Source organism: Tsuneonella sp. HG249 (genome assembly GCF_053819205.1).
Window position 1 is genome coordinate 1,328,821 of record NZ_JBSOQY010000001.1, and the last position, 112,676, is coordinate 1,441,496.

At 66.1% G+C, this 112,676-nt stretch carries 112 protein-coding genes and 2 tRNA genes (2 of these 114 only partly in view); 77 read left to right on the top strand and 37 right to left on the bottom strand.

Going from position 1 to position 112,676, the window contains the following annotated elements; translation table 11 throughout:
* Together ACWPM1_RS06695 and ACWPM1_RS06700 are read left to right on the top strand one after the other, a co-directional pair.
* On the top strand, positions 1-141 hold the end of the coding sequence (locus tag ACWPM1_RS06695) for a carboxynorspermidine decarboxylase (RefSeq protein WP_455694061.1). The gene continues 1,095 nt to the left of window position 1, outside the view; the window shows 141 of its 1,236 coding nt (coding positions 1,096-1,236); its start codon lies beyond the left edge, outside the window; it ends in the stop codon at positions 139-141.
* A gap of 144 nt (positions 142-285) precedes the next feature.
* On the top strand, positions 286-1,491 hold the full coding sequence (locus ACWPM1_RS06700) for a type III PLP-dependent enzyme (protein ID WP_455694062.1): 1,206 nt from the start codon (positions 286-288) through the stop codon (positions 1,489-1,491).
* Here the strand turns inward: ACWPM1_RS06700 and ACWPM1_RS06705 are convergent, their stop codons facing one another.
* The 6 genes from ACWPM1_RS06705 to murI form a co-directional block, all read right to left on the bottom strand.
* Entirely contained in the window at positions 1,492-2,352 is an 861-nt protein-coding gene (locus ACWPM1_RS06705) for a TauD/TfdA dioxygenase family protein (RefSeq protein ID WP_455694063.1), read from the bottom strand.
* A gap of 47 nt (positions 2,353-2,399) precedes the next feature.
* Positions 2,400-3,095, bottom strand: a complete 696-nt coding sequence (locus ACWPM1_RS06710; RefSeq protein WP_455694064.1) for a nitroreductase — start codon at positions 3,093-3,095, stop codon at positions 2,400-2,402.
* Positions 3,096-3,133: 38 nt separating this feature from the next.
* A complete protein-coding gene (locus ACWPM1_RS06715; RefSeq protein ID WP_455694065.1) occupies positions 3,134-5,302 on the bottom strand; it encodes a putative bifunctional diguanylate cyclase/phosphodiesterase in 2,169 nt (722 codons plus the stop codon).
* A gap of 117 nt (positions 5,303-5,419) precedes the next feature.
* Positions 5,420-6,640, bottom strand: coding sequence for a 5-aminolevulinate synthase (hemA, locus tag ACWPM1_RS06720; RefSeq protein WP_455694066.1), 1,221 nt, complete (start codon positions 6,638-6,640; stop codon positions 5,420-5,422).
* An 84-nt stretch (positions 6,641-6,724) separates the two neighbouring features.
* Positions 6,725-7,198, bottom strand: coding sequence for a hypothetical protein (locus ACWPM1_RS06725; RefSeq protein ID WP_455694067.1), 474 nt, complete (start codon positions 7,196-7,198; stop codon positions 6,725-6,727).
* The gene (gene murI, locus ACWPM1_RS06730; RefSeq protein ID WP_455694068.1) at positions 7,195-7,989 is read right to left on the bottom strand and encodes a glutamate racemase; all 795 of its coding nucleotides are present in this window, start codon (positions 7,987-7,989) and stop codon (positions 7,195-7,197) included. The genes ACWPM1_RS06725 and murI overlap by 4 nt, the downstream gene beginning before the upstream one ends.
* A 134-nt stretch (positions 7,990-8,123) precedes the next feature.
* Between murI and plsY the strand changes: the two genes are divergently transcribed.
* From plsY to ACWPM1_RS06755, 5 genes are all read left to right on the top strand, one after another.
* Complete coding sequence (gene plsY / locus ACWPM1_RS06735) at positions 8,124-8,705, top strand: glycerol-3-phosphate 1-O-acyltransferase PlsY (RefSeq protein ID WP_455694069.1); 582 nt, start codon at positions 8,124-8,126, stop codon at positions 8,703-8,705.
* Positions 8,702-9,793 carry a DNA-processing protein DprA gene (gene dprA, locus ACWPM1_RS06740; RefSeq protein WP_455694070.1) on the top strand — a complete coding sequence of 364 codons (1,092 nt, stop codon included), beginning with the start codon at positions 8,702-8,704 and terminating at the stop codon, positions 9,791-9,793. Before plsY ends, dprA begins: the two co-directional genes overlap by 4 nt.
* A gap of 185 nt (positions 9,794-9,978) precedes the next feature.
* Positions 9,979-10,143 (top strand): hypothetical protein, encoded by a 165-nt coding sequence (locus tag ACWPM1_RS06745; RefSeq protein ID WP_455694071.1) that lies wholly within the window; start codon positions 9,979-9,981, stop codon positions 10,141-10,143.
* A 65-nt stretch (positions 10,144-10,208) separates the two neighbouring features.
* Positions 10,209-12,746 carry a type I DNA topoisomerase gene (topA, locus tag ACWPM1_RS06750; RefSeq protein WP_455694072.1) on the top strand — a complete coding sequence of 846 codons (2,538 nt, stop codon included), beginning with the start codon at positions 10,209-10,211 and terminating at the stop codon, positions 12,744-12,746.
* Positions 12,747-12,842: 96 nt separating this feature from the next.
* Complete coding sequence (locus tag ACWPM1_RS06755) at positions 12,843-13,025, top strand: hypothetical protein (protein ID WP_455694073.1); 183 nt, start codon at positions 12,843-12,845, stop codon at positions 13,023-13,025.
* Here ACWPM1_RS06755 and ACWPM1_RS06760 read toward each other — a convergent pair.
* The 4 genes from ACWPM1_RS06760 to lepB are packed head-to-tail and all read right to left on the bottom strand — an operon-like array spanning position 13,012 to position 16,755.
* Positions 13,012-14,337: a hypothetical protein gene (locus ACWPM1_RS06760; RefSeq protein WP_455694074.1), complete on the bottom strand. Its 1,326-nt coding sequence runs from the start codon at positions 14,335-14,337 to the stop codon at positions 13,012-13,014. The genes ACWPM1_RS06755 and ACWPM1_RS06760 overlap by 14 nt on opposite strands.
* 35 nt (positions 14,338-14,372) lie before the next feature.
* Entirely contained in the window at positions 14,373-15,278 is a 906-nt protein-coding gene (gene era / locus ACWPM1_RS06765) for a GTPase Era (protein WP_455694075.1), read from the bottom strand.
* On the bottom strand, positions 15,275-15,946 hold the full coding sequence (gene rnc, locus ACWPM1_RS06770; protein WP_455694076.1) for a ribonuclease III: 672 nt from the start codon (positions 15,944-15,946) through the stop codon (positions 15,275-15,277). The genes era and rnc overlap by 4 nt, the downstream gene beginning before the upstream one ends.
* The gene (lepB, locus tag ACWPM1_RS06775) at positions 15,943-16,755 is read right to left on the bottom strand and encodes a signal peptidase I (RefSeq protein WP_455694077.1); all 813 of its coding nucleotides are present in this window, start codon (positions 16,753-16,755) and stop codon (positions 15,943-15,945) included. Before lepB ends, rnc begins: the two co-directional genes overlap by 4 nt.
* Positions 16,756-16,919: 164 nt before the next feature.
* Here lepB and pgi point away from each other — a divergent pair, with 164 nt between their 5' ends.
* From pgi to ACWPM1_RS06870, 19 genes are all read left to right on the top strand, one after another.
* Complete coding sequence (pgi, locus tag ACWPM1_RS06780) at positions 16,920-18,449, top strand: glucose-6-phosphate isomerase (RefSeq protein ID WP_455694078.1); 1,530 nt, start codon at positions 16,920-16,922, stop codon at positions 18,447-18,449.
* A 64-nt stretch (positions 18,450-18,513) separates the two neighbouring features.
* The gene (locus ACWPM1_RS06785; protein WP_455694079.1) at positions 18,514-19,218 is read left to right on the top strand and encodes a CDP-alcohol phosphatidyltransferase family protein; all 705 of its coding nucleotides are present in this window, start codon (positions 18,514-18,516) and stop codon (positions 19,216-19,218) included.
* 229 nt (positions 19,219-19,447) lie between these two features.
* Entirely contained in the window at positions 19,448-20,911 is a 1,464-nt protein-coding gene (locus ACWPM1_RS06790) for a DEAD/DEAH box helicase (RefSeq protein WP_455694080.1), read from the top strand.
* A gap of 87 nt (positions 20,912-20,998) precedes the next feature.
* Positions 20,999-21,694 (top strand): VV20781 family protein, encoded by a 696-nt coding sequence (locus ACWPM1_RS06795; protein ID WP_455694081.1) that lies wholly within the window; start codon positions 20,999-21,001, stop codon positions 21,692-21,694.
* A gap of 60 nt (positions 21,695-21,754) precedes the next feature.
* Positions 21,755-23,101 carry a glutathione-disulfide reductase gene (gor, locus tag ACWPM1_RS06800; RefSeq protein WP_455694082.1) on the top strand — a complete coding sequence of 449 codons (1,347 nt, stop codon included), beginning with the start codon at positions 21,755-21,757 and terminating at the stop codon, positions 23,099-23,101.
* Positions 23,102-23,145: 44 nt separating this feature from the next.
* The gene (locus tag ACWPM1_RS06805) at positions 23,146-23,997 is read left to right on the top strand and encodes a hypothetical protein (protein ID WP_455694083.1); all 852 of its coding nucleotides are present in this window, start codon (positions 23,146-23,148) and stop codon (positions 23,995-23,997) included.
* A gap of 56 nt (positions 23,998-24,053) precedes the next feature.
* A complete protein-coding gene (locus ACWPM1_RS06810; protein WP_455694084.1) occupies positions 24,054-25,079 on the top strand; it encodes an NAD-dependent epimerase/dehydratase family protein in 1,026 nt (341 codons plus the stop codon).
* On the top strand, positions 25,079-25,801 hold the full coding sequence (locus ACWPM1_RS06815) for an SDR family oxidoreductase (protein ID WP_455694085.1): 723 nt from the start codon (positions 25,079-25,081) through the stop codon (positions 25,799-25,801). Before ACWPM1_RS06810 ends, ACWPM1_RS06815 begins: the two co-directional genes overlap by 1 nt.
* 59 nt (positions 25,802-25,860) lie before the next feature.
* Entirely contained in the window at positions 25,861-27,387 is a 1,527-nt protein-coding gene (locus ACWPM1_RS06820; RefSeq protein ID WP_455694086.1) for an acyl-CoA carboxylase subunit beta, read from the top strand.
* A gap of 65 nt (positions 27,388-27,452) precedes the next feature.
* The gene (mce, locus tag ACWPM1_RS06825; RefSeq protein WP_455694087.1) at positions 27,453-27,890 is read left to right on the top strand and encodes a methylmalonyl-CoA epimerase; all 438 of its coding nucleotides are present in this window, start codon (positions 27,453-27,455) and stop codon (positions 27,888-27,890) included.
* Positions 27,891-27,953: 63 nt separating this feature from the next.
* Positions 27,954-28,742: an enoyl-CoA hydratase-related protein gene (locus ACWPM1_RS06830; protein ID WP_455694088.1), complete on the top strand. Its 789-nt coding sequence runs from the start codon at positions 27,954-27,956 to the stop codon at positions 28,740-28,742.
* 1 nt (position 28,743) lies between these two features.
* On the top strand, positions 28,744-29,355 hold the full coding sequence (locus tag ACWPM1_RS06835) for a glutathione S-transferase family protein (RefSeq protein WP_455694089.1): 612 nt from the start codon (positions 28,744-28,746) through the stop codon (positions 29,353-29,355).
* A 7-nt stretch (positions 29,356-29,362) separates the two neighbouring features.
* Positions 29,363-31,510: a methylmalonyl-CoA mutase gene (gene scpA / locus ACWPM1_RS06840; RefSeq protein WP_455694090.1), complete on the top strand. Its 2,148-nt coding sequence runs from the start codon at positions 29,363-29,365 to the stop codon at positions 31,508-31,510.
* The gene (locus ACWPM1_RS06845; protein WP_455694091.1) at positions 31,507-31,968 is read left to right on the top strand and encodes a DMT family transporter; all 462 of its coding nucleotides are present in this window, start codon (positions 31,507-31,509) and stop codon (positions 31,966-31,968) included. Before scpA ends, ACWPM1_RS06845 begins: the two co-directional genes overlap by 4 nt.
* A gap of 140 nt (positions 31,969-32,108) precedes the next feature.
* The gene (locus ACWPM1_RS06850) at positions 32,109-32,552 is read left to right on the top strand and encodes a hypothetical protein (RefSeq protein WP_455694092.1); all 444 of its coding nucleotides are present in this window, start codon (positions 32,109-32,111) and stop codon (positions 32,550-32,552) included.
* Positions 32,553-32,625: 73 nt separating this feature from the next.
* Positions 32,626-34,680, top strand: coding sequence for an ATP-binding protein (locus ACWPM1_RS06855; protein WP_455694093.1), 2,055 nt, complete (start codon positions 32,626-32,628; stop codon positions 34,678-34,680).
* Complete coding sequence (locus ACWPM1_RS06860) at positions 34,680-35,051, top strand: tRNA-binding protein (RefSeq protein WP_455694094.1); 372 nt, start codon at positions 34,680-34,682, stop codon at positions 35,049-35,051. Before ACWPM1_RS06855 ends, ACWPM1_RS06860 begins: the two co-directional genes overlap by 1 nt.
* Positions 35,051-35,491: a DUF488 domain-containing protein gene (locus ACWPM1_RS06865; protein ID WP_455694095.1), complete on the top strand. Its 441-nt coding sequence runs from the start codon at positions 35,051-35,053 to the stop codon at positions 35,489-35,491. Before ACWPM1_RS06860 ends, ACWPM1_RS06865 begins: the two co-directional genes overlap by 1 nt.
* A gap of 146 nt (positions 35,492-35,637) precedes the next feature.
* Positions 35,638-35,886 (top strand): hypothetical protein, encoded by a 249-nt coding sequence (locus ACWPM1_RS06870; protein ID WP_455694096.1) that lies wholly within the window; start codon positions 35,638-35,640, stop codon positions 35,884-35,886.
* On the opposite strand, the gene ACWPM1_RS06875 is transcribed toward ACWPM1_RS06870, so the two are convergent.
* The 3 genes from ACWPM1_RS06875 to ACWPM1_RS06885 are packed head-to-tail and all read right to left on the bottom strand — an operon-like array spanning position 35,883 to position 38,325.
* Positions 35,883-36,653, bottom strand: a complete 771-nt coding sequence (locus tag ACWPM1_RS06875) for a cyclase family protein (RefSeq protein ID WP_455694097.1) — start codon at positions 36,651-36,653, stop codon at positions 35,883-35,885. The two genes, ACWPM1_RS06870 and ACWPM1_RS06875, sit on opposite strands and share 4 nt — an antisense overlap.
* A complete protein-coding gene (aroB, locus tag ACWPM1_RS06880; RefSeq protein ID WP_455694098.1) occupies positions 36,650-37,765 on the bottom strand; it encodes a 3-dehydroquinate synthase in 1,116 nt (371 codons plus the stop codon). The genes ACWPM1_RS06875 and aroB overlap by 4 nt, the downstream gene beginning before the upstream one ends.
* Positions 37,756-38,325: a shikimate kinase gene (locus tag ACWPM1_RS06885; protein ID WP_455694099.1), complete on the bottom strand. Its 570-nt coding sequence runs from the start codon at positions 38,323-38,325 to the stop codon at positions 37,756-37,758. Before ACWPM1_RS06885 ends, aroB begins: the two co-directional genes overlap by 10 nt.
* A gap of 66 nt (positions 38,326-38,391) precedes the next feature.
* Between ACWPM1_RS06885 and ACWPM1_RS06890 the strand changes: the two genes are divergently transcribed.
* From ACWPM1_RS06890 to ACWPM1_RS06910, 5 genes are all read left to right on the top strand, one after another.
* Entirely contained in the window at positions 38,392-38,526 is a 135-nt protein-coding gene (locus tag ACWPM1_RS06890) for a hypothetical protein (protein ID WP_455694100.1), read from the top strand.
* A complete protein-coding gene (locus ACWPM1_RS06895) occupies positions 38,523-40,385 on the top strand; it encodes a hypothetical protein (RefSeq protein ID WP_455694101.1) in 1,863 nt (620 codons plus the stop codon). The genes ACWPM1_RS06890 and ACWPM1_RS06895 overlap by 4 nt, the downstream gene beginning before the upstream one ends.
* Positions 40,385-41,263: a tyrosine recombinase gene (locus ACWPM1_RS06900; RefSeq protein ID WP_455694102.1), complete on the top strand. Its 879-nt coding sequence runs from the start codon at positions 40,385-40,387 to the stop codon at positions 41,261-41,263. The genes ACWPM1_RS06895 and ACWPM1_RS06900 overlap by 1 nt, the downstream gene beginning before the upstream one ends.
* Positions 41,264-41,272: 9 nt before the next feature.
* Complete coding sequence (locus ACWPM1_RS06905) at positions 41,273-42,220, top strand: acetyl-CoA carboxylase carboxyltransferase subunit alpha (protein ID WP_455694103.1); 948 nt, start codon at positions 41,273-41,275, stop codon at positions 42,218-42,220.
* Between the two features lie 102 nt (positions 42,221-42,322).
* The gene (locus ACWPM1_RS06910) at positions 42,323-43,807 is read left to right on the top strand and encodes a M48 family metalloprotease (protein WP_455694104.1); all 1,485 of its coding nucleotides are present in this window, start codon (positions 42,323-42,325) and stop codon (positions 43,805-43,807) included.
* A gap of 70 nt (positions 43,808-43,877) precedes the next feature.
* Here the strand turns inward: ACWPM1_RS06910 and ACWPM1_RS06915 are convergent, their stop codons facing one another.
* Both ACWPM1_RS06915 and ACWPM1_RS06920 read right to left on the bottom strand, forming a co-directional pair.
* Positions 43,878-44,048, bottom strand: coding sequence for a Flp family type IVb pilin (locus tag ACWPM1_RS06915; protein WP_455694105.1), 171 nt, complete (start codon positions 44,046-44,048; stop codon positions 43,878-43,880).
* A 114-nt stretch (positions 44,049-44,162) separates the two neighbouring features.
* Positions 44,163-44,345 carry a Flp family type IVb pilin gene (locus ACWPM1_RS06920; protein ID WP_455694106.1) on the bottom strand — a complete coding sequence of 61 codons (183 nt, stop codon included), beginning with the start codon at positions 44,343-44,345 and terminating at the stop codon, positions 44,163-44,165.
* A 6-nt stretch (positions 44,346-44,351) separates the two neighbouring features.
* Here ACWPM1_RS06920 and ACWPM1_RS06925 point away from each other — a divergent pair, with 6 nt between their 5' ends.
* From ACWPM1_RS06925 to folE, 4 genes are all read left to right on the top strand, one after another.
* The gene (locus ACWPM1_RS06925) at positions 44,352-44,846 is read left to right on the top strand and encodes a (deoxy)nucleoside triphosphate pyrophosphohydrolase (RefSeq protein ID WP_455694107.1); all 495 of its coding nucleotides are present in this window, start codon (positions 44,352-44,354) and stop codon (positions 44,844-44,846) included.
* 46 nt (positions 44,847-44,892) lie between these two features.
* Positions 44,893-44,969, top strand: a tRNA-Arg gene (locus tag ACWPM1_RS06930).
* 122 nt (positions 44,970-45,091) lie between these two features.
* Positions 45,092-46,630: a phospholipase D-like domain-containing protein gene (locus ACWPM1_RS06935; RefSeq protein WP_455694108.1), complete on the top strand. Its 1,539-nt coding sequence runs from the start codon at positions 45,092-45,094 to the stop codon at positions 46,628-46,630.
* Positions 46,627-47,235 (top strand): GTP cyclohydrolase I FolE, encoded by a 609-nt coding sequence (gene folE / locus ACWPM1_RS06940; RefSeq protein ID WP_455694109.1) that lies wholly within the window; start codon positions 46,627-46,629, stop codon positions 47,233-47,235. Before ACWPM1_RS06935 ends, folE begins: the two co-directional genes overlap by 4 nt.
* On the opposite strand, the gene ACWPM1_RS06945 is transcribed toward folE, so the two are convergent.
* On the bottom strand, positions 47,216-48,016 hold the full coding sequence (locus ACWPM1_RS06945) for a phosphatase PAP2 family protein (protein ID WP_455694110.1): 801 nt from the start codon (positions 48,014-48,016) through the stop codon (positions 47,216-47,218). The two genes, folE and ACWPM1_RS06945, sit on opposite strands and share 20 nt — an antisense overlap.
* A 283-nt stretch (positions 48,017-48,299) precedes the next feature.
* Here ACWPM1_RS06945 and ACWPM1_RS06950 point away from each other — a divergent pair, with 283 nt between their 5' ends.
* On the top strand, positions 48,300-48,647 hold the full coding sequence (locus tag ACWPM1_RS06950) for a response regulator (protein WP_455694111.1): 348 nt from the start codon (positions 48,300-48,302) through the stop codon (positions 48,645-48,647).
* 56 nt (positions 48,648-48,703) lie between these two features.
* On the opposite strand, the gene ACWPM1_RS06955 is transcribed toward ACWPM1_RS06950, so the two are convergent.
* On the bottom strand, positions 48,704-49,183 hold the full coding sequence (locus ACWPM1_RS06955; RefSeq protein WP_455694112.1) for a redoxin family protein: 480 nt from the start codon (positions 49,181-49,183) through the stop codon (positions 48,704-48,706).
* 201 nt (positions 49,184-49,384) lie between these two features.
* On the opposite strand from ACWPM1_RS06955, the gene ACWPM1_RS06960 reads away from it, so the two are divergent.
* The 9 genes from ACWPM1_RS06960 (at position 49,385) to trxA (ending at position 62,704) form a co-directional block, all read left to right on the top strand.
* On the top strand, positions 49,385-49,858 hold the full coding sequence (locus tag ACWPM1_RS06960; RefSeq protein WP_455694113.1) for an S-adenosyl-L-homocysteine hydrolase: 474 nt from the start codon (positions 49,385-49,387) through the stop codon (positions 49,856-49,858).
* Positions 49,859-50,008: 150 nt separating this feature from the next.
* Entirely contained in the window at positions 50,009-51,418 is a 1,410-nt protein-coding gene (gene ahcY, locus ACWPM1_RS06965) for an adenosylhomocysteinase (RefSeq protein WP_455694114.1), read from the top strand.
* A 37-nt stretch (positions 51,419-51,455) separates the two neighbouring features.
* Entirely contained in the window at positions 51,456-53,795 is a 2,340-nt protein-coding gene (locus ACWPM1_RS06970; protein ID WP_455694115.1) for an ATP-binding protein, read from the top strand.
* On the top strand, positions 53,792-54,229 hold the full coding sequence (gene tsaE / locus ACWPM1_RS06975; RefSeq protein ID WP_455694116.1) for a tRNA (adenosine(37)-N6)-threonylcarbamoyltransferase complex ATPase subunit type 1 TsaE: 438 nt from the start codon (positions 53,792-53,794) through the stop codon (positions 54,227-54,229). The genes ACWPM1_RS06970 and tsaE overlap by 4 nt, the downstream gene beginning before the upstream one ends.
* Positions 54,226-55,200 carry an aminoglycoside phosphotransferase family protein gene (locus ACWPM1_RS06980; RefSeq protein WP_455694117.1) on the top strand — a complete coding sequence of 325 codons (975 nt, stop codon included), beginning with the start codon at positions 54,226-54,228 and terminating at the stop codon, positions 55,198-55,200. The genes tsaE and ACWPM1_RS06980 overlap by 4 nt, the downstream gene beginning before the upstream one ends.
* A gap of 20 nt (positions 55,201-55,220) precedes the next feature.
* A complete protein-coding gene (locus tag ACWPM1_RS06985; RefSeq protein WP_455695135.1) occupies positions 55,221-55,916 on the top strand; it encodes a nucleotidyltransferase family protein in 696 nt (231 codons plus the stop codon).
* A 9-nt stretch (positions 55,917-55,925) separates the two neighbouring features.
* Complete coding sequence (gene addB / locus ACWPM1_RS06990) at positions 55,926-58,880, top strand: double-strand break repair protein AddB (protein ID WP_455694118.1); 2,955 nt, start codon at positions 55,926-55,928, stop codon at positions 58,878-58,880.
* The gene (gene addA / locus ACWPM1_RS06995; protein ID WP_455694119.1) at positions 58,877-62,338 is read left to right on the top strand and encodes a double-strand break repair helicase AddA; all 3,462 of its coding nucleotides are present in this window, start codon (positions 58,877-58,879) and stop codon (positions 62,336-62,338) included. Before addB ends, addA begins: the two co-directional genes overlap by 4 nt.
* 45 nt (positions 62,339-62,383) lie before the next feature.
* A complete protein-coding gene (gene trxA, locus ACWPM1_RS07000; protein WP_455694120.1) occupies positions 62,384-62,704 on the top strand; it encodes a thioredoxin in 321 nt (106 codons plus the stop codon).
* On the opposite strand, the gene ACWPM1_RS07005 is transcribed toward trxA, so the two are convergent.
* From ACWPM1_RS07005 to argJ, 3 genes are read right to left on the bottom strand one after another with little or no spacing between them, the layout of a single operon-like run.
* Positions 62,701-63,522, bottom strand: coding sequence for an inositol monophosphatase family protein (locus ACWPM1_RS07005; protein ID WP_455694121.1), 822 nt, complete (start codon positions 63,520-63,522; stop codon positions 62,701-62,703). The genes trxA and ACWPM1_RS07005 overlap by 4 nt on opposite strands.
* Entirely contained in the window at positions 63,519-63,944 is a 426-nt protein-coding gene (locus ACWPM1_RS07010) for a GFA family protein (protein WP_455694122.1), read from the bottom strand. Before ACWPM1_RS07010 ends, ACWPM1_RS07005 begins: the two co-directional genes overlap by 4 nt.
* Position 63,945: 1 nt before the next feature.
* The gene (argJ, locus tag ACWPM1_RS07015; protein WP_455694123.1) at positions 63,946-65,172 is read right to left on the bottom strand and encodes a bifunctional glutamate N-acetyltransferase/amino-acid acetyltransferase ArgJ; all 1,227 of its coding nucleotides are present in this window, start codon (positions 65,170-65,172) and stop codon (positions 63,946-63,948) included.
* Positions 65,173-65,296: 124 nt separating this feature from the next.
* On the opposite strand from argJ, the gene ACWPM1_RS07020 reads away from it, so the two are divergent.
* Positions 65,297-65,605, top strand: coding sequence for a hypothetical protein (locus tag ACWPM1_RS07020; protein WP_455694124.1), 309 nt, complete (start codon positions 65,297-65,299; stop codon positions 65,603-65,605).
* Between the two features lie 107 nt (positions 65,606-65,712).
* Positions 65,713-68,475, top strand: a complete 2,763-nt coding sequence (secA, locus tag ACWPM1_RS07025; protein ID WP_455694125.1) for a preprotein translocase subunit SecA — start codon at positions 65,713-65,715, stop codon at positions 68,473-68,475.
* Positions 68,476-68,479: 4 nt separating this feature from the next.
* Here secA and ACWPM1_RS07030 read toward each other — a convergent pair whose 3' ends face one another.
* Positions 68,480-69,091: a GNAT family N-acetyltransferase gene (locus ACWPM1_RS07030; RefSeq protein ID WP_455694126.1), complete on the bottom strand. Its 612-nt coding sequence runs from the start codon at positions 69,089-69,091 to the stop codon at positions 68,480-68,482.
* Between the two features lie 57 nt (positions 69,092-69,148).
* Between ACWPM1_RS07030 and ACWPM1_RS07035 the strand changes: the two genes are divergently transcribed.
* From ACWPM1_RS07035 to ACWPM1_RS07055, 5 genes are read left to right on the top strand one after another with little or no spacing between them, the layout of a single operon-like run.
* Entirely contained in the window at positions 69,149-69,889 is a 741-nt protein-coding gene (locus tag ACWPM1_RS07035; RefSeq protein ID WP_455694127.1) for a sulfite exporter TauE/SafE family protein, read from the top strand.
* Positions 69,890-69,912: 23 nt separating this feature from the next.
* On the top strand, positions 69,913-70,251 hold the full coding sequence (locus ACWPM1_RS07040; RefSeq protein ID WP_455694128.1) for a hypothetical protein: 339 nt from the start codon (positions 69,913-69,915) through the stop codon (positions 70,249-70,251).
* Positions 70,252-70,289: 38 nt separating this feature from the next.
* The gene (gene trhO / locus ACWPM1_RS07045; RefSeq protein WP_455694129.1) at positions 70,290-71,258 is read left to right on the top strand and encodes an oxygen-dependent tRNA uridine(34) hydroxylase TrhO; all 969 of its coding nucleotides are present in this window, start codon (positions 70,290-70,292) and stop codon (positions 71,256-71,258) included.
* A complete protein-coding gene (locus tag ACWPM1_RS07050) occupies positions 71,248-71,883 on the top strand; it encodes a glutathione S-transferase (RefSeq protein WP_455694130.1) in 636 nt (211 codons plus the stop codon). Before trhO ends, ACWPM1_RS07050 begins: the two co-directional genes overlap by 11 nt.
* On the top strand, positions 71,871-72,419 hold the full coding sequence (locus tag ACWPM1_RS07055; RefSeq protein WP_455694131.1) for a pseudouridine synthase: 549 nt from the start codon (positions 71,871-71,873) through the stop codon (positions 72,417-72,419). The genes ACWPM1_RS07050 and ACWPM1_RS07055 overlap by 13 nt, the downstream gene beginning before the upstream one ends.
* A gap of 25 nt (positions 72,420-72,444) precedes the next feature.
* On the opposite strand, the gene ACWPM1_RS07060 is transcribed toward ACWPM1_RS07055, so the two are convergent.
* The 4 genes from ACWPM1_RS07060 to ACWPM1_RS07075 form a co-directional block, all read right to left on the bottom strand.
* Positions 72,445-73,596, bottom strand: coding sequence for a cupin domain-containing protein (locus tag ACWPM1_RS07060; RefSeq protein ID WP_455694132.1), 1,152 nt, complete (start codon positions 73,594-73,596; stop codon positions 72,445-72,447).
* 5 nt (positions 73,597-73,601) lie between these two features.
* Complete coding sequence (locus ACWPM1_RS07065; RefSeq protein ID WP_455694133.1) at positions 73,602-73,931, bottom strand: DUF6481 family protein; 330 nt, start codon at positions 73,929-73,931, stop codon at positions 73,602-73,604.
* Between the two features lie 163 nt (positions 73,932-74,094).
* Positions 74,095-74,169 (bottom strand) — tRNA-Asn (locus tag ACWPM1_RS07070).
* A 66-nt stretch (positions 74,170-74,235) separates the two neighbouring features.
* Positions 74,236-75,024, bottom strand: coding sequence for an NAD kinase (locus ACWPM1_RS07075; protein WP_455694134.1), 789 nt, complete (start codon positions 75,022-75,024; stop codon positions 74,236-74,238).
* A gap of 135 nt (positions 75,025-75,159) precedes the next feature.
* Here ACWPM1_RS07075 and ACWPM1_RS07080 point away from each other — a divergent pair, with 135 nt between their 5' ends.
* From ACWPM1_RS07080 to ACWPM1_RS07105, 6 genes are all read left to right on the top strand, one after another.
* Positions 75,160-76,455, top strand: coding sequence for an EAL domain-containing protein (locus ACWPM1_RS07080; RefSeq protein WP_455694135.1), 1,296 nt, complete (start codon positions 75,160-75,162; stop codon positions 76,453-76,455).
* Between the two features lie 21 nt (positions 76,456-76,476).
* Entirely contained in the window at positions 76,477-78,141 is a 1,665-nt protein-coding gene (gene recN / locus ACWPM1_RS07085) for a DNA repair protein RecN (RefSeq protein ID WP_455694137.1), read from the top strand.
* Positions 78,138-78,821 (top strand): GNAT family N-acetyltransferase, encoded by a 684-nt coding sequence (locus tag ACWPM1_RS07090; RefSeq protein ID WP_455694138.1) that lies wholly within the window; start codon positions 78,138-78,140, stop codon positions 78,819-78,821. The genes recN and ACWPM1_RS07090 overlap by 4 nt, the downstream gene beginning before the upstream one ends.
* Before the next feature lie 113 nt (positions 78,822-78,934).
* The gene (locus ACWPM1_RS07095) at positions 78,935-79,732 is read left to right on the top strand and encodes an alpha/beta hydrolase family protein (RefSeq protein WP_455694139.1); all 798 of its coding nucleotides are present in this window, start codon (positions 78,935-78,937) and stop codon (positions 79,730-79,732) included.
* Positions 79,729-81,792 (top strand): NAD-dependent DNA ligase LigA, encoded by a 2,064-nt coding sequence (ligA, locus tag ACWPM1_RS07100; protein WP_455694140.1) that lies wholly within the window; start codon positions 79,729-79,731, stop codon positions 81,790-81,792. The genes ACWPM1_RS07095 and ligA overlap by 4 nt, the downstream gene beginning before the upstream one ends.
* Positions 81,793-81,826: 34 nt before the next feature.
* Positions 81,827-82,348 (top strand): hypothetical protein, encoded by a 522-nt coding sequence (locus tag ACWPM1_RS07105; RefSeq protein WP_455694141.1) that lies wholly within the window; start codon positions 81,827-81,829, stop codon positions 82,346-82,348.
* A gap of 4 nt (positions 82,349-82,352) precedes the next feature.
* Here the strand turns inward: ACWPM1_RS07105 and ACWPM1_RS07110 are convergent, their stop codons facing one another.
* Genes ACWPM1_RS07110 through ACWPM1_RS07125 form a run of 4 tightly spaced genes read right to left on the bottom strand, consistent with a single transcriptional unit; the run spans position 82,353 to position 85,509 of the window.
* Positions 82,353-83,027, bottom strand: a complete 675-nt coding sequence (locus ACWPM1_RS07110) for a DUF2459 domain-containing protein (RefSeq protein WP_455694142.1) — start codon at positions 83,025-83,027, stop codon at positions 82,353-82,355.
* A complete protein-coding gene (locus tag ACWPM1_RS07115; RefSeq protein WP_455694143.1) occupies positions 83,000-83,905 on the bottom strand; it encodes a 50S ribosomal protein L11 methyltransferase in 906 nt (301 codons plus the stop codon). The genes ACWPM1_RS07110 and ACWPM1_RS07115 overlap by 28 nt, the downstream gene beginning before the upstream one ends.
* The gene (gene bla / locus ACWPM1_RS07120; protein ID WP_455694144.1) at positions 83,898-84,812 is read right to left on the bottom strand and encodes a subclass B3 metallo-beta-lactamase; all 915 of its coding nucleotides are present in this window, start codon (positions 84,810-84,812) and stop codon (positions 83,898-83,900) included. The genes ACWPM1_RS07115 and bla overlap by 8 nt, the downstream gene beginning before the upstream one ends.
* Positions 84,802-85,509 (bottom strand): SDR family NAD(P)-dependent oxidoreductase, encoded by a 708-nt coding sequence (locus tag ACWPM1_RS07125; RefSeq protein ID WP_455694145.1) that lies wholly within the window; start codon positions 85,507-85,509, stop codon positions 84,802-84,804. Before ACWPM1_RS07125 ends, bla begins: the two co-directional genes overlap by 11 nt.
* 98 nt (positions 85,510-85,607) lie before the next feature.
* On the opposite strand from ACWPM1_RS07125, the gene sdhC reads away from it, so the two are divergent.
* The 8 genes from sdhC (at position 85,608) to ACWPM1_RS07165 (ending at position 92,996) form a co-directional block, all read left to right on the top strand.
* Entirely contained in the window at positions 85,608-86,024 is a 417-nt protein-coding gene (sdhC, locus tag ACWPM1_RS07130; RefSeq protein ID WP_455695136.1) for a succinate dehydrogenase, cytochrome b556 subunit, read from the top strand.
* 13 nt (positions 86,025-86,037) lie between these two features.
* Positions 86,038-86,427, top strand: coding sequence for a succinate dehydrogenase, hydrophobic membrane anchor protein (gene sdhD / locus ACWPM1_RS07135; protein WP_455694146.1), 390 nt, complete (start codon positions 86,038-86,040; stop codon positions 86,425-86,427).
* Positions 86,427-88,265, top strand: a complete 1,839-nt coding sequence (sdhA, locus tag ACWPM1_RS07140; protein WP_455694147.1) for a succinate dehydrogenase flavoprotein subunit — start codon at positions 86,427-86,429, stop codon at positions 88,263-88,265. The genes sdhD and sdhA overlap by 1 nt, the downstream gene beginning before the upstream one ends.
* 89 nt (positions 88,266-88,354) lie before the next feature.
* Positions 88,355-89,497 carry a sensor histidine kinase gene (locus tag ACWPM1_RS07145; RefSeq protein WP_455694148.1) on the top strand — a complete coding sequence of 381 codons (1,143 nt, stop codon included), beginning with the start codon at positions 88,355-88,357 and terminating at the stop codon, positions 89,495-89,497.
* 7 nt (positions 89,498-89,504) lie between these two features.
* Entirely contained in the window at positions 89,505-89,858 is a 354-nt protein-coding gene (locus ACWPM1_RS07150; protein ID WP_455694149.1) for a response regulator, read from the top strand.
* An 87-nt stretch (positions 89,859-89,945) separates the two neighbouring features.
* Entirely contained in the window at positions 89,946-90,926 is a 981-nt protein-coding gene (locus tag ACWPM1_RS07155) for a C13 family peptidase (RefSeq protein ID WP_455694150.1), read from the top strand.
* A gap of 20 nt (positions 90,927-90,946) precedes the next feature.
* On the top strand, positions 90,947-91,906 hold the full coding sequence (locus tag ACWPM1_RS07160; RefSeq protein WP_455694151.1) for an MBL fold metallo-hydrolase: 960 nt from the start codon (positions 90,947-90,949) through the stop codon (positions 91,904-91,906).
* A 259-nt stretch (positions 91,907-92,165) separates the two neighbouring features.
* On the top strand, positions 92,166-92,996 hold the full coding sequence (locus ACWPM1_RS07165) for a glycoside hydrolase (RefSeq protein ID WP_455694152.1): 831 nt from the start codon (positions 92,166-92,168) through the stop codon (positions 92,994-92,996).
* On the opposite strand, the gene ACWPM1_RS07170 is transcribed toward ACWPM1_RS07165, so the two are convergent.
* The 3 genes from ACWPM1_RS07170 to ACWPM1_RS07180 form a co-directional block, all read right to left on the bottom strand.
* Positions 92,993-93,553 (bottom strand): hypothetical protein, encoded by a 561-nt coding sequence (locus ACWPM1_RS07170; RefSeq protein ID WP_455694153.1) that lies wholly within the window; start codon positions 93,551-93,553, stop codon positions 92,993-92,995. The two genes, ACWPM1_RS07165 and ACWPM1_RS07170, sit on opposite strands and share 4 nt — an antisense overlap.
* 83 nt (positions 93,554-93,636) lie before the next feature.
* The gene (locus tag ACWPM1_RS07175) at positions 93,637-94,668 is read right to left on the bottom strand and encodes a winged helix-turn-helix domain-containing protein (protein WP_455694154.1); all 1,032 of its coding nucleotides are present in this window, start codon (positions 94,666-94,668) and stop codon (positions 93,637-93,639) included.
* A 51-nt stretch (positions 94,669-94,719) separates the two neighbouring features.
* Positions 94,720-95,901: an alpha-hydroxy acid oxidase gene (locus ACWPM1_RS07180; protein WP_455694155.1), complete on the bottom strand. Its 1,182-nt coding sequence runs from the start codon at positions 95,899-95,901 to the stop codon at positions 94,720-94,722.
* Positions 95,902-96,013: 112 nt separating this feature from the next.
* Between ACWPM1_RS07180 and ACWPM1_RS07185 the strand changes: the two genes are divergently transcribed.
* Together ACWPM1_RS07185 and ACWPM1_RS07190 are read left to right on the top strand one after the other, a co-directional pair.
* The gene (locus ACWPM1_RS07185; RefSeq protein ID WP_455694156.1) at positions 96,014-96,403 is read left to right on the top strand and encodes a BlaI/MecI/CopY family transcriptional regulator; all 390 of its coding nucleotides are present in this window, start codon (positions 96,014-96,016) and stop codon (positions 96,401-96,403) included.
* On the top strand, positions 96,400-98,010 hold the full coding sequence (locus ACWPM1_RS07190; protein ID WP_455694157.1) for a M56 family metallopeptidase: 1,611 nt from the start codon (positions 96,400-96,402) through the stop codon (positions 98,008-98,010). Before ACWPM1_RS07185 ends, ACWPM1_RS07190 begins: the two co-directional genes overlap by 4 nt.
* A gap of 66 nt (positions 98,011-98,076) precedes the next feature.
* Here ACWPM1_RS07190 and ACWPM1_RS07195 read toward each other — a convergent pair whose 3' ends face one another.
* Positions 98,077-98,727 (bottom strand): hypothetical protein, encoded by a 651-nt coding sequence (locus ACWPM1_RS07195; RefSeq protein WP_455694158.1) that lies wholly within the window; start codon positions 98,725-98,727, stop codon positions 98,077-98,079.
* The gene (ypfJ, locus tag ACWPM1_RS07200) at positions 98,711-99,562 is read right to left on the bottom strand and encodes a KPN_02809 family neutral zinc metallopeptidase (RefSeq protein ID WP_455694159.1); all 852 of its coding nucleotides are present in this window, start codon (positions 99,560-99,562) and stop codon (positions 98,711-98,713) included. Before ypfJ ends, ACWPM1_RS07195 begins: the two co-directional genes overlap by 17 nt.
* Positions 99,563-99,675: 113 nt before the next feature.
* Here ypfJ and ACWPM1_RS07205 point away from each other — a divergent pair, with 113 nt between their 5' ends.
* The 5 genes from ACWPM1_RS07205 to ACWPM1_RS07225 all read left to right on the top strand — a co-directional run bounded on the left by ACWPM1_RS07205 (position 99,676) and on the right by ACWPM1_RS07225 (position 105,219).
* Positions 99,676-100,431, top strand: a complete 756-nt coding sequence (locus ACWPM1_RS07205) for a 3-hydroxybutyrate dehydrogenase (protein ID WP_455694160.1) — start codon at positions 99,676-99,678, stop codon at positions 100,429-100,431.
* Positions 100,432-100,508: 77 nt separating this feature from the next.
* Positions 100,509-101,939, top strand: coding sequence for a M28 family peptidase (locus tag ACWPM1_RS07210; RefSeq protein ID WP_455694161.1), 1,431 nt, complete (start codon positions 100,509-100,511; stop codon positions 101,937-101,939).
* Positions 101,940-101,960: 21 nt separating this feature from the next.
* Entirely contained in the window at positions 101,961-103,463 is a 1,503-nt protein-coding gene (guaB, locus tag ACWPM1_RS07215) for an IMP dehydrogenase (RefSeq protein WP_455694162.1), read from the top strand.
* Positions 103,460-104,641, top strand: coding sequence for an RsmB/NOP family class I SAM-dependent RNA methyltransferase (locus tag ACWPM1_RS07220; RefSeq protein ID WP_455694163.1), 1,182 nt, complete (start codon positions 103,460-103,462; stop codon positions 104,639-104,641). Before guaB ends, ACWPM1_RS07220 begins: the two co-directional genes overlap by 4 nt.
* A gap of 71 nt (positions 104,642-104,712) precedes the next feature.
* Positions 104,713-105,219 (top strand): tetratricopeptide repeat protein, encoded by a 507-nt coding sequence (locus ACWPM1_RS07225; protein ID WP_455694164.1) that lies wholly within the window; start codon positions 104,713-104,715, stop codon positions 105,217-105,219.
* Between the two features lie 35 nt (positions 105,220-105,254).
* On the opposite strand, the gene ACWPM1_RS07230 is transcribed toward ACWPM1_RS07225, so the two are convergent.
* On the bottom strand, positions 105,255-105,728 hold the full coding sequence (locus ACWPM1_RS07230; protein ID WP_455694165.1) for an RNA pyrophosphohydrolase: 474 nt from the start codon (positions 105,726-105,728) through the stop codon (positions 105,255-105,257).
* Between the two features lie 10 nt (positions 105,729-105,738).
* The gene (locus tag ACWPM1_RS07235; protein ID WP_455694166.1) at positions 105,739-106,692 is read right to left on the bottom strand and encodes an alpha/beta hydrolase; all 954 of its coding nucleotides are present in this window, start codon (positions 106,690-106,692) and stop codon (positions 105,739-105,741) included.
* A gap of 173 nt (positions 106,693-106,865) precedes the next feature.
* On the opposite strand from ACWPM1_RS07235, the gene ACWPM1_RS07240 reads away from it, so the two are divergent.
* The 3 genes from ACWPM1_RS07240 (at position 106,866) to ACWPM1_RS07250 (ending at position 111,021) form a co-directional block, all read left to right on the top strand.
* The gene (locus tag ACWPM1_RS07240) at positions 106,866-108,875 is read left to right on the top strand and encodes a 2-oxoacid:acceptor oxidoreductase subunit alpha (RefSeq protein ID WP_455694167.1); all 2,010 of its coding nucleotides are present in this window, start codon (positions 106,866-106,868) and stop codon (positions 108,873-108,875) included.
* Positions 108,872-109,957 (top strand): 2-oxoacid:ferredoxin oxidoreductase subunit beta, encoded by a 1,086-nt coding sequence (locus ACWPM1_RS07245; RefSeq protein ID WP_455694168.1) that lies wholly within the window; start codon positions 108,872-108,874, stop codon positions 109,955-109,957. The genes ACWPM1_RS07240 and ACWPM1_RS07245 overlap by 4 nt, the downstream gene beginning before the upstream one ends.
* A 155-nt stretch (positions 109,958-110,112) precedes the next feature.
* Positions 110,113-111,021, top strand: a complete 909-nt coding sequence (locus ACWPM1_RS07250; protein WP_455694169.1) for a metal-dependent hydrolase — start codon at positions 110,113-110,115, stop codon at positions 111,019-111,021.
* On the opposite strand, the gene ACWPM1_RS07255 is transcribed toward ACWPM1_RS07250, so the two are convergent.
* On the bottom strand, positions 111,005-111,766 hold the full coding sequence (locus ACWPM1_RS07255) for a phosphatase PAP2 family protein (protein ID WP_455694170.1): 762 nt from the start codon (positions 111,764-111,766) through the stop codon (positions 111,005-111,007). The two genes, ACWPM1_RS07250 and ACWPM1_RS07255, sit on opposite strands and share 17 nt — an antisense overlap.
* Positions 111,767-111,807: 41 nt before the next feature.
* On the opposite strand from ACWPM1_RS07255, the gene ACWPM1_RS07260 reads away from it, so the two are divergent.
* A protein-coding gene (locus ACWPM1_RS07260) for a cryptochrome/photolyase family protein (protein WP_455694171.1) crosses the window boundary here: on the top strand, positions 111,808-112,676 show its 5' portion. 499 nt of this gene lie beyond the right edge of the window; 869 of the gene's 1,368 nt are visible here — the first part of the coding sequence; it begins with the start codon at positions 111,808-111,810; its stop codon lies beyond the right edge, outside the window.

Genomic DNA, 112,676 nt, shown 5'->3' on the forward strand with positions numbered 1-112,676 from the left:
CAGGCGCACTATTCGATGGTAAAGACCAACACTTTCAACGGTGTACGTTTGCCTTCGATCTGGTTATGGGACAGCGGTACGGACGCGCTCGAGCAGGTCAAGTCCTTCGATTACGAGGATTTTCGCGACCGGCTCAGCTAACGCGTCGCTTCATCTGGCGGCAACGGGGTCGATTTTCACTTGCGGTTCACCCCCCGGCCTATATAGGCCCCCTCCGCAGCCCCAAGGGGACTTCCAAGACCGCAAGGCTGCCTCGTTCAAACTTACGTTTGGGGGTCCCTTGAGTTGCACATCCATCCTGACGCACGGTCTGTAGTTCGCGCGCTCGCGCCGGACGAACCGGTAATTCTCAACCGCCCGCACGCCGCTGCGCGCGCCGCCCGATTCTTCACTGAGAAGTTTCCGGGCCGGTCGCTCTACGCTGTTAAGGCCAATCCCTCGCCCGACCTGCTCCAGGTCCTGTGGGACAGCGGTGTGACGCATTACGATGTCGCCTCGATCGCCGAGGTTCGCCTGGCGCGCACGGTGCTAGCTGATGCCGAGCTGTGTTTCATGCACCCGGTCAAGACTGCCAGGGCGATCCGCGAGGCTTATTTCGAGCACGGCGTAAAGACCTTCAGCCTCGATAGCATCGAGGAACTGGAGAAGATCGTCGAGGCGACCACTGGTGAGGACGGCGACACGGCGAGCGACCTCCGGCTTCTGGTGCGCCTGCGCGTATCGTCCGAATACTCGGAGTTGAGCCTCGCGGCCAAGTTTGGGGTCGACCTCGCCGACGCGGCCGAACTCCTTCAGACCACTCGCCAGCATTGCGACTGGCTGGGAGTGTGCTTCCACGTCGGCAGCCAGGCGATGACCCCGTTCGCTTACGTCCAGGCGCTCGAGCGCGTGCGCGCCGCTGTCGCAGAGGCTTCGGTCGTCATCGACGTGGTCGACGTCGGCGGGGGCTTCCCGAGCGACTACCCCGGCATGGAGCCGCCGCCGCTCGAGGATTACTTCACGATCATCCACCGCCACTTCGAAGCGCTGCCGATCGCCTACAACGCCGAGCTGTGGTGCGAGCCCGGCCGCGCCCTGTGCGCCGAGTATTCGTCGCTGATCGTCCGCGTCGAAAAGCGCCGCGGCGAAGAGCTGTACATCAACGATGGCTCTTACGGCGCGCTGTTCGATGCCGCGCACGTCGACTGGCGGTTCCCGGTGACCGCGCTGGAAGACGATCTTGCCCAACCCCTGGCCGAATTCTCGTTCTACGGGCCGACCTGCGACGATGCCGACTACATGAAGGGCCCCTTCATGCTACCGGCGGACATCCAGGCGGGCGACTACATCGAGATCGGCATGCTGGGCGCCTATGGCGCGGCGATGAAGACCGGTTTCAACGGGTTCGGGAACGCGCAGCAGATCGTGGTCGACGATGAGCCCATGGCCAGTCTCTACCGCGGCGATCGCGTGGATCCCCGGGCCAGCGACAACGTCGTCAGCTTGCGCTGATCAGGCCGCGGCCGGCTCGTAAAAGGGCCGGCAGCCAGCGATTGTTACCCGCTCCATCACGCGCCGCGCGGGGAAGTAATCGCTCGCCGCGAAGTGCTGGCATACGCGGTTATCCCAGAACGCGATCGACCCAGGTTGCCAGCGAAACCGGCACTGGATCTCCGGGTCGGCGGCGGTTGCGTACAGGTGATCGAGCAGCCAGCGGCTCTCTTTGTCGGACAGGCCTTCGATGTGGCTGGTGAAGGCCGTGTTGACGAAAATCGACGGCTTGCCCGTTTCGGGGTGGGTGCGGACCACCGGATGGCGCATCGGGGGGTACTGCTCATGCAGCTCTTCCGGCCGCTTGCCGAGGCGCTTGGCGAACACGCGGGCAATGTCGTGAATGGCGGTGAGGCTGCTGATGAAGCGCTTCATTTCGGGTGTTAGACGTTGAAAGGCGAGGTGCATGCTAGCAAATAGCGTATCGCCGCCGACTTCCGGCACCTCGATCGCGCGCAAAATCGAGCCGAGCGAGGGCTTTTCGCGCCAGGTTACGTCCGAATGCCACGAGTTTTCCCGTCCGCGGCTGTCCGGGCCATGCGCAATCCGGAGGATTTCGCGGTTTTTCTGGTCTTTTGGCGTGGCCGGATGAATCTCCAACTCGCCGAAATGCCGCGCGAAGGCGATGTGCTGTTCCTGCGTGAGATGCTGGTCGCGGAAGAAGATCACGCCGTGTTCGAGCAGTGCCGCGCGGATTTCCGGAATGCGTTGGGCAATGTCGGACGAGGCGAGGTCGACGTTGCCGATCTCCGCGCCGATCGCCGGGGTCAACGGGCGAATATCCAGTTCGGTGTCAGCGGAAGGTCGAGCGGCCGTGGCCATGAGCGCGTCTCCTTGGAAGGCAGGATGCGCCTGACCTCACCCGGCCGTCAATCGGCGAAACCGATGAACCGCGCTGCCTCGCTCACCGGCTTGCGGTGGGAAACGACCGCGTTCGCAGGAAAGGTATCGTCAGGCCAGCCCAATGCCACCGCCTTCATGATCACCTGATCCGCCGGGATGCCGGCATGCTGGCGCACCACCGGGCTCTGCATGATGCCTTGCGAGTTGATCACACAGCCGAGCCCGCGCGACCACGCCGCGTTGACCAGCGCGTTGGTGACCGCGCCGCAATCGAAAGCGCTGTCGTCGCTGTCGGCGAGTTCGCGATCGTAGGCCACGATCACGCACACCGGCGCATCGAACTGGCGGAATCCGCGCAGCACCCAGTCCTGCCGTCCGTCCTTGTCGTCGCGTTGGATGCCCATGGCCTCGAACAGTTGCTTGGCAACGCCGATCTGGCGCTCGCGATGCACCCCCGCGAACGGGCTGCCGCGGCGGAATTCCCGGCTGTCGGGCACACCGGCGAGGATGTTCTCGGTGTTGCCTTGGCGGATGCGATCGAGCGGCTCGCCGGAGATGACGTGGAAATGCCAGGGCTGAGTGTTCATCGACGAGGGCGAGCGCATGGCCAGCTCGAGGACCTCTTCGATCAAGGCCCGGGGCACCGGCTTGTCGAGATAGCCTCTGATCGAACGGCGGCCGAGAACCACTTCGTCGTAGGATGGGCGGGATGCGTTGCTCATGGCAACCGGCTTAACCGCTCGCCGCGCCGAGTAAAGCCTCAGCCGCCGCTGCCCACCTGCACCTGCATGAACTGCGGCGCTGTCGCCGACTGGCCCATCGGCATCGATCCCCCCTGCTGGAGCGAAGTCAGCGGCATTCCCGCGGAAGCCAGTGCATATGGGCTGACGCGATGCCGGGTGCACAGCCCGCCGGCGCCGTCGCTTACCAGCGGCTGCTCGAACTCGACACCGAGCTGGGCCCCTTCCGAGCGCTTCACCTCGCACACGACGAGCTGGCCGCCGCCGAGGTCGAGCACGAAAGCGGTCCCGATGGGCACGCCGACGAGACCTTCGATGAAGGCGCCGTTCTTGGAAAGATCGCGGATCACCGCCTCGTAGCGGTGGTCGCCGTGGATGATGCCGATCCGCCGGAACATCGATCGCCGGTCTGCCCGGTGCTTGTCCGGGCCGCTCGGCTCGATCTTGAACTCGCCCGAGTGAATGTTGGCGAGAACGATCGGCTGGGGCATCGCCTTGGAATAGATCCAGCCCTGAACGAACTCGGCGCCGCGTTTCTTGACCACGTCGAGCTGGTCGAAGGCTTCGACGCCTTCGACCGTGGTATCCATTCCCAGCGCCTTAGACAGGCCGATAATCGCGGTGATGATCTTGGCGCTGTTCTGGTCTTTCTGGGTGCAGGTATCGACGAAGCTCCTGTCGACCTTGAGTTTGTCGAACGGCGCCGAGCGCAAGTAGCTGAGCGAGGAATAGCCGGTCCCGAAATCGTCGAGCGCCAGCCGCACGCCGAGCTTCTTCAGCTCGCGGAAGGTCGCATCAGTGGCCTCGCTGTCGCCCATGAATACGCTCTCGGTCAGCTCGAGCTCGAGCCGGTCGGGGGCGAGGCCGCTTGCGTCCAGAGCGCCGGCGACAATGTCGACGAAGCCGTTGGCGGTAAACTGACGGGCCGACACGTTGACCGCAACGCGCACCGTTTCCGGCCAGGCCATGGCATCGGCGCAAGCCCGGTTGAGAGCCCATTCGCCGAGCGGGCCGATCAGGCTCGATTCCTCCGCGACCGGGATGAACGTGCCGGGCGGGACCCAGCCGCGCTCCTCGTGCTCCCACCGCATGAGCGCTTCCATGCCGACCACGTGGTTGTCGGAAACCCGGACCACCGGCTGATAATGGAGCTGCAATTCGTCTGCGGCGAGGGCTTCGCGCAAATCGTCGAGAAGTAGCTGGCGCTCCTCTTCCTCGTCCTTGAGGTCGGCGGAATAGAACCGGAACTGGCCACGCCCGCCATTCTTGGCGGCATAGAGCGCAAGATCGGTCGCCCGGACCAACTCGTCCGCCTCGAGGCCGTCGTAAGGGGCGATCGCCACCCCGACCGAGACGCCGATGATCGCGCGCTTGTCTTCGATCGGGTAGGGCTGCGAGACGATCTGGATGATCTTCTCGGCCATTTCGCCGAGCTTCCCGCGGTCGTCGACATCGGGAAGGATGACCTGGAATTCATCGCCGCCGAGGCGGCCGATCTCGCCGCGCTCGCCGATCACGTTCCGCAGCCGCTCGGCCACTTGCTGCAGCAGGGCGTCGCCGGCGGGATGGCCCATGGTGTCGTTGACCTGCTTGAACCGGTCGAGGTCGAGCATCATCAGCGCGCAGACGCGCTTGGCGGCCTTGTAGGCAGCCAGCACGCTCTCGAGCCGGCGGTTCATCCGGTGGCGGTTGTAGAGCCCGGTGAGCGAGTCGAATTCGGCAAGCCGCTGGTCTTCGAGCTTGCGTTGGTATTCGACCGATACGTCCTTGGCAGCGCCGCGGTAGCCATGGAACTTGCCGGTGGAATCGATCTTGGGCTGGCCCGATAGCGACAACCACACCGGCCGGCCGACGCGGGCTTCCGGCAGGGCGCAGCGGACGACGACGTCGGATATCCTGTTGCGCGCCTTGAGCTGGAAACCCAGCGGGCGCCCAGAGCCGTTGTCGGGATCGTCGGGGTCCGTTTCGAACAGGTTCGCCAGCGGCTGGCCGAGAAGGGTCGGCATGGCGATATCGAGCGCGTCGGCCGCGGCCGAGGAAAGATAGCTGAGATGGCCTTCAGCGTCGGACGCCCAGATCCAGGCGATGCCGGTCTGCTCGAAGTCGTCGAGCACGGCCGAGCGGAGGCCATCACTGGTGACCTCTTCCGCAGGAGCGCCGAAGCCCTTCAAGAGATTTCTGACGGCCATTCCGATCCGTGGTTCGTTGCCTGCCGCCATGCATACGACAAGGCGCGGATATCGCTAGCGCGGAATGGTTTACGCGAGCCTAAGGAGAGGCCCGCATGCGACGAATGGCGCGCGTCTTCAGGCCGCTCGCGCGAGACGCAGTTCGAGCCGGTCCCAGATCTCGACCAGCGCCTGCGTCAGGTCGTGCATCATCGCCTCGTCGTGGGCCGGGCCGGGGGTGAAGCGCAACCGCTCGGTGCCGCGGGGCACGGTCGGGAAGTTGATCGGCTGGACGTACATGCCGTACTCGGCGAGCAGGATGTCGCTGATTTTCTTGGCCCGGACGGGATCGCCCACCATCAGCGGAACGATGTGCGTGACGCTGTCCATCACCGGCAGGCCGGCTTCCGCAAACATCGTCTTCAGCCGGGCCGCAGCAGCCTGCTGGCCCTCTCGCTCTTCGCTCGAACTCTTGAGGTGGCGCACCGAAGCGAGCACGCCGGCGACGAGCACGGGGCTCAAGGAGGTCGTGAAAATGAACCCGGGGGCATAGCTGCGGATGCAGTCGACGATCTTGCGGTCGGCGGCGATATAGCCACCCATCACGCCAAACGCCTTGCCCAGCGTGCCTTCGATGATGTCGATCCGGTGCGCCGCTTCGTCGCGCTCCGAAATGCCGCCGCCGCGCGCGCCGTACATGCCGACCGCGTGGACTTCGTCGATGTAGGTCAGCGCGTTGTACTGTTCTGCGAGGTCGCATATCGCGTGGATCGGGGCCACGTCGCCATCCATCGAATAGACGCTCTCGAAAGCGATCAACTTGGGCGCGTCGGGATCTTCGGCGGCAAGCAGCTCTTCGAGATGCGCCACGTCGTTATGACGGAACACGCGCTTCTCGGCGCCGGAATTGCGGATGCCCGCGATCATGCTCGCGTGATTGAGTTCGTCGGAGAAGATCACGCAGCCCGGAAGGAGCTTCGCGAGCGTCGACAAAGTGGCATCGTTCGAGACGTAGCCGCTGGTGAAGATCAGCGCGGCTTCCTTGCCGTGGAGGTCGGCGAGCTCTTCCTCCAGCTCGATGTGATAGTGGGTGTTGCCGCCGATGTTGCGGGTGCCGCCGCTGCCGGCGCCGACGTCGTGCAGCGCGTCTTCCATCGCCGCAATGACCTTGGGATGCTGACCCATCGCGAGATAGTCGTTCGAACACCACACGGTGACGGGCTTGGGTCCGTTATGCCCGTGGAAGCAGCGCGCGTTGGGGTAAGCGCCCTTGTTGCGCAGGATATCGATGAAGACACGATAGCGGCCTTCGGCGTGCAGCCGATCGATCGCCTGGTCGAAGATATGGTCGTAGTTCACTGGCTATCCCGTCCGCCGGCGTTGGACGCGCCCTACGCCTCCGGGCGCGACAATTCCACCGCGATCTTTGCGAACGGTTCGCGATTAAGCCGGTGACGGGAGCGACCGGAGGTCGACAGTCCGGAGGAATTCAGCTCGCAGGCTCTCCACGAAACGGGCGATTTCACAGCAGACTTCGCGCCACATTGCACGCTCGGCTTCGCACGCCGCGGGAATGTTCTCGAGCAGCACCTCCAGCGTCGCGTCGACAAGGCCCATGTACCAGCGCGGGCCGACCTCCAGCGTATCGTTGTGGTGCACGATCGTAGTTCCCTGTTCGATCATCACCGCGGCCGGTTCCTCTACCCAGCGCAGGAGCAGGAACACAGTCTCCGCGACCATGCGCGCCTCGAGACCGCTGGTGTCGCCGAGGCCGTGATGGGCGAACGAGGCGCGAGCGCCAGGCTCTGCGGCGTAATAGCGTTCAAGCACCTCGGCGGTAATGTCGCCGCGTTCTTCGGCCAGCCGCCCGAGGCTTGCTTCCGCCAGGGGAACTCGGTGGCCCGACGCCCCCGTCACACGGCCTCCACTCTCTCGATGCCGTAAGCGGCCAGAGCGGGTTGCAGGGCGGCGAAGTCGGCCACCGAGCCGGTAGTCACCGCGAAATCCGGGCGCTCGCGTCGCCAGTTTTGGCCGGCGGTGAGGTGAGCGATCCGTCGGGCGATCCCCTGCGCACCGTCGACAAAGGTCACGCCCTTGCCGAACGCAGCGGCCAGCTCGCTGTGGAGGAGCGGGAAGTGCGTGCAGGCAAGCACCACCGTGTCGATTTCGCTACCGTCCGGCTGTGCGCGCAAGCCCGCGGCTGCCGAGGCAAACACTGCCGGCTCGATGGGCTCGCGACGCAACCTGGCCTCGGCCGCGGCGACGAGGCCGGGCGCCGCATGGCGAATGAGCTTCTTATCGGCGGCGAACTCCGCTTCGAGGCGGTCGACGTAACCCTGGCGGATCGTGGCCTCGGTGCCGAGCAACCCGATAGCGCCGGTCTTCGTTATCGCCGCCGCCGGCTTGATCGCCGGGACCGTGCCGACAATCGGGATGTTGAGCACCTCTCGCACCATGCCGAGCGCGATGGTCGAGGCGGTGTTGCAGGCGATGGTGGCGAGGCGTGGCTTGTATCGCTCGCTGAGGACCCCAAGCAGCCCGGCCACCCGCGCCGCGATCTCGGCTTCGCTTTTCGTGCCGTACGGCAGACCGGCGGTGTCCGCGGCATAGATCACCGGCGCTTCAGGCAACAACTTGCGCAGTTCCGCCAGCACGGTCAGCCCGCCGACGCCTGAATCGAATAGCAGAATCGGGGCCGCAGCGTCCAAACCGTTGTCTCCAAACCCGTTCGGGCCGCGCTTGTAGAAGCATTGCCCTTACTTTAGGCCGCGCTAGTGGGCGAGCAGCCGTTGGGCAATGCCGGCCGTAGGGTCGGCGGGTCGCCGTCAGGGGAGTGACTGGGATGGACTGGCTGCTTGCCGCGATCGCGGGATACCTGCTGGGCTCGATACCTTTCGGGCTGCTCCTCGCCCGCGCCGCCGGGCTAGGCGACGTGCGAGAGATCGGCAGCGGCAACATCGGCGCGACCAACGTGCTGCGCACCGGCAACAAGCCCGTCGCGGCGGGGACGCTCGTGCTCGATCTGGGCAAGGGACTGGCAGCGGTGCTGCTGGCCAAGGCACTGTGGCCGGGCGCCGAGGGGGCGGCGGCGGTCGCCGCGGTCGTGGGGCATTGCTTCCCCGTCTGGCTCAAGTTCAAGGGCGGCAAGGGGGTGGCCACCAACGCGGGGGTGAGCCTTGGGCTCGCGCTCGCGATAGGCGCGATCTACGCAGTGGTCTGGCTAACCGTGCTGGGGATCGTGCGGATCAGCTCGGTAGCCGGCATGGCGGCTGTCGTCGCGGCAGCGGTCGCCGCGGCGCTGCTCGGCCATTCCGAATACGTTCTGCCGCTGGCGGCGATTGCGGTGTTGATCGTCTGGCTCCATCGCGAAAACCTCGGTCGCCTCATGCGGGGCGAGGAACCCAAGGTCGGCGCGAAGAAGTGAGCCTGTCGCAGGGAGAAGCCTTCGCGCGCATCCGCTTGTTGCGCTCGCCGAACATCGGCCCGATCAGCTATCGCCAACTGCTTGGCCGGTTCGGTTCCGCCGAAGCCGCGATCGAGGCGCTCCCCAACCTCGCCCAGCGCGGCGGGCGGCCCTATCGCGCCGCGCCGCCGGAGACGATCGCGGAGGAAATCTCGCAGGTTCGCCGCTTGGGCGCGAAGTACCTGTTCCATGATCAAGCAGACTACCCGGCATCGCTCGCGGCCAGCGAAAGCGCGCCGCCGATCCTGACCTGGCGCGGTACGCTATCGCTCGCCTCAAGGCCCTGCGTCGCGATGGTGGGGGCGAGGAACGCGTCGGCCGCGGCGGTGAAGCTGGCGCGCGAATTTGCCGCCGCGCTGTCCGGGGCGGGGTTCACCGTCGTCTCCGGCCTCGCACGGGGGATCGACGGCGCCGCGCACGAAGGTTCGCTTCCTGCGACCATCGGCGTCATCGCCAGCGGGATCGACATCGCCTATCCGCCGCAGCACACCGCGCTACAGGAGCGGGTCGCCAGCGAGGGCCTGCTGATTGCCGAGCAGCCTCCCGGCACCGAGCCTCGCGGCAGCCATTTCCCGAGCCGCAATCGCATCATCGCGGGGCTCTCCAGCGGGACCCTCGTGGTGGAGGCGGCGCCCAAGTCCGGCTCGCTGATCACTGCTCGCCTCGCGGCCGAGGCGGGGCGCGAAGTCATGGCAATCCCCGGCAGCCCGCTCGACGGGCGGGCGACGGGCTGCAACCAGTTGATCCGCGACGGCGCCGTGCTGGTGCAGACCCCGGACGACGTCATCGAGCTCCTGTCGGGCTTCGACGGTACCCCGCGCTCGACCTTTCGCGAGGCCACGCCGGCTTACGTGTTAGCCGACGACGAACTTGCCGATGCGGAGCCGGCCGATGTGTCCGAGATGTTGACCACCGCTCCGGTGGCGGTCGACGAGCTGATCCGCCAATCGGGCGAGCCGCCGGCGTCGGTGCAGATGGCCTTGCTCGAGCTCGAGATAGCCGGACGGCTCGTTCGGCACGCCGGAGGGAGGGTTAGCCTTGCCGCCTGAAAAGAAGTTTGCCGCCCGGGTATATCTGTGGGCCGCGGTTTATGGCGTTCCGGTTCTCGCCCTGGCGTATTTCCAGCCCGTGCCCGACCCGTGGCACCTCACGCACCTTGGGTTCGTGGGCGTGGCGCTCGTGTTCCAGGGCGTTTTTCTCGTCATCGCGCGATCCGGGTCGTTTCCAGCCTATCATGCCGCTCACCATCTTCGAGAAGCTGTGCTTCGGCGTGCCTGCCGTAGCGTTCTACCTCCGCGGACAGGTAGACGCTTCCGCCGCGGTGTTCGGCGCGATCGACCTGCTGCTCGCGGCGCTGTTCACCGTCGCCTGGCGCCGGATGGCCCACGCCAGCGCTTGACGCGACGTTTGCAGCCCCGCCACCCTCGCGCGTACGTATACGCGTAGGGACACCGCTTCACTCACATGCAACTCGTCATCGTCGAATCGCCCGCCAAGGCGCGCACCATCGAGAAATACCTGGGCTCGGACTACAAGGTCCTCGCCAGCTACGGCCACGTCCGCGACCTGCCGCCCAAAGACGGCAGCGTGCGGCCGGACGAGGACTTCGCGATGGACTGGGAGGTCTACCGCGACAAGCAGGGCCGAGTGAAGGATATCGCCGACCTGGCGAAGAAGGCCGACCGCCTGATCCTCGCCACCGACCCCGACCGCGAGGGCGAGGCGATCAGTTGGCACGTGCGCGACCTGCTGGCGAAGAAGAAGGCGCTCCCCGCCGAAGTCGAGCGGGTTACGTTCAACGCGATCACCAAGCAGGCGGTGACCGAGGCGATGGCGAAGCCCCGCGAGCTCGATCAGCCGCTGATCGATGCCTATCTGGCGCGTCGAGCGCTCGACTACCTCTATGGCTTCACGCTCTCGCCGGTGCTCTGGCGGCGGCTGCCCGGCGCCAAGAGCGCGGGCCGCGTGCAGTCGGTCGCATTGCGGCTAATCGTGGAGCGCGAGCGCGAGATCGAAGCGTTCGTCGCGCAGGAATACTGGAGCGTCACCGCGCACCTGCAGCACGACGGCACCGCGTTCGACGCGCGGCTGGTGACTTACGACGGGCAGAAGCTCGACCGCCTCACCATCGGCGACGAAGGCATCGCGCTCTCCTCCAAGGCCGCGGTCGAAGAAGCGCGCTTCACGGTCGAGGGCGTCGAGACCAAACCGCTCAAGCGCAGCCCGGCGCCCCCGTTCACCACCTCGACGCTGCAGCAAGAGGCCGCGCGCAAGCTCGGCTACTCCGCCAGCCACACCATGCGGCTGGCGCAGACGCTGTATGAGCAGGGCGCGATCACCTACATGCGCACCGACGGCGTGCAGATGGACCACAGCGCGATCAGCGCGGCGCGAAAGGCGATCAGCGATCGCTTCTCGGGCCATTACCTTCCGGAAAAGCCGCGCATCTACCAGACCAAGGCCAAGAACGCGCAGGAAGCGCACGAGGCGATCCGTCCGACCGACTTCACCCGCGACCACGCCGGGCAGGGCGACGAGGCGCGGCTCTACGACCTCATCTTCAAGCGCGCGATGGCGAGCCAGATGGCCGCCGCGAGCCTCGAGCGCACCACGGTCACCCTGCGCGATCCGACCGGGCGGCACGAGCTGCGCGCAACCGGGCAAGTGGTCAAGTTTCCCGGTTTCCTCGCGGTCTATGAAGAAGGCCGCGACGCGAAAGGCGAAGATGACGACGAAGGCCTGCTCCCGCTGATGCGGCAGGGCGACACCCCCGCAAAGACGGGGGTCGACGCCACCCAGCACTTCACCCAGCCGCCAGCGCGCTTCTCCGAAGCCTCGCTGGTCAAGCGGCTTGAGGAGCTCGGCATCGGCCGCCCATCGACTTACGCTTCGACCATTCAGACCCTGCGCGACCGCGAATACGTGCGGATGGAGAAGAACAGGTTCTTCGCCGAAGAGTCCGGCCGCCTGCTCACAGCCTTCCTCGAGCGCTTCTTCGACCGCTACGTCGCCTACGACTTCACCGCCGGGATGGAAGACGAACTCGACATCGTCTCCGACGGCAAGGAAGACTGGAAGAAGCTGCTTCGGCAGTTCTGGCTCGACTTCAAGCCGAAGACCGACGAGGTGATGGAGCGAAAGCCGTCGGAAGTGACCGAGGCGCTCGACGAATATCTTGGCGATTACCTGTTCCCCCCGCGGGCCGACGGGCACGATCCGCGCGAATGCCAGACGTGCGTTGCCGAAGGGCGCGCCGGCGGCAGGCTCGCCCTGCGCGGCGGCAAGTTCGGGGCTTTTATAGCCTGCTCGAACTATCCCGAGTGCAAGTTCACCCGCCAGTTCGCCAGCCCAGGGGGCGGCGCGGACGACGGCGGGGAGGACGCGATACTGGGCAAGGATCCCGACACCGGACTGCCGGTCGAGCGCAAGAAGGGGCGCTTCGGCCCATACGTTCAATTGGGCGAGGGTAAGGACGCCAAGCGCGCCAGCATTCCCAAGGACCTCGAGGACTTCGATCTCGAGTGGGCGTTGAAGCTGCTTGCGCTGCCGCGGATCGTCGGCGCGCATCCGGACACCGGGCTTGAGATCGAAGCCAACATCGGCCGTTACGGCCCCTACCTTCGCCACGACGGCAAGTACGGCAAGCTGGCGAGCACTCGCGAGGTGTTCGAGGTCGGCATGAACCGCGCCGTCGACCTGCTGGCACAGGCCGCCAACCGCGGGGGGGCGGGCGGGCGCGCCAAGGCCGAACCGATCAAGGCGTTCGGCGCGCACCCGACCAGCGGCGGCGAGATGAAGGTCATGCCCGGCCGCTACGGCCCTTACGTCACAGACGGCACCACCAATGCCACCCTCCCTCGCGACGCCAAGCCCGAGGACCTGACCGAGGCCCAGGCGATCGAACTGATCGACGCCCGCGCAGCCAAGGGCCCGGCGAAGAAGAAGGGCCGCAAGGCGCCGGCCAAGAAAAAGGCCGCACCGAAGAAGAAGGCCGCAACCTAGACATCGTCATTGCGAGGAGCGAAGGCCACGCGGCAATCCAGCTCGGGAGAGGGATTTCTTCGCTTCGTTCGCAATGACGACTAGTGGGAGAACGTCATGGGCAAGGAGAATTTCGAGCGGCACAAGCAGCCGTGGAAGGCCGAAGAGGCCGGCACGCTGCGTATGCTTGCCGGTAAGGGCAAAGGCCTCCGCGAAATCGCCAAGGCCATCAACCGCAGCGAGGAATCGACAAAAGACTTCGCTAAGAAGAACGGCATCGAGATACTCAAGAAGCGGTAGCGGGTGGTGCGTCCAGCACTACGCTGCGCGCGCGGGCGGGCTCGCTTATGCGCGCCAGCAAGGCAGCCATGAATGTGTGCATGTCGCTCGGCAAAGCGAATGCGCAGTTCGGTATGCAGAGGGTCAGACCGTCGGCGGCAATGATCCAGTAAGCGTGCTCGTGCAGGACCTGGTGGACGCTGGCGTAGGTTGCCTCGCCAGTGAAACGCGCCGTCCTGTAGGCGATTCCCCGGTCTGTCAGTTGCCACTGCGCCTCGACCTGTTCCGGCACACCGCGCATATCGAGCCCGGCGCGCCACGCCAGGTCCAGCACTATCCCGAGACGCTTATGCCCGTGGGCAAGTCCAAAGGCTCCGCCAAGCAACAGGAGCAGGAGACCACCAAGCAGGACAAGACGGGGGTAGCCCGAGAGAACCTCGGCCGGCAGCACTAACCCAAGAAGGCCGGCAGCCAGTCCGCCCAGTACTAGGCCGGCAACCGCCGCTGTGAGCGGATAAGCCCAGCGGTGGATGCCGGAGTGAGCAATCTTGCCGTAGACCACGCCGGCGGCCCAGCCAGCCTGCTCCTGTGTCAGCCAGCCGCTCGCCGTGGGAACCGAGCTCGACAGGCCGCCGCCAGCACCCTTCGCGCCGCTCTCGAGGGCTTGCGCTTCTGGGCTCGGCGTTTTCGGTCCAATGCCCCCTGCGGGCGCGCCTTGCGCGAACTCCACCGCTTCGCGGCTTCGCGACCTGGCGTCGGGCGTGAGACGCTCGGTGATCGACGCCAACAGCCGCCGCTGTTCCTCCGGGCTAAGAAAGGCCGCAAACGGAACGAGGAAGTGCAGTTGGTCGGCGCTCAGTACCCATCCGTGCTCCCCGCGCTCCAGCCTGTTGATTGCGTGCCAGCGCGGGGCAAGGACCATTCGTTCGGTCGTCAGAACCAGTGCATCGGGAGTGACCTCGTATGTGCCTTCGTGTTCGACCGGGGAATCGATGGCGGCAAGCCGGGCCAGGTAGGCCCGGTTCGCGCGGCGTTGCTCGAAATCGATCGCGAGCTTTACCGCGATCAGGCACAGGATCGCAGGGAGGACAGTCGGCAGCCAGGGGCCGAGCGCGAACATGGCGGGGAAGGGCAGTTGCTGGGCAAGCCAGAACGCCGCTAGATGTCCGATCCAGACCGCGAGGACCAGCAGCAGCAACAGTCCGTAGCTGAACCACGCGCCCCCGCCGCGGTAGCGGGAGGTCGATCCCATCGCCGAAGCCATGACCTCGGCGTGCCTCAGTATCACTCGCTGCGGCGGAGGGAAGGCGGCGGTTGGTGGTTCGGTGGCCATCGAGGCGCTCTATCCCGCCAAGGTAAAGAGGGTGCTTACCGCACCCAGTCCAACCCGATCTCCTCGAAGATCTCCTTGTCCTCGGCCCAGTTCTCGCTGACCTTCACGTGAAGGAACAGGTGGACCTTGCGCCCGAGCAGCTCGCTGAGCTCGGTGCGCGCGGCCTCCCCGATCGCCTTGATCCGGCTGCCCCCCTTGCCAAGCACGATCGCGCGCTGGGTGTCGCGGCCGACGACGATCTGCTGGTGGATCTCGACGCTGCCGTCCTTGCGCTCGACGTATTTCTCGGGCCGCACCGCGCTGTCGTAGGGCAGCTCCTCGTGGAGCTGCTTATAGAGCTGTTCGCGGGTGATCTCGGCCGCCATCAGCCGCTCGCTCGCATCGGAGACCTGGTCTTCAGGATAGATCCACTCGCCTTCGGGCATCATCGCGGCGAGCGCGGCCTTCAACTCGGGCACCCCGTCGCCGGTCAACGCCGAGATGAAGTAAATCTCCGCGAACTCGGCCTTGCCGCCTAGCTCCTGCGCCAGGGCGAGCAGCGGCTCCTTCTTCGCCACGTCGACCTTGTTGAGCACGAGGATCTTGCGCTCGGGCCGCACGCTGAGCGCCTCTACGAGCGGATCGAGCTCGTGCCGCCGCTGCTTCATCGGATCGACCATTAGCACCACAGCGTCGGCGGCCTGGGTGCCTTCCCACGCCGCGTTGACCATCGCGCGGTCGAGCCGCCGCCGGGGGGCGAAGATGCCGGGCGTGTCGACGAGGATCATCTGCGCGTCGCCTTCGAGCGCGATACCCATCAGCCGAGCGCGGGTGGTCTGCGCCTTGGCGCTGACGATGGCGACTTTCTGCCCTACCAGCGCGTTGACGAGGGTCGACTTGCCCGCGTTGGGGGCGCCGATCACGGCGACGAAACCGCATTTCTGGCGGACCGGGGGGGTCATCCGTATTGCTCCATGAATGCCTCGGCCGCGGCGGTCTCGGCCTGTTGCTTGCTGGTGGCGGTGGCCTCGACCTGGCCGACCCCGGCCACCTTCACCCGCACGGTGAAGCGCGCCTGGTGATCGGGGCCTGCCCGCTCGACCAGTTCGTATTCGGGCGGCCGCCGGCGGTTGCCCGCCGCCCATTCCTGCAGCGCCGACTTGGGGTGCTTCGAGCGCCCCCGGCCACCCTCGACAGCTTCGCGCCACAAGTGGTGGACGAGGTCGCGGGTGGGGTCGAACCCCGCCTGGAGGAAATTGGCTCCGATGAGCGCTTCCATCACGTCGCCCAGCACGTTGTCGCTGTCGTGCGCCCCGTCGTCCCGCGCCTGCTTGCCGAGACGGACGTGGTCCGGTACGCCGATGTCCCGCGCGATGCACGAGCACGTGTCGCGCGCCACCAGGGCATTCAGCCGCTGGGCCAGTTCGCCCTCCGGCGCTTCGGACAGCCGGAACAGCCAGTCGGACACGGAGAGGCCTAGCACCCGGTCGCCCAGCCATTCGAGCCGTTCGTAATTCTCGGGGTCCCCGGTCGAACCGTGGGTGAGCGCGGCCTGGAACACAGCCTCGTCGCGCACGGTGAACCCTGTCGCCTCGAGCCAGGCGCGGGTCGCGGGCGGAAGGACGCTCAAATCCCGTCCCCCATTCGGTCTCCGCGCAGCGCCGAGAGCCACGTCCACGGCATGATCCAACTGGCCGAGCCGTCGGTCGACCAGACCATCACGGCGGGGCGGGCCACCATCAGTTCCTGCGGCACCAGCCCGACGCCGCCGCCGGCCTGCGCGGGGAAACGGCTGTCCTGCGAATTGTCGCGGTTGTCGCCCAGCACGAAAACGGTGTCCTGCGGCACGACGATCGGGCCGAAGTCGTCCTGCGGAGTGCGGCCGAAGTCGAGCGTGTCGTAGCTCAGGCCGGAGGGCAGGGTTTCGCGAAAGCGGGCGTAGGCGCAGCTCGAAGGGCTCGGCACTGACATCGGGTGGCAGCGGGTGTTGGGCGAGACGGGGATCACGAAGTCGGCGATCCGCTCGCGCTTCACCGGCACGCCGTTGAGAATCACTTGCCCGTCGCGCATCGCCACGCTGTCGCCCGGCAGCGCGACCGCGCGCTTGATGTAGTCGATCTTGTCGATCGGGTGCTTGAACACCACCACGTCGCCGCGCTCGGGCACGCGCGAAAGCACCTGGCCCGGGATCAGCGGCAAGTTGAACGGCAGTGACCAGCGCGAGAAGCCGTAGGGCCACTTGGCGGCGATGAAGTAGTCGCCGTTCCACAGGCGGGGTAGCATCGACTCGCTGGGGATCGTGTAGAAGCTGAAGAAGAAGCTCCGAAATACGAACACCGCGATTACCAGTTTCGTGACGAACCACGCGAAGCTGGCCGGGGTTTCCTTGTCATCGGGGGTTTCAGCAGCCTCGGTCGCGGCCGTCTGGCTCGCGCTCATGCCGCGGCCGTCCTGTTGGACTTGGCACACCTGGCACACAGTACAAATGAAGAAAAACCGACCCGTCGCGAGCGGGTCAAGCGGAACGGAAACAGAGGGGCGAAGCTTGCAAACATGGACGCATCCCCTAGGGCCGAGCCGCCCCTGTAGGAAAGGATTTTCACGTGAGCGATCGGCTGTCTGACGTCTGGAGCGTCATCAACAGCAGCGGGCACCAGAGCTTGACCGACCTGTTCGAAGCCGACCCCGATCGAGTCGCCAAGCTGGTTACCCGGCTCGAGTGGGGCACCGAGGGAGCGCCGGCCGGAGCGTTATTCGACTGGTCCAAGACGCATCTCGACGATGCGTTGCTCAATGCCTTCGAAGCGCTGGCAGAGGCGACCGGGTTCGCCGACAAGCGCGCTGCGCTGTTTGCAGGCGAGAGGGTCAACACGACCGAGGACCGTGCTGCCGAGCACACCGCGCAGCGCGGCATCGGCAGCGAAGCATCGGTCGAGGAGGCGGAGGCGCTTCACCAGCGCATGCATATGCTGGTGGAGGCGATCCACGGTGGCGCGCTGGGCCCCGTGCGGTACCTCATCCACATCGGCATCGGCGGATCGGCACTGGGACCCAAGCTGGCGATCGACGCGCTGGCCCGCGAGGGGGCGGAGGTCGAGGTCCACGTCGTCTCCAACATCGACGGGCTCGCGCTCGAGGCGGCGTTCGCTCGCTGCGATCCGGCCGAAACGCTCATCGCGGTGGCTAGCAAGACCTTCACCACCATCGAGACGATGACCAACGCGCTCAGCGCGCTGGAGTGGCTGCGGGAGAGCGGGGTCGCCGACCCTTACGGCCGCGTCGTGGCGCTCACAGCCGCGCCCGACAAGGCGATCGAATGGGGCGTCGACGAAACACGCGTTCTGCCGTTCCCGGAAAGCGTCGGCGGCCGCTACTCGCTGTGGTCGAGCATCGGATTTCCCATCGCGCTAGCGGTGGGGTGGGCGGAGTTCGACGCCATGCTTACCGGCGCGCGGAGGGTGGATGAGCACTTCCGCGACAGCGAAGGCCGCGCCAACCTGCCGCTGCGCGCCGCCTTCGCCGACCGCTACTACGCCACGGTGCGCGGCTGCCAGACCCGCGCGGTGTTCGCCTACGACGAGCGGCTGGCGCTGTTTCCGGCCTATCTCCAGCAGCTCGAAATGGAATCGAACGGCAAGCAGGTGACCATCGAGGGCGAGCCGGTCAGCGCCACGACCGCCCCGATCACCTGGGGCGGGGTAGGAACCGACGGGCAGCACGCGGTGTTCCAGTTGCTCCACCAGGGCACCATCGAGGTTCCGGTCGATTTCATCGCCAGCATCGAGCCCGGCGACGCGCTCGACCCGGCGCACCACCGCATCCTGCTGATGAACTGCTTTGCCCAAGGCGCCGCGCTGATGGCCGGGCAGGCGGGCGACGACCCGGCGCGCGCCTATCCGGGCGACCGGCCGAGCGCGACGATCCTCGTGGATGATCTCGACGCCGCCGCGCTCGGAGCGCTGATCGCTTTCCACGAGCACCGTACCTTCGCCAACGCGGCGCTGATGGGGATCAACGCGTTCGACCAGTTCGGCGTCGAACTGGGCAAGGCGATCGCCAACCGGATCGAAAGCGGCTCGGGCGAGTTCGACCCGAGCACCACCGCATTGTTGGAGGTCGCGGGGCTGGCCTGACGGCGGCGAAGCGATCCGGTTACATTTCGGTGACAGGGGCGAGGCGGAAGGCTAGGGCGGCGCGATGCACGGTCAGATGCCGAATGATCCTGTGAGCGCGGCGGTGGTCGGAACCCCGGAGCCGATCCAGCGCGTCCAGCAGAATGTCGTTGCCCGCGTCGAGCGAGCGGTCCTCACCGCCATTTGCTCACGGCTGCCGCGCTGGGTGCGCCCCGACATGCTTACCGCCATCGGCATGGTCGGTGCCGTGATGGTGATGGGCGGCTACGCCGCGAGCCATCTCGATGCCGACTGGCTGTGGGTGGCGATGGCAGGTTACGTCGTGAACTGGTTCGGCGATTCGACCGACGGGAGCCTCGCTCGCTACCGCAAGATTGAGCGGCCGCGGTACGGCTACTTCCTTGACCATAGCTGCGATGCGCTGGCGACCGCGCTGGTGGTGGCCGGGATAGGCCTGTCGCCATATGTCCATCTCGACGTCGCGCTGGTGGCGCTTGCCGGCTACCTGATGATGTCGATCCACGCGTTCCTGTCGGTCAAGGTCTTCGGCGAGCTGCGGCTTTCCTACATGGCTGCCGGACCGACCGAATTGCGGATCATCCTGATCGCTTTCACCGCGTCCATGCTGGTATTCGGGCGCGGACCGGAAACGATCTTCTGGTACGATCTCTTCGTCGGATTTGCCGGCGCGGTGCTGATCTCGCTGTTCATCTTCCAGACGATTGCGACCGCGCGCCGGCTCGCGGTCGAGGAGCCGCCGCGCAATTGATTGACTTTTAACCGTTGGCCACTCATATGCGCGGCCATCGAGACGCCTCGGCAGCGTGAACAGGCGGGCAACCGCCCCGGCCGCATCTCGGTTCTTTCCTAACTGACTTCCCAATTCACGCGGGTCGTTGACGGAGCCACCAGGCACAAGGTCTGGCGTCTCCACCACCCCGCCGCATGCGCGCGCCATTCCGGCTGCGCGCTGCCGCTCGCATACGAGTTTTATACACATGTCATTCGAACAACTCGGGCTTTCGCAGCCCGTGCTTCAGGCGCTGGAGCAGAAGAACTACACGGTCGCCACCCCGATCCAGACGCAGGCCATTCCGCTTGTGCTGCAGGGCCGTGACCTCCTGGGCATCGCCCAGACCGGCACCGGCAAGACCGCCGCGTTCATGCTTCCGAGCATCGACCGCCTGCGCGAAGCCGGCAAGCAGACGCCGTTCAAGTCCGCCCGCATGCTGGTGCTCGCACCGACGCGCGAGCTCGCCGGGCAGATCGCCAAGAGCGCCGAGGACTACGGCGGCTTCACCGGCCTCAAGGTCGATGTCGTCGTCGGCGGCACCTCGGTGGGCAAGGATCGCAACAAGCTCCACCGCGGCACGGACGTGCTGGTGGCTACTCCCGGCCGCCTGCTCGACCTCGTCGACCAGAAAGCCATCCGCCTCGACGGCGTCGAGATCCTCGTGCTCGACGAAGCCGACCAGATGCTCGATCTCGGGTTCATCCACGCGCTGCGCAAGCTCGTGTCGCTGATGCCCAAGGAGCGCCAGACGCTGCTGTTCAGCGCCACCATGCCGAGCTCGATCAAGGACCTGTCGAAGCAGTACTTGAACAATCCGGCGCAGGTCTCGGTCGCCCCCGCGGCGACCACCGCCGAGCGCGTCGAGCAGTTCGTGACCCTGGTCAGCCAGATGGAAAAGCAGGCGCTGCTCGAGCTGATGCTCAAGAAGCGCTATCCGCAGACCGAAGGCATGGAGCGGGTGCTGATCTTCACCCGCACCAAGCACGGCGCGGACCGCGTGGTGAAGAAGCTCGCCCAGGCGAGCATCCAGGCCGACGCGATCCACGGCAACAAGAGCCAGCCGCAGCGCGAGCGCGCGCTGGCGAACTTCAAGTCGGGCCGCGTCCCGATCCTGGTTGCGACTGACATTGCCGCCCGCGGCATCGACGTGACCGGCGTGAGCCACGTGATCAACTACGAGCTGCCCAACGTGGCCGAGCAGTACGTCCACCGCATCGGGCGCACCGCCCGCGCGGGGGCCGACGGCATCGCGCTGACGTTGTGCGCCGAGGACGAGCGCGCTTACCTGCGTGACATCCAGAAGCTTACCGGCGTGACGCTCACTCGCCTACCACTGCCTGATAATTTCCGCGCCTTCATCGAAGACGCGCCGATCGTGCGGCCCAAGGGTAACCCCGGCCAGCAGCAGCGTGCGCCGCAGCCGAAGGTGCACGCCAAGCCGATCGGCGATCGCCGCGGCGGTGACCGCGGTCCGCGCCAGGACAACCGTCAGGGCGACCGCCCGGCGGCCCCGGCGGGCGACCGCGGCGGCAAGCCGGCCGGCGGCCAGCAGCGCCGTCGCCGCTTCGGCGGCAAGGGCCAAGGCGGCGGTCACGGCGGCGGCCAGGGCGGCGGCCAGGGCGGCGGTCGGTCCGGCGGAGGTGGCTTCCAGCGCCGCTCGGGCGGCTAGGCGGACAGCTTCGGTTCAGCCGCGCGGCGGAATCCTCCCGCGATAATCGCGCCGCTCGACGGCGCGAGCTCAAAGGGGATGGATACGATGCCGCGTGCGCTGATTCCTATCGCTTGTCTGGCGCTGACGGGGTGTACCGCGGCACAGATGCAACTGCCCGCCGGAATGGCGTCATCAGCCATGCGGACCGAGTTCGTCGGTATCGGCGGATGGCCCGGCGGAAAGTTTGTTGCGGGGCCCTACTCCGGCGATTTCGCCCGCTCGCTCGACAGCATCTCGTTCAGCGACGCTTCGATAACCCGGGCTGGGCACGGAGAGTTCACCATCTCCGGGCCCGGCATCGCGGCGGCTGTCGCGGGGCGGTGCACGATGCGCGCGGACGGCGTGGACCTGGGCTTGGCCGAGGTCACGCTCAAGCCGATGGCGTATCGCTGCAACTTGCAGTCCTCGGCGGATACTCCGGGTCGCCTCGAACTGCGCGAGACAGTCGGCGGCGGCACCGCCATGACCCGCTACGAACGCCACGGTGAGATCCATCTCGGTGGTGAGAGCCTGCGGTTCCGCTCGGTCCATCACATTTCGGGAACTCCGATGCCAAGCTTCACGCCCGTGGGCTACGTATTCGAGCGCGGCGGTGGACAAGTCGCCGCGCTCGAGCTGACCGGAAGGCCGACGCTCATCACTCCCGCTGCGCTCGATTCAGCGACCGCTCAAGCGGTCCATGTCGCGGCGATCGCGCTGGCGATTTTCTGGGACCCCGCGGTACACGACGCCGGATCCTGACCCTCAGGGCTGGCGCGGGCCCGCCGCCACCGCCATATGCCACCCGACCAGGAGGCACATGTGGCGGACTACGACTACGACTTATTCGTCATCGGCGCGGGCAGCGGCGGGGTCCGCGCGAGCCGGATCGCGGCGGGCTATGGCGCGCGCGTTGCGGTGGCCGAGGAGCACCGCGTCGGCGGCACCTGCGTCATTCGTGGCTGCGTGCCGAAGAAGATGCTGGTCTACGGCGCCCACTTTGCCGAGGACCTGATCGACGCGAAGAACTTCGGGTGGACGATCGACAATCCCAAGTTCGACTGGGCAGTGCTGCGCGATAACGTGCTGAAGGACGTCGATCGCCTGAACGGCGCGTACACCGACACGCTCAACAACAACAAAGTCGAGGTTATTCTCGACCGCGCGACACTCACCGGTCAGCATGAGATCGCGCTCGCCAGCGGCCGCACAGTCACCGCCAAGCACATCCTCATCGCCACCGGCGCGCGCCCGCATGTCCCCTCGTGCCCCGGCTCGGAGCTCGGCATCACCAGCAACGAGGCGTTCCATCTGGAGGCCCTGCCGCCGCGCATCCTGATCGCCGGCGGGGGCTACATCGCCAACGAGTTCGCCGGGATCTTCAACGAGTTCGGCAGCAAGGTGACCATCCTCAACCGCTCGGATCAGCTCCTGCGCGGCTACGACGAGAGCCTGCGCGACCGGCTGCTGCAGATCAGCGTGATGAAGGGAATCGACTTCCGCTTCCACGCCGAATTCCGCGGGATCGAGCAGAACGAGGATGGTTCGCTGACGGTGTCGATGACCAATCACGACGATCTGGTGGTGGACTGCGTGATGTTCGCCACCGGCCGGGTTCCGAACACCGAAGGTCTGGGGCTCGACAAGGCGGGGGTGGCGCTGGGCAAGGGCGGTGAGATCGTCGTCGACGAGTTCAGCAAGACCAACGTGGACCACATCTACGCCGTGGGCGATGTGACCGGCCGCGTGCAGTTGACGCCGGTGGCGATCCGCGAGGGGCAGGCGTTCGCCGACACCGTGTTCGGCGGCAAGCCGACCGCGGTCGATCACTCGTGCATCCCGAGCGCGGTGTTCAGCCACCCGCCGCTCGCCGCGGTCGGCCTGACCGAAGGGCAGGCGCGCAACAAGTACGGCTCGGTCAAGGTCTACGAGAGCGACTTCCGGCCGATGAAGCACGTGCTCGCCGGCCGCAACGAACGCTGCCTCTACAAGATGGTCTGCGATGAAGGGACGGGGCGCATCCTCGGCATCCACATGATCGGCCCCGAGAGCGCCGAGATCATGCAGGCGGCCGCCGTGGCGGTGAAGGCGGGGCTGACCAAGGACCAGTTCGACCAGACCGTCGCCATCCACCCGACGATGGCCGAAGAGCTGGTCTTGCTCCGCTAGCGCGTTCAGCCTCGCGACATGGCGGCTAACGCACTGTCGCGGCGATGAAACATCTCGTCCCGCTGCTGACGCTCTGCGCCGCCTGCTCGCCTGCAGGCGTCGACGCCGAGCCGGCGGCCGCACCGACCGCAGACTACGCCACCCAGCTTACCGCGCCCGCCCCGGACTACAGCAAGCTGATCGCCAGGCCACCGATCATGCCCATGGGCGAGATGCGTCGCGAAGGCGTCGGACCGCTGCCGGCGGACGCCAAGGCTATTGGGGAGGCCTGGCTCGAGCGGCTCAAGCCAAAGGGCGCGCTCGGCGGCTATGGCCTCGCCGGCAAGACCGACCAGGGCCCGGTCAACATGATCGACACCCTGCTCACCGCTCGCGAGTTCGACGCGTGGGTGAAGGAAAACGGCTGGACCGCACCCCGCTACCTCGACTGGGGGTTCCAGCCCGAGCTTATCCGCCCCGCCGTCAGCGAACGCGCCGCGCCCGCGGTGCGCCTGTGGACCCAGGCGGAAACCCGCACCGGCATCCAGCTCGAGGCGCTGCTCGGCGGGCGGGTCGTGATGAAGGACGGCTGCCTGTGGTATCAGCGCGAGGGCGAGCCCGACAGGATCGCCTGGCTGCACGCGGAAACCGGGCTCGATCGCGATGCGGAAGGCTACCTCATCTTCGTCAACCGCGTGACGGGCGAGACGATGGCGCGCCTCGGCGAGGAGATGACCTGGGCCGGGCCCAACCAGGTCACTGCCCCGGAATGGAAGATCAAGGACATCCAGCGGGTTTGCGGGCAGGCGGAGCTGTTCTCGGTCGGCAATCCGGAGTCGGCCGAGCGGATGATGACCCAGCACCCGCACCTTCGCCGACCGATGCCGCCGCCACCGCCGCCCAAACCCCGCGCTTGAGATCGATTGTCCGCTGCAACCTTTCGGCGTAGTCTCGCCGCAAAGGGAGAGTGGGCATGGCAGGGACGGTTCTCGTCACGGGGGGCACCGGGTACATCGCCGGCGAGGTGATCGACCAGCTGCTGGACAAGGGCTGGTGCGTGCGCACCACCGTCCGCAGCAAGGCCAAGAGCGAGCCACGCCTGCGCGGGCGCTGGCCGGGCGCGGGCGATAACCTATTCGTGTTCGAAGCCGACCTGATGAGCGACGCCGGCTGGGCGCTTGCCAACGAGGGCTGCACCCACGTGTGCCACGTCGCTTCGCCGTTCCCCGTCGGCGTGCCCAAGGACGAGAACGAGCTGATCGTTCCCGCGCGCGAAGGCACTTTGCGAGCGCTGCGGTTTGCGCACGAGGCGGGTGTTCAGCACTTCGTGCAAACGAGCAGCTCGGCGGCGATCGCCTACGGCCACCCGGCGAGCAAAACCGCTTTCGACGAGGGCGATTGGACCAACCTCAGCGCGCCGGAGGTGCAGCCTTACGTCAAGTCCAAGACCATCGCCGAGCGTGCGGCGCGCGACTGGGTGGCGGCGAACGCGCCGGAGATGGCGTTCTGCAGCGTCAATCCGGTCGCTGTGCTCGGGCCGGTGGTCAATGACGACCTGTCCGCCTCCATCGAGTTCGTCCGCCGCTTCCTCACCGGAGAGATTCCCGCGATCCCGCGGGTGGGGTTCACGATAGTCGACGTCCGCGACGTGGCCTCGCTCCACGTGCTCGCGTTGGAAGCGCCGGCGGACAAGATCCGCGGCGAACGCTTCGCCTGCGCTGCCGACTTCATGTGGATGGAGGACATCGCACAGGTTCTGCGCGACCATATGGGCGCGGACGCTCGCAAGGTACCCACGCGCAAGATGCCGACCCCGGTGCTCAAACTGATGGCGCTGTTCAGCCGCGATATTCGCCAGATCGCTGGCGAGGTCGGCAAGCGGAAGGTCGTCTCCGGACAGCACGCCAAGGAAGCGCTCGGCTGGACGACCCACTCTACCACCGAGACGGTGCTCGACACCGCGCGATCGTTGATCGCGCAGGGCGTGGTAACCGTCTGATGGAACTCGCCGGCAAGACCGCGCTCATCACCGGCGGCACCGCGGGGATCGGCGAGCAAATCGCGCTCCAACTCAAGGCCAAGGGCGCCAGCGTGATCGTTACCGGCCGTTCGACGGCCGGATTGGAAAAGGCCCGGCAGGCCGGCTTCCAAGCCATCTCGGCCGACCTGTCGCACCCGGGAGGCGCGCAAGCGATCGTCGGTGCGCTGGGGGACCGCCTGATCGACATCTTGATCAATAACGCGGGGCAAGGCGTCGATCACGACTTTCGCGCCGCGCCGCCGAATGCGGACGCGGCCGACGACTGCATCTACGCCAACCTCAATACGCCAATCCGGCTGGTCGTCGCGCTGCTCCCGCGGCTGCAGGAGCGGCCCGAGGCGGCGATCGTCAACGTCACCAGCGGGCTTGCCATCGCGCCCAACACCGGGAGCGCGGTCTACTGCGCGACCAAGGCCGGCCTGCGCAGCTACACCCAGTCGCTCCGCGCGCAGCTCGCTGGCAGCAATGTCTATGTGATCGAGGCGCTGCCGCCGGTTGTCGAAACGCAGATGACCGCCGCGCGCCAGGGCAAGAAGATGGCCGCCTCGGAGTGCGCACTTCAGATCGTCGACGCGATCGAGCGCGACCGGCCGGAGGCGAACGTCGGCATGGTCAAGCTGCTGCGCACGGTCCAGTCGGCCAGCCCGGCGCTGGCGCGGCGCATCATGCTGCGGTTCTGACGAAAACTTGACGCTGCGCTTTCCCGCGGCCTAACCGCCGAGCGTCAAAGGGAGAGCGCATGTCCGCCAATATCGCCGAGCTCGAACGCCGCCGTGAAGCCGCGCGCATGGGCGGGGGCGAGAAGCGCATCGCCGCGCAGCACGCCAAGGGCAAGCTGACCGCACGCGAGCGGGTTAGCGTGCTGCTCGACGAAGGCAGCTTCGAGGAGCTGGACGCCTACGTCGAGCACGACTGCAACGACTTCGGGATGGAAAGCCAACGCATCCCCGGTGACGGGGTGGTCACCGGCAGCGGCACGATCAACGGCCGGCTCGTGTTCGTGTTCAGCCAGGACTTCACCGTGTTCGGCGGCTCATTGAGCAAGCGTCACGCAGAGAAGATCTGCAAGGTGATGGACATGGCGATGAAGGTCGGCGCGCCGGTCATCGGCATGAACGACAGCGGCGGCGCGCGCATCCAGGAAGGCGTCGCATCGCTCGGCGGCTACGCCGAGGTGTTCCAGCGCAACGTTCTCGCATCGGGTGTGGTGCCGCAAATTTCGCTGATCATGGGCCCGTGCGCGGGCGGGGCGGTCTATTCCCCGGCGATGACCGACTTCATCTTCATGGTGAAGGATTCCAGCTACATGTTCGTCACCAGGCCCGACGTGGTCAAGACGGTCACCAACGAGGTGGTCACGCAGGAAGAGCTCGGCGGGGCGATCACCCACACCACCAAAACCAGCGTCGCCGACGTCGCGTTCGAGAACGACATCGAGGCGCTGCTGGCCACCCGCGACTTCTTCGACTTCCTGCCGCTGTCGAACCGCGAGGGCGTGCCCGAACGCCCCACCGACGACCCGTGGGACCGCCTGGAGGACAGCCTCGATACGCTGATCCCGGCCAACGCCAACCAGCCCTACGACATGCACGAAGTGATCCGAAAGGTGCTCGACGAGGGCGACTTCTTCGAGGTCCAGCCCAAGCACGCGGGCAACATCCTGATCGGCTTCGGCCGGGTCGAGGGGCGCACCGTGGGCGTGGTCGCCAACCAGCCGATGGTGCTCGCCGGCGTGCTCGACATCAACAGTAGCAAGAAGGCCGCGCGCTTCGTGCGCTTCTGCGACGCGTTCGAGATCCCGATCCTGACGTTCGTCGACGTGCCCGGCTTCCTCCCCGGGACCGCGCAGGAGCATAACGGCATCATCAAGCACGGCGCGAAGCTGCTGTTCGCCTATGCCGAGGCGACCGTGCCCAAGATCACCGTGATCACCCGCAAGGCGTATGGCGGGGCCTACGACGTCATGGCGTCCAAGCACCTGCGCGGCGACCTCAACTACGCCTGGCCCACCGCCGAGATCGCCGTGATGGGCGCCAAGGGCGCGGTCGAGATCATCTTCCGCGGCCTCGGCTCCGAGGAGATCGCCGAGAAGACGAAGGAATACGAGGATCGCTTCGCCAACCCCTTCGTCGCGGCGCAGCGAGGGTACATCGACGAGGTGATCTACCCACACTCGACCCGGCGGCGGATTGCTTTGGGTTTAAGGAAGCTGCGCGGGAAGGTGCTCGAAAACCCGTGGAAGAAGCATGACAATATTCCGTTATGATCGCGCTGATTGTTTACGGGGCGATCGCAACCGGACTGATCATGCTGGTATCTGAGGTGCATTGAATGAAGCTCGGCCGTCTCAACCACATCGGCGTCGCGACGCCTTCGATCGCGGACAGCATGGCCTATTACCGCGAGGTAATGGGCGCGACGCACGTGACCGAGCCGTTCGACATGCCCGAGCAAGGGGTGAAGGTGTGCTTCGTCGACACACCCAACGGGGGCACCCAGATCGAGCTGATCGAGCCGCTGTCCGAGGCCTCGCCGATCCACGCGTTCCTCGAGAAGAACCCGCTCGGCGGGCAGCACCACGTGTGCTTCGAGGTTCCGGACATCGCTGAGGCGCGCGCGTGGTTCGAGGGGCTGGGCAAGCGCATTCTCGGCCCCACCCGCATCGGCGCGCACGGGACGCCGATCTTCTTCCTCCACCCCAAGGACATGATGGGCGTGCTGACCGAGATCATGGAGACTCCTTCAAGCGATCATCAGGCCGCGCATTGACCCTTGCCCCTGCGCGCCTCTCGGGCAAAGGTTGCTACCAGCAACGCATACGGGAGAGCGCGAGTGGCCGAGTACGAAACGATCCAGACCGAGCGCAGCGGGGGGGTGCTCAAGATCACCCTCAACCGGCGCGAGCGGCTCAACGCCGCCTCGATCGAGATGGCGGAAGACCTTACCGCCGCCTTTTACGACTTGGGCGACGCGCGCGCGGTGCTGATCACCGGGGCGGGGAAGGGGTTCTGCTCCGGCGCTGACCTCGCGGCGCGCGGGCAGGCAGACGAGCGGCGGGCCAAGGGCGGCAGCCATCTCGCGCTGCAGAATTACTACAACCCGCTGCTCAGCCAGATACTGCGCTGCCCGGTGCCGGTGGTGACGGCGGTCAACGGCCCGGCCGCCGGCGTCGGTTGCTCGATCGCGCTGGCTGGGGACTTCGTGCTGGCGGGCTCCAGCGCCTATTTCCTCCAGGCGTTCGTCAACATAGGTCTGGTGCCCGATGGCGGCTCGACGTGGCTGCTCGCCCGCGCGGTCGGCCGCGCCCGCGCCACGCGAATGATGATGCTCGGCGAGAAGATCGGTGCACAGCAGGCCGAGGAGTGGGGTTTGATCTACAAGGCGGTCGACGACGCGGCGCTGATGGACGAGGCGGCGGCGCTGGCCACCCGCCTGTCGGAGGGGCCGACGGTCGCCTACCGCACGATGAAGGCCAACCTCGCCACCGCATTGGACGGCACGCTGCCGCAGGTGTTCCTCGCCGAGGCGGAAGGCCAGCGCACCGCCGGTGCCACCGCAGACGCTATGGAAGGCGGCATGGCCTTCCTCCAGAAGCGCAAGCCCGCGTTCAAGGGGGCCTGAGATGCTGTTCTACGATAGCCCGAACCCGGCGCCCAACCCGCGCCGCGTGCGCATCTTCGCCGCAGAGAAGGGCATTTCGCTCCCCGCGAAGGAAGTCTCGATCATCGCTCGCGAGCACAAGGCGCCAGACTACGTCGCCAAGAACCCGCGCGGTCAGACTCCCGCCCTTGAACTCGACGACGGTACGGTGATTGCCGAAAGCGTGGCGATCTGCCGCTTCCTCGAGGCGCTGCACCCCGATCCGCCGCTGTTCGGCCGCACGCCGACCGAAATCGGCGTGGTCGAGATGTGGAACCGCCGGGTCGAGATGATCGCGATGAACCCGATCGGCGCGGTGTGGGTCCACACCCACCGCTTCACCGCCGCGCTGCCCGGACGCAACGCGGAATGGGGCGAAGCCAACCGCCCGCGAGTGGCCGACGCTTTCGCGTTCTTCGACCGCAGCCTGGAGAACCGCGAGTTCCTCGCCGGCGACGGCTACTCGATGGCGGACATCCTGTTGCTGACCACGGTCGACTTCGCCACCTTCGTCGGGTGCGGGCCGGGGCCGGAGAACGGTGCGTTGACCCGCTGGCACGAAACCGTCAGTGCGAGGCCCAGCGCTTCCGCCTGAGGACCGAATGACCGACAAGCCTACTCGCGACGACTGGCAGGCGCTCGCCGACAAGGAGGTCAAGGGCAAGGACCTCGCCTGGCACCCGCCCGAAGGCTTCGCGATCCAGCCGCTGTACACCGCCAAAGACGTGGCCGACGATGCCGGCCTCCCCGGCTTCGCGCCGTTCACCCGCGGGGTGAAGGCGAGCATGTACGCGGGCCGCCCGTGGACCATCCGGCAATACGCCGGGTTCTCGACCGCCGAAGAGTCCAACGCCTTCTACCGCCGCAACCTGGCGATGGGGCAGAAGGGCCTGTCGGTCGCGTTCGATCTCGCCACCCATCGCGGCTACGACAGCGACCATCCGCGCGTGGTCGGCGACGTCGGCAAGGCGGGCGTGGCGATTGACACCGTGCGCGACATGGAGATCCTGTTCGACGGCATTCCGCTCGACCAAATGTCGGTCAGCATGACGATGAACGGCGCGGTGATCCCGGTGCTGGCGTTCTTCATCGTCGCCGCCGAGCGGCAAGGCGTCTCCCAAGACAAACTCGACGGGACCATCCAGAACGACATCCTAAAGGAGTTCTTGGTCCGCAACACCTACATCTACCCGCCGGAGCCGAGCATGCGGATCGTCTCCGACATCATTGCATATACCTCGGCCAACATGCTGAAATTCAACAGCATTTCGATCTCGGGCTACCACATGCACGAGGCCGGCGCGACCGCGGTGCAGGAGCTCGCCTTCACCATCGCCGACGGCAAGGAATACGTACAGCGAGCGGTCGCCAGCGGGCTCGACATCGACGCGTTCGCCGGTCGGTTGAGCTTCTTCTTCGGCATCGGGATGAACTTCTTCATGGAAGTCGCCAAGCTGCGCGCCGCGCGCACGCTTTGGTGGCGGGTGATGGATGGACTCGGCGCAAAGAGCGAACGCTCAAAGATGCTGCGCACCCACTGCCAGACTAGCGGCGTCAGCCTGCAGGAACAGGATCCCTACAACAACGTCATCCGCACCACGGTAGAGGCGATGGCCGCGGTGCTTGGCGGCACGCAGTCCCTACACACCAATGCCCTCGACGAGGCGATCGCCTTGCCGACCGATTTTTCCGCCCGCATCGCCCGCAACACCCAGCTCGTGCTGCAGGAGGAAAGCGGGATCGTCCAGGTGGTCGATCCGCTCGGCGGCTCCTACTACATCGAAGCGTTGACCGCCAAGCTGGTCGAAGAAGCGGAAAAGATGATCGCGGAGGCCGACGCGGCGGGCGGCATGACCGCGTACGTCGCCACCGGCCGTCCCAAGGCCGCGATCGAGGAAGCCGCCGCTGCTAAGCAGGCCGGCGTCGACAAGGGCGACACGGTGATCGTCGGCGTCAACAAGTACCGCAAGGAGGTGGAGGACCACCTCGACACTCTCGACATCGACAACCATGCGGTGCGCGAAGGCCAGATCGCACGGTTGAAGGCCGTGCGGGCCGGGCGCGACGAGGCGGCTTGTCAGGCGGCGCTGGCGGCGCTGACCGAAGGCGCGCGAGGCAACGCCAACCTCCTCGCCCTCGCCATCGAGGCGGCGCGCCACGACGCCACGCTGGGCGAAATCTCCACCGCGATGGAAGAAGCTTTCGGGCGCTACGGGACCAACCCGACGCCGGTGAAGGGCATATATTCCGCCGCCTACGAGGGCGACAGCCGCTACGCGCAGGTCATCGAAGGCGTGCAGGCCGTTGGGCGTCGCTTGGGTCGCCCGCCCAAGGTGATGGTCGCCAAGATGGGGCAGGACGGCCACGACCGCGGGGCCAACGTGATTGCCAGCGCCTTCGCCGACATGGGCTTCGACATCGTGAGCGGGCCGCTGTTCCAGACCCCGACGGAAACCCGCGACTTGGCGCTGGCCGAGAACGTCGACGCGATCGGCGCCAGCAGCCTCGCCGCCGGCCACAAGACGCTGATCCCCGAGCTGATCCAGCTCCTGCGCGAAGCGGGCCGGGCGGACATCAAGGTCGTCGCCGGCGGCGTGATCCCGCCGCAGGACTACGAGTTCCTGCGCGAAGCAGGCGTGCAAGGCATTTACGGCCCCGGCTCGAACGTCGTCGAATGCGCCGCCGATCTGTTGCGGCTGCTGGGGCACAACATGCCGCCGGTGGGAAGCGAGCTGGAGGCGGCGGAGTGAACGGCTCGCCGTCAAGCGCCTTCCTCCCAATCGCCGCGATGATGTTCGCCGCCGGCATCGGAATTCCAATGTTCGCCGCGTTCAACACGGCGCTCAGCAAGCAGCTCGGCGGGCCTGTCGCGGCGACAGCGGTCACATTCGCCATGGGATTGGTCATCGCGCTGGTCGCAGTGGCCATCACGGGTTTACCCCAGCGAGCAGCCTTCACCTTCGAAACGCCCCACATATGGTTCGGCGCGATTTTCATGCTGTTCTATGCGACTTCGGTCGCCTTCGCCGCGCCGCGCATCGGGCTCGGCAACGCGATTTTCTTTGTCCTGCTCGGCCAGATCGTCGCCGCGGCGGCGATCGACCACTTCGGCTGGCTCGGGGCGATCCAGAGCGCGCTGACGCCAAAGCGAATGCTCGGCATCGCGGTGATGGCGGTGGGACTCTATCTGGCGCGCAAGCCGGCTTGATGCCGGTGTGCCGGATGAATTGGCCAGCTTAGGAGCGGTTGACTCGCAGACCGCTTGGCAGGCAGTCTTCGCAAGCATCGCAACGCCGATCGCAGGGGTATCAACAATCGTACGGGTCGCTTTCCAACAGGGAGAGCACAATGACGAAAATGACCATGCTTGCCGTTGCATTTGCACTCGGCACTACCGCTGTCGCCCTTCCGGCCGCCGCACAGGAAGCTGCTGCCGCTCAGGAACTTCTGAAAGTTGACTGGTACGACGTGCAATTGATCAAGTGGGTTCCCGGTAAGGGGGGCAGAGCCCACGAGATTATCGAGATGTACATGAAGACCGACAAGGAACTCGGGCTCACCGGCGTGATCGATGTTCACATGCGTACGGGCGCTTGGGACAGCATCGTCGCCTTACCCATGCGAAGCGGAATCGCCCAGGTCGGCTGGGCCAACAACCCCGAAGAGAAAAAGTGGGAGGAAGCTTTCGCCCGGCAGGTGGGAGGCGAAGAAAAGGCCAAGGCCATCCATGCAGAGTTCGATAGCCTGATACAGCGGTCGGAGCGACACGTGGGCCATATCGACCGCGACTGAAGCGCAGCTTGATGTAGACCCGAGAGGGCGGCATAGGCGGGCCTTCCGCCTGTGGCTGCCCTCTCGAGGTCCGATGTTCTCCAAAATCCTCATCGCCAACCGGGGCGAGATCGCGTGCCGGGTGATCAAGACCGCGCGGCGGATGGGCATCGCGACGGTCGCGGTCTATTCCGATGCCGACGCGCGCGCGCCGTTCGTGCGGATGGCGGACGAGGCGGTCCACATCGGACCTTCGCCTGCCGCCGAGAGCTACCTCGTCGCCGACAAGATCATCGCCGCGTGCAAACAGACCGGCGCCGAGGCGGTGCATCCGGGCTACGGCTTCCTCTCCGAGCGGACCAGCTTCGCCGAGGCCCTCGCGGCCGAAGGGATCGAGTTCATCGGGCCGCCTGTCGGCGCGATCGCGGCGATGGGCGACAAGATCGAGTCCAAGAAGCTCGCGCAGGAAGCGGGGGTCAACACCGTGCCCGGCTCGGACGGCGAAGTCGCGACCACCGCCGACGCGCTCAAGTGGGCGAACAAGATCGGCTACCCGGTGATGATGAAGGCGTCGGCGGGCGGCGGGGGCAAGGGGATGCGGCTCGCCTACAACGATAAGGACGTCGAGGAAGGGTTCGAGGCGACCCAGCGCGAGGGGCTGAACTCCTTCGGGGACAAGCGGGTGTTCCTCGAGAAGTTCATCCTCAACCCGCGCCACATCGAAATCCAGATCCTCGGCGATAAGCACGGCAACATCGTCTACCTGAACGAGCGCGAGTGCAGCATCCAGCGCCGCCACCAGAAGGTGGTCGAGGAAGCGCCTTCGCCGTTCGTGACGCCGAAGATGCGCCAGGCGATGGGCGAACAGTGCGTCGCGCTGGCCAAGGCGGTGGGCTACTACAGCGCGGGCACGGTCGAGCTGATCGTCAGCGGCGCGGACCCCTCGGGTGAAAGTTTCTACTTCCTCGAGATGAACACCCGGCTCCAGGTCGAGCACCCGGTGACCGAGGCGATTACCGGGATCGACCTCGTCGAGCAGATGATTTGCGTTGCGGCGGGCGAGAAGCTGCCGTTCGCGCAAAGCGATATCGGGATCGACGGCTGGGCGATCGAGAACCGCGTCTATGCCGAGGACCCCTACCGCGGGTTCCTGCCGAGCACCGGGCGGCTGGTGCGCTATCGCCCGCCGGTCGAGGGCTGGACCGACGACGGCAAGGCCAACGGCCGCCGCGGTGTCGATGGCGTGCGCGTGGATGACGGCGTCTACGAAGGCGGCGAGGTCTCCATGTTCTACGACCCGATGATCGCCAAGCTGGTGACCTGGGGCGAGACCCGCGACGAAGCGGCCGATCTCCAGGTGCAGGCGCTCGACCGCTTCCGCCTCGAAGGGCTCGGCCACAACGTCGATTTCCTCAGTGCGATCATGCAGCACCCGCGCTTCCGCTCGGGCGAGCTCACCACGGGGTTCATCGCGGAGGAATACCCTGACGGTTTCCACGGCGCAGCGGCCGACGGCCAGACCACACTCATGCTCGCTGCGCTGGCAGGCGCCATTGCCACCGCGGACTCCGACCGCGCGCAGCAGATCGACGGCCAGCTTGGCGAAGGGGATGGGGCCAACGGCGACTGGGTGGTCCGCATCGACGGGGCGGATCACGCGGTCAGCCTCGAGGACGACGCGATCACCGTCAACGGCGAGCCGGTCGCAATTGCGCTCGAATACACGCCCGGCGATCGGATGGTCGATGTCGAGCTCTACGGCGACGATGCCGACGATGACGAGGCCGAGCCGATCGCAAGTTTCGGCGTGCAGATCGCGCCCCGTCGCTGGGGCTATCGCCTGACGACGCGCGGCGCGGCGCATGAGGTGCGCGTACTGCCGGGGCATGTGGCGCATCTCGCCCAGCACATGCTCGAGAAGGTCCCGCCCGATCTCAGCAAGTTCCTGATCTGCCCGATGCCGGGCCTGCTGGTGGCGCTTCATGTTAGCGAGGGAGACGTGGTTCAACCGGGCCAGCCGCTCGCCACGGTCGAGGCGATGAAGATGGAAAACATCCTTCGTGCCGAGAAGACGGGCAAGGTCGCCAGGCTGAACGCCCAGCAAGGCGCGAGCTTGGCGGTCGACGAGGTGATTTTGGAGCTCGAGTAGTGCATCTCTCGCACGCCCCTGACGCGCCTGCCGCTCCGGAAATCGCGTTCGGCGACTTCCTGAAGGTGGACATTCGCATCGGCACGATCGTCGAGGCCGAGGAGTTTCCCGAGGCGCGAAAGCCCTCCTACAGGCTCAAGATCGACTTCGGCCCCGTGATCGGCGTGAAGAAAAGCTGCGCGCAGATCGTCGCCAACTATCCGCTTGGCGAATTACCCGGGCGGCAGGTGGCGGCCGTGGTCAACTTTCCGCCGCGCCAGATCGGGCCGGCGATATCGGAGGTGCTCACGCTCGGTTTCGCCGACCAGCACGGCGAGGTGGTGCTTTTCGCGCCCGATGTGAAAGTGCCTGACGGGGCGCGGTTGTTCTGATGCCGGCGATCTACACCATCGGCTACGAGCAGGCCACGCAGCCGGCGGTGATCGAGGCGCTGAAGGGCGCGGGGGTCGAGCTGCTGGCCGACATCCGTTATCTCCCGCTCTCGCGCCGGCCGGGGTTCTCCAAGTCGAGCCTCAAGGCGGCGGCCGAGGAGGCTGGCATCGCCTATCGCCACTTCAAGCAACTTGGCACGCCTGCCGAGGGCCGCTCGGCTGCTCGGCGCGGCGACCATGCCGAGCTGTCGCGCATTTACGCGGGGCAACTTGAGCTGCCCGAGGCCATGGCGCAGATGGGCGAACTGCGCGAGACAGCCGAGGGTCGGCGGGTGGCCCTGCTGTGCTACGAGCGCGACGCGTCCGAGTGCCACCGCGCGCTACTGTACGATGCGCTGTTCGAGGATTTCGAGCGGGTCGACCTCCTGCCCGACCAATGAGGTAATCTTTCGCCGTCGCTCGTGTCGGCTCGGGACGGCTGGGGGGATTAACCTCGAATCGTGGTAAACGCTCTGGCTCTCGGCGCCGCTTAGCGAGATTCTGCCCCGGTCCGGACCTCATTGCCGGATTCGCGAGGAGAGCTCAGATGGCTCACAAGGGTACCGGTTTCTTCGATGGCCGTGGCCACTTCTTCAAAACCCCGGACGAAGCGACGATCAGCGATCTGTCGGCATTGCTGGGGCGTATCGGCGACGGCGACAGCTTGGCTCCCGGGATTGCGCAGATCCTGCTGAGCCGCAGGGACGATCTCGATCGCCTGTTCAAGGAACATGACGAGATGATGCGCGATGCAGCCGCCAATGTATCGCCGCTGCGCTCTCGCCCGGCCGCCTAGTCGTCCATCAGCGCCACCGCGCGAATCCACCCCGCGCTGGCGCGTTCGATCTTCACCGGGAAGCAACTCAGCGTGAAGCCGTGGCTTGGCAGCGCGGCGAGGTTGGTAAGCTTTTCGATCTGGTAATAGGGCCGGATTCGCCCCGCTTTGTGGCCTTCCCAGATGATCGACGGATCGCGGCTTTCCGCCCAGCGCCTTGCGGTATGGCTGAAGGGCGCGTCCCAGCTCCAGGCGTCGGTGCCGACGACCTCGACCCCTTGCTCCGTCAGCCACAGCGTGGCTTCCGCGCCCATGCCTACCCCCTGATCGGTGAAGTTGGCCGTTCCATACACTGCGCCTGATTGGACAAGTACGATATCGAGCGGCTTCAACTGGTAATCGATCCGATCAAGCGCTTCATTGACATCATTTGCGCTCGCCACGTGCCCGTGCGGCAGGTGGCTGAGGTCAAGCTTCACGCCCGGCCGGAAGAACCGGTCGAGCGGCGCCTCGTCGATGCTGGGGGCAGGGCTGGCGCCGCTGTCGGTTGTCGAGTGGAAGTGCCACGGCGCGTCCATGTGCGTGCCGTTGTGCGTCGAAAGCGTGATCTGCTCGACCGCCCAGCCTTCGCCGTCGGGTAGATCGCCCTTGGTAAGTCCTGGAAAGAACATGGCAATTTGCTGCCAGGTGTTTTCGTGAGTCATGTAGGTGATCTGGGGGCGCATGACTTCGGGGTCGGACACGACATCGTTGGTGAGCGGGATCGAGAGATCGACGAAGCGGGTCACGTCGCCGTGCCCTTCAGTTGCTCATCCAGAAACGCCGCGACATCGGCAAGTTCGACATCTCGCGCCAGGAAGGCCTCGCCGATCGACCGCAACAGGACGAACGGCAAAGTGCCCCCCTCCATCTTCTTGTCGTGCCGCATGTGGTTGGCCAGCCGCTCACCGTCGCAGTCTAGCCCCAGCTCGGCGATCTCTGAAGGCAGACCCGCGGCATCGACCGCCTGCGCCACGGCAGTGGCTTCCTCGTTCTTAATCAGCCCGCGTCGCGCGGAATAGCGGGCGGCGAGCACCAAGCCGAGCGCGACGCCTTCGCCGTGCAGCAACCTGTCCGAGAAGCCTGTTTCGGCCTCGAAGGCATGACCGAATGTGTGTCCCAGGTTCAGCAGGGCGCGACGGCCCGAGGTCTCGCGCTCGTCCTCGGCAACGATGCCCGCTTTCATGGCCACACTGGTGGCCACGGCCCGCTCCAGCGCGGGGTCCTCAAGTGCAAGAACGGCGGCGCCGTTGTCGGCAAGCCAATCGAAGAAGCCGCGGTCGCCCAGAACCCCGTACTTTAGCACTTCGGCGTAGCCTGCGCGGAGCTGGCGGGGGGGAAGCGTGTCGAGCGTGGAGAGGTCGGCCAAGACCAGTGATGGCTGATGAAAGGCCCCGACAAGGTTCTTGCCTGCGCGCGTATTGATGGCCGTCTTGCCGCCTACGGAGCTGTCGACCTGGGCGAGTAGGGTCGTCGGAAGCTGAACGAAGCCGCACCCACGCTTGAGAATCGCCGCGGCGAAGCCTGTCAGGTCGCCGACTACCCCGCCTCCGAATGCGAAAATGTTCTCGCCCCGCTCGACTCCCTGAGCGAGCAGCCAATCGCAGAGGCTGGCAAGGCCGGCCCAATCCTTGGATGGCTCGCCCGGCTCGACCAAGTGGATCGCGGTGTCCTGGCCAACTGCAGCGAACGCCGATTGCAAGCGGGTTCCGTGAAAGTCCCACGCGTCTCGGTCGGCCACGACGACAACCCGCTCGCCGCGGACGAAGTCGCGCGAATGCTCGGCTGCTTGTTCGAGCAGGCCGCGACCGATATGCACCTTGTAGCTGCGCCCGGCCAGCGCGACGGGGATTACAGCCATCGATCGATTGCCTCGATGATTTCGACTGCGGTGTCGCGATGGGGGCCGTCGCGGCTGTTCACCCGGATTGGAGCTTTGGCGTAGAAGGGCGTGCGCTCGGCATGCAGGCGGGCGAGTATTTCGGCTGGATCGCCGTTCTTGAGCAGAGGACGGGTGGCTCGACGTCCTGTTCGGGCGACGAGAGTCTCCACCTCGCAGTCGATCCATACCGCGATTGCCTGTTCGAGCACCAAGGCCCGCGTTTGCGGGTTTACAAAGGCTCCGCCGCCTGTGGCGATCACTCCGTGGCGCTCTTCAATGAGCCGGGCGATAACGCGCCGCTCCCCGTCGCGAAAATAGGGCTCGCCGAACCGCTCGAAGATTTCCGCCACGCTCATCGCCGCAGCACGCTCGATCTCTTCGTCGGCGTCGACGAAATCGGTGTTGAGCAGGGCGGCGAGTTTCCGGCCCACGGTAGATTTCCCGGCGCCCATAAGCCCGACCAGCACGACCGGCCGGTTGATCCGGCGGGCGACCGCGGCGATGGCTGCGTCGCTTTGCATCGGGCTGGCGGAGTGCATTGCCGCCTCGCCTATAGATGGGCTAGGGCACGTGCAAGAATGGGAACCGGGTTGGAATCTTCGGCGATGCGAAGCAGGCGTATCAACCACATCGCCGGCGCGATTGTGGTGCTGCTGCTGGTCTATGCGTGGATCGACGGCGGGGAGGAGCCGCTGCACCCTATCGCCGAGCCCGTTGCTGTGCCGGAGACTGTGCAGTGACGCGTACGATGTTGATCGGAGGCGCGGCGGCGTTGGCCCTGGTGTCGGGCCTCGCGCTGGCGCAGAACGCGCCCGAGGATCTGCTTCCGCCGGGCTTCGACGACCCGGCTCCGGCACCCAGTCCGTCGCCCCGACCGACGAGTTCTGGCCAGCCGGCCCAACCACAGCCCAACTCGACGTCGGTGCCGGTCATCCAACCGATTCCGGGCGCGGGTGGTGGAGGGGCCGCCGCCAGCCCAATCGCTGACCTGACCAACTTCGACGGCAAGCTGCCGACGCTCGAAGAGCTGGAACGCATGTCCACCGACGAGTTAGACGAACTGCTTGGTCTCAAGCCGAAGGTCGACATCCCGCCCGGCGCGCGGCGATCACTGCTTCAAGTGGGGATTTTGGGGCCATCGGAAGGCGGTCTGCCCGCACGTTCCCTCGCAAATCAACCGGCGTCGCTTGTTCGGGCGGCGCTCAGCGGCACATCGCGCCCCTTGGTTTCGCGCTGGGGCCATATTTTGTTGCGACGGGCGCTTGCCAGCCGGCTGGATGCGCCGCGCGGCATGGATCCGGTGGAGTTTGCCGCTTTGAGGGTGGCGGCACTTAATGCGATGGGCGAATTCGCCGCGGCGCGGGCCTTGGCGCAAGACATCGACACCGCCAACTGGAACCCCATGCTGACCGGCGCCGCGCTCGATGCCTACATCGGCACCGCAGACCTCGTCGGAGCCTGTCCGGCTGTGAAGCTGCAGGGGGACCGCCGTGAAGACGGCAACTGGAAGCTGCTGCAAGGCATCTGCAATGCCTATTCAGGTGAAGCGGCGCGGGCGAAGAACGACCTTGAAAGGATGCGCTATCGCGGCGACGCTCCCAACATCGATGCTCTCCTCGCGCAGCGTTTCGCCGGCGCAGCCGGGCAGGGACGGGGCGCGGTCACGATCGAGTGGAAGGGGATTGAAGAGCTCACCCCGATGCGCTTTGCCCTTGCCAATGCCGTTGGAGAGCCGGTGCCGGAGAACCTGCTCGATAAGGCATCCCCGTACTACAGCCGGGTATCGGCGACGGCGCCGATGCTCTCCCTTCCACAGCGTGTTGCAGCGGCTGAGGTTGCCGTGCGTGAGGGTATCCTGTCGTCGGCGGCGATGATCGACCTCTATTCGCAACTCTACGGCGAAGAGGAGATCGAGGGCCCAGTGGCTACCGTAGCCGAGCGTCTGCGGCAGGCCTACGTCGGCGCGGACGGCGCTGCCCGCCTCGCGGCGATCCGCGACGTCTGGAACGGGCTGGGCGGGCCAGGAGGCGCGATCGACTATGCGCGCCTCGTGCTGACCGCCTACGCCGCGGCGCGGGTCGAACCGAGCGAGGACCTGGAGGGCGATGCCGGCTCCCTCGTCGCATCGATGCTCGCCGCCGGACTCGAACGGGACGCGCTACGCTGGTCCGCCGCCGTGCCCGAAGGTAGCGTCGCCTGGGCTCAGCTGGTCTTTGCCGCTCCGAACCGCGAGCCCGTGTCGTCAAGCGCGATCGACGACTTCATCGGCGACGATTCGAGCGACGAGCAACGCCGGTCGCAGTTTCTGGTAGCCGGTCTGGCCGGGCTGGGTCGAATGGACCAGGATGACGTCGCCGGTTACTCAGCGGATCTCGGCATGAGTCTCGCCTCGCAAACGCGCTGGACTCGGGCAATTGCTGCTGCGGCAGCGGTGGACAACCAAGCTCTCGTGGCGTTCCTCGCCGGGCTTGGGATGCAGGGAGAAGGCTGGGAACGGATGACCGCCCGCCACCTCTACCACATCGTCTCGGCACTCAATCGGGTGGGCCTGTCAGCGGAGGCGCGAATGATCGCTGCGGAGGCGGTCGCGCGCGGCTGATGTCCGCGGCGGTCGACGAGTTTCTTGCCATGCTCGCCGCCGAGCGGGGAGCGGCGGTAAATACCCTGGCCGCCTACCGCCGAGATCTCGAACAGGCTGAGGTAGCAGTCGGAGACCTGGCGACCTCCGATGCAAAGGCGCTGGGAAGGCTTTCCGTAATCTGGGCCGCGCTTGCCCCCTCGAGTGTCGCGCGAAAGTCTTCCGCCTTGCGGCAGTTCTACGGTTTCCTTTTTGATGAGGGGTTGCGAGACGATGATCCGAGCGGTGCCCTTCCGCAGCCGGCGGCCCGGCGTCCGCTGCCGAAGATTCTCAGCCACGAGGAGATAAGAGCCCTCTTTTCCCAAGCAGAAGACGAGACCGCGAGCAATCGCCCCGAGAGCGTGCGAATGCTCGCGCTTATCGAGATGCTGTACGGCTCGGGCTTGCGCGCCACCGAACTGGTTTCGTTGCCCCGTTCCGCCGTTCCGCGCGATGCACCGCTAGTGACCGTCATGGGCAAAGGTGGCCAGGCGAGAATGGTCCCGATCAGCGGTCGGGCTCGAACAGCCCTGTCGCGTTGGCTCGCGGCGCGTCCGGACGGGAGGTATCTGTTTCCTTCGCGTGGCGGCGCGCACATAACCCGGGTGCGACTGTTCCAGCTCATCAAGGGCCTGGCCGCCAGGGCGGGGATAGCGCCGGAGCGAGTGAGTCCGCACGTCCTTCGCCACGCGTTCGCCACCCATCTGCTGGAGGGCGGGGCGGATCTCCGCGTGCTGCAAACCCTCCTGGGCCATGCCGACATCGCCACCACGCAGATCTATACTCACGTCGAGTCGGCGCGGCTGGTGGCCCTGGTCAACGAACGGCACCCGCTTGCGCGCGGCGCCGCACCCGACTAGCGCCGCGCGATGCAGTCCTATCTCGAATTCGAGAAGCCGGTGGCCCAGCTCGATCGACGTATCGCCGAATTGCGCGAGGCGGCGGCGGGCGACGAGGTCGACATCACGCTGGAACTTTCGCGCTTGGAAGCCAAAAGCGCCGAGCTGCTTGCGGCGACTTACGGCTCGCTCACTCCCTGGCAGAAAACGCAGGTCGCGCGGCATCCTGCCCGCCCCCATTTCCGCGACTATATCGAACACATCTTCGAGGACTTCATACCTCTAGGGGGAGACCGCCTCTACGGCGACGATCAAGCAATCATGGGCGGGCTCGCGAAGCTGGGCACACGCAAGGTTGTGCTGATCGGTCATGAGAAGGGCCACGACACCGAGAGCCGCATCCGCCACAACTTCGGCATGGGCAAGCCGGAGGGGTATCGTAAGGCGACCCGGTTGATGGAGTTGGCTGGGCGCTTCGGCCTGCCCGTGGTGACGCTGGTGGATACCTCGGGCGCGTTCCCCGGCATCGAGGCGGAAGAACGCGGCCAAGCCGAAGCGATCGCCCGTTCGACGGAAGCTTGCCTCGCCTTGCCAGTACCGATGGTGGCGACTATCGTGGGCGAGGGCGGCTCCGGTGGTGCGGTCGCGCTGGCGAGCGCGGAGCGTGTTCTTATGCTCGAGCATGCTGTTTACTCGGTGATTTCCCCGGAAGGGTGTGCATCCATCCTTTGGCGCACGGCCGAAAAGGCGCCCGAGGCGGCCGAGGCCATGAAGGTCACTGCGCAACAGCTCGAAAGGCTGGGCGTGATCGATCGCATCATCCCCGAGCCTGTCGGCGGCGCGCACCGCGATCCACGGGCGATGGCTAAAACCCTCGGCGATGCGATCGGCGAGGAACTCGATGCCCTCGCTGGCCTCCCTAGCCACGACGTACGCCGGTTGCGCGAAGAACGTTTCCTCCGCCTCGGCGCGGGCTGAGGCCGGCCTGCAAGGGAACCAAGCCCGCAAGCTGCGGGTTTCCAAGGCCAGAAAACAAACCGCGGCGTGCGGTGGGTCGCCGCTCGTGCCTTGGAGAATACAATGACAGCTCATCGCAACCACGCGCGCCTGGGCGCGCTGATGCTGGGAGCCGCCTCGATCGTGATCGCCGGTTGCGCGACCACCGCCGAAGCGCAGACCGCCCGGACCGCGACTTCCATCTCCGCGGCCGAAGCCAGGCAGGGGGCTGAAGCGCACCCGCAGCTACTGCAGGAATTCGGGGGCGCGATGACCGGTCCTCAAGCGCAGTATGTCGCCGACGTGGGCAAGAACATCGCCGTGCGCTCCGGACTTTCAGGCGCACGCGACGCGTTCACCGTCTCCCTGCTCAACAGCTCGGTCAATAACGCCTTCGCCATCCCCGGTGGGTATGTTTACACCACCCGCCAGCTCGTCGGTTTGATGAACAATGAGGCGGAGCTTGCGGGCGTGCTGGGCCACGAGGTGGGGCACGTCGCGGCCCGCCACTCGCAGCGGCGGCAGAAGGCGGCCACCAGGAACTCGATTCTCGGTGTCTTGGGGCAGGTTCTGGCCGGTGCGGTGCTCGGCAACAGCCAGGTCGGACAACTGCTCACGCAGGGCATCGCGCAGACTTCGCAGATGCTGACTCTCAAATTCTCCCGCAGCCAGGAACTGGAGGCCGACAAGCTTGGCATTCAGTATCTGCGCAGCGCCGGTTACGATCCGCATGCGATGGCGACGGTGCTCACAAGCCTGGCCATGCAGAACGCGCTCGATGCCTCGCTTCAGGGCCGCAACGACGCCAGGATACCCGAGTGGGCCTCGACCCACCCCGATCCCGCCGGTCGTGTGCGGAACGCGAACTCGCTCGCCGGAAATGTGACCGGTCTAACCAATCGCGACACTTTCCTGGCGCGTATCGACGGCCTCACCTACGGCGACGACCCGGCACAGGGCGTCATCGAAGGCCGCCAGTTCATCCACCCCGATCTGCGCCTGACGTTCACCGCGCCCAGCGGCTTCTACATGGTCAACGGTACGCGCGCGGTCTCGATCAACGGCCAGAGCGGGCAAGCGCAGCTCACCACCGGGGCCTATAACGGCAATTTGGAGAACTATGTGCGGCAAGCCTTCGCCGGGCTAAGCCAGCAACAACAGATCGCACCCCAGACGCTTCAGCGAACGACGGTCAATGGACTGCCGGCGATGTACGGAATATCGCGGGTAAACTCGGGCAACGGCCAGGTCGACGTAGTGGTGTTCGCCTACGAGTTTTCGAACAGCCAGGCGTATCACTTCATCGGGATAACCCAAGCGGGCCGTTCGAGCGTGTTTACGCCAATGTTCAATTCGCTGCGCCGTATCACGGCGAGCGAGGCCGGTCAGGTAATACCGCGCGTGATCGACGTGGTCACTGTCGGCCGGAACGATACTGTGCAGTCGCTGGCCGCACGCATGGCATACAGCAACGCGCAGGAGCAGCGTTTTCGTGTGCTCAACGGACTGAGCGCCAACCAGAGCTTGGCGGTAGGTCAGAAGGTGAAGGTGGTCGTCCGCGGCCGTTGACAAACTGCGCGCAACAAAAAGGGCGACGAGATCGCTCTCGCCGCCCTCGTTGTCGATTTGGAAGAAAGGCTTAGTTGCCCTTCGCCATCTCGGTGCTGACCTTCCCGAAGGTGGTGCTCAGCTGGTTGCCAAGGCCCTGCATGGCGGCGATCGCGGCAACCGCGATCAGAGCAGCAATAAGGCCGTATTCGATGGCAGTGGCGCCCGCTTCGTCGCGGACGAGATTCTTGATGAACTGCATGTGACGTCTCCTGGTCAGTCTTCGCTACCCGGCCCTGGCCGCACCCAAATCACGGCGTCGGGCTGTTGTGTGAGATACGGATCGGTAGTTGAGAAATTCCTAATCGATCCGACCTTACTTCGATGCTTCCGCCATCTTGCTGGCAACACCGTTCCACATTGCTATGGAAGTGTTGCCGAAGTTTTGGACAGCCGCGAGCATGGCGAGGAAAATCAACGCCAAGATCAGGCCGTATTCGACGGCGGTGGCCCCCGAAATGTCGCTGGCAATCGCCTTTAGGATCTTGCGCATCGGCATTGGTTCTTGTCCGTCAAATACTGCCTGACGGTTCGGTTTTGGACGCGCCGGGTTAAGAAAAGGTTTCCGGGAAGAACGCAGTTGGAAAAGAATCCGACATGGATTGTAGTTGTTGCTGGAGCACTCTCAGACAAGAATGGGCGGCTGCTTGTCCAACGACGCCCGGCAGGCAAGCAGCATGGAGGCCTGTGGGAGTTCCCTGGCGGCAAAGTAGAGAAGGGGGAAAGCCCGCGCGCAGCGCTGATTCGCGAGCTTAACGAGGAGCTAGGGATCACCGTCTCGCCGTCCAATCTCGCGCCGGCCGCCTTCGCCGAAAGCCAGCCGGCAGCTGGCGATCCTGGCATTGTCATCCTGCTTTACAGAGTTGCCGATTTCGAGGGGATGCCCGTTGCAGAGGAAGGAAGCTCCATCGGGTGGTTCTCGCTCGAGCAAATCGCCGAGCTGCCGCTTCCACCGCTCGATTTGGCGCTCTTATCGGGTCTGCAAAGAGGCGAGCGATAGGGATTGCCAAGCTTTCGCCCCGTCCCTATGTGCCGCCCTCCAACGCGCGCCCGTAGCTCAGCTGGATAGAGCATCAGACTACGAATCTGAGGGTCGGACGTTCGAATCGTTCCGGGCGCGCCAATTACATCGGGCCATTTCCGCTAGGGGGTGGCCCGATGTGATTCTGGCCGAGACCTTGCGCGGAACCGCCGCAAGCTTAACCTGTTTCACCTGAAAAGACCCGAAGGGGCAAAGGGGGGAACTTGGCCGACGGAAGCCAACCATCGGACGTCACCGAATTCGACGACGGCTCGACCGAGCCGGGCGTCTGGCGGTTCGCGCGCGTGGATCGTGCAACCGTGATCGTGGATGCCGAAGACTATTTCGCTCTGATGCAGAGGGCGATGCTCAAAACGCGTCACCGGATCATGTTGGTTGGGTGGGACTTCGACACCCGTATCCATCTGGCCGTCGGTCGCCGCTGGTTCAGCCGTCCCTTCCGCCGCAAATATCCCCGCCGGCTGGGCAGTTTTCTCATCTGGCTGGCGCGGCACCGAAAGGGCTTGGAAATCGGCATCCTGAAGTGGGGGCTGGGCGTCTTCCAGTTCGTCACGCGCGGCTATATGATTGTGGATGTGCTGCGCATGGGCACGCACAAGAGCATCACGTTCAACTTCGATAATCATCATCCGGTTGGATGTTCGCATCACCAGAAGATCGCTGTGCTTGACGACAAGCTGGCGGTGTGCGGCGGCATCGACATGACCATGGACCGATGGGACACGCGGCAACACCAAGAGCACGATCGCCGGCGTCGGCGGCCCCACGGGCGCAAGTATCGCCCCTGGCACGATGCCACCATGATGATGGAGGGCGAGGCCGCCCGCCAGCTCGGCCTGCTCAGTCGCGAACGGTGGAAGCGAGCCGGTGGCGAGGCGCTCGGTTCGGTTAAGATTCCAGGCGAAAGCCTCTGGCCCGATGATTTTCCCGTCCAGTTCGAAAACGTAGAGATCGGCATCTCGCGAACGAGTGCTGAGTATGATGGCCAGCCCGAGGTGCGCGAGGTCGAACGTTTGCTGCTTGACCAGATAGCATCCGCCAAGCGGTTCATCTACTCCGAGAACCAGTATTTCACCTCACCTCGCATAGCGGAGGCGATAAGCGCGCGGCTGCAAGAGGACGACCCGCCCGAGTTCGTGCTCGTTCAACCGGACGCCGCCGACGGGTGGTTGGAGCAACAGGCGATGGACCACGCCCGCAACTGCCTCCTCCATTCGATCGAGCAAATCGACCACAAGAAGCGTTTCGGGTTGTTCGTCCCGTACACCGGCGAGAGCAAGATTTATGTTCATGCGAAGTTGACGATCTTCGATGACCAGATTCTCCGCATCGGTTCGGCGAACTGGAACAACCGCTCAATGGGGCTCGATTCCGAGTGTGACGTGTTCATTGACTGCGCAAGGCCCGGCAACGCCCATGCTTGCGATGGAATAGCTGCGCTACGGCGCTCGCTCCTGGCCGAACATTGCGGCCTCGAAGAGGCGGAAGTCGCCCGGCTACTCGAAGCGGACGATTCGATGCTCAGGCTGATCGAGACGCATGGTCGCAAGAATAGCCGCCAGTTGCGGCGCTTTCTTCCGCCCGAAGTCGGCGCGATCGAAGAGACGCTGGCGGGTTCGCAATTGCTCGATCCTGAGCGGCCGGATGAAATGTTCGAACCGTTTGCCAAGGGCGGGCTGATGAAGCAGGGCAGCCGGGTCAGACGCGCGTGGGCGCGGGCGAGGAAGAGGTTTCGTCGATGAGCAGTTTTGTGGGCCCGGACGAAGACGTCGACGATGGCAAGGTGCCGGTGCCCAAAGAGGTGCAGGCGGCCATCCGCACCTTGATCGAGTGGGCGGGCGACGACCCCACGCGAGAGGGCCTGCGGGACACTCCCAAGCGCGTAGCCCGCGCATGGAAGGAATACTGCCTCGGTTATGGAGAGGATCCGGCCTCCCACCTGTCGCGTGTTTTCGAAGAAGTCGGCGGATACGACGAGCTCGTTTTGCTCAAGGACATCCCTTTCCAGAGCCATTGCGAGCACCACATGGCTCCGATCATCGGCAAGGCGGCGATTGCCTACATGCCGACCGATCGCGTCGTCGGTATCTCGAAACTGGCGCGGGTGCTGCACGCCTTCTCAAGGCGACTGCAGGTGCAGGAACGTCTCACGGCAGAGGTAGCGCACTGCATCTATGAGCACCTGCGTCCCCATGGAGTGGCAGTGGTGATCGAGGCCGCGCATAGTTGCATGACCGCGCGCGGGGTGCGCACGCCGGGGGTGACGATGGTCACCAGTAAACTCGTGGGTTGCTTCCTCGACGACGAGCGCAGCCGCAGCGAAGTGCTTAGGCTGATGGGATATTAAATCGGCGGACGATGGTCGCGGCCGCCAGCCAGACCAGGAAGCCGGCCCCAAGGTCGACCACGTAGTGCCCCCCGATCGGGATAGTCGAAACGATCACTCCCGCCGTCCATGCTACTCCCGGCCAGCGCAGGCGCGTGTCCCACAGCGCTTGAGTGGCAAGCAAGGCGAGTATCGTATGGAACGAGGGGAAAGTGACCAGCCCATTGAGGTCGGCTAACCGCAGCACGTTTGGGCCGCCGCGGAAGTGAGAGAAAGCTTCCAGGTGATAGATGCCTGCGCCCGCGGGCAGTCCAGCGCCTTGCAGGTCGCCCATTCCCAGGAAAGTCATCGCTCCAACGGCTGGCATTGCGATCGACAAAAGAGCCACCGCCTGCATCGATATCACCGCGGTGCCGGTCAACTCCCACGCCTTGGCCGGCGCGTCGAAAATCAGGGCCAGAGCAATAAGCCCGACCACGAGGACCCCCGAAGCGTTGTAGGCCGAAGCAAGCGCATCGATGAGCGAGGGATGTTGTGCCATCGACCGCACGGTCTCATCGACGTGCAGGCCCATGGCGGCATCCACTGCGGCCAAGGTTTCGTCGGTGAGGGGAGCGCCCAGCCGCAAACCTGCGTTGGAAATAATTCCACAAAGCATGAGCGCGATGGTGCCCACTCCGACGATCCCAGCCGAGTGGGCTAACCGCTTGTCGGGATATCGGTGCCAACACCAGCCGGCGAGGGCGAGCATGGCCGCCGCGAGCAGGACGAAGCGGAGGAAGCCACCAACCTCGATATGCATACCCGCGGCGACGATTATGATGAATGCGGCGACCGCGGCTAAAGCGAGTGTTGCGGTGATGACAGCGACGAGAGGCGACGAACGCGATCGTCGCACTGCTGAAGATCTTCCCGGATGGAGATCGAGGGATGCGGCTTGGTCCACGCCGCTGGCGCTATCGAGAAATGGTTTCGATCGGGTGAGGATCGCCCGGAATTGATCGGTTCGCAATCGACGCAGGTGTGTTACGCAAGGCCCATTCTTCGGGGGCGCGGCAGTGACATCAGGCGGAACGATTCTCGTCGTGGACGACGAGGTACTCATACGGATGACCGTGCTCGAGGAGCTCGCAGACGCGGGTTATTCGTGTGTGGAAGCGGCAAACGGCAAAGACGGCCTGAGGATGCTTGCTGAGCGCTCGGATATTGCCTTGCTTGTTACCGATGTGGGATTGCCGGACGGAATGTCAGGCCGTCAGCTTGCCGATACCGCGCGGGAATCTCGGCCCGAATTGCCGATCCTCTTTATCACGGGGTACGCCGACCAGGCTGCGCTCGCCAAAGCCGATGGGGTAGGCGGCGTGGCGGTTCTAACCAAACCCTTCCGAGTGGAAGAATTGCTCGCCACGGTTCGCCAATTGCTTGCGGAATGAAAAAGGCGCCGGACCGCTGGCAAGCGATCCGGCGCCATTCCATTCGGTGGCTGGACTTAAAGCTGGCCGAGCATATGCTCCGCGCTCGAGACAGAGAAGTCGCCCGGCGCTTCCACATTGAGTTCCTTTACAATACCGTCCTCGACGATCATCGAGAAGCGTTGGCCCCGCTTGCCAAGGCCGAACGCCGAGCCGTCCATCGTAAGCCCAAGAGCTTCGGCGAATTCGCCATTGCCGTCGGCCAGCATGGTAATGTCTTCGCTGCCCGAAGCCTTGTTCCAGGCGCCCAGGACGAAGGGATCGTTGACCGCCGTGGCAACGATCTCGTCCACGCCCTTGGCCTTGAGGTCGTCAGCCTTGTCGACGAATCCCGGCAGATGCCGTGCGGAGCACGTGGGAGTGAACGCGCCCGGCACAGAGAACAGCGCCACCTTCTTGCCTGCGAAATAGTCGGTGCTCTGAACCGCCTCGGGCCCGTTTTCCGTCGCCTTGACCAGTTTCACGTTCGGCAACCGGTCGCCCACGTTGATCGTCATCCCATTGATCCTTTCGCTTCCAACTCGGCGCGGAGATAGCGCTGCGAACGCCCCGCGCAAGGGCCCAGCGACTTGGTTAAATCGGCTTCACTCTGGTCGTTTAATTCCGGGTAAACGATTCTGGATCAGTCTTCCCACAGGCGGGCAGGGGTGCCCGCTGACAGCGGACGGGGTGGGTCTGCAATAGGGAGCACTGGGGTCATGGGGAAATTCAACAAATTCGCGGCCGTTGCGGCCGGAGCGGCGGCACTTGCCGCCGTTTCGCAGCCGGCAGCGGCAGCGGTGTCGCCGAACGACGCAAGCAAGCTTCGCCAACTCGACATTATGCTGATGGTGACGTCGCTGCGCTGCCGGTTCGGGGCCGACAACTTTCAGCCCGATTACGAGCGATTTGCAAGCAACCACAATCCGCTGATGCAGGACGCCTTCCGTTCTTTGCAGGCGGACTACACAGCGCGCATGGGACCGGCCCGGACCAGGAAGGCGCTCGACAGCATTAGCGTGGGGATGGCCAATAGTTATGGCCAGGGCCATCCTTGGCTCGGCTGCGGCGAACTTAAGGCAATGACAAGGGAACTGGCCGGCACACGCGATCACCTCCGGCTGGTGGCAGCGGCCGACGAGGCCCTTGCCGCGGCTCCACGAGCGGCACCGAAGCTCGCCTCGAGCCAGTAACGCCCTTTTTGAAAGCTTTGGAGAGGGCGGTCCCGCAAGGAGCCGCCCTTTCTTTTTGCGTGCTAGGATCGACATATAAAGGAAGCTTTATATTTGCCATCCGCCTTCGTGGACGCTAGGGGCGCGCCATTCCGAATCTGGAGAGTTCACGTGGCCACTTCCGCCGAGACCCTGACCCGCGATTATGTCGTCGCCGACATCAAGCTTGCCGACTATGGCCGCGACGAGATCGCCATCGCCGAAACCGAAATGCCCGGGCTGATGGCTTTGCGCGAAGAGTATGGCAGCGCCCAGCCGCTCAAGGGTGCCCGGATCACCGGGTCGCTGCACATGACCATCCAGACGGCCGTGCTGATCGAAACGCTGACAGCGCTCGGCGCCGAAGTGCGCTGGGCGACCTGCAACATCTTCTCCACCCAGGACCACGCGGCCGCTGCGATCGCGGCGAGCGGCGTTCCGGTCTTCGCGATCAAGGGTGAGAGCCTCGCCGACTACTGGGATTATGTCGGTCGCATTTTCGATTGGGGCGACACCACCGCCAACATGATCCTCGACGATGGCGGCGACGCCACCATGTTCGCCCTGTGGGGCGCGCGGCTGGAAGCGGGCGAAACCATGCCCGAGCCTACAAATGCCGAAGAGATCGAAATGCAGCGGGCGCTGAAGGCTTTTGCTAAGGCCCGTCCGGGCTACCTCACCGAAACGGTGAAGACCATCAAGGGCGTCTCGGAAGAAACCACCACCGGGGTCCACCGCCTCTATCACCTTGCCAAACAGGGCAAGCTGCCGTTCCCCGCCATCAACGTGAACGACAGTGTTACCAAGTCCAAGTTCGACAACCTGTACGGCTGCAAGGAATCACTGGTCGACGCAATCCGCCGCGCGACCGATGTCATGCTCGCCGGCAAGGTCGCCTGTGTCGCCGGCTTCGGCGACGTCGGCAAGGGCAGTGCCGATTCGCTCCGCAACGGCGGTGCCCGCGTGATGGTCACCGAAATCGACCCGATCTGCGCGCTGCAGGCGGCGATGGAAGGCTACGAGGTCGTAACGATGGAACAGGCGGTGAAGCGCGCCGACATCTTCGTCACCGCCACCGGCAACGAGGATGTGATCACCGCCGAGCACATGAAAGCGATGAAGAACATGGCCATCGTGTGCAACATCGGCCACTTCGACAGCGAGATTCAGATCTCGGCACTCGACAACTACAACTGGAAGGAAATCAAGCCGGGAACGGACTTGGTCACCTTCCCCGACGGCAAGCAGATCCTCATCCTGGCCAAGGGACGGCTAGTGAACCTGGGTTGCGCGACGGGTCACCCGAGCTTCGTCATGAGCGCGAGTTTTACGAACCAGACGCTGGCCCAGATCGAACTGTTCACAAACCCGGACCAGTACGAGAATCAGGTCTACGTGCTGCCGAAGCACCTCGACGAAAAAGTCGCCGCGCTGCACCTTGAGAAGCTTGGCGTTATGCTAACGCAACTCAGCCAGCGGCAGGCCGACTACATTGGCGTGCCGGTAACCGGACCGTACAAGCCGGATCACTACCGTTACTGAGTTGCATCGCGCGGGCCGCCCGCATAGCTGACCGCGCATGCAACTAAACCCCACCGCTCTCGCGCTCATCGGCCTGTTGCTGGCTGTTTGGGTTGCGGGAGCCGCGTGGGTGATCATCGCTGCCAGCGGCAAGAGCCGCCGCGCCGAGGCGACGCGCAAGGCCGCCAAGCGAATGGCGCGCCTCATCGACGAGGCCCCGGCCATTCCACTGATCGTACGCGCTGACGGCCGTATTGAAGGCAGCGAACGGCTGGCCGGCTGGCTTGGATTACCAAGGCTTCCTGAGTATCTCAGCGACCTTTCGAGCGGCAAGGGTGGGAAGGGGCTGTCCGGGGACCAGCTCGCCGAACTCTCGAACCACGTTAGCCGCACCCAGAAGACCGCCGCGCCATTCCGTATGGCATTGACGCCGCCGGGTTCCCAACGGAGCCTCGCGGTACGTGGAGTGCTCGCCGACCCGCAAGTCTCGCCGGGCGGTTCGGCGCTGCTCTGGATCTTCGACTTCTCGGAAAGCGAGAGCGAGCTCGCTCGCCTCCGCGCCGATGCGGCGCGCGCCGAGGGCGACTTCGCCGCACTCGTCGGCCTGATCGAAGCGGCGCCGCTGCCGATGTGGTTTCGCGCGCCTGATTCCCGATTGAAACTGGTCAACCAGGCATATGTACGTGCGGTGGCGGGAGATAGCGCCGAAGCGGTGGTGGAAGCCCAGACCGAACTGGTCGAGCCGGTCGACGGGTTAAGCGCGGCGCAGATCGCCGGGCAAGCGGCGCAACGCAAGGCTCCGATCGAGCGAGTGGTGGCCGCGACCATCAACGGGCAACGCCGCTCGCTGCGCGTCAGTGACTTACCCTTGGGTGACGAAGGCGTCGCCGGCTACGCTGTCGATATCGAGGAGATGGAGGAACAGGCGCGCAATTTCAGGGCCTTCCGCGAAGCCCAGCGCCAGATGCTTGATCAGCTTTCCGTAGGCGTCGCGCAGTTCGCGCCGGACCGGAAGCTCGTATCGGCCAACCAACCGTTTCGGCGCATTTTCGCCATGCGCCCGGGTGCCAACGAGGACCTCGAATTCGAACGTCTGCTGCGCGAGGCGCGCGAGGCGGGCCGCACGCCCGAAGTGCGCGACTTTCCGACATGGCGCGCCGAGCGGTCAGAGTGGTTTTCGGCCGACGACGCGGTCGAAGAAGCCTGGCCGCTCAGCGACGGCACACATCTCCGCATCGTGGCCCAGCCCATGCCCGATGGCGGATTGGTGCTGATCGCCGAAGATCGCACTGAGAGCCTCGCGTTGTCGGCCACCCGGGACACCCTGCTAAGGACGCGAACGGCGACGTTCGACAGCCTGTTCGAGGCGCTCGCGGTGTTCGCGCCCGACGGTCATATCCAGCTGTGGAACCGCCGCTTCGCCGCGGCCTGGGGCCTCCCTCAGGACCAGCTGGAGGGCCACCCGACTGCCGATGAACTGGTCGCCAAGATTGCGCCGCTGCTGGACAACCCCAAGCAAGGCAAGGGGATCGGTGATGTCGTCCGCGGCGCGACGCTCGATCGCAAGCAGACAGGCGGCAGGGTCGCGCTGGCAGACGGGCGCACGCTAGAGATTGCCGGCGTCCCGCTTCCCGATGGCAACGGGTTACTCACGGTGCTGGATATCACCGACTCTCAGATGGCGGAGGATGCCTTGCGCGAGCGCGCCCAGGCGCTTGAGGCCGCGGACGAGGTCAAGACCCGCTTCCTCGCCAACATGAGCTACGAATTCAGGGTGCCCTTGACCTCTATCAGCGGATTCGCGGAACTGCTCGAGGCAGGCGTTGCCGGCGACCTGACGCCTCAGCAGCACGATTATGTGGCGGCGATCATCGAATCGGTTCAGCGCCTGACCGGTCAGGTCGAAAACGTTCTCGACCTGTCGCAGAGCGAGGCTGGGCTACTGCCGCTGGCGAAAGAGAAGCTCGACCTTCTGCCGTTTGTCACCCAAATCGTGAGGGATCGCGAGGCGGCGATCGTCGGCGCTGGGCTCAGCCTAGATCTCCGAGGAGGAGGGACGGCTAAAGTGGAGGCCGACCCGCGCCAACTCGGCCGCGCGATCGGCCATCTTCTCGACAATGCGATTGCCGCGACACCGGACGGCGGCAAGCTCCTCGTCGATCTCTCCCGCAAGAACGACGGGGTGCGCATAGTCATCTCGGACAATGGAAAAGGCATGACGCGCGATGAGTTGCGTCGAGCTCTTGAGGGGCTGCACACGGGAGTCGACGGGAAGGCAGAACGCCGCCAGGGCCTCGGAATACCTCTGGCTCGTCAGTTGGTGGAGGCCCACGGCGGCACCCTCGAAATCGTCTCGCGGCGAGGGGAAGGAACCTTCGCAACAATCCATCTGCCGTGACGATCGATCTTCCAGGCCTCGCAGCGATGATTGCTTACGGCGCGCGCCTCGCGGCGCAATTGCGGGTGGGGGACGTAGTGGCGCTCTCGGGCGGGCTCGGTGCGGGCAAGACGACGCTGGCCCGTGCGGTGATTGCCGCGCTGGGGCACGAGGGCGAAGTTCCCTCGCCGACTTTCACCATTCTCGAGACATACGAACATCTCGATCTGCCGCTCGTGCACGCCGATTTCTATCGCTTGAAGGATCCGAGAGAGGCCGAGGAACTGGGGCTCGACGACTATCGCGAAGGCGCGGTGCTGCTGGCCGAGTGGCCGGAGAACGCCGGCGGCTTCGATCATGAGCCGCAATGCCTGAAAATCACGTTGGAAACCCGTGGGCAAGGGCGGGTGGCGATTGTCCAGCCCGGTGCGGATTGGCTAGGGCGCCTGCCATGAATGCGCTGCCCGCCGGCCTCACCGACTTCCTCGACCGCGCCGGATGGTGCGAGGCCACGATCGAGCCGATTCCGGGCGACGCCTCCTTCCGGCGGTACTTCAGGGTGCAACATGACGGACGCAGGGGCATGCTCATGCACGCGCCGCCCCCGCACGAGGACCCGCAGCCGTTCCTGGACGTCGCCGAGTGGCTGACCGAGCACGGTCTGCATGCCCCCGCGATCTTCGCCTCGGATGCAGGTGAAGGCTGGGTGCTGCTGGAAGACTTTGGCGACGACCGCATGCGCGACTGGCTCGACGTGCATTCGGACGAGGAACTCGGCGCTTACCGCACGGCCATCGACGCGCTGGTGGAGCTTCATCGCAAGCCGCCCGGCCCATTCGCGCGGTATGAGATGGACGTCTACCAGCGCGAGGCGGGCCTGCTTCCCGAATGGTATTGCCCGGCAGTGGGCCTGGAAGTCGATGGGGAAGGGTACGTAGCTGCCTGGCAAGAGGCTCTCGAACCTTTGCTCGCCCGCCAGAATCCGGGCGTGACCGTTCTGCGCGACTATCACGCCGAGAACATCATGCTATTGCCCCAGGGGCAGCAGGGCCTGATCGATTTTCAGGACGCGCTGGTCGGGCATGCCGCCTACGACCTCGTCAGCCTGCTGCAGGATGCACGCCGCGACATATCGCCCGATCTGGAGCGGGCCATGCTCGACCATTACCAATCCCAAGTCGACGCCGGGCCCGATTTCGAAGCCGATTACGCGCGGCTCGGCGCGCAGCGGAACGCCAAGATCGTCGGCATATTCTCTCGTCTTTACAAGCGCGACGGCAAACCGCGTTACCTGTCGATGATCCCTCGCGTCTGGGCGGCAATGGAACGCGATCTGGCGCATCCGGCGCTGGCGTCGGTGGCGGGGTGGTTCGATGCCAACATTCCGCGGCGCCTGCGCGACGAATTCGGCGGGACGATCGCGTGACGCTGGCCAGCGACACCGCGATGGTCATGGCCGCCGGTCTTGGCAAACGGATGCGGCCGCTGACGGCCAGCCAGCCCAAGCCGATGGTGCGTGTCTCGGGCAAGCCGCTGATCGATCACGCCCTCGACCGGCTGGCGGAAGCGGGCGTGGCGAAGGCGGTGGTCAACGTGCACTACCTGCCCCAGCCGCTCGAAACGCATGTAATGAAGCGCTCGATTCCGGCTGTTACAGTGTCCGATGAACGTGGACAGCTGCTCGAAACGGGCGGCGGTATGATGAAAGCGCTGAAAGCAGGCCTGCTGCCGGACCCTTTCTTCTGCCTCAACGCCGACAATATCTGGCTCGACGGTCCGCGCAACGCGTTCGCGGACCTTTCCGCGCACTGGAATCCGGACTTGATGGATGCGCTGCTGCTGGTCGTGCCGCATTCGCGGGCGATGAACTTTCGGGGAGCAGGCGACTTCCACATGGATGCGCTGGGCCGCCTGTCGCGCCGCAAACCCGGGAGGATCGCGCCGTTCATATACACCGGCATCCAGCTCGTCTCGCACCGGCTGCTGCGCGACGCTCCCGAGGGGCCGTTCGGGACCATGACGCTTTGGGAGCGAGCGATTGAGGAGGGGCGCCTCTACGGCGCGGGTTTCACCGGCCAGTGGTTCGAGGTCGGCACGCCCGAGGCCATCAGGCCGACCGAGGAGGCGCTGGCGGGTGGCTGAGCGCTTCCGATGAGCGAGCGCGGGCCGCAAGTCCATTCGATCGCGGCCCACCGCGGGTTTGCCGATGCCCTTGTTGCCGGGCTGATCCCGCGGTACGCCGAGCCCGACTTCGGCCTCGCCAGGCTGACGCTCCTGCTTCCCTCGAGCCGTGCCGCGCGGACGTTGCAGGAGGCATTCGTCCGGGCGTCGGGTGGCGGCCTGCTCATGCCGCGCATGGCCGTGGTCGGCGACCTCGACCTCGACGAGACGCTGGGCACCCTGCTCGATCCGCTGGGTGCGGCCGACATTCCCCCCGCTGTGGAGCCGACCCGTCGATGGCTGCGGCTGGCGGCTCTGATCCCGGAGGCGATGGCGGCGCTCGGTGGGCGCGAGCCCCCTCGCGGCGCCGCGCTGCTCAAGCTGGCCCAGCAGTTCGCGCGCACGATGGACCGCCTGCTGGTCGAAGACATCGCGCCCGACGAGCTATGGCAACCGCGGGTTATCGAGGCGATGCTCGACCAGTCGGCGCACTGGATCGAGGCATCCAAGCTGTTCGCGGCGGTCCAGGCCTTGTGGCGCGCCGAACTCGAAGCCACCGGCACGATCGACGCGGCCGGGCGCCGCAACCGGCTGTTCGAGCATGCCGCGCGCCGGTGGGAGGCTTCGCCGCCGGCCACGCCGGTGGTCGCGGCCGGCGTCACCAGCGCCGCGCCCGCGCTCGCCCGGTTGCTCCGGGTCGTCAGTCAGCTGCCTCGCGGTGCGGTGGTGGTCCCGGACCTCGACCTGGCGATGCCCGGCGAGGTGTGGGAAGAGCTCGGCGCGGCCGGCGCGCGCGACAATCCCGACGATCCGCCTTTCGCGCCGAGCGATGCCGTCACGCATCCCCAGTATCACCTGAAGCTGCTGCTTAACCGGATGGGCGTCAACCGGGCCGAAGTGCAGCCCTGGCACCGCCGCGGGCCCGCCGCAGCTTCGCCCGAGCGCAGCCACGCGATCTCCGCCTTGTTCCTGCCGCCGCAAGCCAGCAGTCTGTGGGTGGACCTGCCGCCGGAGAAGCGCCGGCTGGCGGGCGTGCGGCTGATGGAAAGCGCCAACCCGGAAGCCGAGGCGCAAGCGATCGCCCTGCTCATCCGCGAAGCCGTGAACATGCCCGCGAAGCGCGTAGCTCTGGTTACGCCCGATCGCGGGCTGGCGCGGCGGGTCGTCGAGCACCTCGCGCGCTGGAACCTGGCCGCCGACGATTCGGCCGGCCGCCCGCTTTCCGAAACCACTGCAGGGCGTCTGCTTCTGCAACTGGCGCAAGTTGCCGCGCAACGAGCCGCCCCGGTGCCGCTGATGGCCGTGCTCGGCAACCCGCTGGTACGCATCGAGGGAGGTCGCGCCGAGTGGCTCGATGCCCTGCGCGCGTTCGACCGGCGGCTCCGCGGTCCTCGCCCCGCGCCGGGTCTCGCGTCGCTCGACGCGATCGCGACGGCGGCCAGGGTCGACGGCTGGTGGCGCGGGGTGCGGGCGACGCTAGCGCCGCTACTCGATGCCGTCGACCTCCCATTGGCAGACTGGCTGGACCGGCTCGCGACCGCCGGCGAAGCCTTCGCCGCGGGAGCGCTATGGAGCCGCGAGGACGGCCGCGCGCTTGCCGAGTTCGTCGAGGACCTTCGCCTGCACGCGCGCGAGGTGGGAACCCGTCTCAAGGCGGAAGAGCTTCACGCGGCCTTGCGCGATGCGATGGAGGCCGTGGCGGTCAGACCGCCTTACGGCGGCCATCCGCGAGTCGCGATCTACGGCCTCATCGAATCCCGCATGGCCCGGGCCGACCTCGTGATCGCCGCCGGGCTCAACGAGGGCACCTGGCCGACCCGGCCCGCGGCCGATCCCTTGCTGGCTCCGGCGGTGCTGCGGGCGCTCGGGGTGCCAGGTGCCGACTTCCGCATCGGTTTGAACGCGCATGACCTCGCCAGCGCGATGGGCGCGCCGGAAGTCGTCCTCAGTCGCTCGCGCCGGGACGAAGGCGGGCCCGCGATCGCGTCGCGCTTCCTGTTGCGGGTCCAGGCGCTGCTCGGCGAGCTTGGCGAAGCGCACCGCGAAGACGCCGCACCGCGCATGGCCTCGGCGATCGACGACGCGCCGCCGGCTCCGCGCTACCCCCAGCCGATGCCCGCGCCCTCGGCCGAGCAGCGCCGGATCGCGCTGTCGGTAACCGGCCTCGACCGCCTGCGCGCCGATCCCTACCAGTTCTACGCCTCGAACATCCTGCGCCTGCCCGAGCTGGAGGCGCTCGACGCTGAGCCCAGTCCGGCGTGGCAAGGCGAACTCGCGCACGCCATCCTCGAAGACTGGCACAAGACCGGGCGTCCGCTCGATGAACTGGCCGCCGAGCAGCTGGCGAAGATGAACCCGCACCCTCTCACTCGGGCGCTGTGGCGGCCGAGGCTGCTCAAGGCGCTCAGCTGGGTGGCCGAGCGGATTGCGGCCGAGCCCGAGCGCGTACCGGTGCTGATCGAGACCAAGGGCGAGCTCGACTGGCGCGGCACCAGGCTGACCGGAAGGATCGACCGGCTGGACCGGTTCGCCGACGGCACGTTTGCTGTGGTCGACTACAAGACCGGCCGGCCGCCCAGCGGGCAACAAGTGCAGCAGGGCTACGCGCTGCAGTTGGGAACGCTGGGACTGATGGTGGCGCGCGGCGCTTTCGGCGAGGTTCGGGGCACGGCGAGCCGCTTCGAATACTGGTCGCTCGGCAAGAACAAGGACGGCGATTTCGGCTACATCGAAACGCCGATCCTGGAAGGTCGCAAGCAGAAGGGCATCGCGGCCAGCGAATTCCTGCCCGAAGCGGAGCGTTACCTCGACGATGCGCTCGACCGCTGGATCCTCGGCTCCGAGCCATTCACCGCGCGGCTCAATCCCGATGCGCCGGGTTATGATACCTACGATCATTTGATGCGTCTCGACGAGTGGGTCCGGCTCGAGGATCCCGCGGCGTGAGCGGCAAGGTCTTTCCTCTCGCGGGTAACCAGGCGCAAGCGGTCGTGCCGGACCAGAGCGTTTGGCTGTCCGCGTCGGCGGGCACCGGCAAGACGCAAGTGCTCTCGGCCCGCGTTCTGCGGCTCCTGCTCCGACCGGGGGTCGCGCCGGGGCAGTTGCTCTGCCTCACTTTCACAAAGGCCGGCGCCGCCGAAATGGCCGAGCGGGTAAACTCCGTCCTCGCCCGGTGGGTGCGGCTGGAAGAGACCAAGCTCGGCAAGGAACTGGTCGACATCGGCGCGCCGAACGACCCCGCCGCCCGCGAGCGCGCGCGGACGCTGTTCGCGAGCGTGCTCGATTGCCCTGGCGGCGGGCTGCGGATCGATACGATCCACGCCTTCTCGCAATGGCTGCTGGCGGCGTTTCCCGACGAGGCCGACCTCATGCCCGGCACGCGGCCGATGGAGGATCGCGACCGCGACCTGCTCGCCCACGAGGTCCTCGCCGCGATGGTGGCGGACGCCGAGGAACGGGGCGATAGCGCCGCGCTCGCCCCGGTCGAGATGCTGAGCGAGCGAATGGGCCCGGCCGAGGTTCCGCAGTGGTTGATGCGTTGTGCCGCGGCGCGGGACATGTGGTTCGGCTCCGGGGCCTGGCAACCGCCGATGCGCGACCGTGTGATGCGGCTTTTCGGGCTTCCGGCGGATGCTGGCGAGGACAGCCTCGCCGAGCTTTGCGCCGACGGGACCTTCGACTGCGGCGCGTTACGCAGGCTCCTCGATGCGAACGAGGCTTGGGGCACGCCCACCGCGCAGACGACGATCGCCGCGATCGCCGACTTCCTGGCGGCGAGCGGGATGGGCAGGGTCTCCGCAGCCGGCCCGCTTGAATCGGCGCTGTTCACGCAGAAGGGCGATGTCCGGTCGCTCAAGAGCCTCGAGAAGCACGACCCCGATTACGCAGCGCATGCCGAGGCGGTCGCCATCTCGCTGACCACCCTGCGAGACCGGCGCGCGCTATTGGCGCTGGCGGATCTCGTCGTCCCGGCCCTCGAGATCGGCCGGCGCTTTGCGCTCGAATGGGAAGCGGCCAAGTCGCGCGAGGGCCTGATCGACTTCGACGACCAGATCCGCCGCGCCGCCGCCTTGCTGAGCAATCCGGCGATCTCGAGCTGGATCCGCTACAAGCTCGACCGGCGCTTCGACCATATCCTCGTCGACGAGGCGCAGGATACCAATGCCGAGCAATGGGCGATCGTTCGGGCGCTGACCGACGATTTCTTCTCTGGCGAGGGGCAGCGCGAAGGGGTTCAACGCACCTTGTTCGTGGTCGGCGATTACAAGCAGGCGATCTTCGGGTTCCAGGGCACCAGCCCCGAAAACTTCGCAGCCGCCCGCCGTTACTACGCGGAGCTGATCGATTCGCTGGCGGCGAACGATCGCACGGTGAAGCCGCTATTGCCGCTCGGTCTCGGGCGGTCGTACCGCACCTCGCAGCCGGTGCTCGACTTCGTCGACGCGACGATCGACACGATCGGGCGCGAGAGCTTCGGACTGGGACCAGAAGATCTCGTCGAGCCGCACGTAGGCTACCAACGGCCGGGTCTCGTCACATTGTGGCACCCGGTCAGTGCGCGCGAGCATGACCCGACCGACGAGGGCCCGGAAGACTGGCTGTCGGAACCCGAGCGAGCGATGGCCAACCGAATCGCCGATCAGGTCGCCCAGTGGCTGAAGGACGGGTTTCCGCTCGCCAAGGACGGGGGCCGCAACGCCGGTCCGGGCGACGTGATGGTGCTCGTACGCAAGCGCCGCGAGCTCGCCGGGTTGGTCGTCGCGCGGCTGCACGCGGCGGGGGTGCCGGTGGCAGGGGTGGACCGCCTGAGGCTCGGCGCGCCGCTCGGGGTCAAGGATCTCATGGCCGCGCTGCGCTTCGCCGCCCAACCGCTCGAGGACCTGAGCCTGGCGAACCTCCTGGTCAGTCCGCTGATCGGCTGGAGCCAGGACGACCTGCTCGAGCATGGCTATCGCGAGCGGGGGCGGCGCCTGTGGGATCATTTGCGGACCGGTGGCGCGCCGCTCCAGCAGCGGACGACCGCGAAGCTGCTCGATCTGCTGCGCATCGCCGATTTCGAACCGCCGCAAGCGATGTTGCGCTGGATGCTCGTGGGGCCGTGGCAGGGCCGCAAGACGCTCGTCGCGCGCCTGGGGCGGGAGGTGAACGACCCGGTCGACGAACTCCTCAACGCCGCCACCGCCTACGCGGCGGGAGATACGCCCAGCCTGGCCGGCTTCATCGCCTGGTTCGACGCGGGTGAGGGCGAATTGAAGCGCGAGAGCGCCGGCGGTGGCGGGCTCGTGCGGGTGATGACCGTGCACGGCTCGAAAGGTCTGCAGGCGCCGATCGTCATCCTCGCCGATGCGGCGGGCAACCCCGACACGTCGCGCGCCCGGGGCTTGTCGCTGCTCGAAGAGTTGCCCGGCGGGGAGGGGAGGAAGGTCCCGCTTCCGGCGCTGCGGAAGACCGAAAAGGCGGGGCCCGTGCTCGATGCCGAGGCGGCGGCGAAAGCGGCGGAGCGCGAGGAGCACTGGCGCCTGCTCTACGTCGCCATGACCCGTGCCGAGGAAGCGCTGTTCATCGGCGGCGCGCTCGGAAAGAGGGAAACCGAGCCCGCCGAAGACTCGTGGTACGCCCGTCTTGCGCCGTTGTTCGGCGGAGATGACCTCGCCGACCCGATCTGGGTAGCGCGGCGCGAATGGGGTGCGCTGGGCGACCCGATCCCGGCGGCACGGAGCGACGGTGGGCCCGAGGCGGTGGCAATGCCGGAGTGGGCAGTCACGCCGATTGGCCCCGAGCCCCGGCCCCCGCGCCCGCTGGCGCCGTCTTCCGCCGGCTCCGAACAGGGCGCCGATCCGCCGTTTCCGCCCGACGCCGCCCGCGAGGCGGCCCGGCGCGGCGTGCTCATCCACCGCTTGCTTGAGCGCCTGCCCGATGTGAAGCCTGGCAAGCGTTTGGCCACAGCCAGCGCCTGGCTGGCGCGTCAGGCAGCGGACCTTGCTGACGCGGACCGTGAGCAGATCCTGAGTTCCGCGTTGGCTGTTCTGCAGGACCCGGGCTTCGCGCAAGTGTTCTCGCCCGCCGCGCTCGCGGAGGTGCCGCTGGCGGCTACCGTAGGTGGACAGGTCATCGCCGGCACTGCCGACCGGTTGCTGATCGAACCGGCGCGCATCACGGTGGTCGACTTCAAGACCGCCCGCCGCCCACCGGCCCGTCTAGCGGATGTGCCGGAGAGCACGCTGCGGCAGATGTCGGCCTATGCCGCCGCGCTCGAGGTCATCTATCCCGGCCGCGAGATCTGCGCCGCGGTACTGTACACTCAGACGCCGATCCTCATTTCCATCCCGGCGGAGATGCTCGAGGCGCGCAAGAGCCTCTTGTCCACAATCTCGGAAAGCTTTCCGCCGCAACCGGTTGAGTGAGCCGCGCCAGCGCCTAGATTGGCGGAAACGACAAGGAGAATACCCATGGCGACCATCGCCGTCACCGACGCCAGCTTCCAGTCCGACGTGCTGGATTCCGCCAAGCCGGTGCTCGTGGATTTCTGGGCCGAGTGGTGCGGACCGTGCAAGATGATCGGCCCGGCGCTCGAGGAAATCTCCGACGAGCTAGCCGACAAGGTCACCATCGCCAAGATGGACATCATGGAGAACACTGGCGTTCCGGGCCAGATCGGCGTGCAGTCGATCCCGCTGATGGTTTTGTTCAAGGACGGCAAGCCGGTGGCGCAGAAGCTCGGCGCGGCGCCCAAGATGGCGCTCAAGAGCTGGCTCGAAAGCGAGCTTTAGTCGCTGCGCGCCGGCAAGATCGCCGCCAGCTGATCCCATAACCGCTCGCTCGCGGCGCCGAGCATGCCGGGCAACGCGTGCTCGTCGACCCGGTATGGGCGACCGTCGGGCCGGGCCACCTTGCCGCCCGCCTCGTTGACGAACAGCGTGCCGGCGGCATGGTCCCACGGCAGCGTGCGCTCGAAGATCGCGACGTCGTTCACCCCGAGCACTAGTCGTGGATACTGTTCGGCGGCGCAGCGCGGGATGTCGACAAGGGCATATTGCGGCTCGATAGCCGCGCGCACCGCCTCACGCCGCGCGGGTTGCATGTAGATCAGCGAGTTGGCGGCGAGGGGAGGGCACGCCCCGGTTTCGCGTGCGGTGACGGACTTTCCGTCGACAAAGGCGCCGCCGCCGAGATGCGCGTGGCAGAACCGGCCGCTGAGACAGTCGAAGATCCATCCTGCGATCGTCTCGCCGCCTTCGGCAAGCGCAACCAGGATGCCGAACGGCGGTTTGCCGGCGGCGAAGTTGTTGGTCCCGTCCAGCGGGTCGACGATCCAGCACAAATCGCGCCCCAGGCGGTCGAGCACCGAGGGATCGGCATGCGCGGCCTCTTCCCCGACCACGAAGGCTTCCGGGAGCAGGCCGGCGAGCCCTTCCGACAGAATTGCCTCAGCCTCGTGATCCGCGACCGTCACCACGTCGGGCAGCGTGCCGCTGATCCCCTTGCTCACGATCTGGTCGGTCGAAAGCTGTCGCCAGCGCGGCAGGATCGCCCGCTTGGTCGCGTCGCGCATCAACGCGTGGACTCCGACGGTAAGCGCCTCGCTCATAGCCCGCGCGTATCCGGGCGGAAGCCGTCGTGGCGCGGAGAGCCGTCACAGGCCTCGGCCCATGTGATCCGACTGCCGTAGAAGATGTGAAAGGCGGGCACCACATCCCCGGGCCGATCGAGCGTCGCGATCGAGAAGTCGATCGTTTCAGGCTGGTGGTCGACCTGCATGGCGAGCGGCGTGCCGCATTCGCGGCAGAACTTGCGGTGCCCGAAATCGCTCGACTTCACGGTTCCGACCCACTCCGCGCCTTGCTCGATGTGGTAATCGTCGACCGGCACGCTCGCGAAGGCCATCGCCGGGCTGCCCGAATTGAGCTGGCAAGTCCGGCAGTGACACCAGCCCGGATCGAACGGTGCGCTCGCCAGGCGATACCGCACCGCGCCGCAGAGGCATCCGCCAGTCCAATCCTCGTCGATCATCTCAGGATCGATAATCCGCGTTGATCGAGATGTATCCGTGGGTGAGATCGCAGGTCCACACCGTCGCACGCCCCTCGCCGAGGCCCAGGTCGACCGCGATAGCGATTTCGCGCTCTTTCAAATGCCTCGCCACCGGGTTCTCGTCGAATTCGGCCAGCGGCTGGCCGTCGCGCGCGGTCCAGGTGCCGCCGAAGCCGATCGACAGCTTGTCGCGGTCGGCGGGCTCGCCGGCCTTCCCGACCGCCATGACGACGCGGCCCCAGTTGGCGTCCTCGCCCGCGACCGCGGTCTTCACCAGCGGAGAGTTAGCCACGGCGAGGCCGATCCGGCGCGCGCTCTCGTCGCTGACAGCGCCAGTTACTGCGATCTCGATGAACTTCTGCGCGCCTTCGCCGTCGCGGACGACGAGGTGAGCGAGCTGACGGCAAACGTCGTGGAGTGCGGCCGCGAAGGCGTCCGCTCCGGGATCTTCGAACGAGGCGAGGGGGGTGTTGCCTGCCTGGCCGGTGGCAAAGGCGAGGACGGTGTCGCTGGTGGACGTGTCGCTGTCGACGGTGATGCAATTGAAGGTGGCATCGCTCGCGGCGGCGAGAATAGTCTGCAAGAAGCCCGGCTCGACCGCTGCGTCGGTGAACACATAGCCCAGCATCGTCGCCATATCCGGGGCGATCATGCCGCTACCTTTGACGATCCCGACAAGCGTCACCTTAGTCGCGCCCAGCATGGCCGTCGCGACGGCTCCCTTGTTAAAGGTATCGGTAGTACCGATAGTTGCAGCCGATTCCTCCCACGAACACTCAGGAGCAGCAAACACCGCCTCGAGCCCGGCTCGCGCTTTGTCCTGGGGTAGCGGCACGCCGATCACGCCGGTCGATGAGACGAAGACCTCACTCGGCTCGCAACCGAGATGGCCGGCCACTTGCGCCATGATTGCCTCGACCGCTTCGCGGCCGCGATAACCGGTGAACGCGTTCGAGTTGCCGGCATTGACGACCAGCGCACGCGCCTTGCCGAGTCGCACTTGCTCGCGTCCGAGTTCGACTTCGCTCGAACAGCATACGTTGCGCGTGAACACCCCGGCGACGGCGGTCCCCTCGGCGAGTTCGACGAACGTCAGGTCGCACCGGCCCCAGTTCTTGTAGCCTGCCCTGGCCACCCGCGGCGATGCTCCGGCGATTCGAGACACCTGCGGAAACGGAACCGCAAGCGGCGAACGTTGGATATCCATGGCATGGCGCATAAGCGCGGCATCGCTCGCCTGCAACTTGCCGAAATAACCGCCGCAGCATTCAAGCTTCGTTCACTTCGCTTCTGCAAATCACCCACGCAATCGACGCAATTTCGCCAAGGGGATGGACGGAATGCTGGGCAAGGTCTATCTGAGCCGCACCATGTTGCGTCGCATTCTCGCTTGTTTCGCGCTTATCACCGGGCTGGCCACCGTGGGCTCGCCCGCGCAGGCGCGGATGATGGCGGTGATGAGCCAGTCGGTCGTAGAAGGCTCGCAGACGCAGGCTCAGTCCACTTCGACGGCTTGTGAGATAGTTCCTCCGCGCGCCGAGTTGCGCAACAGGGCGACGAAGGAACCTTGCCGGCCGCGTAAGCCGGTCGTGATCGTAATTCCGACTATCCAACTCGGGCCCGATCGCGCGCGCGAATAGCCGCGCTTTTCCAATACCGACGCGCTGCCGCCGCCCGGGCCTGATGCTCCGGCGGCGCGGCCCAATTATCCTCCAGCCGCATTCTGATGCGGATAGGGCCACTCTCCATGATTAAATCCATCGCCAAGGCTATGTTCGGGTCTTCCAACGACCGATACGTCAAGTCACTCGACAAGATCGTCCGCCAGATCGAGGCGCTCGAGCCCCAGATAAAGGCGCTGACCGACGAGGAACTGGCAGCGCAGACCGCCAAGTTCCGCTCGCAGCTGGAAAGCGGCAAGACGCTCGACGATATCCTGCCCGAAGCCTTCGCCACCGTGCGCGAGACCTCGGTCCGTGTGCTCGGCATGCGGCACTTCGACGTGCAGATGGTCGGCGGCATCGTGCTTCACCGTGGCGAGATCGCGGAAATGCGTACGGGCGAGGGCAAGACGCTCGTGGCGACGCTCGCGACCTACCTAAATGCGATCGAGGGCAAGGGCGTCCACGTTGTCACCGTAAACGACTACCTTGCCCGCCGCGACGCCGATTGGATGGGCCGCATCCACAAGTTCCTCGGTCTTACGGTCGGGGTGATCGTCCCCAACCTGAACGAGTTCGAGCGCCGCGAAGCCTATTTCAGCGACGTGATCTACGGCACGAACAACGAGTTCGGCTTCGACTATCTTCGCGACAACATGAAACATGAGCGCGGTCAGATGGTGCAGCGCCCCTTCAACTTCGCAATCGTCGACGAGGTGGACTCGATTCTGATCGACGAGGCGCGCACGCCGCTGATCATCTCCGGCCCCACCGACGACAAGAGCGAGCTCTACGTCCAGATCGACGCGATCGTGAAGGGCATCGACGAGAGCTTCTACGAAGCGGACGAGAAATCGAAGAACATCACGTGGACCGAAGAGGGCGCCGAGAAGATCGAGGCGCTGCTGGCGGAGACGGGGTTGCTGGTCGGACCAAATCTCTACGACGTCGAGAACACCCAGGTCGTCCACCATCTCGACCAGGCGCTGCGCGCGAACAGGATGTTCAAGCGCGATACCGATTACATCGTCAAGGACGGCAAGATCGTCATCATCGACGAGTTCACCGGTCGCATGATGGACGGGCGCCGCTGGTCGAATGGCCTGCACCAGGCCGTCGAGGCCAAGGAGGGTGTCAAAATCGAGCCCGAGAACCAGACGATGGCCTCGATCACGTTCCAGAACTACTTCCGCATGTATCCCAAGCTTTCAGGCATGACCGGCACCGCCGCTACCGAAGCGGCCGAGTTCTGGGACATCTACAAGATGAACGTCGTCGAGATCCCGACAAACGTGCCGGTCCAGCGGATCGATGAGGAAGACGAGTTCTACAAGAACACCACCGACAAGTTTCAGGCGATCGCCAAGGCGATCGCCGAGAAGAGCGCCATCGGCCAGCCGGTGCTGGTCGGCACCGTCTCGATCGAGAAGTCCGAACTGCTGAGCGAGTATCTCGACAAGGAGGGCGTCAAGCACTCGGTGCTCAACGCGCGCTTCCACGAAATGGAAGCCCATATCGTCGCCCAGGCCGGCCGGCTGGGTGCGGTCACCATCGCCACCAACATGGCGGGCCGCGGGACCGACATCCAGCTCGGCGGTAACGTCGACTTCCGCATCGAGGACGAGCTCAAGGGCATGCCCGAGGGGCCCGAGCGCGATGCCGCGGTGCAGGCGATCGGCGACGAGGTGGCCGCCGAACGGGCGAAGGTGATCGAAGCGGGCGGATTGTTCGTGCTCGCCACCGAGCGCCACGAGAGCCGGCGCATCGACAACCAGCTACGCGGCCGCGCCGGCCGCCAGGGCGACCCGGGGCTCAGCCGCTTCTACCTCTGCCTCGAGGACGACCTCTTGCGCATCTTCGGGCCCGACACGCTGTTCAGCCGGATGATGAATTCGAACCTCGCCGACGGTGAGGCGATCGGCAGCAAGTGGCTGTCGAAGGCCATTGAGACCGCGCAGAAGAAAGTCGAGGCGCGCAACTACGATATCCGCAAGCAGGTCGTCGAATACGACGACGTGATGAATGACCAGCGCAAGGTGATCTACGAGCAGCGCGCGGAGATCATGGACAGCGAGGCGGTCGACGACGTCGTTATCGACATGCGCCGCGACACCGTGAACACGCTGGTCGGCGAAGCCTGCCCGCCGGGATCCTATCCCGAGCAATGGGACGTCGAGGGCCTGAAAGAGCGCGTGCGCGACATCCTCGGGCTCGAGCCGCCGCTCGACGAGTGGATGAGCGAAGAGGCGGTCGAGCCGGAAATGCTCGAGGAACGTCTCTCGGCGATGACCGACGAGGTCATGGAGCGCAAGATTGCCGAGACCGAGCCTGAGATGTGGAAGCGGCTCGAGAAGCAAATCCTGCTCGAGCGGCTGGATAACCACTGGAAGGAGCACCTCGCCACGCTCGACGCGCTGCGCCAGGTGATCTTCCTGCGCGCCTACGCGCAGAAGCAGCCGATCAACGAGTACAAGCGCGAGGCGTTCGTGCTGTTCGAGCGCATGCTCGACACGCTCCGCGAGGACGTGACGAGCATCCTCATGAAGGCGCAGTTCCAGTTCAATCTGTCGCAGGCCCCGCTGTCGCTCCCGGACCTGCCCGACTTCCTTACCGGACACATCGATCCGCTCAGCGGCTTCGAGGATTCTAACGACGGCGACGGTTCGCGGGTGCGCGAGGCACTGTTCGGCTCGCTCGCGGCCTCGCCGATGGCGGCAGCCGGGCCGGGCGGCGTGGCCGATAATCCCTGGGCGGACGAGGAGATCAGCCGGAACGCGCCTTGCCCTTGCGGCTCGGGCAACAAGTACAAGCACTGCCACGGCGCGGTCGGCGCCCGGGTGCCCGGCTGAACGATCAGACCCGCGGCTGCCGGAGCATCGCTTCGAGCGGCGGCGCGCCGGGCTCGGCTTCGATCATCCCCACGCGCTCAAAGCCATTCGCGCCATAGAAGCCGCGGTTGGCCGGGTTAGAATTTTCGAGGTAGGCTGGCAGACCCAAACGGTCGCAGGCTGCGAGCACCGGCGCGATCAGCTTGCGGCCGAGACCCTTGCCCTGAGCCCGGCGGCGGACGCCGATCGTGAAGAGATAGGCATGCTCGAACGTGGGGTGGGCCGCCTGCATCGCGGCGACCGCGTGGTCCACCCGCTTGCCCGCGCCGCGGCTCGAGCGACCGTAGATCGCCCACAGGAAGGCGGGGGTCGCCTGCCACGGCGGCGTTCCGTCGCCGCCCGGGAGCATCCACATCGCTGCCCCCTCCTCGCCGAGGCGGTAGCTGTATCCGCGCGGGACGTAGACATACCGCGCCATCGCCCGAAAGACCCCGGTTATGCCGGCAGGCGTGCCGAGCATCCAGCGGTTGAAGGGATCGTCGTGAAATGCGTCTCCGGTGATCTCGCCGACCTGGCGCGCATCGCGGCGGTTTGCGCGCACAAGTTCCGGACCCAGTTCGATGTCGCTGATCAGCATAGGCCCTCTCCCGAGCCCGCGGTAGCATAACGCGCCGGTTGCCGGTAGGCGGGGGCGATGTTCTGGCTCGCCGCCGCCTTCGCGCTGACCGCGCTGCTCTATGCATCAGTCGGCTTCGGTGGCGGATCGACATACAGCGCGCTGCTGGCGCTCGCCGGAGTCGACTTCCGCCTGCTGCCAGTGATGTCGTTGGCCTGCAACATCGTCGTCGTGAGTGGCAGCACCATCCGTTTTGCCCGCGCCGAGCTGATTCCGTGGCGCGGCGCGCTGATGCTGACCGGGATTGCAGCGCCCGCGGCCTTTCTGGGTGGCCTCACGCCCATTCGCGAAGCGACGTTTCTCGCTATTCTCGGTGCGAGCCTTGTCCTGACCGGGCTCACGTTGCTGATACCGGCCCCTGCTACCTCGACCGGCCCGCCGACTCGGGCCTCGCGGTGGATGCCGCTTCTTGCCGCTCCGATCGGCTATCTCGCCGGACTCGTGGGCATCGGCGGCGGGATTTTCCTCGCACCGTTCCTGCACCTGGCCCGCTGGAACGGCGCACGCGAGATCGCCGCCACTGCCGCGCTGTTCATCCTCGTGAATTCGGCGTTCGGCATGGCCGGGCAGTTGCTCAAGAACGGGCCCGATCTGCTCGGCGCGGCCGTCGCTTTTGGATTGCCGCTGCTCATTGCTGTCGTGATCGGCGGGCAGATCGGCAGCTTGCTTGCGGTGAAATTCTTGCCGCAGCGCGCAATTCGATGGCTCACGGCCGCGTTGACTATCTATGTCGGCGCGCGCTTGCTTCTGGGCGCTTAGCGAAAAGGATTGAGGCCTCTTTTATGGCTCGTAAGTACTCACGGCACGGTTTCCGGGACGACGAGCCCGATGGGGGCGTGCCGCCTGAGGTGGCTCCCGTTTGCTGGCTGTGCGGCCGCACGACCGCGAAGTCGATCGTCTGGCATCACCCTGTGCCGAAGAGCAGAGGAGGCCGCGATGTCGTGCCGATGCATCCCATTTGCCAGCAGACCTTGATAGCCAATTTCACCAATTCCGAGTTGCAGCGCCATGGCGACGATGTCGAGGCGCTGCTGGCAAACCCACACGTCCGCAAGTTCGTCGACTGGATCGCCAATAAGGACCCCGATTTTACGGCGAGCACCGCGAAGAAGCAGCGCTGAATGCCTAACTCCGCAGCTCTTCTCAAACCTGGACGACGATGACGAACGCCGAACCCACAAAATCGATACAGGTGGCTGCGCTGTACCGCTTCGTGCGCCTGACGGATTGCGAGCAACTGCGGCGGTCGCTTCAGGAGGCCTGCCGGCGTCATGGGATCAAGGGGACATTGCTGCTCGCGTCGGAGGGCATCAACGGCACGATAGCGGGCTCTGAAGAGGGCATCTCCAACGTCCTTGCGCATATCCGGTCGCTGCCGGACTGTTCGAACCTCGAGGTCAAATACTCGGTCGCTGCCACCATGCCGTTCCACCGCATGAAGGTCCGCATAAAGCGCGAGATCGTCACACTGGGGCAGCCGGGCATTGATCCGGTGGAGGGGGCCGGCACGTATGTCGAACCAGCCGACTGGAACGCGCTGATCGAAGAACCCGGCACGGTCGTTATCGACACCCGCAACGATTACGAAGTGGTCATCGGTTCGTTTGCAGGCGCGGTCGATCCGCAGACAGCGACATTTCGCGATTTCCCCGCATGGTTCGAGCGGGAGCGCGACAGGCTGCTCGGCTCCGGGAAGCAGCCGAAAATCGCGATGTACTGCACCGGTGGAATTCGCTGCGAGAAGGCAACCGCCTATCTCAAGCGCGAAGGGGTCGAGAACGTCTATCACCTGAAAGGCGGCATCCTCGCCTATCTGGAAACGATCCCCGCACCGCTGAGCCGCTGGCAAGGCGAGTGCTTCGTTTTCGATCAGCGTGTGTCCGTGGGTCAAGGCTTGGCTGACGGCACGTACGGCCTCTGCTTTGCGTGTCGCCAACCGATCTCCGCCGCCGACCGGCAGTCGCCTCTGTACGAGCCGGGAGCCAGTTGCCCGCGCTGCTATCACCAACGCGACGAGGCGCAACGCGCGTCGTACCGCGAGAGGCACCGACAGGAAGAGCGTGCGAAGGAGCAGGGCCGCGCGCACGTGGGTGCCGTGTTTGAAGATGCGGTTCCGGATGGAGACTGAATCGGTCCTCTATAGCTTTCGCCGTTGCCCTTTCGCCATGCGGGCGCGGCTGGCTCTCGCGATAAGCGAGACCACTTACGAATTGCGCGAGGTCCATCTCGCACGGAAGCCGGCCGCGATGCTGGCCGCGTCTCCCAAGGGCACGGTCCCTGTGCTTGTTTCGGCGAATGGGACGGTGATCGACGAGAGCCTCGACATCATGCGCTGGGCGCTGTCCCGCAATGACCCCGAGGGGTGGCTGGATCGCGAGGGGGCGGAACTGATTGCGTTGAACGACGGAGAGTTCAAGTACGCCCTCGATCGCTACAAGTATCCCGAGCGGTACGGGTCGAGCCCCGAGAAACATCGCGCGCTGGGGCTGGCCTTCGTGGTTATGCTCGACGGGCGGCTCGCTGCGTCGAAACATCTCTGCGGGCCGCAGCGCGGCTTGGCCGACGCGGCCATCGCGCCGTTCGTGCGCCAATTCGCGGCGGTCGATCCCCAGTGGTTCGCGGAGCAGACAGCACCGCATCTGCAGGCTTGGCTCGCGGCATATGTCGGCTCGCCGCTGTTCGAGGCGATCATGATGCGCGCAGCGCCCTGGTCGCCGCCCGAGGCGAAAGAGATCGCGGCATGGCGCGCCTGATCCTGTTCAACAAGCCGTTCGACGTCTTGTCCCAGTTCACCGACCGGGGCTCTCCGACCGAGCGCGCCACGCTGTCCGATTTCATCGACGTGAAGGGCGTCTACCCGGCAGGCCGATTGGATCGTGATAGTGAAGGGCTGCTCCTGCTGTGCGATGACGGGCGCCTGCAGGCCCGCATCGCCGACCCGCGCTTCAAGATGGCCAAGACCTATCTGGTGCAGGTGGAGGGCGTGCCCGAAGAGCCGGCGCTGAAAGGCCTCAGGGAAGGTGTGCTGCTCAAGGATGGCGTGACGGCACCGGCAATTGTCGAGCGCATCGAGGAACCCGATCTCTGGCCACGCAATCCCCCCATACGGACCCGCAAGTCGATACCGGACAGCTGGCTCAGGATGACCATCCGCCAGGGCCGCAACCGACAAGTGCGCCGGATGACAGCCGCAGTCGGTCACCCGACGTTGCGGTTGGTGCGATGGGCTGTCGGAGAGTGGAGCTTGGCAGGGATTGCGCCGGGACAATGGGTCGAAGTCGCCTACTGATGGGAAATCCGGGGGGAGTTGGCCCTTAGTCTTCGCGTTCGAAAGCAAGACTTCCGTGGTTCACCAGTTCGATAACCAGTGCCAAGGCGCTTGCGGGAAGATCACCGTAGCTGGCCAGGCGGGCATTGGCGCAGACCTTCTCGGCGAACTCCGCGGCACTTCCGCTACATGGGAAGCGCCGCCCGTCGACGAATAGCGACACGGACGCCGAACCTTCGCGGATAAAGGAATAACGGCAGGCCGGGTTGCGGATCATCGCATCCCCCGCCTCGATCCGAGCGCGGGCATCGCTTGCCGACAGTTGTTCCTCGGGCTCCCATTCGACGTCACTGCCTTTGGGCCGCGTACTGTACGTGCCGAACCAGCGCGCGAATGATTGCCTGTCCAGCAGCCGATCGGTGACCATTGCGTGCAGGCGAGCGATGGCGGAAGCCGAGATTTCCCCGGGATTGCCCTGCTGTTCCAGATCAGGGTCGGTGTAGCGGTCGTCGTCGTCCAATTCGTCGAGCAGGTTCTCCGTCCAACAGCTGATCAGCTCTTCCCGTGACGGCGCGCGAAACCCGATCGAGTAGGTCATGCAATCGTCGCCGACCGCGACACCGCGGTGAGCGAAACCGGGCGGGACGTACAAGATATCGCCGGGGTCGAGGATCCAGTCCTCCGCGGCCTGGAAATTCGCGAGCAGCCGCAAGTCGTCGTGCGGCAGCAATTCGGTGCTGTCGTCGCACAAGCCGCCAAGCTGCCATTGCCGGCGCCCCAGGCCCTGGACCAGGAACACGTCGTAGTGGTCGAAATGCGGGCCCACTCCGCCTCCATCGACGGCGTAGCTGACCATCACGTCGTCCACCCGCCAGTTCGGGACGAAGCGGAACTGGTCGAGCAAGGCCGCGACCGACGGAACATGATGGTCTACCGATTGAACGAGCAGGGTCCACGGGTCGCGGGGCGCCTGCCTGAAGCGCTCTTCCGAGAACGGACCCGGATCAAGTTTCCACTTGCGCCTCTGTTGACTGACCAGGCGGGATTCGACGTATTCCTCGCAAGCGAGACCTGCGAGTTCGTCAGGACCCAGCGGATTGCTCCAACGGGTCCACGGATTCCTGATCAGCAGCGGTTTCTTTTGCCAATGCTCGCACAGGAACTTCGCAACGTCGAAGTCTGCCAAGCGGTTCGGCATGGAGCTCACTTGCGATTTTTGCGCGCCGCATAGCGAGCGTCGCGGGCGGCCTTCATTTCCGCCTCCGAGCGCGCCGGAGCTGCTGACTTCGCCTTCTCCGCCTGCGCTTCGGCACGTCTCTCGGCCTGGAGGCGGTCGGCCTCTTCTCGCGCCGCGCGTGCCGCTGCGCGTTTAGCCTCCGCCTTCGCCTCTCGCTCGGCGCTGCGAGCCGCGCGCTCGGCGAGTTCCTCCTCGCTCAGCTTCGGTGCGGCCTTCAACTTCTCGAGCGCGCTCGCTCGCGATCGCGCAGACGCTGCCGCACGGTCCTGGAAACTAGGTTCATTATAGCCCTTCATGTCTTCCTCGCTTCAGTCGCATCATCGCGTCACCAACACGATGGAAGATCGCCCTGCGAGCGACCCTTTTCGTTATTCTCGGATGCAAGCACAAGGCGCTTGAACGTCGCCAGCAGGCGCTGAAACCAACGCAATCTTCAGCGAATGTTTCAAGAGACTGCCGTGGCTCCCCGAGTTGGATTCGAACCAACGACCAAGTGATTAACAGTCACCTACTCTACCGCTGAGCTATCGGGGAGCAGCCGGATCGGCAGGAGCGCGCCTATATGGGTGGCCCCGGTGATTGGCAACCCCCCGCTTGGGGTCAAACGGCGAACTGTTCCGCGACGATCCGTTCGTCGAGCGCGTGGCCGGGATCGAACAGCAAGGTAAGCTGGTTTTCGCGCGCGATCTCGAGGTGGACCTCGGCGACGTCGCGGAATTCCTTCTGGTCGGCGACAACCGAGACGGGTCGTTTGTCGGGCTCGTTGACCCGAAAGCTGATGCGGCTTCGCTCGGGCAGGACCGCGCCCGACCAGCGGCGCGGCCGAAATGGGCTGATCGGGGTCAGCGCGAGAAGTTGCGAATCAAGCGGCAGGATGGGCCCATTGGCGGACAGATTGTACGCGGTCGAACCCGCAGGCGTTGCCACCAATACCCCGTCGCAAACCAGTTCCTTGAGGCGGGTCTTGTTGTTGAGGATCACCTCGATCTTGGCGGTCTGGCGGGTCTCGCGCAGCAAGGAGACCTCGTTGATCGCGCAAGCGACGTTGCGTTCGCCCTTCTGGCCGATGGCCTCCATGCGCAAGGGTGCGATATCGAATCGCCGTGCCTTGTTCAGGCGGTCTCCGAGCTTCGCCGGGCTGCGATAGCGGTTCATCAGGAAGCCCACCGTGCCGCAATTCATTCCGTAAGCGGGTATCACGCGTTTCTTGTCGAGCATCCGATGAAGCGTGTGGAGCATGAAGCCGTCGCCGCCCAGCACGATTGCGGCCTGGGCCCGGTCGAGCGACACGAAGTCGAAATGCTCACGGAGCTCGGCGGCGGCTTCCTGAGCGCGCTCGGTGCGCGAGGCGAGCAAGGCAAGGCGCTTGATGTCGATCTGCTCGCCCACCTGCGACCTCTCCCGAATTCACCTGGTCATGACGCTAGTTGCCACCGTCCCATTTGGCAACGCGATGAACGACGATAGGACCGCGTTGACGAATTCCCGCTAGACCCCAGCAAGATGGCAAGTAGCCCGCAATCAATGACGCATCGGCGCGACGTGCTCACCGGACTAGCCGATGCCGCGGCCTTCCACGACGTGCTCGGCATTTGGCGTGAGCGCGGCCTTAGCTCCGGCGAGGCTGCGCCGGTGCACGCCCTGCTAGTCGGTCTCGGACGGTTCGACGCCGTCAACTTAGCTTACGGGGAGGTCGCGGGAGATGGCGCGCTCGTCGAGGTCGCCCGCCGGCTGCTGCACTTCGCGGCGGACGAGCTGGGCGAAGGCGAATGGCTGGCGACCCGGCTTGGCGGCGGCAAGTTCGCCTTGCTGGCACGCCAGCCGGTGAGCCGCGAACGCTGGCAGTGGCTGGGTGAGGCCGTCGCTGACGCGCTAGCCTCACCGATCGCGGCGCTGGACGGATCGGGGACCGTGCGGCTCTGGCCGCGCGTTGCGTTGCTTCGCGTCCTCCCCGGCGAATCCGCTCCGCACGTGCTCGATCGGCTGGCTACCACGCTAGGCCAGGCGCACGACAAGCCGGGCTCGCGTGTTCTGTGGGCCGATCGCCTGCAGGCGCCAGCGGGCATTCGCGCCGCCGAACTAGAGGCGGACCTGCTGGCGGCTCTCGATCGGCGCGAGATTGAGGTCGCGTTCCAGCCGCAGTTCGACCTGGCAAGCGGGCGCATCGTCGGCGCGGAAGCGCTTGCCCGCTGGCGCCATCCGCGGATTGGGCTGATAGGTGCCGGCGCGCTCTTTGCCATTGCTCAGCGGGCCGACCACGTGGCGCACCTTTCGCGCCACATCGCTGAGACGGCACTCGCGGCCGCCTGCGAGTGGCCCGTCGGCACCCGCCTCTCGCTCAACGTCACACCGGCGGATCTTGCCGCGGCCGGATTTGCCGGGGAGTTCGCCGACCTGGTTGAAGCCAGCGGATTCGATCCCGCCAACCTAACACTTGAGATCACCGAGCAGGTCTTGCTTGGCGACCTCGAACAGGCAGGGGCCGCATTGGCGACGCTGAAGGCCCGCGGGATGAGCGTCGCGCTCGACGACTTCGGGGGCGGTTTCTGCAATTTCCGCTACCTCAAGGTGCTCCCGCTGGACATGCTCAAGCTCGACCGGACGATGATCGAAGGGATCGAGAGTGACCCACGCGACCGTGAGGTGCTGCGCGCCATTGTCGCACTGGCACGGGCGCTTCGCCTTTCCGTCGTGGCGGAAGGCATCGAGACCGAGGCGCAGCGCGCGATCGCGGCAGCCGAAGGCTGCTCGCTTTACCAGGGCTTCCTCGGCGCGCCGCCCTTATCCCCACGTGAGTTTCTCGACAGCCTCCGCGCTTGATCCTAGAGACGGGGGCGAGCCATGCTGACGCGCCTCTCCATCCGCAACATCGTGCTGATAGAAGCGCTCGATCTCGATTTTCGGAGCGGATTGGGCGTGCTCACCGGCGAAACGGGCGCGGGCAAATCGATCCTGCTCGATGCGCTGGGGCTTGTACTGGGTAACCGCGCCGAGAGCGGCCTCGTCCGCGCCGGCGAGGAGCGGGCAAGCGTTTCAGCCTCGTTCGAGTTCGCGGCGCTTCCGGCCGCGTTACGAGACGCATTCGCCGACGCCGACATCGACATAGAGCCGGGCGAACCGGTGATCCTCAAGCGAACTCTACGGGCCGATGGGGGCAGCAAGGCGTTCGTCAACGATCAGCCAGTGGGTGTCGCGCTCCTGCGCGAACTTGCGCCGCTGCTGGTCGAATTGCATGGACAGCATGACGACCGAGGGCTCGTGAACGCGCGCGGCCATCGCGCACTTCTGGACCGCTTTGCCGGAGGCGAGGCCGATGGGGTCGCCCGAGCGTGGGCGGAGTGGCGAGCCGCAGAAGCCAGCTTGACCGCCGCGCGCGACAAGGTCGAAACCGCTCAGGCCGATCAGGATTTGCTGCTCGCGCATCTTGCCGAACTGGCCGCGTTAGAACCCCAGGCGGGAGAAGAAGCGCGCCTCGCCGAGACCCGCGCCTCGATGCAGAGAGGCGAACGGCTTTCGGCCGACCTCGAGGAACTGCGCCACCTTTGGGAGGGCTCGGACTCTCCTTTGGCTGCGCTGCGGGTTGCGGCGCGCCGTCTCGATCGTATCGCGGCCGAGCATCCGCTGTTGGTTGAGGCCCTTTCGGCGCTCGACCGAGCGGTAATCGAAGCGGGCGAGGCGGAGGACAAGCTTTCGCAGGCCGCCGAGGCGTTGATCCACGATCCCATGGAACTGGAGCGCGCCGAGACGCGCCTGTTCGATCTCCGCGCGATCGCGCGCAAGCATCGTTGCGAGGTCGATGAACTGCCTGATCGGATGCGCGAGTTTCGCGGCGCGTTGGACGCGATCGAAGGTGGCGAGGCCGAACTCGATGCGTTGGCGCTTGCGGCCAAGGCGGCGGGCGAACGGTACCGCGAATGCGCGCGGACGCTCCATAACTTGCGCACGCAAGCGGCCGCGCGGCTCGACGCGGTGGTCGCTGGCGAGCTTGCGCCGCTCAAGCTCGACGCGGCGCGGTTCCGCACATCGGTAGCCGAGTTGCCCGAAGAGCGTTGGGGCCCGCACGGGATCGACGCGGTCGAGTTCCTCATCGCGACCAATCCCGGGGCCGACTTCGCTCCGCTCAACAAGATCGCCAGCGGCGGCGAACTGTCGCGATTCATCCTTGCCTTGAAGGTCGCCCTGGCGGAGCGCGGCGGGGCGGCGACGATGATCTTCGACGAGATCGATCGCGGCGTCGGGGGCGCGGTGGCGAGCGCCATCGGCGAGCGGCTCGCGCGCCTGGCGGAGGGTGGGCAGGTCCTCGTGGTTACCCATTCGCCGCAGGTCGCCGCGCGTGGGCGCACGCACTACGTGATCCACAAGACGAGCAAGGGCACCGTCACGCGAACCTCGGTAACCCTGCTGGATGCTTCCGCCCGGCAGGAGGAAATTGCCCGGATGCTCTCCGGGGCCGAAGTCACCCCCGAAGCGCGAGCGCAGGCCGACCGCCTGCTGGAACAGGCGTGAGCGACCCGCTCGAACGCCCGGTGTGGAGCGCGCTGACCGGGCCGCAGGCCGCGCTCGCGACGCGGCTGGGAGATGCCCTGCGGATCGATCCCGATATCGGCTACTTCGCAGCGACTGAAATGGGGACTGAGGCAAGCGAGGATTTGGGCAGGCTGACCCGCTCGACCCGCCGGCAAAGCTGGTTGCTCGAACGCGGTGCCGTCGCCGCCCCGCCTGGATTGACGCTGATGCGCACCGCGCCGTTGACCCAGATGATCGCGCTCCAACCGATCCTCGATGCCGACGTCGACGAGGGCATCGTCGCTCTCAGTGACGCTGACGCGGACGAAATGTTCGCGCTGGCGAGGGCGACAGAGCCTGGCCCGTGGGAATCGGGCACTCACCGGTACGGCGGCTACTACGGAGTTCGCAACGGCGGCCGCCTGATCGCGATGGCCGGCACGCGGCTGCGGTGCGAGGGAGGGCTGGCCGAGGTAAGCGGCGTCTGCACAGACCCTTCCGTTCGAGGGCAGGGACTCGCTCGCCGCCTGACGGTGCGAGTGTTGCGCGACATGGTGGAGCGCGGGGAGACGCCCTTCCTCCACTGCTGGAGCAGCAATCACGCCGCGATCGCGCTCTATCGCACGCTGGGGTTCGAGTTCAGCCGCGAGCTCGTCGTTTCGGTGCTGGACGTGGCATGAGGAGATGGATTCGTGAGCGCGTGTTCATCGGGGCTGCGGCGATGGCTGTGCTGGGGGGGTGCGCGGTGAGCGATACGCCCGACCCCGAACCGAGCGGATCGACGGCCGGCGCCATGTACGGCACCGACAGGTTCCTCGCGCCGTCGGTGCCCGCTAGCATCGTGCGCTACGCCAAGCATCCCCGGGGATTTGCCGAACTGCGTTTGCCGCAAGGCGCAGGTCCGTTTCCGCTGGCGGTGATCTTTCACGGCGGATGCTGGAAGACCGGGATCGCCACCCAGACCTACATGGCGCCGCTCGCCACGCGCTGGCAACAGCTCGGTATCGCTACCCTCAACGTGGATTATCGCGAGGTCGGGGACGGTGGCGGCTGGCCCGGCTCGTTCGAAGACTGGGCGGGTGTCGAGAAGGCGATCGACGACGTCAAGGACGATCCGCGGCTGGACCTTTCGCGGCTGACCCTGGTGGGACATTCGGCGGGCGCTCTGCCCGCGCAATGGCTGGCAACCAACCAGAACCGCGACGGGCCGCTCGGAAGGCGCTGGAGAACGCTTGAGGCCGACGCGATCGTCTTCGATGGTCCGGCCGACCTGTCTCGGGACCAGGCACCGTTCGATGCTCTGTGCCAGTTTTCTGCCGTGGCGCCATTCATGGGCGGCTCGGCGGCGGATGTTCCGAAGCGGTACGCAGCCGTTTCTCCTATCGGGCACCCCGCGCAACTCAGGCGCTTGCACTTCGTGCAAGCCAAGCTGCCCGCGCCGGACGCGGCCGCACTCGCGGCTCTGCGTGACGCGGGTGTCGAAGTCGAAGTCACGCTTAAAGCTGATGCCACGCATTTCGACGTGATTACGCCGGGGGCGGCCGCCTACGATAGCATCGAACCAAAGTTGCTGGAGCTGCTGCGCAAATGACCGGTGCGCCCACGGAGGCCGAAGCGGCGAACGAACTGATGCGCCTTGCCAAGGTGATCGCGCGCCATAACCAGCTCTACCACGCGCATGACGCGCCCGAGATCACCGACGCCGAGTATGACGCGCTGGTTCGGCGCAACGCAGAGCTCGAGGCCCAATTTCCTCACTTGATCCGTCCGGACTCCCCGTCGGCAGCGGTAGGTCATGAGATCGCCGCCTCGCCCTTGTCGAAGGTCCGGCATGAGGTTCGCATGATGAGCCTCGACAACGCGTTCTCCGACGAGGACGTGACGGACTTCGTCGCGCGGGTTCGGCGCTTCCTGAGCCTGCCGGCCGATGCGCCGCTTTCATTCACGGCCGAGGACAAGATTGACGGGCTGTCCTGCTCGCTGCTTTACGAGGGCGGTATTCTCGTGCGCGCGGCCACACGGGGCGACGGTGAAGTCGGCGAGGACGTCACGGCGAACGTCGCGCATGTCCCCGACGTGCCCCAAATGCTGCGCGGAAAAGTACCGGCGGTGTTCGAGGTGCGCGGCGAGATTTACATGGCAAAGCACGACTTTGCCGCACTCAACGCAGCGCAGCAAGAGGTCGGTGCCAGGCTGTTCGCCACGCCGCGAAATGCTGCGGCCGGTTCACTGCGGCAGAAGGATCCCGCGGTGACGGCGAAGCGGCCGCTACGGTTCTGGGCTCACGGTTGGGGAGCGGCCAGTGAGGTTCCTCAGACCGGGCAGTTCGCGATGATGCGCCAGATGGCCGAGTGGGGACTGCCCGTGAGTCCCGATCTTGTCTTGTGCGAAAGCCTCGAGGAAATGCTGCGGCACTATCGCGGCATCGGGGAGCGTCGCGCGGGACTTCCTTACGATATCGATGGGGTGGTCTACAAAGTCGACGACCTCGCGCTTCAGGCCCGGCTCGGCTCGGTCGGCAAGGCCCCGCGATGGGGCCTGGCGCATAAGTTTCCCGCCGAGCAGGCTGAGACTACGCTCGAAAAGATCGACATCCAGGTCGGTCGCACCGGCAAGCTCACTCCGGTCGGCCGGCTTTCGGGAGTGTTGGTGGGGGGCGTGACGGTCTACAACGTAACGCTGCACAACCGCGACGAGATCGCCCGGCTCGGCCTGCGGGAGGGGGACCGTATCATCATCCAGCGCGCGGGTGACGTAATCCCGCAGGTGGTCGACAACCTCACCCGCGATGCACCGCGCGAGGCCTACCATTTCCCCGATCACTGCCCGGTCTGCGGGAGCGAGGCGGTGGCGGAAGAGGGCGAAGTCGACGTTCGCTGCACGGGCGGACTCGTCTGCCGCGCGCAGCAATTCGAACGACTGCGCCATTTCACTAGCCGGCCGGCGCTCGATATCGAAGGGCTCGGCGAAAAGACGATCGCTCAGTTCATGGAACTGGGTTGGCTGACCAAGGGGCCGGCCGATATCTTCCGCCTGCATCGCCACCGGGGCGAATTGGTCGGCCGCGAGGGATGGCAGGACAAGTCGGTGGATAATCTGTTGACAGCGATCGATGCCAAGCGGGCCCCGGATGCCGCCAGGCTGCTGTTCGGACTAGGCATCCGGCACGTCGGCGCGGTTACGGCGCGGGACCTGATGAAGCGGTTTCATGAACTGCCGGCGCTTCGTAGCGCGGCAGAGGCGGCCCAAGCGGGCGATCTGGAGGCGCGCGCCGAGCTGACTTCCATCGAGGGCGTCGGACCTGTGGTGGTCGAGGCGCTCAGCGACTTCTTCCACGAAGAACACAACCAAGCGGTGTGGGACGATCTGCTAAGGGAGGTTTCCCCTCCCCGCTTCGAAGTCGAGACGACGGCCAGCGCGGTGAGCGGCAAGACGGTAGTCTTTACCGGCAAACTCGAGACGATGAGCCGCGACGAAGCCAAGGCTCAGGCAGAACGTCTTGGTGCCAAGGCGGCCGGCTCAGTCAGTGCCAAGACCGATCTCATCGTCGCCGGGCCCGGCGCGGGCAGCAAGCTCAAGAAAGCGGCCGAGCTCGGCATCGAGGTGATCGACGAGGCGGCCTGGGCCGAGATTGTACAGGCCGCCGGCTAAGGAAACCGGTCGGCATCGCGACGGTTGATGCAGCATGCCACGCGCACTCAAGGTCTTCCGCACGGCTGCCGGTTTTCACGATGCCTATGTCGCTGCGCCCAGCCGCAAGGCGGCGCTGGAGGCGTGGGGCGCCGACGTCGACCTGTTTGCTCGCGGGATCGCCGAACAGGTGACCGATCCGAAGCTGACGGCGGCGCCCCTCAAGGCTCCGGGCGAGGTCATCATGCTCTCGCGCGGAGGATTGGCGGATCAGCTCAAGGCGCTCGGCCCGAAAACGAAGAAGAAGAGGGCCGCAGAAGAAAAGCCTGAGAAGTCGGCCCCGAAGCAGTCCAAGCCGCCATCCCGTGCACAGCTCGACAAGGCCGAGGTAGCTCTGGAATCCGCCGAGCGGCGACATGCGGCCGAGCTAAAGAAGCTCGAGGCGCAGCAGGCCAAGCTGCAGGCGAAAATCGATGAGCTGGTATCGGAGCATCGAACCGAGACGGTCGCGCTCAAGCGCCGCCGCCGGGACGCCGAGGACGCCTATCGCGACGCGCTCGACGCCTGGAGCGGCTAGTCCTTCAGCCAGGTACCCACTTCATGACTCCGCCCGCAAACGGGGTCCACCATCCGGTCCGCACCCCCGCGCCCGCCAGGGTATCGCTGGTCCACTGGTTGCAGGTATTGCCGGCGTGGTACCGTCCTGGCGCGGCATAGAACACGTCGTAGTCGTCATATCCGGGGTAGGTCCTGCGCCTGTCGGGAGGGAGCACTTGTGTCTCGATGGCGCGCACCAGCCTGTCGTACTCGGCCGGTCTTAGCCGCAGGTATCGCGCGGTCGCGCTGGGCGCGGGACGAACGTAGTGGGCTACGTGCAGCAGCCCGTCGCCGCCGGTGCCCGCTCGAAAGGCCTTGGCGAGCGACAGATCGCTCCAGGCCGGTGTGTCGAGGAACACTTCGCGCTCGCCCCAACTTACTGACACGTGGGTGTACGCGCGGTTTGGCGCGGCCAGATCGGTGGTAGGGAAGTCGGCTCTCCAGTCTTTGCGTACGCTCACCAGCGGCATGACGATCGCGGTATGTATGCCGTTCGTCTCCACCATGATGGCCACCCCTCGGTCAGGCTCGGACCATCCCGCGTTGCGCGGGATCGAGCTACCGACCCACGCGCTGAGCGTGAACAGGCCGACCGCGAGCGCGAGCCCTGCGATGGCCCTCCCGGCAATCCTCAGCGCGCGGCGCGTCTGCGAAGCCACAGGATCGACCAATCCCCGTTGACCACCCGGGCCGCGAGCCGGAAACCCGAACGTCGGCAGGCGCTGCGCACGGCCCGCTCCTGGGTCTCGAGCAGGCCGGCGAGCAACAGGCTCCCTCCCGGCGCCACAGCCCGCCCGAAGTCCGGCGCCAGTTCCACCAGCGGCCCCGCGAGGATGTTCGCAATCAGCAGGTCGAAGAAACCCCGCGCCTCCAGCAGAGGGTCGTTCATTCCGTCGGCTACCACCATCGTCAGCTCTCCCCGGCGTGCTCCCAGGGGCACGCCGTTGGCCCTGGCATTGTCCTCGACCACGCCGGTGCAGACGGGATCGATGTCGCTCGCTGTCGCCAGGGACCGCGGCCACAGTGCCATGGCGGCGAATGCGAGAAGGCCCGTGCCGGTGCCGATATCCGCCAGATTACGCACCTGGACCCCGCGCGCCTTCATTGCTGCGAGCATCGCGAGGCAGCCTTCGGTCGTCGCATGGTGCCCGGTGCCGAAGGCCTGGCTGGCCGGTATAACGAGATCGATCGTGCCGGGCTCGACCGGGAACTCGGCGGTGCGAACGCGGAAGGGCCCCGCCATGATCGGCTCGAGACCCCGCTGGCTCAGCGTAACCCAGTCCTGCTGGGGAACTCGCGCCACCGCCAGCCGCGGCGGTTGGGGCCCGAACAAGGCGCCGACCCGGCGCTTGTCCGCTGCGGTAGGGTTGCGCGGAAGATAGGCCTCGACGAACCATTCTTCCGGCCGGTCGTCGGCGATCTCCATGCCGGTGAGTACCCAGTCCGCTGGCCAATCCTCGGCTTCCTCGTGCGCCAGTAGCGCGGCCCGGGCGATCTCGCGGGGAATGTCGGCGCGGATCGTCCAGCAGTCAGCCACCGGCCGCTTCGCTCGCCAGCCGCTTGTCCATCCGCTCGGTGGCGGTGGCGGCGAAGGCCTTGCAGCCGCCTGGGTCGATCAGCGGTTTGTCGCCGGTCAGCCGAGCGCGCAGCGCCACCGCGCCGGGGTGGGGGGCGATGACGATATCGCACGGCGCGGCCGCCACTTCGGCAACGCCGGCCCGGTAGCCTGCGACTAGCTCCGGGTGGTCGGAGAACCTGTATCCGTCCGAGGAGATGGGGTTGAGGCTGTCGACGTAAACGATGGAGCGGCAAACGGCCGCCTCGCAATCCTGCCACGACCAACTCATGGCCCCCAGCGTGTGGCCGGGGGTGCGGATGGGGCGGAAGGTCCAATCGCCGAGTAGGATCGGGTTCGCGCCGTCGAGCGTGACGATCTTCCCGGAAACCGGAGGAAAGGCCGGATGGCCTGACTTCGCCTGCGGGTCGGCGGGGTCGGGCACACCGGTGCGGAGCACCTTGGCCGCCGCTTCCGCCGTGATGATCGTCGCGCCCGTGGCAACCTGCAGACGAGCCATGCCGCCGACATGATCGTAGTGCTCGTGGCTGAGCAGCAACGTCTTGACGTCCTTGGGGTCGAAACCAAGCTCGCGGATGTTGGCGAGGACGATCTTCGCGCCTTCGTCGGTCCCGCTATCGATCAGCGTGTGGCCGTCCGGTCCGACTACGAGCAAGGAGCTGATCCCGCAGGTTCCGACGTAATAAGTGCGGCCGTAAACGCGGAACGGCGGGCCGGGCTTGTCCCATTCGTCGTTGTCCTCGCACGCGGCTGCCCATGCTTTCTGGCCGGCGCGGGCGTCCGCCAGCGGCGCGGGAGAGGGAGCGACTGCGGTGGTGCACCCAGAGAGCAATACGGACATTACCGAAGCGGCGAACCTAGCGGACATAGCTGGCTCCGTTAGCGTCGAGAGTAGCGCCGGTCATGCTCGGCGGTGCGTCCAGCGCGCAGAATACGATCATCGTGGCGATTTCTTGCGGCGTCGCGACCCGCCCGAGCGGGATGTCGCGCAACAGATCGGGTCCGCCGCGGCTGGCGAGGTAGTCGCCAGCCATGTCGGTATCGGTAAACCCGGGGGCGATCGCGTAGCTCAAGATCCCGTCGGTCGCATATTGCCGGGCGATCGTCTTGTGCAGCGCCAGCATGCCGCCCTTGGCGGCTGCGTAGTGCCAATGCGCGGGCGAATCGCCGCGGTGTCCGGCGCGGCTGGCGACGTGAACCATTCGCCCGCCCCTGCCGCGCACCTGCCAATGCCGCACCGCGAACCTGCTCAGCTGCGCGGCGCTGGTCAGGTTGATGCGTAAGGTGTCTTCCCAGCGGTCGAGCCAGGCGATGTCCGATGCGTCGACGGGGTTGGCCGCGAACAGCCCGGCGTTGTTGACCAGAACATCGATCGCCCCTCCGGCTTCGTTCAAGGCAGCTTCCCACAGCATTTGCGGAGCCAGCGGATCGGAGAAATCGGCCCCCAGGAGGTCCGCGCCGGACTGCGTGGCATGCCCGATCACCCGGCAACCGCGCGCTTCCAATGCCTGCTTGGCGGCCGCGCCGATCCCGCGCGAGGCCCCGGTGAGGAGGATGGTGGTCATGCGTTCCCTTTCCCGCAATGTGCGTTGCGTGTCGAGCGCTTGCGCAGACAGGCCAACGCGTTAAGGGGAAGGCGCATTCCGTGAACAGGGTTCTTGCCATGGCCAACCGCCCCACCGCGCCGCATCTGCAGATATGGAGATGGGGACCGCACATGACGGTCTCGATCCTTCACCGCGCGTCGGGCACGATCCTTGCGCTCGTCGGATTGCCGCTGCTGCTGTGGTGGCTGGGCGCGCTGGCGGGCGGGCCGGAGGCTTATTCGACCCTCACAGAGTGGATTTGGTCGGGCGCTGAAGGCGATACAGTTCAGGGGGTCGCCAACTTGATCGGCAAGGCCGCGCTCGTGGTCACCACCTGGGCGCTGTTCGAACATACCCTGTCGGGACTGCGCCACTACGTGCTCGACATGGGCGCCGGTTACGAACTGACCACGAACAAGTTCTGGTCGCATGTGGTTCTGATCGGGGCGCCGGTGCTGACTGCGCTGTTCTGGGCCGTATTGCTACTGCGCTGAGAGACGGGAAAAAATGGGTAACGGAACCGAACTGGGTAGAGTCCGCGGACTCGGTAGCGCGCACAGCGGGGCGCATCACTGGTGGCAGGAACGGATCAGCGGGGCGCTCGCTCTGATCCCGATCGTCTTCCTGCTGGTATCGATCTTCCTTCTGCCGGATCTGCGGTATGCAACCGTGCTCGATTGGGCGTCGCAGCCGCTTCCCGCATTGGCGCTTGCCGCGCTCGTTCTTTCGAGCCTGTGGCACAACCGGCTGGGATTACGAGTGTTCATCGAGGACTACGCGCACGTCCGCTCCAACCGTATCGCGATCATGCTGCTGCTCGACATCGCCACCTGGGCCGCTGGCCTTTTCGCGCTCTACGCCCTCGTCCGCATCGCCCTTTCGACCGGAGCCGCCTGATGGCCTCGCAGCCCAACGACACCGGCGCCGCGCGTCAGCCGGCCTACAGCATCATCGATCACACGTATGACGTGGTCGTAGTGGGCGCGGGCGGATCGGGCCTGCGCGCGACGATGGGCGCGGCCGAAGCCGGCCTGCGCACCGCCAACATCACCAAGGTCTTCCCGACCCGCTCGCACACCGTGGCCGCGCAGGGCGGTATCGCCGCGAGCCTTGGCAACAACTCGCCCGACCATTGGACCTGGCACATGTACGACACCGTCAAAGGGTCGGACTGGCTGGGGGACCAGGACGCGATCGAGTACATGGTGCGCGAGGCCCCGCAAGCGGTCTACGAGCTCGAGCACGCCGGCGTGCCGTTCAGCCGCAACGAGAACGGCACGATCTACCAGCGCCCTTTCGGCGGTCACATGCAGAACATGGGCGAGGGGCCGCCGGTCCAGCGCACCGCCGCCGCCGCCGACCGCACCGGGCACGCGATGCTCCACGCGCTCTACCAGCAGAGCCTGAAGTACGACGCCGACTTCTTCATCGAATACTTCGCGATCGACCTGATCTTGAAGGACGGCGCGTGCGTTGGCGTGGTCGCGCTGTGCCTCGACGATGGCTCAATCCACCGCTTCCGCGCCAAGGCGGTGGTCTTGGCGACCGGCGGATACGGCCGTTGCTACTTCACTGCCACCAGCGCACACACCTGCACCGGGGACGGCGGCGGCATGGTACTGCGCGCGGGGTTGCCGCTGCAGGACATGGAGTTCGTCCAGTTCCACCCTACGGGCATATACGGCGCGGGCGTGCTGATCACCGAAGGCGCGCGGGGCGAGGGCGGCTACCTCACCAATTCCGAAGGCGAGCGGTTCATGGAACGCTACGCGCCGAGCGCGAAGGACTTGGCCTCGCGAGACGTGGTCAGCCGCTCGATGGCGCTGGAAATCCGCGAAGGGCGCGGCGTGGGCCCGAACAAGGACCACATCTACCTCCACCTCGATCACATCGATCCCAAGGTGCTTGCCGAGCGGCTGCCCGGCATCACCGAGAGCGGCAAGATTTTCGCCAACGTCGACCTGACGCGCCAGCCGCTGCCGGTCTCGCCGACGGTCCATTACAACATGGGCGGCATCCCTTGTAACTATCACGGCGAGGTGATGACCATCGGCGCCGACGGCAATCCGGAGACGGTGGTCCCCGGCCTCTTCGCGGTGGGCGAGGCGGCGTGCGTCTCGGTCCACGGCGCAAACCGGCTCGGCTCGAACTCGCTAATCGACCTCGTGGTGTTCGGCCGCGCAACCGGGCACCGGCTCAAGGAGCTGATCAAGCCGGGCACCGCGCACGACGAACTGCCCAAGGACAGTGCCGACATGGCGCTCGGCCGGCTCGATCACTTCCGCCACGCCAAGGGCCGCACGCCGACAGCGGCGATCCGCAAGAGCATGCAGCAGACGATGACCCGCCACGCTGCGGTGTTCCGCAACAGCGAGTTGCTGCGCGAAGGCGTCGACGCGATGGCCGGCGTCTACAAATCGATGGAAGACATCTCGGTCACCGACCGCTCGCTGATCTGGAACAGCGATCTCGTCGAGACTCTCGAACTCGATAATCTCATCGCTCAGGCGAGTGTCACCATCGCGAGTGCCGAGAACCGCAAGGAAAGCCGCGGCGCCCACGCGCACGAAGACTTCCCCGACCGCGACGACGCCAACTGGATGAAGCACACCGCCGCTTGGTTCGCCGGCTGGGGTGGGCAGGGCGGCAACGTGCGGATCGATTACCGCCCGGTCCACGAATACACGCTCACCGACGACGTCGAGTACATCAAACCCAAGAAGCGGGTGTATTGAGCGTTATCCTCGCCCGACGCGGGCCTTAGCATACCCAAATCCGCGTTGCCTTGTTATCGTTGCCCCTCGCTTGAGCGGGGGGAACGAGCATGTTCGACTGGTTGAGCAGTTTTCTCGCGATGCGGGGGCTGCCTCCGCATGGTTACTGCCTGTTGTGGGACCCTCGGCTGGTCTGGACCCACGTCGTCGCAGACACCGTCATCGCGGTCGCCTATTTCTCCATTCCGTTCCTGCTTTGGCGCCTGCTGAAGGCGCGGCCCGACGTGGATTTCGGGTGGATCATGGGCCTGTTTGCAGTCTTCATCCTCGCCTGCGGGACGACGCACCTGTTCGGCATCTATACCTTGTGGGTGCCGGCCTACGGAGTGGAAGCCGCCATAAAGGTCGTCACCGCTATCGCCTCCATCGGCACGGCCATCGTGCTTGTCCCGCTGCTCCCCAAGTTGGTGGCGCTGCCATCGCCAGCGCAATTGAGGGCAGTGAACGAGCAACTCCTCGCGGAAAGCGTGGAGCGTGAGAAGACGGCCGAAATGCTCCGGCAATCGCAGAAGCTGGAGGCGCTCGGGCGCCTCACCGGCGGCGTCGCGCACGATTTCAACAACCTGCTGCAGGTCGTCATCGGCAACATCGAGCGCGTCCAGCGGCGAGCCGGCGAAGGCGAGCCCGCGCTCCAACGCTCGATCCGCGACGCGCTGACAGCCGCCGAGCGCGCTGCGGCGCTTACTGACCAGCTACTCACTTTTGCCGCCCGCCAGTCGCTGGCCCCCAAACCGCTCGCGCTGGCCGACCTGATCGGCGAAGTGGCGCCGCTGATCGAGCGGGCGACCGGGCCCGCTATCGACGTAGACTACGCCATCCCGGCAGGCACGATGGTGATGGCCGACTGGGTCCAGCTCGAGAATTCGCTGATTAACCTGGCGATCAACGCCCGCGACGCGATGCTCGGTGGCGGACGTCTGGAGATTTTGGCTCGTGTTCCGGAGGAATCATTCGAGCTTGTCGAACTGCGGGTAACCGACACGGGCGAAGGAATGGACGCGGAAACCCTGGCGCGGGCGACCGACCCATTCTTCACCACCAAGCCGCTGGGCGAGGGAACGGGTCTGGGCCTAAGCCAGGTGTTCGGCATGGTGGAGCAACTCGGCGGTTCGCTGAGGATCGAGTCGGAGCCGGGAACCGGCACCACGGTGCGTATGTTTCTCCCGCGGGTCGCCCCGACGGAGGGTTCATAGTGCGCCGATGCTGACTGCTCTTCTGGCAGAGGACGAAATGCTCGTCCGCCACGTGGCCGAGGAAGACCTCACCGAAATGGGCTGCGCTGTGACCTCCGCCGCTACGGGCGAAGAGGCGCTCGCCCGGCTGCAAGCGGGCGAAAGCTTTGATCTGCTCGTGACCGATATCAGGATGCCGGGCCAGGTGGACGGGTGGGAGCTCGCCCGCCGCGCGCGGGAGATCCTACCCGGCATCCATGTCATTTACGTAAGCGGCTATCCCGGCGAAACCCACGATCCGGTCGAGCATTCGCGGTTCGTGAAGAAGCCCTATCGCCTCGAGCAGATGCGCGAGGCAATCACATCGCTCGTCGCGGAGTAGCGATCACCACGTCCCTCAAGGGCGCGACCCGCTTGACTTGCCTGCCGCCTCGGCGAAACATTCCGCGTGCGCTTGGGGAGGTGGACGGTGCGGTTGGCATTCGCTGCTTTGGCTTTGACGATTTCGGCCAGCGCTTTGGCCCAGTCCGCGCCCGCCTCGGTCGAGCCGCCGCCGCACATTTCGACCTGGCCCAACCTTGGCACAGGCCAGAGCGAAGCCATGCAGGAAGCGAGCTTCGCCTTGGGGCCCGAGCTTCGCCGTGGGCGGCTCGCCCGCGAAGTCCTTGCCGAAAGGCGCAAGCTCGACGCCGCGCTCTCCGCGTTGCAGCCCCACCGCAAGGGCACGGTCGACGCCTATGTCGTCTCGGTCGCACTCGATAGCGATGCGGTGTTCGCCCGCGAGGCCCGCGAAGCGGGGCGAGTGCTCGCCACCCGCTATGGCGCTGTGGGCCGCACGGTTACTCTTGCCGGGCCCGACGGCCGGAGCGACGAGCATGCCAAGGGCTCTATCGAATCGCTGACGATCGCGCTGGCTCGCATCGCTGAGCTGATCGACCCGACGGAAGACGTGCTGGTTCTTTACCTGACCAGCCACGGCGCGAAGTGGGGCCTCGCCTATCACGAAGGCGATACGGGCTACGGTGTCCTTTCGCCGTATCGCCTCGGTGGAGTGTTCGCCGAGCTCGGCATCCGCCGGCGAATGGTGCTGCTCAGCGCCTGCTACTCCGGGGTTTTCGTCCCCTATCTCGGCACGGCAGATTCCGTGGTCGTCACCGCGGCGTCCTCCGACCGCAGCTCGTTCGGTTGCGAGCCCGACAACGACTGGACCTTTTTCGGCGACGCGCTGATCAATCGCGCCTTGCGCAAGCCCGGGTCATTCGCGCTGGCCGCCGCCGATGCGCGCAGCTCGATCGCCGGGTGGGAGGCGGAAGCGCAGCTTGAGCCTTCCGATCCTCAGATTGTTATCGGATCGCTGGCCCACGAATGGCTCAGGGTGCTCGATGCCCGCGTGCCGAAAGCAGCGGGCCAGCCTGTCGGCCGCCCGGCGATGGCGAAACTCGGTAAATAGCGGACGCAAAAGGGACACACATGCACATTGCACCAATTGCGCTGCTCGCTGCGGGGCTCCTCGCCGGATGCGCGTCGGCCAGCGCGCCGAACGCGAGGCCGTACGAATTGATTGGGGGGCATATGGATCTCGCCAAGGGGCCCGATGGAAACACGGTGATCCTCGAAGGCATCGACGGATTGATCGTGGTCGATACCGGTCGCCATCCGGAGCATGCGGCATCGATTGTGGACCGTGCCCGCCGGGCGGGAAATCCCGTGGTAGCAATCGTCAACACCCATTGGCACCTTGACCACACGACCGGCAATCGCGACGTGCGGCGCGCTTACCCTGGAGCGGAAGTCGTAGCGACCGGTGCGGGGGAAGGAGCGCTTACGGGTTTCATCGCAGCGGGCGTGTCGCGAGCGAAAGGCATGGTGGCTGATCCCGCGACCGAACCCTATGCCAGGGCCATCGCTGAGCGAATGCTGGCCGCAGTCGATGACCGCGCGAGCTTTCTGCCCGCCAAGCCCCTCGACCGCAGCGAAACGCGGACGATCGCCGGGCGCGCGGTCGAGTTTCATGTCGCGCCCGCCGCGGTCACCGAAGCCGATTTGTGGCTGGTAGCGCCCGACGAGGAGTTGGCGATCGTCGGCGATTTGGTCGTCGCCCAGGCGCCGTTCTTCGACACCGGCTGCGAAGAGGGATGGGCGGCGGCGCTCGACGCGATCGCCGCGGCCCGGTGGGACACGCTGATCCCGGGGCACGGCGCGCCGATGGACCGCGCCGCCTTCGGCCGCTGGCGCACGGCGTTCGACGGTTTCGTCGAATGCGGTCGCTCCGAAGCTTCCGCCGATGCATGCGCCGAGCGTTGGCTGGCCGACGCCAACGGCTTCTACTCGGATGCTGAGCGGGAAAGCGTGCGGCAGCTCATCGTCTATTACGTAACGGAGGTTTTGCGGGCACCGGTCGAGAAGCGCATGGCGTACTGCGCGAAGTGAACGCAGCTACCGTTTTCCTACATCGCCGCGCTCTGGCACAGCCGGACGAATTATGGTCGCTCCTGATGTTCCGTCCGCCCTATCGCAACTGCTCCGCAGTGCACTAACTCGTGTATTTCGAGGCTGGGAAAGGCCACACTTGCACGGGAGAGACCGGGCAGAAATCCGTGCAATCGCAACGGTTTCGCCGCAGCGGCTTAGAAATTCAGAACGGCGACGAGCGTTTCGCCGATGCGCACAGCTGTTCGTTTCGTTCGCCTTGGCTGCGTCCATTCCCGCCAATGCGCAACAATCGCCGGCCGCAACGGAGCTCGACCGCTTCTACGTCCAGCACCGCCGGGCCGCGGGCATTCCCGTGGTGGGCTCCGCGAAAGTGGCTTCGGAAGCGCTCGACAAGGCGGCCAGCCTGATCGAGCAAATGCTCGCGCACCGTCCGGACCTCGCGCGCTGGCTCGCGACGAACGGCTACCGCGTCGCGATAATGGCGGAAAGCGAGGCGACGACGGACCTGCCCGAGCAGGCCCACTGGACCCGCCCCGACCGCAGCGACCCGCGCCTGACCCGCTGCGAGCGCAAGCACTACGACCAACGGATCGGGAAACTGACCGACCGCGACTACTGGAACGCCCGCGCGCGCGGCATGGCCGGGCCGCTCACCAGCGGCGCCGCTGAAGACCTGCTCGGGCTACGTTCGAGCCGGTATTGGGGCGAGACGATCTTCGTGCACGAGTTCGCCCACAACGTGCTGGCGGCCATTCGCGCGGTCGACGCGTCACTCGCGCGCAAGGTCGACCGCGCCTTCGCCAATGCGCGCAAGGCGGGGCGCTGGAAGCACGATTACGCCTCTACCAGCGTCGACGAATACTGGGCCGAGGGCACGCAGTTCTGGTTCAACTCGAACCGCTTGGCGGTATTCGACGGGCGACGCATCCTGAATCACGCCGATCTCGCGGCCTACGATCCGCCGCTCTATGCGGCGCTCGGCGACGCCTACGGCCGCAGCCGCAGGCTGGCGGGCGATCCCTTCTGGATGTCGCCCGCGCGGGTGCCGCCGGGGCGGCCGCCCCGGAACACCGCGGAAGTATGCTAGGCCGGCTGCTGCTCGCGATCGGCGCGCGCGAACAGTCGCGCCGCCGCCACCCACAGGGCGACGAAGAACCCATCGATGATGGGTGTCGGCGTTCCATTGATCGCGTGGATGACCGAGAAGATCACCTGCGCGCCGGCCGCCGCCAGCATCGCCCGCATGAGTTCGCGCGGGTTGCCCAGGGCGACGATCGCACCGGCGGCCGCCATGAAAACAACCGCGAAGTAGGTCCAGTTGGCGGGGTTGTCCTCGTTGCCGATGATGCCCACCGCGCCGTTGATCCAGATCTGCAAGAATCCGCAGGCGACCGCCAGGACCACGGCGATCCGGTAGGCGAAGTTGCTGCTCGCGCGGGCGGTCAGCTCGAACAGCCCGCCGATTATGCCGAAGGTTACCGCTGCGAAGACGAAGTCGCTCGCCGTCCAGTTCACGCCGTTGCCTTCGAACTGCATGGCGACGGCCGGCGCGATCAGGAGCAGGGCGGCGGCGGACCATCCGGCGATGCGCAGGACACGAGTCGTCCGCGAACTCATGTCGCTGGGTCGGGTGGTGGTGGTCATCTTACGAGCTCCTCAGGTTGGATTTCGCCGGTGATGGCGAACCGCCGGGTGAGGGTCATGAGAAGCGCGTGAGGATTGCGTGATCAGTGCGCCCCGCTGCCGCGCAGGCGCCGGGCGGCGACGATCGCCCAGGCGGTAAACCCGGCGAACAGCGCGCTTTCGAGCGCGGTCGCCGCGAGCAACTCGCCCGGGGAGAGGCCGCCGGTCATGCCCAGTCGGTTGGTCGGAAATCGTGCGGTGACTTCGGCGAGGCTGCCCACCATCAGCCGGCCGCCCAGGAGGGTGAGGGCGATGCCGGCAAGCGCGCCGAGCAGCGGGGCGGGGGCTGCGCGCCAGATCAGGTCGCGGTCCGTGAACCGGGTGGCGATCCACAGTCCCGCCCCGGTGGCCGCGCCGACCAGCAGCCCCTCCCGGCCGCCGGTGATGAAGCCGGGCCGGCGGCCGAAGAGGAGATCGAACAGATCGTTGCCGACCATGTGCCCCAGCGCGCCGACCAGTAGTCCGGCCCCCGCCGCCGCCGCGACCGTCCAGAGGCTGCCGGAGCCCGCGCGCGAAGAGCCAAGCGAGACGGCCAGCCCGATAGCGCCGCCGGCCAGCGCGCCGAGCAGCACGTTGATGCTCAGCAGCACCAGCAGCGTGGAAGCCGCACCGATGCCCGGTCCGACCAGCCCGGCGCTGACATACGCCAGTGCGCCGATCGAACCAGCCATGGCCCCGCCGAGCGCGCCCGCCGCCGCCTCGCCGATGAGCGGAACGGGAATCGTGGTCGGCACGGCGGTGCGGGTTGGAGTGTCGGCTGCCGCTTCGACCGGTGCGGCGAAGCGATAGCCGTGCCGGGGCACCGTCTCGATGTAGCGGGGCGCCGCGGCGTCATCGTCGAGCGCCCGGCGCAGCGAACGGATGCACTGGGTGAGCGCTTCGTCGGTTACCGGGATCCCTCGCCAGACCTCGGCCATGAAGCGGTCCTTGGTCACCAGCCGGCCGTCCTCGGCGACGAGCAGGATCAGGGCATCGAGATAACGCGCGCTGACCTCCACCGGCTCGCCGTCGCGGGTCAATCGCCGGTCCGCGGGGTCGAGCACGAATGGGCCAAAGCTGAAAATGCCGGGATTCATGTCTTCTGGATAAGCGATTATCCGCCCCGCGCCAGACGGCCCGCCGCATTCTCACCGGCGCCGCAGCATTTCCCGGTTGAGTTCGCTCACCGACCGGACGCCCATAAGCCGCATCCCACGCTCGATTTCCTCGCGCATGATGGTGACGGCCCGTTCGACCCCGGCCTCGCCCGCCGCGGCCAGCGCATAGAGGTAGAGGCGCCCGCCGGAAGCGGCCGCCGCCCCCGCCGCCAGCGCCTTCAGGACATGCGTCCCGCGCCTCACGCCGCCGTCGCAGATGACTTCGATGCGGTCCCCGACAGCGTCGACGATTTCCTCTAGCTGATCGAAGGGCGCACGGCTGCCATCGAGCTGACGTCCTCCGTGGTTGGAGACCATGATCGCATCGCAGCCGATCGCAGCCGCCCGCCGCGCATCGGCCACCGACATGACCCCCTTGAGGCAGAACTTGCCTCCCCAGTCGCTGCGCAGCTTCTCCACCGCCGCCCAGTCCATGTCTGGGTCGAGCATGTCGTTGAAGTAATCCTGGATCGAGATCGCCTTGCTGCTGCCTTCTCCGACATGCGCTTCGAGATTGGGCAAACTGAAGCGCTCGCGCAGCAGGTAGTTGAGCGCCCATCCGGGCTTGGTCGCGTACGACAGGAAGCTCGCCGGCGTGATTCGAGGAGGGGTCGTGAAGCCCGTGCGCTTGCAACGCTCGCGGTTGCCGGAAACGATCGTGTCTACCGTCAACGCGATGGCGTCGAAGTTGGCTGCCCGGGCCCGCTCGACCAGCGCCGCGTTGAGGCCGCGGTCGCGGTGGTAGTAGTACTGTAGCATCTTTGGGCCGGCATACTCCGCGCCGATCTCTTCGATGCTCACGCTTGAAAGCGACGAGATACCGAACCAGAGATTGTGACGCTCTGCCACACGCGCGACAGCCCGTTCGCCGCGCCAATGGAACAACCGCTGGAGGGCGGTCGGGCTCAGCATCAGGGGCAGGTTGGTTCGACGTCCCATGATCGTCGCCGATGTGTCGATCGTCCCGACCCCGGCCAGCACATTGGGCACCAGGTCGACCTCGTCGAATGCGGCAGTATTCCGCGCGCGGGTCACCTCGTCGTCGCCGCCGCCGTCGATATAGTGAAAGACCGGGTAGGGGAGGCGGCGATGCGCCAAGGTTCGGAAGTCGCCGATGTTGTGGCAATCCCGGGCATTTCGGATCGTATGCGGGATGCGGTATTTGCGCTCCATCGCTCGAGGCTAGCTGCACTCCGGCGTGATGAACAGTTGTTCATTCGAGCTTCATGTTTACATGCGTAGTCGAGACGTTTACAGGCGTAGTCAATACGTCGGGAGGACTACGATGGCTGAGGACGGTGAGCTACCTGCGGAGCGCATCAGCGACGCCGAATATGCGGTGATGGATGCTCTGTGGGAGAAGAGTCCGCTCAGCGCCGTGGACGTTTGCGCACAGGTCTGCGTCGAGCGCGACTGGTCGATGCCGACGGTCAAGACGCTCCTCAGTCGGTTGGTGGCCAAGGGCGTCATCGCAACCGAGCCTGACGGGCGGCGGTTCCTCTACACCCCGCTCGTCGAACGCGCCGATTATGTCGGCAGGGAATCGAAGCGGCTGGTCGAGCGGCTGTTCGGGGGGCGGGCAGCGCCGCTGTTTGCGCACTTGGCCGAGAGCGAGTCGCTTAGCGAAGAGGATCTTACCGAGATCGAGGCTCTTTTGAAGGAGTTGCGGCGATGACCTGGCTTCTCGACACGCTTATTTGGACCGGAGCACTGATTGCGTTGGTGCTCGTCGTCCGGCGGCCGGTAGCATGCCATTTCGGCCCGCAGGCTGCTTATGCGCTGTGGGCGCTTCCGCTGATGCGCTTGTTGCTGCCGCCGATAACCTTGCCCGCGAGCCTGGCGCCCGCGGCGGCGAGTTCGGCCGACGCGACGCTTACGTTGGTGCTTGCCGAAGCCGAGATGCCGCCGGTGCAGGTGCCAGCCGAGACTACCTCTTTCTGGCCCGAAATGTCGACGATGGTTGTCGCCGTGTGGTTAGCAGGAGCCCTGGTCTACATCGGCCTGCGTCTCGCGGCCTACAGCCGGCTGCGGGGTGAGCTTCTGCGCGATGGCTGCACCGTGGGGACTGTGCGCGGCGTCCGACTGATCGAGACGCCCTCGATCCAGTCGCCGCTGGCTTTCGGGGTGGTCGACAAAGTCGTCGCGCTTCCGCCTGGTTTCATGGCGCAGACCGACCGTTGCAGCCGCGATCTGGCGCTGGCCCATGAACTGGCGCACCATCGTGCCCACGATCTCGCGGCGAACTTCGCCGCGCTGCCGTTGTTCGCCTTGCATTGGTTCAATCCGCTGTCGTGGCTCGGCTGGAACGCCATGCGCCGCGACCAGGAGGCAGCCTGCGACGCTCGCGTCGTCGAGGGCCGTGCGCGAACCGAGCGGGCTTGCTACGCAGCATTGATCGCTGATGCGGTGGCAGCGCCCAAATTCGCGCTCGCCGCGCCGATGGCGTGCCCGGTTCTCGGCGAGAAATCGATCGTCCATCGCTTGAGGAGCCTGACCATGACCGATCACTCGATTCGCCGCCGCCGCGCCGGCAGGGCGCTCGTTGGACTGGCCGCCCTGGCGCTGCCGCTGACCGCGTCGTTCAGCTATGCGCAGAGCGATGTGCCCGCGTTGTCTGAGCCTCCGGTGCCGCCAGTCGCACCGTCTGCCCCGGAGGCGCCCGATGCTCCGCCGGTGCCCCAAGCACCACTCGCGTCCGATGCACCCGAGGCGATCGAGATTATCGATGTGCCGGAGCCGGGTGAACGGGGCGGTCGCAGTGTTGTGGTGGTGCGCGATGTCCACCGGGACGGCGGGGCCGGCGGCGACGCAGGCAAGCACAAGATTATTACCCGCCGGCTGGTCGTCGGCGATCGGTACGGCAACGCAATCGATCCGGACAGTCCCGAGTTTCGCGAGAAGATGCGGGTGCTCGAGGAGCGGCTCGGCAAGCTCGACAAAGAAATCGAGCGCTCGGTAGTGATCGATGAGAAGCGCATCGAGCGTGCGGTCGCGCACGCCGAGGCGGCAGCCGAACAAGCCGCGCGCTTCGGAACTCGCTTCGCGTTTGCGCCAGAAGCATTCGATCTCAGGTGCAAAGACAAAGGCGCGGGCGAGACGCGGACCGAGGACGGACGCCGAGTAATGAGATTTTGCCAGACGCGCGTGATGGGAAGTGCGCTCATGGGCCTGCGATCGGCGCGTGCGGCGATTGCGGCGAATGACGAAATGTCAGCCGAGATTCGGAATGAGGTTCTCGAGGAACTCGATCGCGAGATCGCTCGTCTCGAGGCGAAAGACTGACCTTCGCCCGGCCAGTCCCCGGTTGTGGCGAAGGGCGGGAGTGGCAACGCCGCTCCCGCTCGGTCGTCATCGCCGGCGTTGCGGTGAGGCTTGCGGCTCTCCCTGGACGACCGGCCGGGACACCGCGCTCACTTCCGATGCCGCGATGTCCGCACTCCCAGAATCCTTGCCACCCTTCGTCGTAGCCTGCGGCGGCGGACCTCCGACGCGCGTAAACGCAGGACGCGAGGGGTAGGGGCACTTCATCTGCTGCCCGAGTCCTTTAAGGAAGCCGCGCCTGATCGCGCCTGCATAAATGGCCGCCTGGAACTCGCGTTGGTGGTCGGCGGCGCCGCTCAGTTCGCGCAGCACGCCGCGGAAGGGAATAAACGAAGCGACCACGCTCTTGGCGACCGAACCCGCGCTCACGCGTTCGCTGTCAGGCTGGACGACATCCATGTCCGGCCCGAGCGCTGCGTCGAGCGGGGTCAGAGCTGCCGCGATATCCGCGCACTTGTGGATGCCCGTGCTGGCGTAAGGATCGACGCCTGCCGCGAGGAGGACCGAGGGAATCTCATCCTTCTTGAGATTGAGGTCGGTCACCGGGGTCATCGCGACGTCCTGCGCATCAGGTGTGCGGTTCATCGCCTGCTCTTCCGGATCGCGGGCGGAAGCCGGGGTCGCTGCGATCGAAGCGGCCAGCGCGGCCGTTAAGGCGAGTTCAGCGAATCTGGACATAGCGGTCACATGCCGAATCATCCGCGCTCTGCATGCCGAGCTGGAGCGCCTCGGATCGCTGCGCGCTCGTGCCGTGAGTGAAGTTCTCGGCGCTCATGCGGCCCCCGGTCAACGCGTCGTCGCCGATCGCGCTCGCCGCTGTCATGCCCTCTTCGAAATCGCCCGGCTCCACGAGATTGCGGTTCTTGCCGGCCCAGACGCCTGCGTAGCAGTCCGCCTGCAGCTCCATGCGCACCTGGAGTTGGTTTGCGCTGCGCGAATCCTGGCTTTGCGCGCTGCGGATCGCGTCCGCGACTCCGGTAAGCTTCTGGATGTGGTGACCGTATTCGTGCGCCATCACGTAGTAGCGGGCGAAGTCGCCTCCGGCGCCGAGTTGCTGCTGCATCTGGTCGTAGAAGCTCGTGTCGATATAGATGCCTTCATCCGCAGGGCAATAGAACGGCCCCATCGAGGCCGAGGCGCTGCCGCAGCCCGAGCCAGTCCCGCCGGAGTAGAAGTTCAGGGTAGGCTGGCGAAACTCGATATTGGCGGCCTGGAAGGCCGGCGCCCAGGTCTGGTCGAGCGACTGAAGCGCGTTGCAGGCTTCGGTAGCGTAGGCGTTTTGCGTGCACAGCTGCTCCACCGATTGGGGCGACCCGTCGCCCTGTTGGACGGAGGTAGGGGCACCGCCCTGCATGCCCCCGAGCATCGAAGTAGGGTCGACCCCGAATACCAGCGCGGCGATCAGCGCGATGACGATGGTGCCGCACCCCAGCCCGCCGCCGGCGCCACCGGGGAAGCCGCCACCACCGCCTCGCACGTTGATGCTCGATGGGTCGAACCTGTTGAGCCGCATGCAGCCTCCCCGTATGTTTTGCGCGGACCGCCCGCATTGTTCTGGACAGGCGCACCGCGCCCCGCAAGAGCGCATGTCGGCCGTTTGGTCGTTCAATCTTTGAAGGAGGGCAAATGTTCCTGTCCGGCAAACGCGCGCTCGTCACCGGCTCGACCTCGGGCATCGGCCTCGCGGTCGCCCGCGCGCTGCGCGGCGAAGGGGCGGAAGTCGTGCTCAGCGGCTTCGGCGATGCCGAGGAGATCGCGCGCCTGTGCGACGAACTTGAGGCCACCCACGTTGCTGGCGACCTCAGCGCGCGCGAAGGATGCGAGGCCTTGATGGCCCGAGCGGGACCGGTCGACATCCTCGTCAACAACGCCGGCATGCAGCATGTCAGCCCGGTCGAGGATTTTCCGGCCGACAAGTGGGACATGATCGTAGCCCTCAACCTCACGGCCGCGTTCCACACCATCCGCCTCGCCGTCCCTCACATGAAGGCGCAGGGCTGGGGGCGGATCATCAATACCGCCAGCGCGCACTCAAAAGTCGCCTCGCCGTTCAAGTCGGCCTACAACGCCGCCAAGCACGGGCTCGACGGGCTGACGAAGACGGTTGCGCTCGAACTCGCGCCGCACGGCGTGACCGCCAACTGCATCAGCCCCGGCTATGTCTGGACTACGCTGATCGAGAACCAGATTCCCGACACCATGAGGGCGCGGGGAATGACCCGCGATCAGGTAATCAACGACGTGCTGCTGGTGAAGCAAGCAACGAGGAAGTTCGTCCAGCCGACGGAAATCGGCGCGCTGGCGGTGTTTCTCTGCCGCGACGAGGCGCAGAACGTCACCGGAGCGAACTGGAGCGTGGACGGAGGCTGGACCGCCGAGTAGTCTGCCTGCCGAAGGAGAACAGGGGCACAATAATGCGGGTCGCGTGGCTCCTTCTCCTGGCGCTTCTGGCTGGGTGCGTGAGCGCGCCCACCTCAACTCCGCCTTCCGCAAGCGAGGCCGCCCTGCGGGCGGCGTTGAGCCGCCATATCGCAACCCTCGCCAGCGACGAGTTTGCCGGTCGGCAACCCGGAACGGAGGGCGAGGCCAAGACCCTTCGTTACCTTGCGCGCGACTGGCAGGCGGCAGGTCTGATTTCCGGCACGAACGATCCGGCGAATCCATGGTTCGCACCCGTGACGCTGACCTCGAGCATGCCGGAGAAAAGTTCGGCGCGGTTCTACCGTGACGGGCGCGCCGTGAGCTTGCCCGAAGGCTCGGTCGCCGTGTTTGCCACCGGGACCCGCGGGCTGGTCGAGCGGGCGCCGGTCGTCTTCGTCGGCGCTGGAGGCCAGCGGCTCGACAGCGCCGAACTTGCCGGGCGTGTGGCCTTGATGGTGTGGGATCACGAGGGGCAGGCTGAGCAACGCGAAGCGCTCCTGAACAGCGGGGCCGCCGCGGTTATCGCGATCGTTGCGGGCGGTGCGGAACTAGAAAAGCTTGCCGCGGACCGCCGCCGGGGCAGCTACCGGCTCGCGACGGCCGAGGCGGCCAACACGATCGACGGCTTCATTTCTCGCGAGGCCGCGGCGATCCTGCTGGGCGCCGAGCGCTGGGGCGAGTTGCGGAGCGATCCGGGTTTACGCCCGCAAGCGCTCGATCTCGCGGCGAGCATCGAGGCTACCTCTGCACCCGGTTCGATCCGTACCTACAATCTCATCGCGCGCCTTCCGGGCAAGCGAGCGAATGCCGGCGCCGTCCTGCTGATGGCGCATTGGGACCACTTCGGCGTGTGCGGCAATCCGGGCGCGGTGGACGTGGTCTGCAACGGCGCGGTCGATAACGCCAGCGGCCTGGCGGTGCTGACCGAGCTGGCAAGGCGCCTTGCCGCCGGGCCTCCGATGGACCGCGACGTTTATTTCGTGGCCACCACTTCGGAAGAGTGGGGACTGCTCGGGGCGCAGGCCTTTGCCGACAATCCGCCCATACCGCTCGATTCGATCGTCGCAGCGTTCAACCTCGATACCGTGGCCGTTGCCCCCAAAGGCGGGCCCGTGGCGATCATCGGCAAGGGCCTGACCAATCTCGACGCGGGCATACTCGAAGTCCTGCGCGAGACCGGCCGGATCGAGAGCGACGAGCAACTCGCCCAGACCTATGTTCGCCGACAAGACGGATGGGCGCTCCTCCAGCGCGATGTCCCCGCGGTGGCGGTAACCAGCGCCTTCGCGCGGGCCGAGCCGCTCGAGCGCTTCATCGCCGAACGGTACCACCAACCGGCAGACGAGCCTGCCGGGGTGGAGCTTGGCGGCGCGATCGAGGACCTAATCCTTACCCAGGCGCTGGTGCGGTATTTCGCCGATCCGAGCCGCTGGGCTGCTACCGCGGGAAAAAGCGCGCCCGACCCCTAGCCGCTTGGCCGTCGGGTCGTTATGGGGAGCCGCCACGAATCCCCCGGCGAAAGCGCACCTGTGGCACACGATGACATTCCTCTCGGCCTGACCTTCGACGACGTGCTTCTGCGTCCGGGCGAGAGCGACATCCTGCCGAGCGCCGCCGATACCCGCACCCAGCTGACGCGCGGCATTGCACTCAACATCCCGGTCATCTCGGCCGCGATGGATACGGTGACCGAGGCGGACATGGCGATCGTCATGGCGCAGCTCGGCGGGATCGGCGTGCTTCACCGCAACCTCGAGCTCGACCAGCAGGTCGCAGCCGTCCGCGCGGTCAAGCGCTTCGAGAGTGGCATGGTCGTCAATCCGATCACGATCGATCCCGAGGCGACGCTCGGAGAGGCTCAGGCGCTGATGGCGGAGAATCGCATCAGCGGCATTCCGGTGACCGACAGTGCGGGGAAGCTCTGCGGCATTCTCACCAATCGAGACGTGCGTTTCGCTGAGAATCCGTTGCAGCCGGTGCGCGAGCTTATGACCCGCGACAACCTCGCGACGGTTCCCCTCGGCACCAACCAGGAGGACGCCCGCCGCCTTCTGCATCAGCGTCGGATCGAGAAGCTGCTGGTGGTCGACGAGAACTACCGCTGCGTCGGCCTAATCACGGTCAAAGACATCGAGAAGGCGGTCACCTATCCGTCGGCGACCAAGGACGAGAGCGGCCGCTTACGCGTCGCTGCCGCCTCCACGGTAGGCGACAAGGGCTTCGAGCGCACGCGTGCGCTGATCGAGGCGGAAGTCGACGTGGTGATAATCGACACCGCTCACGGCCATAACAAGGACGTGGCACGGGCGGTCGAGCGCGCGAAGATGCTATCGAACTCGGTCCAGATCGTGGCCGGCAACGTGGCGACGGCCGAAGCGACCCGCGCGCTTGTCGATGCCGGCGCGGACGCGGTGAAGGTGGGCATCGGGCCCGGCTCGATCTGCACCACCCGGGTCGTCGCGGGCGTAGGCGTGCCCCAGCTGACGGCCGTGCTCGAGTGCGCGGCGGAGGCCGCCAAGTCGGGTGTCCCAGTGATTGCCGACGGGGGCCTCCGGACCAGCGGGGATGCCGCAAAGGCCCTGGCCGCGGGCGCTGCAAGTGTCATGATCGGCTCGATGCTTGCCGGCACGGCCGAGAGTCCCGGCGAGACGTTCCTCTATCAGGGTCGCAGCTACAAGGCCTACCGAGGCATGGGTAGCGTCGGCGCAATGGCTCGTGGCTCGGCCGACCGATATTTCCAGCAGGACGTCTCGGCCCTCAAGCTGGTGCCCGAAGGGATCGAGGGTCAGGTGCCCTACAAAGGTCCGGCCAAGGATGTTGTCCACCAGCTGGTCGGCGGGATCAAGGCGGCGATGGGCTATACCGGTTCGGCCACGCTCGCCGAACTGCGCGGGAAGGCGCGCTTCGTCCGTATAACCGGGGCGGGCCTCGCCGAGAGCCACGTGCACGACGTCGCGATCACCCGCGAGGCGCCGAACTACCCTACACGATGACGCCTGCGGCGCGCGTCCAGGCCGCGATCGAACTGCTCGATGCCGTGATCGCCGCCGCGCGCGAGGGCGGTGCGCCGGCGGATAGATTGATCGCCGAGTACTTCCGGGCACGGCGCTACGCCGGATCCAAGGATCGGCGAGCGGTGCGAAATCTCGTCTATGCCGCGATCCGCGCTTGCGGGCCTGTACCTGAGAGCGGGCGCCAGGCCATGCTTCGCTTGGCCGATCTCGATCCGGCCATCTTACCCCTGTTCGATGGATCGCCGCACGGGCCAAGCCCGATGGCCCCAGGCGAAAGGGCGGCCGCGGGGGGCCTGGCACCTGACTGGCTGATCGATCGCCTTGCTGCGTCCGGGATAATGGGGGCCGAGGCCGGTGCGCTGCTTGAGCGGGCGCCCCTCGACATTCGCGTGAATAGCTTGAAGGCTAATCGGGATACGATCGCACTGCCGGCTCCCGCCCAACCTACCGCCGCGCCCCACGGCCTGCGGATTGGCCCCGGCACCGCCATCGAGCAATGGGAGGCCTTCCGCGACGGATTGATCGAGGTGCAGGACGCGGGCTCGCAGCTCGCGTGTCACGCTGTCGGGGCGAAGCCGGGCGAACTGATCATCGATCTCTGCGCCGGAGCTGGGGGCAAGACGCTCGCGCTGGCGGCGGAAATGGAGAACGGGGGCGCACTCGTAGCCGCGGATACCGACCGCCAGCGACTCTCGCGCCTATCGCCTCGCGCTGAACGCGCCGGAGCGGGGATCATCGAGTTGCGCCTGCTAAATCCGGGACGCGAACTGGAGGTCCTGAGCGACCTCGACGGCAATGCCGATGCGGTGCTCGTGGATGCACCCTGCTCGGGCACGGGCACCTGGCGGCGCAATCCCGAGGCGCGCTGGCGGCTTACACCTGAGAGGCTGCAGCGCTTTGCCGAAACCCAGGCGCGATTGCTCGGTATCGGCGCCGAACTGGTCAGGCCTGGCGGTCGACTTGTTTACGTCGTCTGCTCGCTGCTCGACGAAGAAGGGGCGGGGCAGGTCGACCGCTTCCTCGCGAGCCGCCCCGGATGGCTGGCCGAACCGGCCGAACTGGCACTCGGCCGCGCGCACGGGAAAGGATGGCGGCTTTCGCCGTTCCACGACGATACGGATGGATTTTTCATCGCGCGTCTAGGTCGCGCATGTTAACCAGCCGCGTTATGGCCATGCCAGAACCTGCCCGGACGCGTTTCGGTTCTTTGGCCGCGAAGGAGTTGCTGATGCGTTTTGCCGCCCCTGCCGGTGTCCTTGCCGCCGTTCTCGCGCTCACCGCCAGCGTGGGTTCGGGCGCCGACCGCGTGACCGATCCGCGCGCGGCGGTTTTGATCGCCGAGGGACGTGCGGCGCTTAATGCCGGCAAGTCCGACCAGGCCATCGACGCGTTCGAGGCGGCACTCGCGATCGATCCCGGCGCTACCGGTATCTTCCTCGATTTGGCCGAAGTCGCCCGCCGCGACGGGCTGCAGGGCAAGGCGATCCGTTATTATCGCGAAGCCCTGGTGCGCGAGCCGGACAACCTTGCCGCGCTTTCGGGCGAGGGCGCCGCGCTGGTGGAAAAGGGCGCGGTCGAGAAGGCGCGACGCAATCTCTCCCGCCTGCAGACGATGTGCGGCGACAAGTGCCCGGAAACGCGGGAACTCGCGGCGGCGATCGCCCGCGGGCCGCAGCCGCGTGTGCTGACCGCCGAGGCGGTGATGCCCGACGCGGTCGTGACTCAGCAGAATTAAACGTCTCTGCGGCCTACCGCTGCGCTGCCTGAGGCCTAAACGAGTTCCCGAAATCCTTCCAGGACGGTGCGATAGACGCGCTTCTTGAAGGGCACTATCAGCTCGGGCAGCTCTTCCGGGTCGACCCAGCGGTATTCGCAGAACTCGGGTGGATCGTGCGCTTCCAGGTTCACGTCGGCGTCGCAGCCGGAGAAGCGGGCCAGAAACCACACTTGTTCTTGCCCGCGGTACTTTCCGCCCCACAGCTTGCCGACGAGCTCCTCCGGCAGGTCGTAGCGGATGGGCTCTTCGAGACGGCCGATGATCGACACCATGACTGCCCGAACGCCCGTTTCCTCCGCCAATTCGCGAAGCGCGGCATCGCTCAGGTCTTCGCCCGGATCGACGCCGCCCTGGGGCATCTGCCACCAGTCGCCTTCCTTGTTGTCTATCCGTCTGCCGACGAAGGCCTTGCCCTCGGCGTTGACCAGCATCACGCCCACGCAGGGACGGTAACCGAGCTTCTTCACGTCGGAATCCTCAGGAATGCCGCTCGAGCATGAGCTTGATAGCTTCGATGAGCGCCGCGACGTCCTTCTGCGCGCTCGGCACGGCCCTGCGAACGGTGATGAAGCCGTGGATGTTCCCCCGCGCTTCGATGTAGGTGACGTCGACGCCGCTCTGGATCAGGTGCGCGGCATATTCGCGGCCCGAATCGCGAAGCGGGTCGAGGCCCGCGGTGATCAGGACGGTGGGCGGTGTCTTGCCGTGGTCCTCGTGCAGGATCGGATAGTTGCGCTTGTCCTCCGGATCGGCGGCGTAGCTGCTCGAGAAGAATTCCATCGTCCGCGCGGTGAGCAGGAATCCCTCGCCGAAGCTCTTGTAGCTGCCGGTCTCCTCCACCGCGCTGGCGACCGGATAGATCGGCGCTTGCATGAGCACCGGCACCGCCGCCGGCTTGTCGGTAAGGGCCTGGGTAGTCACGATCGTCAGGTTTCCACCCGCGCTGTCGCCGGTGATAACGAGGCCGGTGACCTGGAAGCCCAGTTCCGCAGGGCTTCCCGCGACCCAGCGGGTGGCCGCTTCGCAATCGTCCGGGGCGGCGGGGAAGGGCGCTTCCGGCGCCAAGCGGTAGTGCACGGCGATGACCGGCATTTCGAGCCCAGCCGCCAGTTCGGTGCAGAACGCGTTGTGGGTTTCCAGATCGCCGATGACAAAGCCGCCGCCGTGGAAGAACATGACCGCCGGGCCCGGTTCGCGGTGCTCGCGCGCATCGTAAAGCCGCAGCGGGATCTCGCCGTCGGGCCCGGGACAGGTCAGGTCGCGCACCACCGCCAGCTCGCGCGGCTCGATCTCTGCCAGCTGCGCCATCGCGGTATAGGACGCGCGCGCCTGCTCCAGTGGCACTTCGTCGAGTTCGGGGCCGCCCATCGCCTTAAGCATGTCGAGAAATCCGCGCACGTCCTCGCGGACGTAATGCTCTGCTTCGGCCATGGATCGCTCTCCGGTAAGTTGCGTTTCAGGATGATTAGCGCCGCACCGTCGCTTTTCCACTCGACATTTTCTCCCCCGGGGAGAAAAACTTGATTGTGGGAGGGGATAGCGGTTCCTAGGTGCCGCTCCCTCGATTGAAAGCACCGCTCAACGGTGCACGACAAGGAATTGAAATGGCGACTCAAGCCGCCGAGATGCCGCAAGCGGCGGTCGGTCCTGAAAGCCCCGATGCAGTCGTGGTTCGCTTCGCCGGGGATTCCGGCGATGGGATGCAGCTGACCGGCGGTCAGTTCACGCTGTCGACCGCGCTGGCTGGCAACGACCTGGCCACGTTCCCCGATTTCCCCGCCGAGATTCGCGCCCCGCAGGGCACGCTGTTCGGCGTCAGCGCCTTCCAGATCAACTTCGGCTCCACCGCAATCGAGACCGCCGGCGACGCTCCTGACGTGCTGGTGGCGATGAACCCGGCCGCGCTCAAGACCAACCTCGAGGCGTTGAAGCCCGGCGGGCTGATCATCATCGACACGGGTGAATTCTCGAAGCGCAATCTCGAGAAGGCGAAGTACGCCGCCAATCCCATCGAAGATGGCAGCCTCGCCAAATGGCAGGTGCTGGCGTTCGACATCAGCGCGCAGACTATCGAGGCGGTGAAGCCGTTCGGCCTTGGCAACAAGGACGCGCTGCGCTGCAAGAACATGTGGACGCTGGGCCTAGCGCTGTGGATGTTCGACCGCGAGCGCGCGCCGATCCACGACTGGCTCAACGCGAAGTTCAAGGGAAAGCCCGAGCTTGCCGGCGCCAACATCGCCGCGCTCGACGCCGGGCATGCCTATGGCGAGACTGCCGAGCTGTCGGGCCCGTTGCGTCAGGTGCGGGTCGAACCGATCGAGAGCGCGCCGGGGCTTTACCGCACCATCACAGGCGCCGAGGCGGTTAGCCTGGGGCTGGTCGCCGGCGCGCAACTCGCTCACCTGCCGCTGTTCTTCGGCGGCTATCCGATCACCCCGGCCAGCGCGATCCTTCACCATCTCGCGCGGCTGAAGGAATTCAACGTCACCACCTTCCAGGCGGAGGACGAGATCGCCGCGATCTGCGCCGCGCTGGGGGCAAGCTACGCCGGCAGCCTGGGGATCACCTCGTCGAGCGGTCCCGGCATTGCCTTGAAGGGCGAGGCAATGGGCCTGGCGATCATGACCGAGTTGCCGCTGGTGATTGTCAACTCGCAGCGCGGGGGCCCCTCGACCGGCCTGCCGACCAAGACCGAACAGAGCGACCTCTACCAGGCGGTTTACGGCCGCAACGGTGATGCGCCGATGCCGGTAGTCGCCGCGCGCAGCCCCGGCGACGCGTTCGAGTGCGCGATCGAGGCGTGCCGCATCGCGGTCGAGTACATGACGCCGGTGATGCTGTTGACCGATGGCTACATCGCCAACGCCGCCGAGCCGTGGAAGGTGCCCGACCCGGCGAGCTTCGCCGCGTTCCCGGCGGCGTTCCTCGAAGAGCGCAATGCTCAGGATGGGGATGGGGGCGACATCCTGCTGCCCTACAAGCGCGACGCCAAGGGCGCGCGGCCGTGGATCAAGCCGGGCACGCCCGGCCTGATGCACCGTATCGGCGGGATCGAGAAGGCGGTCGACACCGGCCACATCGACTACTCGCCCGCCAACCACCAGACGATGACCGACGCCCGCCGCGACAAGGTGCTCGGCGTGACGGTCGCCGATCAGGACGTCTGCCTCGGCGAGACTTCCGGCAAACTCGCGGTGGTCGGCTGGGGGAGCACGTTCGGCCCGATCCACCAGGCGGTGCGCCGCGCGCGCAACCGCGGGATGGACGTCAGCCACATTCACGTGCGCCACATTTGGCCGCTGCCAGCCAACCTGGGCGACCTGCTGCGCGGCTTCGACCACGTGCTGGTGCCCGAGATGAATACCGGCCAGTTCAAGACCGTGCTGCGCGACCAGTACCTTGTGGATGCGCAGCCGCTGACCAAGACCAGCGGCCAACCGTTCCAGATCGCTGAGCTCGAGGCGGCGATCGGCAAGTTCTTCGACGGCATCCCGGGCAACGAGGGCGGGGAGGTCGACGCCAACCTCCAGCAGCTCCCCACGCCCGAAAGCGGCCACGACGATGGCTCGCTCCGCCCGCAATTCAAATCGCCCCAGAGCGAGTACGACGCATGAACGACATGACCCCCTTCGCCACCACGCTCAAGGACTGGGAGACCGACCAGGAGGTTCGCTGGTGCCCGGGGTGCGGCGATTATGCGATCCTCAAGGCGGTGCAGCGCACGCTGCCGCAGATCGGCGCCAATCCGGCGACCACTGTATTTATCAGCGGCATCGGCTGCTCGAGCCGCTTCCCTTACTACATGGAAAGCTACGGCTTCCACACCATCCACGGCCGCGCGCCGGCAGTGGCGACGGGCGTGAAGCTCGCCAACCCCGAGCTCGATATCTGGCTGGTGACCGGCGACGGCGACGGATTGTCGATTGGCGGCAACCACTTGATGCACGTTCTTCGCAGGAACGTGAACATGCAGATCATGCTATTCAACAACGAGATCTACGGCCTCACCAAAGGCCAGTACTCGCCCACCAGCCGCGAGGGGACCAAGAGCCCGACCACGCCGCTGGGCTCCTACGATCACCCCGCGCGGCCCGCGGCGTTCGCGCTCGGCGCTGGGGCGCGGTTCGTCGCGCGCGGGTTCGACGTGTCGAAGAAGCTGCCCGAAGTGCTGATCGCGGCGCACGCGCACCAAGGCGCGGCCTTCATCGAGATTTTCCAGAACTGCGTCGTTTACAACAAGGATGTGTTCGACGACTTCGCGCAGCCCAAGGGCGCCGAGGACCGCCAGCTGTGGCTCGAGGACGGGCAGCCGATGCTGTACGCGGGCGGCACCCAAGGAATTGGCCTTGACCGCGAGAACCTGCGGTTGATGGTCGTCTCGGTGGAAAACGGCGACTGGCAGGCGGCAGGCGTGATCGTCCACGACGTCCGCAACCGCAGCCTCGCCCACATGCTGGTCGAGATGCCGTTCGGCCCGTTCCCGATGGCGCTCGGCGTTCTCTACGATGATCCGCGCCCCACCTTCGAGGCGGCGGTCGCCGAAGAGCGGCAGAAGGCCAGCGCGGGCAAGGAAGCGAACCTCGCGCGCCTGCTCGGCAAGGGGCAAAGCTGGACGGTGGGCGACAACGCCGCCGATCCGGTCAGCAGCCGCCCGCCGGGGCAGGGCGGGCCCAACGCCGAGGAACCGCTGCTTTAGCGTTTTCCTACTCGGTGCAGCCGCGCTACCACCGCTGCCATGCCGATCTGGACCCGCATTCTCCACAGTAACTCCGGCGCGCGCGGCGGCGGTGGATATTTAGCGCCTGAACAGTGTGCCAACTGTGCCAAGTCCAACAATTCCGTGGGGCGCTGATGGACAATCTCACGCACAGCCTGGTCGGCGCGCTGATCGGGCAGGCGGGGCTCAAGCGGAAGACCGGCCTCGCGATGCCCGCGCTTATCATCGGCGCGAACATTCCCGATATTGACGCGGCGTGCTTCCTCTGGCTCGACGGGGTCCAGCACCTTGGGTTCCGTCGGGGGATCACCCACGGACCGATCGCCATGGTCCTGCTGCCGCTGCTGCTTGGGGGCGGACTGTGGTGGTTCGATCGCTGGCAGGCGAGACGCGGGACGCGGCCGGAGAGCCGTTTAGGCGTCAACTTCGTGTCGCTTTTCGCATTGGCGTTCCTCGCCACGCTGACCCACCCCGCGCTCGACTGGCTCAACGTCTACGGCGTGCGCCTGCTCGAACCCTTCTCGACCCGCTGGTTCTACGGCGACGTGTTGTTCATCATCGACGTCTGGCTGTGGGCGCTGATGGGTTTCGCCACCTGGTTCTCTTTGCGAAGAGAAAAGCAACGTGGCGATTGGCAGAGGCCCGCGCGCATCGGGCTGGCGGTCGCGCTGGCCTACGTCGGGCTCAATGCGGCGATCACCCGGAACGCCGAAAGCACGGTAGCGGAAGCGCCCACGGGTCAGGCGACCATCATCGCTAGTCCGCCCCCGTTCGACTTCACACGGCGCCAGGTTATCACCGGCGGTAACGGGCTTTACGCAGTCGACGGCACCGCCTTGCCGGGCGTCCCCTTGTCGCGATGCAACCTTGCTGAGCTTGCGGCGAACGACCCGCAAGTCGGCGCTTTCGTGAAATGGTCGCGGGCGCCGTTCGTCGAGCCTGGACTCGACGGAGTCTACCGATTGCGCGACGCGCGATACTACGATGCCCTCGCGAGAGACCGATTTTCCGTAGAATTGAGCGGGCTCAAGTGTGCCCGGTAGTCGGGTCGAGCGTCTCGGCCGCCTCGCTGTCCGCCGCTGCTCGGGCGGGCTTGTAGAGCAGCGCCGCCGCGAGGAACGCCCAACCCGCACCGCCGAGCCAGCCGGCGGTCACGTCGCTCGGGAAGTGGACGCCGAGCATCACCCTGCTCCACGCGATCATCGCAGAGAGCACCATCGCGCTGGCGATCAGGGTGTAACGCACCGAATGCCGCCGGCTCATCGAGGCGAACGCCAGCGCCATCGCGATGTAGACCACCGCCGAGTTGAAGCTGTGGCCGCTCGGAAAGCTCTCGCCGCCGGCCTCCATCAGGTGCGGCACGATCTGCGGCCGCTCGCGCCCGACGATACCTTTGAGCGCGCTATTGGCGATCCACCCGCCGGCCACCGTCATCGCGAACAACACCGCCTCGCGCCGCAGCGAGAGAAACAGCAGCGCTACCACCGCGCCAATCGCGAACAGGTTGCGCAGGAACACGCCGCCCAGAGCCGTGGTATCGCGCACAATCTCGAGCATCAGATGGGTGCCGGCGAATTCGTGGTCGCCCTCGCGGCGGGCGGCGAGCAGCCCGAACTCGTCAAACCCGCCAGTGCCTTCATTCAAAACCAACCAAACAATAACGGCGAAGCCCGTCCAGCAGACCGCGGCCGCGATCAGCGCCTTGCGCCGGTCGATGTGAAATCCGCGCGCCGGCAGGCGGACGGTCTCGGCGGGCAGATGGTTAGAATCGCGAATGATGTCGTCCATCTGCGAGCAACCAGCACGTTACGGCAGCGGTTCCAAGGCCGATGAGCGAACCGCAGATCGTCTGGCTCCGCCGCGACCTCAGGCTCGCCGACCAGGCGGCCTTTCATGCCGCGGCGCAGAGCGGTCCGGTGATCCCGGTCTACGTCCTCGACGATGCGGCCGCCGGCGAGCATGCGCTGGGCGGAGCGTCAAGGTGGTGGCTGCACCAATCGCTCGCCAGCCTGTCCGCCGATCTCGCGAAGCTCGGCTCGCGCCTAGTGCTGCGCAAGGGCGATGCGGTGGAAGAGATCGCGGCGGTTGCACGCGAAACCGGGGCGAGCTCGGTCCATGCCGTTGCCCACTATGAGCCGTGGTGGCGCAAGGTCGAGGCCGCGCTCGCCAGGCGGCTCGACCTGCGGTTGCAAGACGGCAACTACCTCCTTCCGCCCGGCGCGGTGCGGACAGGCGCCGGTCAGCCGTACAAGATCTACACCCCGTTCTCGCGGGCGGTTTTCGACGAAATGCCGCCTGCCGAGCCATTGCCCGCTCCAACCAGTTTCGACGCCCCCGAACGCTGGCCGCGGTCGGACTCCCTTCAAGACTGGAAGCTGCTGCCGGACAAACCAGACTGGGCGGGCGGGATGCGCGCGTTCTGGCGGGTCGGCGAAGCGGCCGCGCGTGAGCGGCTGGCCGAATGGACAGACGAAGTGGGCGCCTACGATCGCGGGCGAAACCAGCCTTCGGAGGACGGTACCTCGCGTTTGTCCCCTCACCTCCACTGGGGCGAGCTGTCGCCGGCGCAGGTATGGCACGCGCTCGGCCATCGCGGCCAAGGTTGGCAGACCTTCGCCAAGGAGCTGATCTGGCGCGACTATGCGCAGAACGTCATCGCCGAGTTTCCCGACTATCCGGCGAAGAGCTATCGCGAAGG

Coding starts and splice junctions, on each gene's coding strand:
- ACWPM1_RS07095 (WP_455694139.1), top strand. CDS start 78,935: ATGTACGGCACCGACAGGTTCCTCGCGCCGTCGGTGCCCGCTAGCATC.
- ACWPM1_RS06850 (WP_455694092.1), top strand. CDS start 32,109: ATGACGAAAATGACCATGCTTGCCGTTGCATTTGCACTCGGCACTACC.
- ACWPM1_RS06885 (WP_455694099.1), bottom strand. CDS start 38,325: ATGCACTCCGCCAGCCCGATGCAAAGCGACGCAGCCATCGCCGCGGTC.
- ACWPM1_RS06785 (WP_455694079.1), top strand. CDS start 18,514: ATGCACGGTCAGATGCCGAATGATCCTGTGAGCGCGGCGGTGGTCGGA.
- ACWPM1_RS06790 (WP_455694080.1), top strand. CDS start 19,448: ATGTCATTCGAACAACTCGGGCTTTCGCAGCCCGTGCTTCAGGCGCTG.
- ACWPM1_RS06795 (WP_455694081.1), top strand. CDS start 20,999: ATGCCGCGTGCGCTGATTCCTATCGCTTGTCTGGCGCTGACGGGGTGT.
- ACWPM1_RS06810 (WP_455694084.1), top strand. CDS start 24,054: ATGGCAGGGACGGTTCTCGTCACGGGGGGCACCGGGTACATCGCCGGC.
- ACWPM1_RS07080 (WP_455694135.1), top strand. CDS start 75,160: ATGACGCATCGGCGCGACGTGCTCACCGGACTAGCCGATGCCGCGGCC.
- ACWPM1_RS06715 (WP_455694065.1), bottom strand. CDS start 5,302: ATGGCCGTCAGAAATCTCTTGAAGGGCTTCGGCGCTCCTGCGGAAGAG.
- ACWPM1_RS07010 (WP_455694122.1), bottom strand. CDS start 63,944: ATGATCGACGAGGATTGGACTGGCGGATGCCTCTGCGGCGCGGTGCGG.
- ACWPM1_RS07160 (WP_455694151.1), top strand. CDS start 90,947: ATGCACATTGCACCAATTGCGCTGCTCGCTGCGGGGCTCCTCGCCGGA.
- ACWPM1_RS07060 (WP_455694132.1), bottom strand. CDS start 73,596: ATGCCGAACCGCTTGGCAGACTTCGACGTTGCGAAGTTCCTGTGCGAG.
- ACWPM1_RS07180 (WP_455694155.1), bottom strand. CDS start 95,901: ATGGAGCGCAAATACCGCATCCCGCATACGATCCGAAATGCCCGGGAT.
- mce (WP_455694087.1), top strand. CDS start 27,453: ATGAAGCTCGGCCGTCTCAACCACATCGGCGTCGCGACGCCTTCGATC.
- ACWPM1_RS06910 (WP_455694104.1), top strand. CDS start 42,323: ATGACAGCTCATCGCAACCACGCGCGCCTGGGCGCGCTGATGCTGGGA.
- ACWPM1_RS06805 (WP_455694083.1), top strand. CDS start 23,146: ATGAAACATCTCGTCCCGCTGCTGACGCTCTGCGCCGCCTGCTCGCCT.
- addB (WP_455694118.1), top strand. CDS start 55,926: ATGAGCGAGCGCGGGCCGCAAGTCCATTCGATCGCGGCCCACCGCGGG.
- ACWPM1_RS06890 (WP_455694100.1), top strand. CDS start 38,392: ATGCGAAGCAGGCGTATCAACCACATCGCCGGCGCGATTGTGGTGCTG.
- topA (WP_455694072.1), top strand. CDS start 10,209: ATGCAACTCGTCATCGTCGAATCGCCCGCCAAGGCGCGCACCATCGAG.
- ACWPM1_RS07150 (WP_455694149.1), top strand. CDS start 89,505: ATGCTGACTGCTCTTCTGGCAGAGGACGAAATGCTCGTCCGCCACGTG.
- ACWPM1_RS07255 (WP_455694170.1), bottom strand. CDS start 111,766: ATGGACGACATCATTCGCGATTCTAACCATCTGCCCGCCGAGACCGTC.
- ACWPM1_RS06835 (WP_455694089.1), top strand. CDS start 28,744: ATGCTGTTCTACGATAGCCCGAACCCGGCGCCCAACCCGCGCCGCGTG.
- bla (WP_455694144.1), bottom strand. CDS start 84,812: ATGTCCGCTAGGTTCGCCGCTTCGGTAATGTCCGTATTGCTCTCTGGG.
- ACWPM1_RS06710 (WP_455694064.1), bottom strand. CDS start 3,095: ATGAGCAACGCATCCCGCCCATCCTACGACGAAGTGGTTCTCGGCCGC.
- lepB (WP_455694077.1), bottom strand. CDS start 16,755: ATGAGCGCGAGCCAGACGGCCGCGACCGAGGCTGCTGAAACCCCCGAT.
- ACWPM1_RS06755 (WP_455694073.1), top strand. CDS start 12,843: ATGGGCAAGGAGAATTTCGAGCGGCACAAGCAGCCGTGGAAGGCCGAA.
- ACWPM1_RS07145 (WP_455694148.1), top strand. CDS start 88,355: ATGTTCGACTGGTTGAGCAGTTTTCTCGCGATGCGGGGGCTGCCTCCG.
- ACWPM1_RS06900 (WP_455694102.1), top strand. CDS start 40,385: ATGTCCGCGGCGGTCGACGAGTTTCTTGCCATGCTCGCCGCCGAGCGG.
- folE (WP_455694109.1), top strand. CDS start 46,627: ATGAGCAGTTTTGTGGGCCCGGACGAAGACGTCGACGATGGCAAGGTG.
- ACWPM1_RS07190 (WP_455694157.1), top strand. CDS start 96,400: ATGACCTGGCTTCTCGACACGCTTATTTGGACCGGAGCACTGATTGCG.
- ACWPM1_RS06815 (WP_455694085.1), top strand. CDS start 25,079: ATGGAACTCGCCGGCAAGACCGCGCTCATCACCGGCGGCACCGCGGGG.
- ACWPM1_RS07030 (WP_455694126.1), bottom strand. CDS start 69,091: ATGCTGATCAGCGACATCGAACTGGGTCCGGAACTTGTGCGCGCAAAC.
- argJ (WP_455694123.1), bottom strand. CDS start 65,172: ATGGATATCCAACGTTCGCCGCTTGCGGTTCCGTTTCCGCAGGTGTCT.
- ACWPM1_RS06745 (WP_455694071.1), top strand. CDS start 9,979: ATGCCGCTCACCATCTTCGAGAAGCTGTGCTTCGGCGTGCCTGCCGTA.
- ACWPM1_RS06705 (WP_455694063.1), bottom strand. CDS start 2,352: ATGGCCACGGCCGCTCGACCTTCCGCTGACACCGAACTGGATATTCGC.
- ACWPM1_RS06920 (WP_455694106.1), bottom strand. CDS start 44,345: ATGCCGATGCGCAAGATCCTAAAGGCGATTGCCAGCGACATTTCGGGG.
- ligA (WP_455694140.1), top strand. CDS start 79,729: ATGACCGGTGCGCCCACGGAGGCCGAAGCGGCGAACGAACTGATGCGC.
- ACWPM1_RS07195 (WP_455694158.1), bottom strand. CDS start 98,727: ATGTCCAGATTCGCTGAACTCGCCTTAACGGCCGCGCTGGCCGCTTCG.
- aroB (WP_455694098.1), bottom strand. CDS start 37,765: ATGGCTGTAATCCCCGTCGCGCTGGCCGGGCGCAGCTACAAGGTGCAT.
- ACWPM1_RS07235 (WP_455694166.1), bottom strand. CDS start 106,692: ATGGCCGAAGCAGAGCATTACGTCCGCGAGGACGTGCGCGGATTTCTC.
- ACWPM1_RS07220 (WP_455694163.1), top strand. CDS start 103,460: ATGACGCCTGCGGCGCGCGTCCAGGCCGCGATCGAACTGCTCGATGCC.
- era (WP_455694075.1), bottom strand. CDS start 15,278: ATGACCCCCCCGGTCCGCCAGAAATGCGGTTTCGTCGCCGTGATCGGC.
- ACWPM1_RS06865 (WP_455694095.1), top strand. CDS start 35,051: ATGCCGGCGATCTACACCATCGGCTACGAGCAGGCCACGCAGCCGGCG.
- ACWPM1_RS06980 (WP_455694117.1), top strand. CDS start 54,226: ATGAATGCGCTGCCCGCCGGCCTCACCGACTTCCTCGACCGCGCCGGA.
- ACWPM1_RS07250 (WP_455694169.1), top strand. CDS start 110,113: ATGGACAATCTCACGCACAGCCTGGTCGGCGCGCTGATCGGGCAGGCG.
- plsY (WP_455694069.1), top strand. CDS start 8,124: ATGGACTGGCTGCTTGCCGCGATCGCGGGATACCTGCTGGGCTCGATA.
- ACWPM1_RS07245 (WP_455694168.1), top strand. CDS start 108,872: ATGAACGACATGACCCCCTTCGCCACCACGCTCAAGGACTGGGAGACC.
- ACWPM1_RS06960 (WP_455694113.1), top strand. CDS start 49,385: ATGGGGAAATTCAACAAATTCGCGGCCGTTGCGGCCGGAGCGGCGGCA.
- trxA (WP_455694120.1), top strand. CDS start 62,384: ATGGCGACCATCGCCGTCACCGACGCCAGCTTCCAGTCCGACGTGCTG.
- ACWPM1_RS07225 (WP_455694164.1), top strand. CDS start 104,713: ATGCGTTTTGCCGCCCCTGCCGGTGTCCTTGCCGCCGTTCTCGCGCTC.
- ACWPM1_RS06955 (WP_455694112.1), bottom strand. CDS start 49,183: ATGACGATCAACGTGGGCGACCGGTTGCCGAACGTGAAACTGGTCAAG.
- ACWPM1_RS07175 (WP_455694154.1), bottom strand. CDS start 94,668: ATGAATCCCGGCATTTTCAGCTTTGGCCCATTCGTGCTCGACCCCGCG.
- ACWPM1_RS07105 (WP_455694141.1), top strand. CDS start 81,827: ATGCCACGCGCACTCAAGGTCTTCCGCACGGCTGCCGGTTTTCACGAT.
- ACWPM1_RS07020 (WP_455694124.1), top strand. CDS start 65,297: ATGGACGGAATGCTGGGCAAGGTCTATCTGAGCCGCACCATGTTGCGT.
- sdhD (WP_455694146.1), top strand. CDS start 86,038: ATGGGTAACGGAACCGAACTGGGTAGAGTCCGCGGACTCGGTAGCGCG.
- ACWPM1_RS06945 (WP_455694110.1), bottom strand. CDS start 48,016: ATGCATATCGAGGTTGGTGGCTTCCTCCGCTTCGTCCTGCTCGCGGCG.
- ACWPM1_RS06855 (WP_455694093.1), top strand. CDS start 32,626: ATGTTCTCCAAAATCCTCATCGCCAACCGGGGCGAGATCGCGTGCCGG.
- sdhC (WP_455695136.1), top strand. CDS start 85,608: ATGGCCAACCGCCCCACCGCGCCGCATCTGCAGATATGGAGATGGGGA.
- ACWPM1_RS07050 (WP_455694130.1), top strand. CDS start 71,248: ATGGAGACTGAATCGGTCCTCTATAGCTTTCGCCGTTGCCCTTTCGCC.
- ACWPM1_RS06760 (WP_455694074.1), bottom strand. CDS start 14,337: ATGGCCACCGAACCACCAACCGCCGCCTTCCCTCCGCCGCAGCGAGTG.
- sdhA (WP_455694147.1), top strand. CDS start 86,427: ATGGCCTCGCAGCCCAACGACACCGGCGCCGCGCGTCAGCCGGCCTAC.
- secA (WP_455694125.1), top strand. CDS start 65,713: ATGATTAAATCCATCGCCAAGGCTATGTTCGGGTCTTCCAACGACCGA.
- scpA (WP_455694090.1), top strand. CDS start 29,363: ATGACCGACAAGCCTACTCGCGACGACTGGCAGGCGCTCGCCGACAAG.
- guaB (WP_455694162.1), top strand. CDS start 101,961: ATGGGGAGCCGCCACGAATCCCCCGGCGAAAGCGCACCTGTGGCACAC.
- ACWPM1_RS07205 (WP_455694160.1), top strand. CDS start 99,676: ATGTTCCTGTCCGGCAAACGCGCGCTCGTCACCGGCTCGACCTCGGGC.
- ACWPM1_RS06970 (WP_455694115.1), top strand. CDS start 51,456: ATGCAACTAAACCCCACCGCTCTCGCGCTCATCGGCCTGTTGCTGGCT.
- ACWPM1_RS07065 (WP_455694133.1), bottom strand. CDS start 73,931: ATGAAGGGCTATAATGAACCTAGTTTCCAGGACCGTGCGGCAGCGTCT.
- ACWPM1_RS07185 (WP_455694156.1), top strand. CDS start 96,014: ATGGCTGAGGACGGTGAGCTACCTGCGGAGCGCATCAGCGACGCCGAA.
- ypfJ (WP_455694159.1), bottom strand. CDS start 99,562: ATGCGGCTCAACAGGTTCGACCCATCGAGCATCAACGTGCGAGGCGGT.
- ACWPM1_RS07040 (WP_455694128.1), top strand. CDS start 69,913: ATGGCTCGTAAGTACTCACGGCACGGTTTCCGGGACGACGAGCCCGAT.
- ACWPM1_RS06820 (WP_455694086.1), top strand. CDS start 25,861: ATGTCCGCCAATATCGCCGAGCTCGAACGCCGCCGTGAAGCCGCGCGC.
- ACWPM1_RS06915 (WP_455694105.1), bottom strand. CDS start 44,048: ATGCAGTTCATCAAGAATCTCGTCCGCGACGAAGCGGGCGCCACTGCC.
- ACWPM1_RS06985 (WP_455695135.1), top strand. CDS start 55,221: ATGGTCATGGCCGCCGGTCTTGGCAAACGGATGCGGCCGCTGACGGCC.
- ACWPM1_RS07170 (WP_455694153.1), bottom strand. CDS start 93,553: ATGACCACCACCACCCGACCCAGCGACATGAGTTCGCGGACGACTCGT.
- ACWPM1_RS06905 (WP_455694103.1), top strand. CDS start 41,273: ATGCAGTCCTATCTCGAATTCGAGAAGCCGGTGGCCCAGCTCGATCGA.
- recN (WP_455694137.1), top strand. CDS start 76,477: ATGCTGACGCGCCTCTCCATCCGCAACATCGTGCTGATAGAAGCGCTC.
- ACWPM1_RS07125 (WP_455694145.1), bottom strand. CDS start 85,509: ATGACCACCATCCTCCTCACCGGGGCCTCGCGCGGGATCGGCGCGGCC.
- ACWPM1_RS07035 (WP_455694127.1), top strand. CDS start 69,149: ATGTTCTGGCTCGCCGCCGCCTTCGCGCTGACCGCGCTGCTCTATGCA.
- ACWPM1_RS06870 (WP_455694096.1), top strand. CDS start 35,638: ATGGCTCACAAGGGTACCGGTTTCTTCGATGGCCGTGGCCACTTCTTC.
- ACWPM1_RS07055 (WP_455694131.1), top strand. CDS start 71,871: ATGGCGCGCCTGATCCTGTTCAACAAGCCGTTCGACGTCTTGTCCCAG.
- trhO (WP_455694129.1), top strand. CDS start 70,290: ATGACGAACGCCGAACCCACAAAATCGATACAGGTGGCTGCGCTGTAC.
- ACWPM1_RS07240 (WP_455694167.1), top strand. CDS start 106,866: ATGGCGACTCAAGCCGCCGAGATGCCGCAAGCGGCGGTCGGTCCTGAA.
- ACWPM1_RS07005 (WP_455694121.1), bottom strand. CDS start 63,522: ATGAGCGAGGCGCTTACCGTCGGAGTCCACGCGTTGATGCGCGACGCG.